The sequence below is a fragment of the Variovorax sp. RCC_210 genome (genome assembly GCF_041355175.1).
Taxonomy (GTDB): Bacteria; Pseudomonadota; Gammaproteobacteria; order Burkholderiales; family Burkholderiaceae_C; genus Variovorax.
In genome coordinates, this window is the sequence record NZ_JBFUPJ010000003.1 from 53,893 (window position 1) to 168,899 (window position 115,007).

91 protein-coding genes (2 of these 91 only partly in view) are annotated in these 115,007 nt (G+C 68.0%); 40 read left to right on the forward strand and 51 right to left on the reverse strand.

What is annotated here, in order from left to right; translation table 11 throughout:
- A protein-coding gene (gene gcl, locus AB6807_RS12385; protein WP_116914276.1) for a glyoxylate carboligase crosses the window boundary here: on the reverse strand, window positions 1–478 show its beginning. It extends 1,316 nt beyond the left edge of the window; only the first 478 of its 1,794 coding nucleotides appear in the window; the start codon lies at window positions 476–478; its stop codon lies off the left edge, out of view.
- A gap of 111 nt (window positions 479–589) precedes the next feature.
- Here gcl and AB6807_RS12390 point away from each other — a divergent pair, with 111 nt between their 5' ends.
- Window positions 590–1,492, forward strand: coding sequence for a LysR substrate-binding domain-containing protein (locus AB6807_RS12390; RefSeq protein WP_371084781.1), 903 nt, complete (start codon window positions 590–592; stop codon window positions 1,490–1,492).
- A 67-nt stretch (window positions 1,493–1,559) separates the two neighbouring features.
- Here the strand turns inward: AB6807_RS12390 and AB6807_RS12395 are convergent, their stop codons facing one another.
- Window positions 1,560–2,450 (reverse strand): LysR family transcriptional regulator, encoded by an 891-nt coding sequence (locus AB6807_RS12395; RefSeq protein ID WP_371084782.1) that lies wholly within the window; start codon window positions 2,448–2,450, stop codon window positions 1,560–1,562.
- A 165-nt stretch (window positions 2,451–2,615) separates the two neighbouring features.
- Here AB6807_RS12395 and AB6807_RS12400 point away from each other — a divergent pair, with 165 nt between their 5' ends.
- Window positions 2,616–3,473 carry a DMT family transporter gene (locus AB6807_RS12400; RefSeq protein ID WP_371085179.1) on the forward strand — a complete coding sequence of 286 codons (858 nt, stop codon included), beginning with the start codon at window positions 2,616–2,618 and terminating at the stop codon, window positions 3,471–3,473.
- A gap of 13 nt (window positions 3,474–3,486) precedes the next feature.
- Here AB6807_RS12400 and AB6807_RS12405 read toward each other — a convergent pair whose 3' ends face one another.
- The 3 genes from AB6807_RS12405 to AB6807_RS12415 form a co-directional block, all read right to left on the reverse strand.
- A complete protein-coding gene (locus AB6807_RS12405; protein WP_116914257.1) occupies window positions 3,487–4,629 on the reverse strand; it encodes an AI-2E family transporter in 1,143 nt (380 codons plus the stop codon).
- A gap of 117 nt (window positions 4,630–4,746) precedes the next feature.
- Window positions 4,747–5,454: a GntR family transcriptional regulator gene (locus AB6807_RS12410; protein WP_371084783.1), complete on the reverse strand. Its 708-nt coding sequence runs from the start codon at window positions 5,452–5,454 to the stop codon at window positions 4,747–4,749.
- Between the two features lie 40 nt (window positions 5,455–5,494).
- Window positions 5,495–6,865 carry a C4-dicarboxylate transporter DctA gene (locus tag AB6807_RS12415; protein WP_371084784.1) on the reverse strand — a complete coding sequence of 457 codons (1,371 nt, stop codon included), beginning with the start codon at window positions 6,863–6,865 and terminating at the stop codon, window positions 5,495–5,497.
- A gap of 244 nt (window positions 6,866–7,109) precedes the next feature.
- Here AB6807_RS12415 and AB6807_RS12420 point away from each other — a divergent pair, with 244 nt between their 5' ends.
- The gene (locus AB6807_RS12420; RefSeq protein WP_371084785.1) at window positions 7,110–7,766 is read left to right on the forward strand and encodes a response regulator; all 657 of its coding nucleotides are present in this window, start codon (window positions 7,110–7,112) and stop codon (window positions 7,764–7,766) included.
- On the opposite strand, the gene AB6807_RS12425 is transcribed toward AB6807_RS12420, so the two are convergent.
- Window positions 7,759–9,135 carry an FAD-binding oxidoreductase gene (locus tag AB6807_RS12425; RefSeq protein ID WP_371084786.1) on the reverse strand — a complete coding sequence of 459 codons (1,377 nt, stop codon included), beginning with the start codon at window positions 9,133–9,135 and terminating at the stop codon, window positions 7,759–7,761. The genes AB6807_RS12420 and AB6807_RS12425 overlap by 8 nt on opposite strands.
- Entirely contained in the window at window positions 9,126–11,246 is a 2,121-nt protein-coding gene (locus AB6807_RS12430) for a hybrid sensor histidine kinase/response regulator (protein ID WP_371084787.1), read from the reverse strand. Before AB6807_RS12430 ends, AB6807_RS12425 begins: the two co-directional genes overlap by 10 nt.
- Before the next feature lie 123 nt (window positions 11,247–11,369).
- Here AB6807_RS12430 and AB6807_RS12435 point away from each other — a divergent pair, with 123 nt between their 5' ends.
- From AB6807_RS12435 to msrA, 7 genes are all read left to right on the forward strand, one after another.
- Window positions 11,370–12,098, forward strand: coding sequence for an adenylate/guanylate cyclase domain-containing protein (locus AB6807_RS12435; protein ID WP_371084788.1), 729 nt, complete (start codon window positions 11,370–11,372; stop codon window positions 12,096–12,098).
- Window positions 12,099–12,110: 12 nt separating this feature from the next.
- Window positions 12,111–12,857: a Crp/Fnr family transcriptional regulator gene (locus tag AB6807_RS12440; RefSeq protein WP_371084789.1), complete on the forward strand. Its 747-nt coding sequence runs from the start codon at window positions 12,111–12,113 to the stop codon at window positions 12,855–12,857.
- An 88-nt stretch (window positions 12,858–12,945) separates the two neighbouring features.
- A complete protein-coding gene (locus AB6807_RS12445; protein WP_371084790.1) occupies window positions 12,946–13,416 on the forward strand; it encodes a hypothetical protein in 471 nt (156 codons plus the stop codon).
- 127 nt (window positions 13,417–13,543) lie between these two features.
- Window positions 13,544–13,813 (forward strand): hypothetical protein, encoded by a 270-nt coding sequence (locus AB6807_RS12450; RefSeq protein ID WP_371084791.1) that lies wholly within the window; start codon window positions 13,544–13,546, stop codon window positions 13,811–13,813.
- Entirely contained in the window at window positions 13,810–14,343 is a 534-nt protein-coding gene (locus AB6807_RS12455) for a hypothetical protein (protein ID WP_371084792.1), read from the forward strand. The genes AB6807_RS12450 and AB6807_RS12455 overlap by 4 nt, the downstream gene beginning before the upstream one ends.
- Before the next feature lie 106 nt (window positions 14,344–14,449).
- Window positions 14,450–14,899 (forward strand): peptide-methionine (R)-S-oxide reductase MsrB, encoded by a 450-nt coding sequence (msrB, locus tag AB6807_RS12460; RefSeq protein ID WP_371084793.1) that lies wholly within the window; start codon window positions 14,450–14,452, stop codon window positions 14,897–14,899.
- Window positions 14,896–15,408, forward strand: coding sequence for a peptide-methionine (S)-S-oxide reductase MsrA (msrA, locus tag AB6807_RS12465; RefSeq protein WP_371084794.1), 513 nt, complete (start codon window positions 14,896–14,898; stop codon window positions 15,406–15,408). Before msrB ends, msrA begins: the two co-directional genes overlap by 4 nt.
- Before the next feature lie 62 nt (window positions 15,409–15,470).
- Here the strand turns inward: msrA and AB6807_RS12470 are convergent, their stop codons facing one another.
- From AB6807_RS12470 to AB6807_RS12480, 3 genes are all read right to left on the reverse strand, one after another.
- Complete coding sequence (locus tag AB6807_RS12470) at window positions 15,471–16,112, reverse strand: FMN-dependent NADH-azoreductase (RefSeq protein WP_371084795.1); 642 nt, start codon at window positions 16,110–16,112, stop codon at window positions 15,471–15,473.
- A complete protein-coding gene (locus tag AB6807_RS12475; RefSeq protein WP_371084796.1) occupies window positions 16,109–16,576 on the reverse strand; it encodes an N-acetyltransferase family protein in 468 nt (155 codons plus the stop codon). The genes AB6807_RS12470 and AB6807_RS12475 overlap by 4 nt, the downstream gene beginning before the upstream one ends.
- Before the next feature lie 154 nt (window positions 16,577–16,730).
- The gene (locus AB6807_RS12480) at window positions 16,731–18,131 is read right to left on the reverse strand and encodes a PLP-dependent aminotransferase family protein (protein WP_371084797.1); all 1,401 of its coding nucleotides are present in this window, start codon (window positions 18,129–18,131) and stop codon (window positions 16,731–16,733) included.
- Between the two features lie 171 nt (window positions 18,132–18,302).
- On the opposite strand from AB6807_RS12480, the gene AB6807_RS12485 reads away from it, so the two are divergent.
- Window positions 18,303–19,307 carry a PA2169 family four-helix-bundle protein gene (locus AB6807_RS12485; protein WP_371084798.1) on the forward strand — a complete coding sequence of 335 codons (1,005 nt, stop codon included), beginning with the start codon at window positions 18,303–18,305 and terminating at the stop codon, window positions 19,305–19,307.
- 59 nt (window positions 19,308–19,366) lie between these two features.
- Here the strand turns inward: AB6807_RS12485 and AB6807_RS12490 are convergent, their stop codons facing one another.
- On the reverse strand, window positions 19,367–31,615 hold the full coding sequence (locus AB6807_RS12490) for an immunoglobulin-like domain-containing protein (protein ID WP_371084799.1): 12,249 nt from the start codon (window positions 31,613–31,615) through the stop codon (window positions 19,367–19,369).
- A gap of 435 nt (window positions 31,616–32,050) precedes the next feature.
- Between AB6807_RS12490 and AB6807_RS12495 the strand changes: the two genes are divergently transcribed.
- The 4 genes from AB6807_RS12495 to AB6807_RS12510 all read left to right on the forward strand — a co-directional run bounded on the left by AB6807_RS12495 (window position 32,051) and on the right by AB6807_RS12510 (window position 37,635).
- Window positions 32,051–33,448, forward strand: coding sequence for a TolC family outer membrane protein (locus AB6807_RS12495; protein WP_371084800.1), 1,398 nt, complete (start codon window positions 32,051–32,053; stop codon window positions 33,446–33,448).
- Between the two features lie 13 nt (window positions 33,449–33,461).
- On the forward strand, window positions 33,462–35,681 hold the full coding sequence (locus AB6807_RS12500) for a type I secretion system permease/ATPase (RefSeq protein ID WP_371084801.1): 2,220 nt from the start codon (window positions 33,462–33,464) through the stop codon (window positions 35,679–35,681).
- Complete coding sequence (locus AB6807_RS12505; RefSeq protein ID WP_371084802.1) at window positions 35,671–37,011, forward strand: HlyD family type I secretion periplasmic adaptor subunit; 1,341 nt, start codon at window positions 35,671–35,673, stop codon at window positions 37,009–37,011. The genes AB6807_RS12500 and AB6807_RS12505 overlap by 11 nt, the downstream gene beginning before the upstream one ends.
- 213 nt (window positions 37,012–37,224) lie before the next feature.
- A complete protein-coding gene (locus AB6807_RS12510; protein WP_116913911.1) occupies window positions 37,225–37,635 on the forward strand; it encodes a hypothetical protein in 411 nt (136 codons plus the stop codon).
- Window positions 37,636–37,736: 101 nt separating this feature from the next.
- Here the strand turns inward: AB6807_RS12510 and AB6807_RS12515 are convergent, their stop codons facing one another.
- The 3 genes from AB6807_RS12515 to glgX form a co-directional block, all read right to left on the reverse strand.
- Window positions 37,737–38,861, reverse strand: coding sequence for a PHB depolymerase family esterase (locus tag AB6807_RS12515; protein WP_371084803.1), 1,125 nt, complete (start codon window positions 38,859–38,861; stop codon window positions 37,737–37,739).
- 40 nt (window positions 38,862–38,901) lie between these two features.
- Window positions 38,902–39,327, reverse strand: coding sequence for a CopG family transcriptional regulator (locus tag AB6807_RS12520; RefSeq protein WP_371084804.1), 426 nt, complete (start codon window positions 39,325–39,327; stop codon window positions 38,902–38,904).
- 94 nt (window positions 39,328–39,421) lie between these two features.
- Window positions 39,422–41,566: a glycogen debranching protein GlgX gene (gene glgX / locus AB6807_RS12525; RefSeq protein ID WP_371084805.1), complete on the reverse strand. Its 2,145-nt coding sequence runs from the start codon at window positions 41,564–41,566 to the stop codon at window positions 39,422–39,424.
- A gap of 226 nt (window positions 41,567–41,792) precedes the next feature.
- Here glgX and AB6807_RS12530 point away from each other — a divergent pair, with 226 nt between their 5' ends.
- Window positions 41,793–42,044: a hypothetical protein gene (locus tag AB6807_RS12530; RefSeq protein ID WP_371084806.1), complete on the forward strand. Its 252-nt coding sequence runs from the start codon at window positions 41,793–41,795 to the stop codon at window positions 42,042–42,044.
- Window positions 42,045–42,064: 20 nt separating this feature from the next.
- On the opposite strand, the gene AB6807_RS12535 is transcribed toward AB6807_RS12530, so the two are convergent.
- From AB6807_RS12535 to AB6807_RS12545, 3 genes are all read right to left on the reverse strand, one after another.
- Complete coding sequence (locus tag AB6807_RS12535) at window positions 42,065–43,399, reverse strand: MFS family transporter (RefSeq protein ID WP_116913906.1); 1,335 nt, start codon at window positions 43,397–43,399, stop codon at window positions 42,065–42,067.
- Between the two features lie 186 nt (window positions 43,400–43,585).
- Window positions 43,586–44,287: an NAD(P)-dependent oxidoreductase gene (locus AB6807_RS12540; RefSeq protein ID WP_371084807.1), complete on the reverse strand. Its 702-nt coding sequence runs from the start codon at window positions 44,285–44,287 to the stop codon at window positions 43,586–43,588.
- 47 nt (window positions 44,288–44,334) lie between these two features.
- Window positions 44,335–45,201, reverse strand: coding sequence for an SDR family oxidoreductase (locus AB6807_RS12545; protein ID WP_371084808.1), 867 nt, complete (start codon window positions 45,199–45,201; stop codon window positions 44,335–44,337).
- A 99-nt stretch (window positions 45,202–45,300) separates the two neighbouring features.
- On the opposite strand from AB6807_RS12545, the gene AB6807_RS12550 reads away from it, so the two are divergent.
- Window positions 45,301–46,197 carry a LysR family transcriptional regulator gene (locus tag AB6807_RS12550; RefSeq protein ID WP_371084809.1) on the forward strand — a complete coding sequence of 299 codons (897 nt, stop codon included), beginning with the start codon at window positions 45,301–45,303 and terminating at the stop codon, window positions 46,195–46,197.
- 74 nt (window positions 46,198–46,271) lie between these two features.
- On the opposite strand, the gene AB6807_RS12555 is transcribed toward AB6807_RS12550, so the two are convergent.
- The 6 genes from AB6807_RS12555 to AB6807_RS12580 all read right to left on the reverse strand — a co-directional run bounded on the left by AB6807_RS12555 (window position 46,272) and on the right by AB6807_RS12580 (window position 52,799).
- Window positions 46,272–46,580, reverse strand: a complete 309-nt coding sequence (locus AB6807_RS12555; RefSeq protein WP_371084810.1) for a hypothetical protein — start codon at window positions 46,578–46,580, stop codon at window positions 46,272–46,274.
- A gap of 75 nt (window positions 46,581–46,655) precedes the next feature.
- A complete protein-coding gene (locus tag AB6807_RS12560) occupies window positions 46,656–47,357 on the reverse strand; it encodes a hypothetical protein (protein ID WP_371084811.1) in 702 nt (233 codons plus the stop codon).
- Window positions 47,358–47,418: 61 nt separating this feature from the next.
- Window positions 47,419–48,033 carry a response regulator gene (locus tag AB6807_RS12565; RefSeq protein ID WP_116913932.1) on the reverse strand — a complete coding sequence of 205 codons (615 nt, stop codon included), beginning with the start codon at window positions 48,031–48,033 and terminating at the stop codon, window positions 47,419–47,421.
- Window positions 48,034–48,047: 14 nt separating this feature from the next.
- Window positions 48,048–50,312, reverse strand: coding sequence for an ATP-binding protein (locus tag AB6807_RS12570; protein WP_371084812.1), 2,265 nt, complete (start codon window positions 50,310–50,312; stop codon window positions 48,048–48,050).
- A gap of 52 nt (window positions 50,313–50,364) precedes the next feature.
- Window positions 50,365–51,525 (reverse strand): CaiB/BaiF CoA transferase family protein, encoded by a 1,161-nt coding sequence (locus AB6807_RS12575; RefSeq protein WP_371084813.1) that lies wholly within the window; start codon window positions 51,523–51,525, stop codon window positions 50,365–50,367.
- Window positions 51,522–52,799, reverse strand: a complete 1,278-nt coding sequence (locus AB6807_RS12580) for an alanine--glyoxylate aminotransferase family protein (protein WP_371084814.1) — start codon at window positions 52,797–52,799, stop codon at window positions 51,522–51,524. Before AB6807_RS12580 ends, AB6807_RS12575 begins: the two co-directional genes overlap by 4 nt.
- 249 nt (window positions 52,800–53,048) lie before the next feature.
- Between AB6807_RS12580 and AB6807_RS12585 the strand changes: the two genes are divergently transcribed.
- The 9 genes from AB6807_RS12585 (at window position 53,049) to AB6807_RS12625 (ending at window position 63,176) form a co-directional block, all read left to right on the forward strand.
- Window positions 53,049–54,488, forward strand: a complete 1,440-nt coding sequence (locus AB6807_RS12585) for an amidase (protein WP_371084815.1) — start codon at window positions 53,049–53,051, stop codon at window positions 54,486–54,488.
- A 64-nt stretch (window positions 54,489–54,552) separates the two neighbouring features.
- Window positions 54,553–56,136, forward strand: a complete 1,584-nt coding sequence (locus AB6807_RS12590) for an ABC transporter substrate-binding protein (RefSeq protein ID WP_371084816.1) — start codon at window positions 54,553–54,555, stop codon at window positions 56,134–56,136.
- A gap of 1 nt (window position 56,137) precedes the next feature.
- Window positions 56,138–57,079 (forward strand): ABC transporter permease, encoded by a 942-nt coding sequence (locus tag AB6807_RS12595; protein ID WP_371084817.1) that lies wholly within the window; start codon window positions 56,138–56,140, stop codon window positions 57,077–57,079.
- Window positions 57,080–57,163: 84 nt separating this feature from the next.
- Window positions 57,164–58,024, forward strand: coding sequence for an ABC transporter permease (locus AB6807_RS12600; RefSeq protein WP_371084818.1), 861 nt, complete (start codon window positions 57,164–57,166; stop codon window positions 58,022–58,024).
- Window positions 58,024–59,760 carry a dipeptide ABC transporter ATP-binding protein gene (locus AB6807_RS12605; protein ID WP_371084819.1) on the forward strand — a complete coding sequence of 579 codons (1,737 nt, stop codon included), beginning with the start codon at window positions 58,024–58,026 and terminating at the stop codon, window positions 59,758–59,760. Before AB6807_RS12600 ends, AB6807_RS12605 begins: the two co-directional genes overlap by 1 nt.
- A complete protein-coding gene (locus tag AB6807_RS12610; RefSeq protein ID WP_371084820.1) occupies window positions 59,757–60,683 on the forward strand; it encodes a 2-hydroxyacid dehydrogenase in 927 nt (308 codons plus the stop codon). The genes AB6807_RS12605 and AB6807_RS12610 overlap by 4 nt, the downstream gene beginning before the upstream one ends.
- 39 nt (window positions 60,684–60,722) lie before the next feature.
- The gene (locus AB6807_RS12615) at window positions 60,723–61,724 is read left to right on the forward strand and encodes an alpha/beta hydrolase fold domain-containing protein (RefSeq protein WP_371084821.1); all 1,002 of its coding nucleotides are present in this window, start codon (window positions 60,723–60,725) and stop codon (window positions 61,722–61,724) included.
- Between the two features lie 10 nt (window positions 61,725–61,734).
- Entirely contained in the window at window positions 61,735–62,409 is a 675-nt protein-coding gene (locus tag AB6807_RS12620; protein ID WP_371084822.1) for an FMN-binding negative transcriptional regulator, read from the forward strand.
- The gene (locus AB6807_RS12625) at window positions 62,406–63,176 is read left to right on the forward strand and encodes a class II aldolase/adducin family protein (RefSeq protein WP_371084823.1); all 771 of its coding nucleotides are present in this window, start codon (window positions 62,406–62,408) and stop codon (window positions 63,174–63,176) included. The genes AB6807_RS12620 and AB6807_RS12625 overlap by 4 nt, the downstream gene beginning before the upstream one ends.
- A 28-nt stretch (window positions 63,177–63,204) precedes the next feature.
- On the opposite strand, the gene AB6807_RS12630 is transcribed toward AB6807_RS12625, so the two are convergent.
- The 3 genes from AB6807_RS12630 to AB6807_RS12640 all read right to left on the reverse strand — a co-directional run bounded on the left by AB6807_RS12630 (window position 63,205) and on the right by AB6807_RS12640 (window position 65,039).
- Complete coding sequence (locus tag AB6807_RS12630) at window positions 63,205–63,981, reverse strand: IclR family transcriptional regulator (RefSeq protein ID WP_371084824.1); 777 nt, start codon at window positions 63,979–63,981, stop codon at window positions 63,205–63,207.
- A gap of 172 nt (window positions 63,982–64,153) precedes the next feature.
- The gene (locus AB6807_RS12635) at window positions 64,154–64,795 is read right to left on the reverse strand and encodes a glutathione S-transferase family protein (protein WP_371084825.1); all 642 of its coding nucleotides are present in this window, start codon (window positions 64,793–64,795) and stop codon (window positions 64,154–64,156) included.
- Between the two features lie 58 nt (window positions 64,796–64,853).
- Window positions 64,854–65,039: a hypothetical protein gene (locus AB6807_RS12640; protein WP_371084826.1), complete on the reverse strand. Its 186-nt coding sequence runs from the start codon at window positions 65,037–65,039 to the stop codon at window positions 64,854–64,856.
- Window positions 65,040–65,348: 309 nt separating this feature from the next.
- Here AB6807_RS12640 and AB6807_RS12645 point away from each other — a divergent pair, with 309 nt between their 5' ends.
- Window positions 65,349–67,790: a PAS domain-containing protein gene (locus AB6807_RS12645; protein ID WP_371084827.1), complete on the forward strand. Its 2,442-nt coding sequence runs from the start codon at window positions 65,349–65,351 to the stop codon at window positions 67,788–67,790.
- 21 nt (window positions 67,791–67,811) lie between these two features.
- On the opposite strand, the gene AB6807_RS12650 is transcribed toward AB6807_RS12645, so the two are convergent.
- From AB6807_RS12650 to AB6807_RS12690, 9 genes are read right to left on the reverse strand one after another with little or no spacing between them, the layout of a single operon-like run.
- Window positions 67,812–68,549: a class II aldolase/adducin family protein gene (locus AB6807_RS12650; RefSeq protein ID WP_371084828.1), complete on the reverse strand. Its 738-nt coding sequence runs from the start codon at window positions 68,547–68,549 to the stop codon at window positions 67,812–67,814.
- Between the two features lie 57 nt (window positions 68,550–68,606).
- Window positions 68,607–69,266, reverse strand: coding sequence for an FMN-binding negative transcriptional regulator (locus AB6807_RS12655; RefSeq protein WP_371084829.1), 660 nt, complete (start codon window positions 69,264–69,266; stop codon window positions 68,607–68,609).
- Window positions 69,267–69,277: 11 nt separating this feature from the next.
- Entirely contained in the window at window positions 69,278–70,264 is a 987-nt protein-coding gene (locus AB6807_RS12660) for an alpha/beta hydrolase (protein ID WP_371084830.1), read from the reverse strand.
- Between the two features lie 58 nt (window positions 70,265–70,322).
- Window positions 70,323–71,249, reverse strand: a complete 927-nt coding sequence (locus AB6807_RS12665; protein WP_371084831.1) for a 2-hydroxyacid dehydrogenase — start codon at window positions 71,247–71,249, stop codon at window positions 70,323–70,325.
- Entirely contained in the window at window positions 71,246–72,466 is a 1,221-nt protein-coding gene (locus tag AB6807_RS12670) for a serine hydrolase domain-containing protein (protein ID WP_371084832.1), read from the reverse strand. Before AB6807_RS12670 ends, AB6807_RS12665 begins: the two co-directional genes overlap by 4 nt.
- Window positions 72,463–74,103, reverse strand: coding sequence for an ABC transporter ATP-binding protein (locus tag AB6807_RS12675; protein ID WP_371084833.1), 1,641 nt, complete (start codon window positions 74,101–74,103; stop codon window positions 72,463–72,465). Before AB6807_RS12675 ends, AB6807_RS12670 begins: the two co-directional genes overlap by 4 nt.
- Before the next feature lie 8 nt (window positions 74,104–74,111).
- A complete protein-coding gene (locus AB6807_RS12680) occupies window positions 74,112–74,942 on the reverse strand; it encodes an ABC transporter permease (protein WP_116913880.1) in 831 nt (276 codons plus the stop codon).
- A 39-nt stretch (window positions 74,943–74,981) separates the two neighbouring features.
- Window positions 74,982–75,980, reverse strand: a complete 999-nt coding sequence (locus AB6807_RS12685) for an ABC transporter permease (RefSeq protein ID WP_116913879.1) — start codon at window positions 75,978–75,980, stop codon at window positions 74,982–74,984.
- A gap of 7 nt (window positions 75,981–75,987) precedes the next feature.
- A complete protein-coding gene (locus tag AB6807_RS12690; RefSeq protein ID WP_371084834.1) occupies window positions 75,988–77,577 on the reverse strand; it encodes an ABC transporter substrate-binding protein in 1,590 nt (529 codons plus the stop codon).
- 270 nt (window positions 77,578–77,847) lie between these two features.
- Between AB6807_RS12690 and AB6807_RS12695 the strand changes: the two genes are divergently transcribed.
- Complete coding sequence (locus AB6807_RS12695) at window positions 77,848–78,645, forward strand: helix-turn-helix domain-containing protein (RefSeq protein WP_286517556.1); 798 nt, start codon at window positions 77,848–77,850, stop codon at window positions 78,643–78,645.
- 101 nt (window positions 78,646–78,746) lie between these two features.
- On the opposite strand, the gene AB6807_RS12700 is transcribed toward AB6807_RS12695, so the two are convergent.
- Window positions 78,747–78,998: a hypothetical protein gene (locus tag AB6807_RS12700; protein WP_371084835.1), complete on the reverse strand. Its 252-nt coding sequence runs from the start codon at window positions 78,996–78,998 to the stop codon at window positions 78,747–78,749.
- Between the two features lie 743 nt (window positions 78,999–79,741).
- On the opposite strand from AB6807_RS12700, the gene AB6807_RS12705 reads away from it, so the two are divergent.
- Both AB6807_RS12705 and AB6807_RS12710 read left to right on the forward strand, forming a co-directional pair.
- On the forward strand, window positions 79,742–80,191 hold the full coding sequence (locus AB6807_RS12705) for a GNAT family N-acetyltransferase (protein ID WP_371084836.1): 450 nt from the start codon (window positions 79,742–79,744) through the stop codon (window positions 80,189–80,191).
- A 9-nt stretch (window positions 80,192–80,200) separates the two neighbouring features.
- Window positions 80,201–80,905 (forward strand): HAD family hydrolase, encoded by a 705-nt coding sequence (locus AB6807_RS12710; RefSeq protein ID WP_371084837.1) that lies wholly within the window; start codon window positions 80,201–80,203, stop codon window positions 80,903–80,905.
- 88 nt (window positions 80,906–80,993) lie between these two features.
- Here AB6807_RS12710 and map read toward each other — a convergent pair whose 3' ends face one another.
- Window positions 80,994–81,785: a type I methionyl aminopeptidase gene (gene map, locus AB6807_RS12715; protein ID WP_371084838.1), complete on the reverse strand. Its 792-nt coding sequence runs from the start codon at window positions 81,783–81,785 to the stop codon at window positions 80,994–80,996.
- Window positions 81,786–82,024: 239 nt separating this feature from the next.
- Entirely contained in the window at window positions 82,025–82,315 is a 291-nt protein-coding gene (locus tag AB6807_RS12720; RefSeq protein ID WP_116913870.1) for a DUF1330 domain-containing protein, read from the reverse strand.
- Window positions 82,316–82,402: 87 nt separating this feature from the next.
- Here AB6807_RS12720 and AB6807_RS12725 point away from each other — a divergent pair, with 87 nt between their 5' ends.
- From AB6807_RS12725 to AB6807_RS12740, 4 genes are all read left to right on the forward strand, one after another.
- Window positions 82,403–82,870, forward strand: a complete 468-nt coding sequence (locus AB6807_RS12725; protein WP_371084839.1) for a gamma-glutamylcyclotransferase family protein — start codon at window positions 82,403–82,405, stop codon at window positions 82,868–82,870.
- Between the two features lie 223 nt (window positions 82,871–83,093).
- Complete coding sequence (locus AB6807_RS12730) at window positions 83,094–84,110, forward strand: TRAP transporter substrate-binding protein (RefSeq protein WP_371085180.1); 1,017 nt, start codon at window positions 83,094–83,096, stop codon at window positions 84,108–84,110.
- A 47-nt stretch (window positions 84,111–84,157) separates the two neighbouring features.
- Entirely contained in the window at window positions 84,158–87,133 is a 2,976-nt protein-coding gene (locus AB6807_RS12735) for an EAL domain-containing protein (protein ID WP_371084840.1), read from the forward strand.
- Between the two features lie 103 nt (window positions 87,134–87,236).
- The gene (locus tag AB6807_RS12740; RefSeq protein WP_371084841.1) at window positions 87,237–88,292 is read left to right on the forward strand and encodes a phosphotransferase enzyme family protein; all 1,056 of its coding nucleotides are present in this window, start codon (window positions 87,237–87,239) and stop codon (window positions 88,290–88,292) included.
- A gap of 19 nt (window positions 88,293–88,311) precedes the next feature.
- On the opposite strand, the gene AB6807_RS12745 is transcribed toward AB6807_RS12740, so the two are convergent.
- Together AB6807_RS12745 and AB6807_RS12750 are read right to left on the reverse strand one after the other, a co-directional pair.
- The gene (locus tag AB6807_RS12745) at window positions 88,312–89,628 is read right to left on the reverse strand and encodes an ArgE/DapE family deacylase (RefSeq protein ID WP_116913866.1); all 1,317 of its coding nucleotides are present in this window, start codon (window positions 89,626–89,628) and stop codon (window positions 88,312–88,314) included.
- 106 nt (window positions 89,629–89,734) lie between these two features.
- The gene (locus AB6807_RS12750) at window positions 89,735–93,289 is read right to left on the reverse strand and encodes an indolepyruvate ferredoxin oxidoreductase family protein (RefSeq protein WP_371084842.1); all 3,555 of its coding nucleotides are present in this window, start codon (window positions 93,287–93,289) and stop codon (window positions 89,735–89,737) included.
- A gap of 267 nt (window positions 93,290–93,556) precedes the next feature.
- Here AB6807_RS12750 and AB6807_RS12755 point away from each other — a divergent pair, with 267 nt between their 5' ends.
- From AB6807_RS12755 to AB6807_RS12770, 4 genes are all read left to right on the forward strand, one after another.
- Complete coding sequence (locus AB6807_RS12755) at window positions 93,557–94,444, forward strand: LysR family transcriptional regulator (protein WP_116913864.1); 888 nt, start codon at window positions 93,557–93,559, stop codon at window positions 94,442–94,444.
- A gap of 558 nt (window positions 94,445–95,002) precedes the next feature.
- A complete protein-coding gene (locus AB6807_RS12760) occupies window positions 95,003–95,281 on the forward strand; it encodes a hypothetical protein (RefSeq protein WP_371084843.1) in 279 nt (92 codons plus the stop codon).
- Window positions 95,282–95,642: 361 nt separating this feature from the next.
- Window positions 95,643–96,152: a DUF1993 family protein gene (locus AB6807_RS12765; RefSeq protein WP_371084844.1), complete on the forward strand. Its 510-nt coding sequence runs from the start codon at window positions 95,643–95,645 to the stop codon at window positions 96,150–96,152.
- Between the two features lie 552 nt (window positions 96,153–96,704).
- Window positions 96,705–98,747 carry an ATP-binding protein gene (locus tag AB6807_RS12770; protein WP_371084845.1) on the forward strand — a complete coding sequence of 681 codons (2,043 nt, stop codon included), beginning with the start codon at window positions 96,705–96,707 and terminating at the stop codon, window positions 98,745–98,747.
- A 600-nt stretch (window positions 98,748–99,347) separates the two neighbouring features.
- Here the strand turns inward: AB6807_RS12770 and AB6807_RS12775 are convergent.
- The 9 genes from AB6807_RS12775 to AB6807_RS12815 form a co-directional block, all read right to left on the reverse strand.
- Window positions 99,348–100,238 (reverse strand): NAD(P)-dependent oxidoreductase, encoded by an 891-nt coding sequence (locus AB6807_RS12775; protein ID WP_371084846.1) that lies wholly within the window; start codon window positions 100,236–100,238, stop codon window positions 99,348–99,350.
- An 8-nt stretch (window positions 100,239–100,246) separates the two neighbouring features.
- Entirely contained in the window at window positions 100,247–101,695 is a 1,449-nt protein-coding gene (locus AB6807_RS12780) for an aldehyde dehydrogenase family protein (protein WP_371084847.1), read from the reverse strand.
- A 43-nt stretch (window positions 101,696–101,738) separates the two neighbouring features.
- The gene (locus tag AB6807_RS12785) at window positions 101,739–103,154 is read right to left on the reverse strand and encodes an amidase (RefSeq protein ID WP_371084848.1); all 1,416 of its coding nucleotides are present in this window, start codon (window positions 103,152–103,154) and stop codon (window positions 101,739–101,741) included.
- A 4-nt stretch (window positions 103,155–103,158) separates the two neighbouring features.
- Entirely contained in the window at window positions 103,159–104,652 is a 1,494-nt protein-coding gene (locus AB6807_RS12790) for an ABC transporter substrate-binding protein (RefSeq protein ID WP_371084849.1), read from the reverse strand.
- Window positions 104,653–104,703: 51 nt separating this feature from the next.
- On the reverse strand, window positions 104,704–105,531 hold the full coding sequence (locus tag AB6807_RS12795) for an ATP-binding cassette domain-containing protein (protein ID WP_371084850.1): 828 nt from the start codon (window positions 105,529–105,531) through the stop codon (window positions 104,704–104,706).
- Entirely contained in the window at window positions 105,528–106,544 is a 1,017-nt protein-coding gene (locus AB6807_RS12800) for an ABC transporter ATP-binding protein (RefSeq protein ID WP_371084851.1), read from the reverse strand. The genes AB6807_RS12795 and AB6807_RS12800 overlap by 4 nt, the downstream gene beginning before the upstream one ends.
- Before the next feature lie 15 nt (window positions 106,545–106,559).
- The gene (locus tag AB6807_RS12805) at window positions 106,560–107,435 is read right to left on the reverse strand and encodes an ABC transporter permease (protein ID WP_371084852.1); all 876 of its coding nucleotides are present in this window, start codon (window positions 107,433–107,435) and stop codon (window positions 106,560–106,562) included.
- On the reverse strand, window positions 107,432–108,382 hold the full coding sequence (locus AB6807_RS12810; protein ID WP_116912122.1) for an ABC transporter permease: 951 nt from the start codon (window positions 108,380–108,382) through the stop codon (window positions 107,432–107,434). Before AB6807_RS12810 ends, AB6807_RS12805 begins: the two co-directional genes overlap by 4 nt.
- A 259-nt stretch (window positions 108,383–108,641) precedes the next feature.
- Window positions 108,642–109,724 (reverse strand): tartrate dehydrogenase, encoded by a 1,083-nt coding sequence (locus AB6807_RS12815; protein ID WP_116912121.1) that lies wholly within the window; start codon window positions 109,722–109,724, stop codon window positions 108,642–108,644.
- A 362-nt stretch (window positions 109,725–110,086) separates the two neighbouring features.
- Here AB6807_RS12815 and AB6807_RS12820 point away from each other — a divergent pair, with 362 nt between their 5' ends.
- Both AB6807_RS12820 and AB6807_RS12825 read left to right on the forward strand, forming a co-directional pair.
- Window positions 110,087–111,550 carry a sensor histidine kinase gene (locus AB6807_RS12820; RefSeq protein ID WP_371084853.1) on the forward strand — a complete coding sequence of 488 codons (1,464 nt, stop codon included), beginning with the start codon at window positions 110,087–110,089 and terminating at the stop codon, window positions 111,548–111,550.
- Window positions 111,551–111,605: 55 nt separating this feature from the next.
- Complete coding sequence (locus AB6807_RS12825) at window positions 111,606–112,463, forward strand: aldo/keto reductase (RefSeq protein WP_371084854.1); 858 nt, start codon at window positions 111,606–111,608, stop codon at window positions 112,461–112,463.
- A gap of 48 nt (window positions 112,464–112,511) precedes the next feature.
- On the opposite strand, the gene AB6807_RS12830 is transcribed toward AB6807_RS12825, so the two are convergent.
- Both AB6807_RS12830 and AB6807_RS12835 read right to left on the reverse strand, forming a co-directional pair.
- A complete protein-coding gene (locus tag AB6807_RS12830) occupies window positions 112,512–114,008 on the reverse strand; it encodes a nucleobase:cation symporter-2 family protein (protein ID WP_116912117.1) in 1,497 nt (498 codons plus the stop codon).
- Window positions 114,009–114,162: 154 nt separating this feature from the next.
- Window positions 114,163–115,007, reverse strand: the end of a protein-coding gene (locus tag AB6807_RS12835) for an EAL domain-containing protein (RefSeq protein ID WP_371084855.1). It continues 940 nt past the right edge of the window; 845 of the gene's 1,785 nt are visible here — the last part of the coding sequence; its start codon lies beyond the right edge, outside the window; the stop codon is at window positions 114,163–114,165.

Sequence of the window (115,007 nt, forward strand, 5' to 3'; positions counted from 1 at the left end):
TCAGCACCGGGCCGGGGCGGCCCGAGCGCATCAGGTGAAAGGCCTGCTGGAACACCTGCGGCACCTGGCCGGGCTCGCGCACCGTGACCGACCACTTGGTGACGGGCTTGGAGATCGACTCGATGTCCACCGCCTGGAAGTCTTCCTTGTACAGCCGTGCGCGCGGCGCCTGGCCGGTGATGCACAGGATGGGAATGGAGTCGGCCCAGGCCGAGTACAGGCCCGTGATCATGTCGGTGCCCGCCGGGCCCGAGGTGCCGATGCACACGCCGATGTTGCCGGCGATGGCCCGCGTGTAGCCCTCGGCCATGTGCGAGGCGCCCTCGACGTGGCGCGCGAGGATGTGCGCGATGCTGCCGCGCTGGCGCAGCGCGGAATACAGCGGGTTGATCGCCGCGCCCGGCACGCCGAAGGCCTGCGTCACGCCTTCCTTTTCCATCACCAGCACCGCGGCCTGGACCGCTGTCATCTTTGCCATTTGCATGTCTCCTTGAGGTGGCCCCACTGTAGGAAGCGGGGCGTGTTCGAAGAAGACGGCTGCGGGCCATAAAACCTATTCCGCCATGGAATAAGTGACTACCATGCGCCCATGGACCGATTGTTGGCAATGGAAATGTTCGTGCGCGTGGTCGAGACCGGCAGCTTCTCGAAGGCCGCGCGCGAGTTCAACACCACGCAGCCCACCGTGACCAAGCAGGTCGCGGCCACGGAGGCGCGGCTGAAGGTGCGGCTGCTCAACCGCAACACGCGCGGCGTGAGCCTCACCGAGCCGGGCGCGCTGTACTACGAGAAGTGCAAGACCATCGTGCGCGAGGCGGAGGAGGCCGAGAGCATCGTGCAGCTGCGCCAGAACCAGGCGCAGGGCCTGCTGCGGGTGGGCACCTCGGTGGCCTTCGGGCGGCGCGTGGTGGTGCCGCTGGCGCTGGAGTACATGCGCAGGCACCCGCAGGTGCAGCTCGACCTGAGCTTCGAGGACCGCTACGTCGACCTCATCGCGCAGGGCATCGACATCGCCATCCGCATGGGCAAGCTGGCTGATTCGTCGCTGGGCGCGCGCTACCTGGGCGTGAACCCGTGGGTCATGGTGGCCTCGCCCGCCTACCTGAAGAAGCACGGCACGCCCAGGCGCGCGCAGGACCTGAGCGCGCATGTGGCGCTGATCTACAGCAGCGTGGTGGGCGACGAGTTCTGGCGCATGCACACGCCCAAGGGCGATGCGGTGACGGTGCCGGTGTCGGGGCGCTTCCGCTCCAACAACCTGTCGGCCGTGCTGGCGGCCACGCGTGACGGCCTGGGCATCGCGCTGATGCCGCGCTACGTGGCGAGCGAGTCGCTGGCCACCGGCAAGCTGCGCGAGGTGCTGGGCGACCATGCGCTGCCCGAGCAGGAAATACACGCCGTGTTCCCGTCGCCCAAGCTGGTGCCGGGCAAGGTGTCGGGCTTCGTGGCGTTCCTGCAGGGGCACTTTGCCGAGGGGTGGTGGAGCGCCTGAACGCGCGTGAGCGCGCGGGCCGTCGAGCGGGCCATCGAGCGGACCATCAAGCGGGTGAGGGCGGCGGTCAGGGGCGTCGATCGGTGTGGCGATCTGTGTGGCGGTCGGCCTGGCGCAAGGTCTGCACGAGCATCTGGTGGAGGCTGTCCACCGCCTTCGAGCCGCGCGAGGCGGCGCTGCGGTACAGCGCCACCTGCATAGGCTCGAGCGGGCCGAGCCCGTGCTCGCTGCCCAGCACCTGCAGGTGCGCCGGCGCGCTGCACTGCGTGAGCGCCGCCACGGCCAGCCCGCTTTCCACCGCCGCGATCTGCCCGGCCAGGCTGGAGCTGTTGTAGACCACCCGGTAGGGCCGGCCCTGCAGCGCGAGCGAGTTGATGGCGGTGCGCCGGGCCAGGCTGGTTTCCTCGTACACGGCAATGGGCAGCGGGTTGCGGCTCCATACGTCGAACTGCGCGGCGCCCACCCACACCATCGGCTCGTGGAACAGCAGCGTGCCGCGGCGCACATGGTCGCGCGACACCAGCGCCAGGTCGAGTTCGCCGCGCGCCACGCGCGGAATCAGCGAGGTCGACTGCTCGCAATCGAGCTGTATCTCGACACCGCCATGGCGCGGCGCGAAGCGCTTGAGCACGGGCGTGAGGTATTTGCTCGCGTAGTCGTCGGGCACGCCGAGCCGCACCAGGCCCGACACGCTCTCGCCTTGCAGCGAGGCCTGCGCCTCGGCATGCAGGTCGAGCATGCGGCGCGCGTAGCCCAGCAGCGTCTGCCCTTCGTGCGTCAGCTGCAGCTGCCGCGCGTCGCGCTCCAGCAGACGGCATCCCGCGGCCGCCTCCAGCTTCTTCAGCTGCATGCTCATGGCCGACTGCGAGCGGTGCACTTCGGTGGCGGCGCCCGAGAGGGTGCCGGCATCGACCGCCGCCACGAAGCTCTTGAGCCAGTCGATCTGCAGGTCTCTCATGTATTCGATAAGCGGATGGTTGACTGCAAAATTATGCGCTTTTCGTTTCGCATGGCGCGCCGCACAGTGCGCTGCATGAACTCTTTGACTTCCTTGCGCGGCGCCGCCCTTGCGGCTCCGCAGCCGGCGGCGCCGGGGCCCATCGACGGCCGCGCCGTGGGCACGATGACCTTGCTGTGCCTGGTGTGGAGCCTGCAGCAGATCTCGCTGAAGGCCGTGGCGGCGCAGGCCAGCCCGATGCTCATGGTGGCGCTGCGCTCGGGCGTGGCGCTGGTGCTGCTGGGGGTGTTGATGTGGCACCGCGGCGAGCGCCCGGCCGCCTTCCGCTGGAAGGCCGGCGCGCTCGCCGGGGCGCTTTTCGCGGTCGAGTACCTGCTGGTGGCGCAGGCGCTGCGCCTCACCGGCGCGTCGCACGTCGTCGTCTTTCTCTATACCGCGCCGATCTTCGCGGCGCTGGGCCTGCACCAGCGGCTGCCGGCCGAGCGCCTGTCCGCGCGGCAGGTGGGCGGCATCGCGCTCGCGTTCGGCGGTATCGCGCTGGCTTTCCTGGGGGGCGACGGCATGGCCGGCGACGCGAACGGCAACACGAGCGGCAGCGCGTTGCTGGGCGACGCGCTGGCGCTGCTGGCCGGCGTGGCATGGGGCGCGACGACGGTGACCATCCGCTGCTCCAGCCTGGCCTCGGCGCCGGCCACCGAGACGCTGCTCTACCAGCTGCTGGGCGCCTTCGTCGTGCTGCTGCCGGCGGCGTGGCTCACGGGGCAATGGCGCTTCGAGCCCACCGCGCTGGTGTGGGCGCACCTGGGTTTCCAGAGCGTCGTGGTGTCGTTCGCGAGCTTCCTGGCCTGGTGTTGGTTGCTGCGCCGCTACCTGGCGTCGCGGCTGGGCGTGTTCGCGTTTTTCACGCCGCTGTTCGGGGTGGTGCTGGGCGTGTGGCTGCTGGGGGAGCCGCTGGAGCTGCCGTTCGTGGCCGGCAGCGCGCTGGTGCTCGCGGGCATCGGGCTGGTGGCGCTGCGCCGGTGAGGGCGCGCCTGGCTCAGCCCAGCTTCTTCTTTTCTTCGCGCGCGGCCTGCACCGCGGGGTCCGCCGCCTCGGGCGTCTTCGGCGCGTCGATGGTCTCGTGCCCGTTGCCCACGTGGCCCGAGTCCGCGAACAGCCCCCACGCCGCCATGAACAGCGCCGCGATCACCGGGCCGATCACGAAGCCGTTGATGCCGAAGATCGCCATGCCGCCGATGGTCGACATCAGCACGATGTAGTCGGGCATCTGCGTGTCCTTGCCCACCAGCAGCGGGCGCAGGATGTTGTCGACCAGGCCGATCACGAACACGCCCACGAAGATCAGCACGCCGCCCTGCCAGAAGTGCCCCGTGGCCAGGAAGTAGATGGCCACCGGCCCCCAGATCAGCGCCGCGCCCACGGCCGGCAGCAGCGACAGGAAGGCCATCAGCACCGCCCACAGCAGCGCGCCCTGCACGCCCAGGAACCAGAAGGCCAGCCCGCCGATGGTGCCCTGCGCGATGGCCACGGCCACGTTGCCCTTCACGGTCGCGCGGATCACGGTGGTGAACTTGTTCAGCAGGTAGTGCGTGTGCGGCTTGGCCAGGGGCAGCGCGTCGCGCACCTTCTTCGACAGGTCGGCGCCGTCGCGCACCAGGAAGTACAGCAGGTACAGCATCACGAAGAAGCTGACCACGAAGTCGAAGGTGTTCTGCCCGATGGTGAGCGCCTGGCTCGCGATGATCTGGCTGGCCTGGCCCGCGGCGGCCGAGATGCGCGCCTGCCATGCGGCCATGTCGCCGAGGTTGAAGCGCTCCACCAGGTTCAGCAGCCACTGCGGCGCGGCGTCGAGAATCTGCTGGAAGTAGGCCGCGAAATTGATCTCGCCCGAGCGGATGTTCTGCGTGACCAGCGCCACCTCCTGCACCAGCGACACGCCCACCATGGCCAGCGGCAGGATCACGATGAACAAGCAGATCGCCAGCGTCGACAGCGCGGCCGCGTTGGGCTTGCGGCCCATCTTGCGCAGCAGCCATTTGTAGAGCGGCGTGAACAGGATGGCCAGCGCCACGCCCCACAGCACGGCCCCGAAGAACGGCAGCAGCACCCAGATGAAGGCACCAGTGACCGCGGCGAGAAGGGCGAGGAAGACGCCGCGCTGGAGTTGGGGAGAGTTCATACGTGACTCGGACTGTAGCCGAGGCCGTGCGGGCCGCCGTGTCAGCGAGCGCGCCCTTATGGCGTCTGGCGCGGGGCGGCCAGAGCGGCCTGGCATGTACGGCCAGCGCGGCCTGTTTCAGCGTTTCGCGCGCGGCAGCGCCACCGGCGCCAGCGTGGCGCGCAGGCGGCTCGGCGCGTCGGGCTCGGCGGCGGCGTCGACCTCCAGCGCGCGCTCCACGTTGCCGATGTGCGCCAGCATCAGCTGTCGAGCCTGCTCGGTGTTGCCGGCTTCCAGCGCGGCCACGATGGCGCCGTGCTCCGCGCACGACTGCCCGGCCTCGTGCTTCGACTGGTAGAGCGTGGCCGCCAGCGTGGTGCGCGCCGTGAGGTCGCGCAGCACGTCGACCAGCAGCTGGTGGCCCATCTGCTCGGCCAGGCACACATGGAAGTCGGCCAGCAGGAAGGCGCGCGTGGCCGCGTCGGCGCCGTCGATGGCGCGCTGCTCGTCGGCGATGTGGTCGCGCAGCTTGCGGATCACCTTGGCCAGCGGGCGCCCCTCGCTGGCCGCGAGGATGCCGGCCTCCACGATGCGCCGCGCCGAGAACGCGTCGCGCGCCTCCTCGGCCGAAGGCTCCACCACGTACCAGCCGCGGCGCGACTGCACCTCCACGAAGCCGCGCGCCTGCAGCTGCATCAGCGCCTCGCGCACCATGGTGCGGCTCACCGAGAAGTTCTCGGCCAGCGCCTGCTCGCCGAGCCGCTCGCCCGGCGCGAGCTTCTGCGCCAGGATGGCCTCGACGACGCGTTCGGCAATGGCGGTGGGGCTGACGTCGGCGGCGGGCATGGGCGGCGTGGAGAAAAAAAGGAAGTTGAAAAAGGGAAACTCAGTGGGCGCGGGAAGCGGCTGCAGTGCCTGGGTGTACTGAATCTACCGGGTGTACCACGTGCACCGAGGGCTCGGCGCCTTCTTCGGACAGCGGCTCGTCGTCGGGCGAGTGGCGCCCGTCGAGCACCGCGTGCGCGCGCTCGCGGTCGATATCGCCTTCCCACGCCGCGATGGCCACCGTGGCCACGCAGTTGCCGATCAGGTTGCCCAGCGCGCGGGCGATGCCCATGAACCAGTCCACCGACAGCACCAGCACCAACCCGATGGCGGGAATGGCCGGAATCGCGTGCAGCGTGGCCGCCAGCACCACGATGGCAGAGCCCGGCACGCCGTGCGCGCCCTTGGAGGTGACCAGCGCGATCGCCAGGATGGTCAGCAGGTCGGCCATCGAGATCGGCGTGTTGGTGGCCTGCGCGATGAACACCGCCGCCAGCGTGATGTAGATAGAGAACGCGTCCAGGTTGAACGAGTAGCCCGTGGGAATCACCAGCCCCACTGTCGAGTCGCGGATGCCCATGCGGCGCAGCTTGGCCATCACCTGCGGCAGCACGCTGTCCGACGAAGTGGTGGCGAACACGATGGTGAGCTCTTCGCGCAGGTAGCGCAGCAGCTTGAACAGGCTGAAGCCCGACAGGCGCATCACCAGCCCCAGCACCACGAACACGAAGATCGCCACCGCCCCGTAGAACAGCGCCACCAGCATCCCGAGCTGCTTGAGCGAGCCGATGCCGTACTGGCCCACCGTGAAGGCAATGGCACCCAGCACGCCCAGCGGCGCCAGCTTGATGATGATGCCCATGATCTTGAACAGCACCAGCGAGGTCGCGTCGATCACCGCGGCCACCGGCTTGCCGCGTTCGCCCAGCAGCGTGAGCGCGCAGCCGAACAGCACCGCGAACAGCAGCACCTGCAGCACGTCGCCGGTGGCGAAGGCGTTCACCACCGTGGTGGGAATGAGCTTCATCAGGAACTCGACCGTGCCGCCGCTGGTGAGCTTGTCGGCGTTGGACGCGTAGGCGCTCATGGCGGCCGGGTCGAGCTTGGCCGGGTCCACGTTCATGCCCGCGCCGGGCTGGAACACGAAGGCCAGCACCAGGCCCATGGCCAGCGCGATGGTGGTGAGCACCTCGAAGTAGATGAGCGCCTTCACGCCCACCCGGCCCACGCGCTTCAGGTCGCCCGCGCCGGCAATGCCGTGCACCACCACGCAGAACACGAGCAGCGGAATGATCATCTTGATCAGCTTGATGAACCCGTCACCCAGCGGCTTGAGCTTGGCGGCGTACTCGGGGGCGAACAGCCCCGCGAGCACGCCCAGCACCAGCGCGATGACCACCTGACCGAAAAGCGATTTGGCGAAGCGAGGCATGGGAGCTCCTGTTGTCTGTCTTTGTCGATGTTGTCTGCATGTATGCAAGCAACGCCGTGTCTTGCATGCAAGAAATGTAGGCAAGAAGACTTCGGGGGGCGCAGAGGGTATTCCCGGGCTTTGGTGGCGCCCGGCCAACCGCCGCAGGCACCGCGCAAACACCCGCTCACACAATGAAGCCGAAGTTGCCGGCCCGTCACTTCAGAGTGTGGAGAATCCGCCCCTAACCTGGAGCGGTCAGAGCATGCGCATCCTCCTCATCGACGATCACCGGTTGTTTCGCGAGGCCATCGCTCATGTGCTCACGGCCTTCGACGACAAGGCCGTGCTGCTGGAGGCCGGCACCGCCGAAGAGGCCATCGACATGGCCACGCACTACCACGACCTCGACCTGATCCTGCTCGACCTGAACATGCCGGGCATGGGCGGGCTGCCGGGGCTCCCCAAGCTGCTCGCCAGCGCGCCGACCGTGCCCATCGTCGTGGTCTCGGGCTCCGCCAACCCCAACGACGTGTGCGACGTGATCCAGGCGGGCGCGGCGGGGTTCATTCCCAAGACCTCGAGCGGGCGCGAGATGTCGGAGGCGCTGCGGCTGGTGCTGAGCGGCGACATCTACGTGCCGCCGGCCCTGCTGGCGGTCATCGCCGCCGGCAGGGAAGCGCAGGCGCCGGACGCGCAGGGCACCGACATGCCGCTGACCCCGCGCCAGCTCGAAGTGCTGTTGCTGCTCGGCGAAGGGCTGTCGAACAAGAGCATTGCGCGGCGGCTTTCGCTCAGCGAAGGCACGGTCAAGCTGCATGTGAACGCAGTGCTGCGCGGGCTCAATGCGCGCAACCGGACGGGCGCGGTCATCGAGGCCAATCGGCGTGGGCTGCTGCCGCGCAACCAGCCAGCTACTTGAGCAAGTTGGCGAAGTACGCGTTCAGCATCCGGTCTTGCGGGTCGTACTGTCGGCGCAGCGCCTTGAATGCATCCAGGCGCTGTCCGTAGGCCCGCCGGAGATGCTGGCTTGTGAGAAACGGCGTCTGGTTGAGCAGCGGCGAGCCGTTGTGCTGGCTGCACAAGGTGTTGAACGCACTCAGAAAGTCGGGCCAGCGTGCATCGTCGCCGGGCGATGCCGGGTCCAGCGTCCACACGTTCGAGTCGTACGAATAGGAGAGCAACGAGCTGGTGTCCTGCGCGATGTGATAGCTGACGTCGGGCAATCGGTTCGCCACGCCCTTTCTCGCCCATTTTTCGCAGAGGTCGAAGTAGTCCGGCAGCACGTCGAAGAAGTGCTCGCTGGGAAACGCCCACATGCTGAAGGTGAACCGGCGCGTGGCCTGCTCGAAATCCACGATCTGGTCGACGGCGCTGACATGCTGGTAGCGAAGGCGCTTCAGGAAGTGGAAGGTCAGCCAGTCTTCCAGTCCCCCCGTGAACGAAGGCAGGCCCAGGCCGCGGCGCCACACCAGGTTCCTGAGCCTGAGGCCGGCGGCGCACCCGGAGCTGCCCCAGCCCTTGCGCTTGACCGCCGCCACGATGCGTCCCCGCGAGGGAAACAGGTACAGGAACACCGCGGCCCCGCTGGCGAGCCATGCCGGGCTCTTCCGGGCCAGCTCGCTGATGCTGACGTCGAAGTGCTCGACGGACACCTGCTCCGCGGGAACCACCTCGAAGGTCACGCTGGTGACCACGCCGAACAGGCCGAAGCTGCACCGCAGCGCATGAAAGTCGGGGTGGCTCGCGCTCACGTTGCAGACCGTGCCGTTCGGCAGCACCAGCTCCATCGCCACGGCATGCGAGCTCATCTGCCCGAACTCGGCGCCGAACGACGACTGCTTGGTGGCGGCGCACGCGGCCGCGCCCATGGTCAGGCTGCCGAACTCGGAAATCATCGGCAACTGCAGGCCGTGCCGGTCGCGCAGTTCGTGCGACACCTCGAAGAGCTTGCGGCTCGCGGGCACGGTCACCGTCTGCCTGTTGGCGCTGACCTGTATCGCCTGCCCGCGGCCGAGCTGCGTCGTGTCGATGGCGGTGCCATATGCCGCTGACGCCGCTGACGCCGCCGGAGGCATTGCACCGGCAGCGACCGTCGCGGCGGCCATGCACGCGGTGACCGAGTGGCGCGAGCCCATCGGCCGCACCGGCGACGGATGGCGCACCGGGTTGCGCAGGATGCTGGCCAGCTCCTGCGTCGTGCGAGGCACGAGCACCCGCTGGTCATGGCAGCGGATGTTCCGGTGCCAGGTCATGAACCGCGCATCGTCCGGGTCGGTGATCACTTCCATGATGGCTCTCCAGGTGGTTGAAGCAGCTGTCTCATCGCAGTGCGCAACTTCGCAGGCTTGACCGGCTTGTGCAACAGGGGGTAGCCACTGCGTTGCGCCTCGCGCAGGCGTTCGGGCGCGGTGTCGCCGGTGATCACCAATGCCGGCACCGCACGCCCGCACAGCGCGTGCAGCCGCGCGACCGATTCGATGCCCGAGGCGTGCTGCCGCAGCCGGTAGTCGACGATGAGCAGCTCCGGCAGCCGCCCCGGCTGGCTGAAGAGCGCCTCCGCGTCTTCGTGCGAAGCCGCCGTGCTCACTTCGCAGCCCCAGCGCTCCAGCATGCTGCGCATGGCGACCCGCACCGTGGCGTCGTCGTCGAGCACCAGCACCCGGCGGCCCTGCAGCTCCAGCCCCAGTTCGAAAGGCGTCGCTTGCGCTTCGGTGCTCGCCGGGCTTTCACCGGCGAGCGGCAGCGTCACTGAAAACCGCGAGCCCCGGCCCGGCACCGACTTCACCGCCAGCGCGTGGCCCAGCAGCGTGCACAGCCGCTTGACGATGGCCAGCCCCAGCCCCAGGCCCTGCTTCTGGTCGCGCTCGGGGTTGCCGAGCTGGTGGAACTCCACGAACACTTCTTCCAGCGATGCAGCCGGAATGCCGATGCCGCTGTCGCACACGTCGATGCGCACCGCGCCGCCGAGCCGGCGCACGCCCACCAGCACGCGGCCGCTGCGGGTGTAGCGCAGCGCGTTGGCAATCAGGTTGTCCAGGATGCGCTGCAGCATCGCAGGGTCGGTCTTTACCGCGACCTCGCTGGCGCGAACGCGCAGGCGGTTGCCCGACGATTGCGCCAGCGGCTGGAAGGTGCCGTCCAGCCGCGCCAGCAGCGCGGCGAGGTCCACGGCCTGCAGGTGCGGCTGCATCACGCCCGCGTCGAGCTTGGAAATGTCGAGCAGGCTGTTGAGCATCGAGTCGACCGCCTCGATCGCGTTGTCGATCGGCACCAGCAAAGGCCGCGCCTCCTCGTCGCGCACGCGCTCGGCCAGCGAGCCGAACAGCAGCCCCAGCGCATGGATCGGTTGCCGCAAGTCATGGCTGGCGGAGGCAAGGAAGCGGGTCTTGGCCGCGTTGGCCTGCTCGGCGGTGCGCTTGGCCGTTTCCAGCGCGGTCTCGCGGGTCTTCAGGTCGGTGATGTCCGCATAGGTCACCACGCGGCCGCCGTCGGGCATGGCGTTCTGCGCAATCTCGACCACCGCGCCGTCTTCGCGCCGGTACTCGGAGCGCGACGCGTCGCCCGCGTCGATGGGCGGGCGCGCGGTCTTCAGCACGGCCTCGAGCCGGTCTCCTTCGGCGAGCTGCAGCTGCGACAGGCCCAGCAGGTCGAGAAACTGCGGGTTCCACATGCGCAGCCGACCGTCGGGGTCGGACAGGCTGATGCCCTGGCCCATGTTGTGCAGGGTCGCTTCGAGCAGCGTCGTCTTCTCTTCCGCGTCGCGGCGCAGCGCGAGGTTCTCGAAGCCGAGCTCCAGCGACGCCTTCAGCAGCTTGTGCACGTTGCGCGCCCCGACGATGTACGCCAGCGAAGCGATGGCCGCGAGCACCGCCACCGTGGTGCTGGCCGTGTCGCCGTACCAGAACAGCAGGCCGACCAGCGCCCCCATCGAAGGCCCGACCACGCCCGCGAACGAGGGGAGGTACGACGCGAGGTTGACGACCGAGCCGGCGCTCATGCCCATCAAAATCACCGTGAGCGTGATCAGGCTCATGGGGTGCGCCGGGTCCAGGAAGAGAAAGCACGCCAGCGCCCACGTGCCCCCGACCAGCGACGAGCCCGCCGCCGACAGCACCGCCCACCGGTGGCTGTTCTCCTTGGTGGGCGCGCGCCACCTGAAGGCCGCGATCTGCGCGAAGCGCACGGCGCTCACCACCGCCAGCAGGCCCAGCCACGCGAGCATCGCGTCGTGCGCCACCAGGTCCCACAGCACGTAGGCCATGATCGCGCCCACCGTGAGCAGCACCAGGATCGACGACGGCGCCTGCCGGTACAGGTACCGCACGAGCTCCAGGTCGACGTCCTTGCGGAAGATCACGGCACGCGGATGCGGCGCGCCGGCGGGGTTCGGAACTGGCATGGGCTGTCTCCGACGATCCAGGTGGGCAAAGGATAGACCTGGCCACCGCCGCGGCCCATAGAACCCTTGGCTAGATCGACGTCCGTATGGACGGTGGCCTGGCCGGCTCCTACGCTGCGGTGCATGAAAAACCCTTCCTGCGCCTTGTTCGACCCGGGCTCGCCGCCCGGCGGGGTGCGCGAGGGCCCAGCCGGCGCGCAACGGCTGCGCGTCGCGGGCCGCCCCGGCCCTGAAAGCCGCGCGGCAGGCCGTGGGCGGCGCTGGCGCTACATCACCATCCTGTTCTCCGACCTCTGCGGCTCGGTCGCCCTCAGCGAGGCGCTGGATGCGCCCGACTACGTCAGGGCCGTGCAGCACCTGCGCGCGGTCACGCGGCGCGTGGTCGCGGCCGGCGGCGGCACCATCGCCCGCCTGCAGGGCGACGGCGTGCTGGTGTTTTTCCACGGCGACGCAGGCCCGCAAGAAGACGCGCGCCGCGCCATGGCGTGCGCGCTGGCGCTGCATGCCGCCGTGCGGGCGCGCGCGGGCGGGTGGCCGCTCGCGCTGCATTCCGGCATCCATGCGGGCGTTACCTACCTGGACGACGGCGACATCGAACGCGGCCGCTACGACCTGATCGGCTGCACGCCCAACATCGCGGCGCGCCTGTCGGCGCTGGCCGGGCGCGACCAGATCCTTGCGAGCGACGTGGTGCTGAGCGGCCACGCGGCGTCGTTTCTCACGCAGGGCATGAAGCCCGTGCGGCTGCGTGGCTGCGCGCAGCCCTTGCCCACTTGCGAGGTCGTCGGCTTCGGCCATGGCGACTGCGCAGGCGTCGGGTGGGGCGACGCGCCCGCGCGCCTGCATGCCTGACGGGAGGCCACGATGGAGCTGCACCCCGCATCGGTCGCCGCGCTGGGCGACTTCCCGCTGTTCGAAGGCTTGTCCAGGCAGCGGCTCGACGCGGTGGCCGCGCAGATGCACTGGCACGCCGTCGACGCGCGACAGGCGTTCATCGGCCGCCTCGCCGTGCCGGGCGACGTGTACTTCCTGATTTCCGGCCGGGTGCGCGTGACCGCGTGTTCGGCGGGCGGGCGGCAGGTCAACTTTCGCGATGTGGCCGCGGGCCACTATTTCGGCGAGCTGGCCGCCATCGACGGCAAGCCCCGCGCGGCCGACGTGGTGGCGCTGGTGCCGAGCCGCATCGCCGCCTTGGGCCATGCCGACTTCGCGCGCCTGCTGCGGGAGGAGCCCTGCGTGGCCATGCGGCTGCTGCACGACCTGGCCCGCTCGGTGCGCGCGTTGTCGGAGCGCGTGTTCGAACTCAGCACTATGGAGGTCGGCCAGCGCCTGGAGGCTGAGCTGCTGCGCCGCTTCCGCGCGTCGCAGTCACCGGGCACCCGCGGTGCGCGGCTGGAGCCCGCGCCCACGCACGAGGCGCTGGCCGGGCATGTCAGCACCGGGCGCGAGCAGGTGACGCGCGCGCTGAACGCGTTGATCCGCCAGGGCGTGCTGGCGAAGGAGCGGGGTGCGCTGGTCGCGCCCGACGTGGAGCGGCTGGAGCGCAGCGCGAGTGCCGGTGCGGGTGCGAGCGCGGGTGTGGGTGCAAGTGCACATCGCACTGTGAGCTGACGCACATCCACGCAGGCGCTGCGTTCGCACACTGCCCATGCGGCCTCGAATTTCCGCGGTCGCGAACCAGAAACCACTGGAGAGCATCATGAAATTCATCGCACTCGCGCCCGGCCTGGCGCTCACCCTGATCTTCAACAACCCCGCATCGGCCCAGACCGTTCCGGCGGAACTGTGGGTGGGGCTGCCCATTGCCACCACCGCCAGCCAGCACACCCGGGCGGACGTCGTCGCCGCCATGGAGCGCGCCGCCGCGGTGGCGCAGGCGCCGCAGCAGCAATGGGCCGGCAGCGCGGAGTCGGCAGGCGTGGCGGTCGGGGCGCTCACGCGCTCGCAGGTGCAGGCGGACTTCAACTTGTTCGCGCGTGCCGGCCTCGGTAACTACGACACCGACTACGGCGCGCGCGATCACTTCGAGCCGTTCAGCGCCGAGCGCGCCCAGCGCACGGCCCTGTATTCGCGCCTGCGCAGCGGGCCGGAATACGGCGCGGAAGTGTCCCGGCTGGACGGGGTACCGCGCGTGGCGGATGCATCGGCGGCCGATGCGAGCGCGGAATAGGCGGCGGGAAGCGGGCCAAAACGTCCCAAAGCGCGGAAAAAGCGCAGAAAGCGCGTGAAAGCGCCACCAAGAACCGCCAAAACCCGTAGGCACCGCCCCAGCGCCAGGCGCCGGCGGTGCCCAGGGCGTGAACTTTCGCACGCTTTTAAGCCTTAGTACTACCCCAAGAAGGTTAAAAAGTAGTACCTTGGTGTGCATGAATGTTAAAAAACCTGACAATCTGAGCGCGATTCGAAACAAGTTCGGCGTACCTGCAAGGCGGGGCGGTGCGGTCGAAATCAACGGCCACCCGGGCGTCATCACCGGCATGAGCGGTGACTTCGTCAGGGTCAAGTTGACTGGGATGGCGGCGGGCCTGCCGTTTCATCCCCACGAAATCGTGTACTCGCAAGTTTGAAGGCCTGGATTTCCACCCGACACAACCCGCCGCGGCGGCTTCGAGGAAACAGCATGATCAGCAAGAGCGAAGTTCAACAGTGCAGCACCACCGACACCGGCACGAGCGCCAGCGCCAGCATCGGCGCGAACGTTGGCGCCGGATACGGCCCCTGGGTGCGTTCGGTTGCCCGCACCGTCGTTGCGCTGCGGCACCGCCGCCGCGCGCTGGCCGCTCGCTCTGCCCCCTCGTCAGCTGCCTTGCCTTCGGCACTTGAGGCTGAAACGCCTGCGTCGCCACAGGAATCCGCGTTGCGCGGCCTGATGGCGAAGCCGATGAATTTCCTGCGGCGCATCGAAAAGGCGTCGTTCCCCGTCACCATCCACGACGACACCGACATCCGCAACGCCAAGGCGCTGGCCGCGGCCTCGCTGGTCGAAGCGAACCTGCCGGAGCGCGGCGCCGGCGAAGGCCGCAGCGGCGTCATCATGTGGATCACGCCGAGCGGGTGGGCGGAGCTGGAGCGGCCCGAGAAAGACCGCAAGGGCTAGACACTGGCGAAGCGGTTCTCCGCTTCGCGGGCAGGGGCATAGGGCGGTTGAATAACGCCGGGTCGGGCGCAATTGGCAAGAATCCCCCCAACCCTGGAAGGACCCCATGCCCGACTACCGCAAAGACCCCGACGCCATCGCCAGGCTCAACCCCGAGCAATTCCGCGTCACCCAGCAAAGCGGCACCGAACGCCCCGGCACCGGCGAATACCTGGACAACAAGGAAGTCGGCATCTACGTCGACGTCGTTTCCGGCGAGCCCCTGTTCGCCTCGTCTGACAAGTACGAGTCCGGCTGCGGCTGGCCCAGCTTCACCCGTCCCATCGAGCACGCCAACGTCGAGGAACTGCGCGACGCCAGCCTGGGCATGGTGCGCACCGAAGTGCGCTCCAAGCACGGCGACAGCCACCTGGGCCATGTGTTCCCCGACGGCCCCAAGGCGCAGGGCGGGCTGCGCTATTGCATCAACTCGGCCTCGCTGCGCTTCGTTCCGCGGGAACGCATGGCGCAAGAGGGCTACGAAGCGTATCTGGACCAAGTCAAGGAGATCTCATGAGTCAAGAACGGGCAGTGCTCGCCGGCGGTTGCTTCTGGGGCATGCAGCAGCTTTTCAGGCGGTACGACGGCGTGCTTTCCACCCGCGTGGGCTACTCGGGCGGCGATGTGCCCAACGCCACGTACCGCAACCACGGCACGCACGCCGAGGCCATTGAAATCATCTTCGACCCCGAGCGCATCAGCTTTCGCCAGCTGCTCGAGTTCTTCTTCCAGCTGCACGACCCGAGCACGAAGAACCGCCAGGGCAACGACGTGGGCCTGAGCTACCGCTCGGCCATCTTCTACACCAGCGACGAGCAGCGCCGCGTGGCGCTCGACACCATCGCCGACGTCGACGCCTCCGGCCTGTGGCCCGGCAAGGTGGTGACCGAGGTGGCCGCCGCCGGCGACTTCTGGCAGGCCGAGCCCGAGCACCAGGACTACCTGGAGCACCGGCCCGACGGCTACACCTGCCACTTCATCCGCCCGGGCTGGGTGCTGCCGGTGCGGGCCAAGGTCGCGGGCTGAAGGCAGCGGGGCGGCGGGGCAGGGGCCTCATGCCCTCATGCCCTCGCGGCCTCTGCTTCGCTTCAAGCCGTCGCCAGGTTCATCGGCGACGGCAGCTTCTGTTCCAGCAAGTCTTCCACCCCGCGAAGCGCCTGCGCCACCGCCGCGTCGCCCATCACCGTGCGCTGCAGCGAGAAGAAGTGCAGGTCGCGAATGCCGATGGTCGCGAACACCGCTTCCAGGTACGGCGTGAGGAAGTCGGGCTGCCGGGCGCCTTCGCCCGTGTAGCCGCCACCCGAGGCCACCGCCACGTACACCGGCCGGTCGGCCAGCAGCCCCACCTTGCGTTCGGCCGAGAAGCCGAAGCTGCGGTGCGCGCGCAGCACGTGGTCGATCCAGGCCTTCAACACCGAGGGCACGGTGTAGTTGTGCATCGGCGTGCCGATGACCACTGCGTCGGCCGCCTCCAGCTCGCAAATCAGCCGCTCCGACTGCGCCAGCGAGCCCGGTCGTTCATACGCATCGGGCTGCTGCGGCCACGAGCCGGCCAGCGTGTGGCCGTAGGTTTCGTCGATGTGCGGCAGGCCAATGGTGCCGAAGTCGCGCCGCACGACGATGGCGCCGGGTGCGCGCTCGCGCAGTCGCTCGACGATGCGCTCCGAGAAATTGACGCTGAACGAGGCCTTGCCGCGCGGGCTCGCCGTGATGTGCAGGATGTTGTTCATCGCGCTGCGCTCCCCAGCAGCTTGCTGAAGCGCATCGAGCCGGTCAGCAGCCCCTGGCGGAAATAGAAGCGCTGGGCCAGCGCGTTGGTCAGTCCGGTGTCGAGCACCAGCTTCGCGCAGCCGGCTTCCTCGGCGATGCGCGTGGTTTCGTCGAGCAGGCGCGCGCCCCATTGGCCGCCGCGCTTGCCCTCGAGGGTGACGAGGTCGTCGACGTACAGGAAGCGCCCGTACACCAGGTTTTCTTGCAACCGGTAGCCGGCGAGCGCAATCGCTTCCTCGCCTTGCCACACGGCCAGCACGCGGTAGCTGTGCTCGCGCATGCGCTGCATGCGCTCGGCCATGTCCTGCGCGTCGCGAAGGTGCGGGCGCAGCTGGTGCATCACGGGCCAGCAGGCATCCAGGTCGGCGGCGCTGTCTGCGTGGCGAATGGCGAAGCCCTCGGGCATCGCGCGGGTCGGGGTCATGTCGGTGTCCTTCATCGGTTCTGGGTGCATGAAGGAATTCTGTGGATTGCGGCCCTCGGGCGGTAGACCCAAGAATTGCGTTGCGCACTGGACCATGCGGGCCATTCGGGCAATACCGACCATGCGGGCCATGCGACCACCACGGCCGCGCGCTTCAGGCGTGCAGCCCAATCAACCGCATCAGCCGCTCGCAGGTGGCGCGGGCGTTGCCTTCGTGCAGGTTGGTCACGCCCAGCACCAGGCCCGCATGCGCGAACTCCGGCTTCGCGTACCAGGGCGAGAGCGGCGAGGGCGACATGTCGTGCGCGCGCGCCGCCCGCACCAGCGCCACGTCGTCGTGCAGCCCCGGCGGCAGCTTGAGCAGCACCGACAGGCCCGACGCCACGTACGTGGCCGACACCGCGTCCAGCGCGGCCACCAGCGCGTTGCGCCGCGCCAGGTACAGCCGCTTCATGCGCCGCAGATGTCGAAGGTAGTGGCCCTCGCGCATGAAGGCCGACAGCGCCGCCTGCGTGAGCGGCGAGGCCGCGGGCGACAGCACCGCCGCCGCCCGCGTGAAGCGCGCCACCTCGCCCGGCGGCACCACCAGGAAGCCCAGCCGCAGCGTGGGGCTGAGCGTCTTGCTGAAGGTGCCGATGTGCAGCACGCGCGCCTCGGGGTGGCGCGCGCCCAGCGCCGGCACGGCGCGGCCTTGCAGCTGCAGCTCGCTGAGGTAGTCGTCTTCGACGACCCAGCCCTGCGAGCGCGCGGCCCAGTCGAGCAGCGCCGCTCGCCGCCGCGGTGACAGCGCCACGCCCAGCGGCGCCTGCTGCCCCGGCGTGACCAGCGCCAGCGCGGCATGCGGCGCGCGGGCGATGCCGCATGCCACGTCGAGCCCTTCGCGGTCGACCGGCACCGGCACCGCATCGACCCCCAGCAGGCCCAGCGCGCTGCGCGAGCGCGGGTAGCCCGGGTCTTCTACCCAGGCCGCGCTGCCGGCCGCGCCGAGCGCGTGCACCACCAGCGCCAGCGCGCTGGCGTAGCCCGAGGTCACGAACACCTGCGACGGCTGGCAGGAGAGCCCGCGCGCAATGGCCAGGTGCGCGGCAATTTCCGCGCGCAGCTCGGGCAGGCCGCGAGGGTCGGGGTACACCAGCGGCGCGTCGGCCGCGGCGCGCACCGCGCGCGCCACGGTGCGCGACCACACCTGCGCCGGAAACGCGTCCTGCGCGGGCACGCCCATCTGGAACACCGAAACGGCCGAGGCAAAGCTGGCGAAGTCGTCGGCAACGGTGGCCTCCGATGACGGCTCCTGTGGCGCTGCGGGCGGGCGCTGCACCACGCGCGTGCCGGCAGCGCCCAAGGCCACCACCAGCCCCTCGTCGATCAGCCTTTCATAGGCCTGGCGCACCGTGCCGCGCGCCACGCCCAGCTGCGCCGCGAAGTCGCGCCACGACGGCAGGCGCGCGCCCGGCGCGAGGCGCCCGTCGCGCATGGCGGCGCGCAGGCCCGCGCTGATCTGCGCGGCAATCGGCTCGCGCGCATCGCGCTGTAGCGGGATTTGCAGGTTCGGCATGCGGGCGATGGTAGCGATGGCCGGGCGACGGTATGGACTACAGCACGCCGCGCCGGTCGCCGACCTCGCGCTACCGGCAAGTGGCGAACCATGGGTTGCACCGTCGCACACAACAAAGCCGACAAGCGACCAGCCCGCCGTTCATCCATTCATCCCTCCCAAGGAGCCACCATGACTTCCATCAAGACCCCCGCCGACCGCGACGACCTTCACCTCGACCCGATCACCGGCGAGCCGGGCATGCACCCCGTGGGCACCGGCGCGGGTGCCGCGGGCGGCGCTGTCGCGGGTGCGGCCGTCGGCGCCATCGGCGGTCCGGCCGGCGCCGTGGCCGGCATGCTCGTGGGCGCCGTCGTCGGCGGCATGGGCGGCAAGGCCGTGGCCGAGCGCATCAACCCCACCGCCGAGCACAGCCACTGGCAGAACGAGTTCACCCGCGAGCCCTACTACGAGCCGGGCCTGAGCTACGAGCACTACGCGCCCGCCTACGAGCTCGGCTGGAGCCGCCGCGCTACGGTGGACGACGAGTTCGCCGCCGTCGAGCCCTCGCTGGCGCGGGAATGGGAAGCGCGCCGCGGCGCCTCGTCGCTCACCTGGGAGCAGGCCCGGCCCGCGTCGCACGCGGCATGGGAACGTGCTGACCGGCTGTACATGCGCGAAGAAGACATGTCGTTCCCCGCGACCGTGGAAGGTGAGGCTGCAGGCGAGGGCGACGCCCTGTCGAACGACGACGTGGTCGACGTGCTGAACGACGTGCTCGAAAACACCCGCGACGGCGAAGCCGGCTTTCGCACCTGCGCCGAAGAAGTGGAAACCGCCAGCCTGAAAGAACTGTTCGCCACGCGGGCCGCGCAATGCCGCGAAGCCGCCGCGCAGCTCTCGCAGATCGTCGTCACCTACGGCGGCAAGCCCGCCGAAGGCGGCACGGCTTCCGGTGCGCTGCACCGCGGCTGGGTGCAGCTCAAGGCCGCCGTGGGCGCCAACAGCGACCTGTCGATCCTGGAGGAATGCGAGCGCGGTGAAGACACCGCCGTCGCGCGCTACCGCAAGGCGCTGAAGCAGCGCCTGCCGCTGGGTGTGCGCCAGGTGCTGCAGTCGCAGGCGCAAGCCGCGCAGCGCAACCACGACCAGATTCGCGACCTGCGCAACGCGGCGCGGGTGGCGGCGCGCACCTGAGTGCGAAGCTGAATACGCCTGTGCCCGGGCACTACCAAGTTACCAGGCGCAGGCGTTTTTCAGATCAGCGCGTGATCGATCCGCAGCAGCGGGTCCGCGCCGCTGATCAGCGAGCTGATGCTCGCGCTCGACAGGTTGTTGCCGTCGAGCTGAATGCTGGCATCCGCGTTCGCCAGTCCACCCGTTTCGTTCAGCTTGCCCGTGGTGCTGATCTGCAACGTCGACACGCCGCCCGCCGTGGTGATCTTCAGGAAGTTGTCGATCGTGTCGTCGGTCTCGCCTTGCAGCAGGTCGCGCAGGTCGAGGCGGTCGCCTTCCTTGGCGTTGAAGTCTTTCACCACGTCCTTGCCGATGTCGCCCTTCTTCCAGATGAAGGTATCGGCGCCCGAGCTGCCTGTCAGGGTGTCGTCGCCCTGGCCGCCGACCAATATGTCTTTGCCGGTGCCGCCGTCGAGCAAGTCGTTGCCGCCCTGGCCGAACAGGACGTCGTCGCCTGCATCGCCGAACAGGCTGTCATTGCCATCGTGGGGCCTGGACACGTCGAACTCGGCGAGGTGGTCGGTGATGTATTCGTGCTCCTTGCCCAGCGTGACCTTGGCAGGGTCAACCCCGGTCCTTAGCGCCACATCGGCCTTCAGGGCCGGCTGACCTTCACCGGCAATGCCGTTGAACCCCACCAGGTCGCCGAAGAGAACATCGTCGCCATTGCCTCCGTGGACGTTGTCCGCCCCCGGGAGCGTCGCGGTGGTGTGGCTCATGATCGCGTTGATCAAGTCCACCGGCTTTGTCGGGTCGACGCTGGCAATGGGTGTCCCGGCGGAATCGTACGGGGCCAGGTCAGAAAACTTCACCACGTCATTCAGGCCGATGGCCGCCACCTTGGACAACTTGCCGAGCACCGCGAACGCGTCGCGCGAGTTCTTGTCGCTCTCCGCGGTGGCGATGTTGCCAGTGCCGGCGCGGTTCGACAGCTCGAACGTGCCGTCGCCCTGAGCGCGCAAGTTACCCAAAGCTTTCAGGTTCCATTTGCCGTCCTGCAATTCCTGCATCGCGACGCTGCCGTCGTTGTTTACCGACAAGTAGTGAGTCGTGTCCAGATACTTCGAGAACGGCGTTCCGAGTGTGAAGTTGCTCGGCGTCAGCAAGCTGTCGAGCGCAATGTTGAACAGCATCGGATTGGCTTGTTCTTCGGCCTGGTAGTAGGTCGGCTGGCCGTCGGTAATGAAAAAGGTCAGGGCAGCGGCGTTGCGGTTGCCTGTGGCCTGGCTGCTCTTGAAGAAGTTGGCCGTCGTCTTGAACGCATCTTCGTAGTTCGTTCCGCCGCCCGACGCCATCGAATCCACGACAGCCTGAAGCCGGCTCAGGGCATCTTCGTCCTTGAGTTGCACCACGACGTTGTTGTTGACCTGGGTGTCGAAGTCTGTGAGGAAGACATTCACCGCACCTGGCTTGCCGGTGTTCACACTGCTTTTCAGCGCACGGAACACCAGGGCCAGTTGGCTCTTGGCGGAGCTGATCGACGCCGCGTTCATGCTGCCCGAGCTGTCGACAATGAACGCGATGTTGTAGTTCTGGCCTGGAACCAGGTTCAGGCCGCCGATGTCGGCAACCACGATGTCGTTGCCATCGGCACCGGCAAGGGTGTCGTCCTGGGCCGTGCCGGTGATCTCGCTGTAGGTTGCCGGCAGCACCTTGACCGGGATCTTGGCGCTGCTGGCGGCGGTGCCGCCCAGCGATTCGGTCGAAGTCGAGGTCACATCCAGATTGAACGACCCGTTGAAATACGGTGCCGGCTCGATCGCCAAATCGCCCAACGCCCAGCCGGTGACGTCCACGGTGTCGCTGGCCGCGGTGGCGGTAAAGATGTGCCCCGCGCTGTCGATCAGGACGGCACCGACCGGCACGCCCGCGATCTTCACCGACAGGCTCTCCGAGCCATCGGTATCGACAAGCCCCGTGGTCACCCTGGCCAGCTTGACGGTGCCGTTTTCCGGGCCTTCGTTGATCTTGAAGCCGCCAGCAGCATCGCCGGTCGTCGCGACGACGAGCGTTGGCGCGTCCGCCAACGGTGTGATGTCGATGGTCAACACGGCGGCCGTGCCCACGTTCGTGCCGTCGGTCGGCGTGTAGCGGATCTGCGCATAGTCCGCCTGCAAGTTGCCGGTGCCATCTCCGCCATAGCCGTCGGCGCCCGACTCATGCTTGAGCGACTTGAACCTCAGGTTGGCGCCCATGATGTCCGCCTGGCTGACGGTTTGCCCCGGCGTGACGCTCACCCAGGCAGTGCCGTTGTGCCATTGCAGGGTGCCCGAGACCGGCAACTGGGTGATGGTGATTCCCAGGCCCGTATTGCCGTCGGCATCGGTGACTTTGAAGTCGCTCCACGTAAAGTCGATCGCGTGATCTTCCTTGCCCTTGATCGCGCTGCTCACCGCGACCGGCGCGTGGTCGTTGTCCAGCAGGCTGGTCGTGGCGCTCGCATGCGCAGGATCGACCGCGAGCGCCTCGAAGTCGCCGCCGCTGGCGTCGCCGATGGCGACCACGAAGTTCTTCGCCCCTTCCGCCAACTTGTTGTCGATGGTCTTGATGTCGAAGTTCGCGCTCGTGCCGTTGGCCGGTATCGTCACCGAGGCCACGCCGGTGAAGTCCGTGCCGTTTGCCGCCGTGCCGCTGTAGCTCAACGGCACGGTGAGCTCGGTCTTGGCCGGGTTGCTCAAAGTCAAGGTGTAGTGGGCGGTGGCGCCTTCGGTCACCGACGCGTTGCCGGAGATACCGATGGAGGTCATGTCGCGCTGGCCGATCGGCTCGTCGGTGACCGAGGTGGTCACCGTGTCCTTGCCAAGGCTCAGCTGCTCGAACTTCTCGGCGCCGGCGACGCTTTCGAGCTTGTTGACCACGGAGGGCTGCCCGCCAAGGTAGACGTCGTCCCTGGCGGTGATGGTGGCGCTGCCGCTGGCGCCGTTGGCAGGCACGGTCACGACGGTGCCATCGCTCAGCCTGAAGGCCAGCGCGCCATGGTTGTCGATCGGCAGCCCGCCGGCACTGGCCAGGGTCACGGTGTAGGTGACCGGGCCGCCCTCGGCCACCGTGGATTTGTCGGCCGTGAGCGTCGCCATCACTTCGTCGACGGTGTCGCTGACCTGGACAGTGGCGGCAGCACCGATCACCAGGTTCTCGAAGGCCTTGCCATCGATCGTGGCGCCGGTGATGCTCAGGCTGACCGGCGCGCCGTCCTTGTAGACATCGTCGCCTTGCGCTGGCAGGGCATGAACGGCCGTGGTGGTGCCTGCGGCGATGACCACTGTCTGGCCGTCGCTCAGGGTGACCGCCAGGTCCTGCGGCAGCGTCCGGTCGACCTTGACGGTGAAGGATGGCTGTTGGTTCTCCAGCGTCGGGCCGCCGGCCTCGAGGGTGACGTTGACCTTGTCGCCCTGGTTGGTCGGCCCCGCCGGCGTGCCGCTGCCTGGCTCGTCGGCGACGGTCGTGGTGACGGTGCGGCCGTCGAGAAACGGCGCTTCGGGGTTCTCGGCGTCGCCGATGCGCTCGAGCTTGTTGACCATGGGGGCCTGGCCGCCGATGAACACGTCGTCCTTGGCGGCCATCGTGGTGCTGCCGCTGCTGCTGTTGGCCGGCACCGTCACGGTCGTGCCATCGGTGAGCGCGAAGGTGCGGGCGCTGTGCGTGTTGCTCGGCAGGCCGGCGGCATCGGTCAGCTTCACGGTGTACGTGACCGGCTCACCTTCAACCACTGTCGACTTGTCGACGCCGAGCGTTGCTGTTTGGGCGGGTGCGATGTCGACCGTCACCGTGGCCACGTTGCCCAGCGCGTTGCCGTCGGTGGGCTGGAAGCGGATCTGCGCGTAGTCGGCCTGTCGATTGCCGACGCCGCTGCCGCCGTAGCCATCGTCGCCCGACTCGTTGGCCGCCGGCATGAAACGCAGCTTGCCGGCGTCGATGTCGGCCTTGCTGAAGGTTTGGTCCACCGCCACGTCTTTTTCGACCGTGCCGTCGAGGTAGCGCAGCGTGCCGCTCGCCGGCAGCGTGGTGATCTTCAGGCCCAGATCGGCGGCGGCGCTGTCGGTGTCGGTGATGCCGAAGCTGGCCCACTTCAGCGGCAGCGAGGTGTCTTCGACACCCTTGACGATGCCGCCCGCGGCCTCTGGTGGCGCGTTGAGCAGCTTCAGCGCGGTGGTCACCACGCCGGGCGCCGGCGACAGCGACTCGAAGTTGCCGCCTTCGGCCTTGGCGATGGCATTGGTGATGACGATGGGTGGGCCGTTCTTGGGTGAACCGGTCGGCGCCATGGCCTGCGCCGTGCCGCTGGTCTCGCCGGGACGGATGGTGATGACTTCGCCGTTTCGCAACGTGACCGCCAGGGGCGCGGCGCCTTCGGGCACGGCCACGGGCACGGTCGCCGTGTAGGTGATCGGCGCGCCTTCCTCCACGGTCGGCGTGGCGGTGAGCGTGACGGGTGTCGGGTCGTTCGCGTCGGTGACAGCGGTGAACGCCGGCGCGGGGGTTGCCACGAGATTCTCGAAGTTGCCGCCGCTCACGCCGGTGATGGCCGCGGTGACGGGCGCGTTGTTCTGGAAGATGTCGTTCGGCGCGGTCGCCTGCACCGTGCCCGTGGTCTGGCCGGGCGCGATGGTGATGACGAGCGGCCCGGTGAGCGGGTTGCTGTCTTCGAGCGTGACGACGACCGGGCTGCCGGTGACCGCCGTCGGCACGGTGGCCGTGTAGGTGATCGGCTGGCCTTCGGCCACGCTGGGCGTGGCGGTGAGCGATACGCGCGTGGTGTCGTCCGTGTCGGTGACCGCGGTGCGCACGGGCTCCTTGTTGGGCGCGAGCTTGTCGAAGCTGCCGCCGCTCACGTCGGTGATGGCGGCGCTGACGGGCGGGCTGCCCTTGAACACGTCGTTGGGCGCCGTGACCTCCAGCGTGCCGGTGGTGCCGTCGACCGGAATGGTGATGGTCTTGCCTTCGCCCAGTTGCACGACCAGGGGCGTGCCCTGAACGGGCGCCGACACCGTGGCCGTGTAGACGATGGGCTGGCCTTCGGCGACGGTGGCGGGTGCGGCGAGCGTGACCGTGGTGGGCTCGTTGACCTGGGTGGACACGGGCGAGGGGTTGGGCGCCAGTTGCTCGAAGTTGCCGCCTGTGACGCTGGTGATGCTGTTGGTGAGCACCGGGTTGGTGGCGGGCAGGTCGCTGGGCGCTGTGGTCTGCGTGGTGCCCGTGGTCTGGCCGACCGGGATGGTGATGATTTCCCTGTTGGCCAACGTCACCACCAGCGGCGTGCCCCTGACCTCGCTCGGCACCGTCGCGGAATAGGTGATCGGGTTGCCTTCGGACACTGATGGCGTGGCCGTGAGCGTGACTGCGGTGGGGTCGTTCACATCGGTGATCGCTGTGGACACCGTTGCCGGGTTCGGCACGAGGCTCTCGAAGTTGCCGCCGCTGACGCCGGTGATGGAAGCAGTGACAGGCGCGTTGTTCGCGTAGACGTCAGCGGGTGCTATGACCTGCACGGTGCCGGTGGTCTCGCCGGGCTGGATGGTGATCGTGAGCGGGCCGGTAAGCGGATTGCTGTCCGCGACCGTGACGACGACTGGGCTGCCGGTGACCTGTGCGGACACGGTGGCCGTGTAGGTGATGGGCTGGCCTTCGGCCACGCTGGGTGTGGCCGTCAGGGCGACAGTCGTGGTGTCGTCCGTGTCGGTGACCGCGGTGGATACGGGATCCTTGTTCGTGGCCAGCTTGTCGAAGTTGCCGCCGCTCACGTCGGTGATCGCGGCGCTGACAGGCGCACTGCCCTTGAAGATGTCATTGGGCGCAGTGACGCTTGCCGTGCTTGAACGTTCTCCAAGCGGAATGGTGACGGTCTGGCCGTTGTTCAGCGTGACGACGAACGGCGTGCCTGTCACAGCCGACGGCACGGTCACGGTGTAGACGATAGGCTGGCCTTCGGCGACCGTGGTGGGCGCGGTGAGCGTCACGGAGGTGGGCTCGTTGACCTGCGTGGACACCGTTGCGCGGCTCGGCACCACCTGTTCGAAGTTGCCGCCCGTCACGCGGGCGATGCCGTTGGTGAGCACCGGGTTGGTCGCGGGCAAGTCATCGGGCGCGGTCCGCTCGGCGGTGCCACTGGTGGCGCCCACGGGAATGCGGATGATCTCGCCGTTGGTCAGCCGCACCACCAGCGGCGCCCCCCTGACCTCGCTCGGCACCGTGGCCGTGTAGATGATCGGATTGCCTTCGGACACCGATGGCGTGGCCGTCAGCGTGACCGGCGTGGGCGTGTCCACGTCGAAGATTTCGGTGGATGCCGCTTCCTTGCTCGGCACCAGCTGCTCAAAGTCGCCACCGCTGACACCGGTGATCACGGCGTTCAGGGGCGCGTCGGTCGTGTAGACGTCGTCGGGCGCATCGGCTTGCGCCGTCCCCTCGGTCTCTCCGGGCTGGATGGTGATGGTGAGCGGCTTGCCGAGCGGATCGCCGGTGTTGACCGTGACGACGACCGGGCTGCCTGTGACGACCTGCGGCACGCGGGCCGTGTAGGTGATCGGCTCGCCTTCGCGCACGGCCGGGGAGGCGGTGAGCGTCACCGGCGTGATGTCGTCGGCATCGACGACGGCGGTGGTCACGGGCGTCTTGTCGGTGTCGAGCTTGTCGAAGTTGCCGCCGCTCACGTTGGTGATGGCTGCGGTGAGGGACGGATGGCCCTTGTACACGTCGCCAGGCGCGTCGAAGGTCGCGGTGCCTGTGGTCTGGTCGACCGGAATGACGATGGTGTGGCCGTTGTCCAGCGTGACGACGAACGGGGTGCCGGTGACTTTCGTCGGCACCGTCACTGTGTAGGTGAGCGGCTGGTTTTCCACCACCGATTGCGGCGCGGTCAGCGTCACCGAGGTGGGTTCGTCGACCCGGGTGGACACGGGCGAGGGGTTGGGCGCCAGTTGCTCGAAATTGCCGCCTGTGACGCTGGTGATGCTGTTGGTGAGCACCGGGTTGGTCGAGGGCAAGTCGCTGGGCGCGGTGGTCTGCACGGTGCCAGTGGTCTGGCCGACCGGGATGGTGATGACTTCTCTGTTCGCCAATGTCACCACCAGCGGCGTGCCCCTGACCTCGCTCGGCACCGTGGCGGTGTAGGTGATCGGGTTGCCTTCGGAGGCGGATGGCGTGGCGGTGAGCGTGACCGCGGTGGGGTTGTTCACATCGGTGATCGCTGTGGACACCGTTGCCGGGTTCGGCACGAGGTTCTCGAAATCGCTGCCGCTCACACCGGTGATGGATGCGGTGACCGGCACGTTGTTCGCGTAGACGTCGCTCGGTGCGATGGCCTGCACGGTGCCCGAGGTCTGGCCGGGCTGGATGGTGATCGTGAGCGGGCCGGTGAGCGGATTGCTGTCCGCGACCGTGACGACGACCGGGCTGCCTCTGACCGGTGCAGGCACGGTGGCCGTGTACGTGATCGGCTGGCCTTCGGCGACGCTCGGCGTGGCGGTGAGCGTGACCGGCGTCGAATCGTTCACATCGGTGACAGTGGTGGACACCGGCGTCGTGTCCGGCACGAGTCGCTCGAAGTTGCCGCCCGTGACACCGGTGATGGCAGCGGTGACGGGCGTGTTGTTCGTGTAGACGTCGCCAGGCGCGGCGACCTGCACCGTGCCTGTGGTCTGGCCGGGCTGGATGGTGATGGTGGGCGGGTTCGGCGTGCCGTTGTCGAGCGTGACGACGACAGGGCTGCCGGTCACCGCGTTCGGCACGCTGGCCGTGTAGGTGATCGGCTGGCCTTCGGCCACGCTCGGCGTGGCGGTCAGCGTGACGCGCGTGGTGTCGTTCGTGTCGGTGACGGCGGTGGACACCGGGGTGGTGTTCGGTACGAGGCTTTCAAAATTGCCGCCGCTCACGCCGGTGATGGAGGCGGTGACCGGCGCGTTGTTCGTGTAGACGTCGCCAGGTGCAGTGGCCTGCACCGTACCCGATGTCTGGCCGGGCTGGATGGTGATGGTGAGCGGAGTTGGCGAGCCGTTGTTGAGCGTGACGACCACGGGGCTGCCGGTCACTGCTGTCGGCAGAGTGGCCGTGTAAGTGATCGGCTGGCCTTCGGCCACGCTTGGCGTGGCGTTCAGGGTGACGGGCGTTGCGTCGTCCGTGTCGGTGACCGCAGTGGTTGCGGGGCTCTTGTCGGTCGCGAGCTTGTCGAAGCCGCCGCCGCTCACGTCGGCGATCGCGGCGCTGACAGGTGCACTGCCCTTGAAGATGTCGTTGGGCGCGGTGACGCTCGCAGTGCCCGAACGTTCTCCGACCGGAATGGTGACGGTCTGGCCGTTGTTCAGGGCGACAACGAATGGCGTGCCAGTTACCGGCGTCGGCACGGTCACTGTATAGACGATGGGCCGGCCTTCTGCCACCGATGCCGGTGCCGTAAGCGTCACGGAGGTGGGTTCGTTGACCTGCGTGGAAACACGTGCGTCGCTCGGCACCACCTGTTCAAAATTGCCACCGGTCACGCTGGCGATGCCATTGGTGAGCACCGGGTTGGTGGCGGGCAGGTTGTCGGGTGCGGTCTTGTCGACGCTGGCACTGGTCGCACCGACCGGGATCGTGATCACCTCACCGTTGTTCAGCGTGACCACCAGCGGAGTTCCCTGCACTGCGTGCGGCACCGTGGCCGTGTAGGTGATCGGGTTGCCTTCGGACACCGACGGCGTGGCTGTGAGCGTCACGGGCGTCGGGCTGTTCACATCGGTGACGGCCGTGGACACCGGGGTGGTGTTCGGCACGAGATTCTCGAAATTGCCGCCGCTCACACCGGTGATGGCGGCGGTGACGGGTGCGTTGCCTGTGTAGACGTCGCTCGGTGCAGTGGCCTGCACCGTGCCCGAGGTCTGACCAGGCTGGATGGTGATGGTGAGCGGATTCTGCGAGCCGTTGTCGAGCGTGACGACAACGGGGCTGCCGGTCACGGCTGTCGGCAAAGTGGCGGTGTAGGTGATCGGCTGGCCTTCGGCCACGCTCGGCGTGGCGGTCAGGGTGACGGGTGTTGCGTCGTCGGTGTCGGTGACCGCGGTGGACACCGGGTTCTTGTCGGTCGCGAGCTTGTCGAAGCTGCCGCCGCTCACGTCGGTGATGGCGGCGCTGACCGGCGCGCTGCCCTTGAAGACGTCGTTGGGCGCGGTGACGCTCGCAGTACCGGTGGTCTGGCCGACAGGAATGGTGATGGTGCTGTTGTTGTTCAGCGTGACGACGAACGGCGTGCCCGTCACGGCCGTCGGCACGGTCACGGTGTAGACGATGGGCTGGCCTTCGGCGACCGTGGCGGGTGCCGTCAGCGTCACCGTGGTGGGTTCGTTGACCTGCGTGGAAACCGGCGTGCGGGTGGCGGGCACCGCCTGCTCGAAATTGCCGCCCGTGACGCTCGCGATGCTGTTGGTGAGCACCGGGTTGGTCGCGGGCAGGTCGCTGGGCGCGGTGATCTGCACGGTGCCGGTGGTCCGGCCGACCGGGATCGTGATGACTTCCTGGTTGCCCAGCGTCACCACGAGCGGCGTGCCTTCCACCGGGTTCGGCACCGTGGCCGTGTAGATGATGGGGTTGCCTTCGGATGCGGATGGCGTTGCCGTGAGCGTGATGGGCGTCGGGTCGTTCACATCGGTGATGGCGGTGGACACCGGCGTCGTGTCCGGCACGAGATTCTCGAAATTGCCGCCCGTGACGCCGGTGATGACGGCGGTGACGGGTGCGTTGTTCGTGAAGATGTCGTTGGGTGCGGTGGACTGCACCGTGCCCGAGGTCTGGCCGGGCTGGATGGTGATGACGAGCGGGTTCGGCGTGCCGTTGTTGAACGTGACGACGACGGGGCTGCCGGTCACTGCTGTCGGCACCGTGGCCGTGTAGGTGATCGGCTGGCCTTCGGCGACGCTCGGTGTGGCGGTGAGCGTGACTGGCGTCGAATCGTTCACGTCGGTGACAGTGGTGGACACCGGGGTCGTGTTCGGCACGAGATTCTCGAAGTTGCCGCCCGTCACACCTGTGATGGCCGCGACGACAGGTGGGTTGCCCGCATAGACGTCGCTCGGCGCGGCGACCTGCACGGTGCCGGTGGTCTGTCCGGGCTGGATGGTGATGGTGATCGGTGTCGGCGTGCCATCGCTGACCGTGACGACGACGGGGCTGCCTGTCACTGCCGTCGGCACGCTGGCCGTGTAGGTGATCGGCTGGCCTTCTGCGACGCTGGGCGTGGCGGTGAGCGTTACCGGTGTCGGGTTGTCGACGTCCGTGACGCTGGTCGAGACCGGCGTCGTCTTCGGATCGAGCTCTTCGAAGTTGCCCCCGGTGACGGTCGCGATGGCGTTGGTGACGGGTGCGTTGCCCCGGAGGGTATCGTTCGGTGCGTTGGTGGTGGCGGTGCTTTGGGTTTCGCCGACCGGGATGGTGATGGTTTCGCCACCGCTGAGCTTGATGACGAGCGGACTGCCGGTCACCGGCTTCGGAACGGAAGCGGTGTAGGTGATCGGTTCGCCTTCAGCAACGGTGGGCGTAGCCGTCAGCGTGACCGGCGTCTTCTCTACAACGTCGGTGACGCTGGTCGAAACAGGCGTCGTGTTCGGAGCAAGCGCCTCGAAGTGCCCACCCGAAACGCTCGCGATGTTGTTGGTGACAGGGGCATTGCCCTTGATCGTGTCGTTCGGCGCGTGGGTGACAACGCTGCCTTCGGTCTGGCCGACGGGAATGGTGATGGTCTCGCCATTGCCGAGCTTGACGACAACCGCGCTGCCGGTCACTTTGGTGGGCACCGAGGCCGTGTAGGTGATCGGGCCGCCTTCGAGAACATCGGGCGTGGCCCTCAGCGTGACAGGCGTGCGCTCGATCACGTCGTCGACCGCGGTCGTCACCAGCTCGGGGCTCGGCACCGCGCTCTCGAAGTCGCCGCCTCCCACGTGCGCGATGTGGTTGACGACGGGCTCGTTGTCTTCCATTTCGTCGTTCATCGCGGCGGTGACGACGCGGCCTTCGGTCTGGCCGACGGGAATGGTGATGGTCTCGCCGTTGCTCAGCTCGACGACGAGCGGCACGCCGGTCACTGCGGTGGGCACCGACGCCGTGTAGGTGATGCCGCCGCCCTCGAGCACGGTGGACGTGGCGCTCAGCGTGACGGGTGTCGGCTCGGCCACGTCGCCGATGTCTGTCGACACCGGTGTACGGATCGGCACCGCGTTTTCGAAGTCACCCCCTTCGATGCGCGCGATGCTGTTGACCACGGGCTCGTTGCCCAGGAAGTTGTCGTTCGGCGCCGTGGTGACGACGCTGCCTTCGGTGGCGCCGACGGCGATGGTGATGGTTTCGCCGTTGGCCAGCGTCACCTTGATCGGGCTGCCGGTGACCGGCGTGCCCACGGTGGCGGTGTAGGTGATGGGACCGCCTTCGAGCACGGTGCGCGTCGCGGTCAGCGTGATCGGCATGGCGTCGTCGACGTCGGTGACCTCGGTGGACACCGGCACGGTGTTCGTCATCACGACGGGGGCGTTGCCGCCCTCGATGGACTCGATGCCGTTGACGACGGGGTCGTGTCCGCGGAACACGTCGTTCGGTGCGGTCGTCTGCACGGTGGCCGTCGTCATGCCCACGGGAATGGTGATGCGCTCGCCGTTCCACAGCTTGATGACGAGCGGGCTGCCGCTGACGGGGGTAGAGACGACGACGGTGTAGGTGATGCTGCCGCCCTCGGCCACGGAGGGCGTCGCGGTGTAGGTGAGCCGCATGTTCTCGGGCGCGGGGCTCGGCGTGGGTTCGATGCTGTTGCCGGACGCCGGAACGCCCATGCCTTCGCCTTCAGGCAGGTACTTCTTCGGCGCGGCATGAGAGAGGCTGGCAGTGCCGGTCTCGATGCCCGTCACCGGGCTCACCTGGCCCGCGGTTTCCTGCAGCAGCACGAAGGTGTGGCCGTTGTCGTCGGGGTCGGTCTCGCCGGGCTTGGCCTGCGCGTCATCGGGCACCAGGGTGAGCTTGACCTTGGCCGTTGCCACCTGCTTCAGCTTGCCGGCCAGCGCCCTGTCTTGCCCGGGCGCATTGATCGGCTCGAACACGGTCGGTTTCATCGCGCTCCACAGGCTGTCGCCACCCAGGGACAGCGAGCGGCCGTCCTGCAGGGCCAGGGTGACCGCACCGGCCGCGCCGGTCATGAGCTGGTCGTTGGCGTGCAGCTTGTCGCCCTCGATGAGCAGGCGACGGATTCCGCCGGCCGGCAGGAAGACCGCAAGGCCCACAACACTTTTGACGATGGCGATGGCAACGGCACTGATCATGGAATGCGACTCCGAAGGGAATGGAAGGGAAAGGGGGGAGGAAAAGAGAAAGCTGCCGCACATGCCGTGGGAGCCGAATCGGCGCGAGTCTGTCCGTGACCCTTCGCACCGCACATGGGAGTACTCCTAAAAGGCGATGCGACCCCGGTTGGCCCTCCGAAACGTGAACTAATCGGCCTTTTGCAGGGGAAGCAGGGCAAATATGCCCACCTGCTTGCGTCTCTGGAAATGTTGATAGGAAAAGTACTAAGCCAACATTTCCTCGCGCTTGTCGAGGCGCTGGTGCATGCGGTGCCATGACATTTAGGAATGCTCCTAACGCGCCTTCGGAGCGGCGTCCCTAGAATTTTTCGCACCGCCTCATGGCCTGTCTCGCCGGTTTTTACCCACTCAAAAGAGAAGGGGGACGGCGAAGAATTTATGGACCTCCCCCGCATGCGTTTCCTCGTCGTCGCTTCCTTTCTTTCTCTTCCCCTGATCCTGCCGATTGCTCCTTCTGCGCACGCGCAAACGCTTTCCGAAGCCATGCAGCACGGGCTGAACGCGCACCCTGAAATCAAGGCCGGCGCCAACGCGCGGCTGTCGGTCGACGAGCAGCTGAAGGCCGCGCGCGCCGGCTACCTGCCGCAAGTCGACCTGCTGGCCGGCCGCGGCCGCCAGGGCGTCGACACCCCCGGCACGCGAACTCCCGAGCGGCACGACCATGTGGCGCTGACGCGCGCCGAAGGCGGGCTGCAGATCAAGCAGATGCTGTTCGACGGTTTCGCGACACGCAGCGAGGTCGAGAGGCAACGCGCCACCGTCAATGCGCGCGCCTACGAGCTGATGGGCAGCGCCGAGCGCATCGGGCTCGGCGTGGTGCAGGTCTACCTCGACGTGCTCAAGCGCCGCGAGCTGGTGCGGTTGGCCGAGGTCAACCTGGACAACCACCAGCGCATCCTCGAGCAGATTGCCTTGCGCACCGAACGCGGCGTGGGGCGCCTGGTCGACCTGAGCCAGGCCAAGGCCCGGCTCGCGCTGGCGCAGAACAACCTGAGCACCGAGAAGACCAACCTCGCCGACGCGCAGGTCAACTACTTCAGCGTCGTGGGGCAACAGCCGGTCGATCTGAAGATGCCTACCGGCCTGGGGAGCCTGGGCGGCCCGAGCGGTGCATCGGGCATTCCCGATGCGCTGCCCACGAGCCTGGACGTCGCACGCCAGGAGCTGCTGGGCAACAGCCCGCACCTGAGCGCGGCCGAAGCCGACATCGGCGCGACCGAAGCCCAGTACCGGGCCGCCACATCGACCTTCTACCCGCGCGTGGACGCCGAGCTGTCGCTGGGCGCGGACAACAACATCGACGGCGCGCGCGGCCACCGCAACGACTGGCAGGTGATGGTGCGCATGCGCTACAACCTGTTCGCCGGCGGGCGCAACAGCGCGGAGCTGCGTTCCAAGTCGCACCAGGTCAACCAGGCCAAGGACATTCGCGACAACGCGCTGCGCGTGCTGAACGAAGACCTCGGGCTGGCCTGGAACGCGCTGCTGAATGCGCGCGAGCAGTTCCCCATCGCGCAGCAGTACGCCGAGCAAAGCCAGCGCGTGCGCGATTCGTACCGAAAGCAGTTCACGCTCGGCGACCGAACCTTGCTCGACCTGCTGGACAGCGAGAACGAGTTGTTCACCGCCTCCCGCCGGCTCGAAGACGTGCGCTTCGTGGAGCTGTTCACGCAGTACCGCATCAAGTCGAACATGGGGTCGCTGCTGCGCAGCCAGGGCGTGGTGGCGCCCACGGCCTCCGTGCCGCTCGATGTGCTGAAGACGAGCGCGCGGCTGCCGCTGGCGCAGTGAAGCCCAACCTTTCATGAACGAAGGAACCCTGGTCGCCATCGCGCCGCAAGCACCGGTCCGCCACGACCCACGCCAAGAGCCGCGCGATGACCCACGTGACGGCCCACGCAGCGACCCCCGCGAACGTCACGACGACCCGCTGCTCGACAGCCTGCTCTCCCTGTGCGCGCTGCACCAGAAGCCCGTGAGCCGCGGCATGCTGACGGCAGGCCTGCCGCTGCCGATGCAGCGGCTCAGCACCGACCTGCTGCCGCGCGCGGCCGCGCGTGCCGGCCTGCAGGGCCGCTGGCTGCGCCGCAGTCTGCGCGACATTCCGGCGCTGGCGCTGCCCGCGCTGCTGCTTTTGAAAGGCGGGCGCAGCGCCTTGCTGCTCGGCTGGGAAGGCGAGGGCAGGGCGCGCATCATGCCCAGCGAGAGCGAAGGCGGCGAGGCCAACGTGAGCGTCGAGTTGCTGGACGCCCAGTTCAGCGGCCAGGTGTTCTTCGCGCAGCCGCGGCACCGCTTCGACTTCAGCCACGGCGAGCTGGTGCCGCGCACGGCCTCGTGGTTTCGCGACACGCTGAAGCGCTCGCGCTGGCTGTATGTCGATGCGGTGGCCGCGACACTGCTGATCAACCTCATCGGCCTGGGCACGCCGCTGTTCGTGATGAACGTGTACGACCGTGTGGTGCCCAACCAGGCCGAGGCCACGCTGTGGGTGCTGGCCATCGGCATCTGCGGCGTGTTTATGTTCGACCTGCTGCTGAAGACCTTGCGCGGCCTGTGCCTGGACCTGGCCGGCAAGAAGACCGACATGGTCATTTCCGCGACGCTGTTCGAGCGCATCGCCGGCATGGCGATGAAGTTTCGGCCGGCGCGCGTGGGCAGCTTCGCGCAGAACATCCACGAGTTCCAGGGGCTGCGCGATTTCCTGGCCTCGCTCACGCTGGCCAGCGTGATCGACCTGCCCTTCACGCTGCTGATATTGGGCGTGATCGCGCTCATCGGCGGGCACCTGGCGTGGATACCGGTGCTCGCGTTTCCGTTGGTGGCGCTCATCGGCTGGGCATTGCAGCGGCCGCTGAAAGACACCATGCAGCGCAGCATGGCGCTGGCGTCCGAACGCCAGTCGAACCTCATCGAAAGCCTGGCCGGGCTGGATGCGCTGAAGGTGCACAACGCCGAGAGCGAGCGCCAGCACCAGTGGGAGCAGACCATCGGCACGCTCGGCCGTTTGGAACTGCGCGCGCGCATGCTGTCGAGCCTGGCCATGAACGCGACCATGCTGCTGCAGCAGCTGGCCGGCATGGTGATCATCGTGCTGGGCGTCTACCAGATCATGGCGGGCCACTTGAGCATGGGCGGGCTCATTGCCTGCTACATGCTCAGCTCGCGCGCGCTGGGGCCGCTGGCCCAGGTGTCGGGTTTGCTGGTGCGCTACCAGCAGGCACGCGTCACGCTGCAGTCGGTCAACCAGATGATGGCGCTGCCGCAGGAGCGCGAAGAAGGGGTGCGGCCGCTGAAGCGGCAACTGCTGCAGGGCGCTATCGAGTTCCGCCAGCTGGAGTTTCGCTACCCGGGCCAGCAGCAGCCGGCGCTGAAGGGCATCGACCTGGTGGTTCGCCCCGGCGAAAAGGTCGGCATCATCGGGCGCAGCGGCTCGGGCAAGAGTTCGCTGGCCCGGCTGGTGGTCGGCCTGTACCGGCCGGACGCCGGCAGCCTGCTGGTGGATGGCATCGACGCGCGGCAGCTCGACGTGGGCGACGTGCGCCACAACATCGGCTATGTGCCGCAAGACATCCAGCTGTTTGCAGGCAGCCTGCGCGACAACCTGATGCTCGGTGCGCGCTACGTCGAAGACGAGCTGGTGCTGCATGCCGCCGAGCTGGCCGGCGTGCATGAGTTCGCGAGCCTGCATCCCGACGGCTACGAGCTGCAGGTGGGCGAGCGTGGGCAGAACCTGTCGGGTGGTCAGCGCCAGTGTGTGGCACTGGCGCGCGCGCTGTTGCTCGACCCGCCCATCCTGCTGCTCGACGAGCCGACCAGCGCCATGGACAACACCAGCGAAGAGCGCATCAAGCAGCGCCTGGCCGATGCATGCGCGGGCAAGACGCTGCTGGTGGTCACGCACCGCCCGTCGATGCTCACGCTGGTCGACCGGCTGGTGGTGGTCGACGGCGGACGCATCGTGGCCGATGGACCCAAGGAGAGCGTGATGCAGGCGCTGAAGAAGGGGCAGGTCAGTGTCAGCTAAGCAGCAGCCACGGCGTGGCCACGCCAGCGACAAGATGCCGCTGCCCGACGTGCGCAAGGCACTCACCGAAGACGCGCCACGCGTCGTGCGCCTCACCCTCTGGGGCGTGTTCGCCTTCGTGGTGTTCTGCCTGCTGTGGGCCCATTTCGCGAAGGTCGACGAGGTGACGCGCGGCGACGGCAAGGCCATTCCGTCGTCGCGCGTGCAAAAGATCCAGAACCTCGAGGGCGGCATCGTGACCGAACTCTTCGTGCACGAAGGCCAGGTGGTGGCGGCCGGCGCGCCGCTGCTGCGCCTGGACGACACCCGCTTCGCTTCCAACGCCGGCGAAACCGAGGCCGACCGCCTCGCGCTGCTGATGCGCGTGGAGCGCCTGACCGCCGAAGTCGAAAGCCGCGCGCTCGCGCTGCCTGCCGATGCCGCGGCCAAGGCCCCGGGCCTGGCGCACAGCGAAACGCAGCTGTTCAACAGCCGCCAGCAGCAGCTGGGTGACGAGCTGGCCGGCCTGCAGGAGCAGCTGGCCCAGCGCCGCCAGGAGGTGCGCGAGCTGTCGTCCAAGCAGGGCAAGGCCGGCCACAACCTGTCGCTGCTGCGGCAGGAAATCGGCATGTCGGAGCCGCTGGTGGCCGAGGGCGCGATTTCGCCGGTCGAGGTGCTGCGCCTGCGCCGCGCCGAGGTCGACAGCCGCGGCCAGCTGGACGCGACCTCGCTGGCCATTCCGCGCGCCGCGGCGGCCATCAAGGAGGTCGAGCGCAAGATCGACGAGACCCGCGGGCGCGCCCGCAGCGATGCGCTCACCAAGCTGAACGAGGCGCGCACCGAGCTCAGCAAGATCCAGTCGACCGGCAAGGCGCTGGAAGACCGCGTCAACCGCACGCTGGTGACCTCGCCGGTGCGCGGCATCGTCAAGCAGTTGCTCGTGAACACCATCGGCGGGGTGATGCAGCCAGGCAGCGACCTGGTGGAAATCGTGCCGCTGGACGACACGCTGCTGGTCGAGGCGCGCATTCGCCCGCAGGACATCGCTTTCCTGCACCCGGGCCAGCAGGCCATGGTGAAGTTCACCGCCTACGACTACACCATCTATGGCGGGCTGAAGGCGCGGCTGGAGCAGATCGGCGCCGATACCGTCACCGACGACAAGGGCAACAGCTTCTACGTGATCAAGCTGCGCACGGACCGGAGCCAGCTGGGCACGGACGCGCACCCGCTGCAGATCATTCCGGGCATGGTCGCTTCGGTGGACATCATGACCGGCAAGAAGAGCGTGCTGAGCTACCTGCTCAAGCCCATCATGCGCGCGCGGGTCGAGGCGCTGCGCGAGCGCTGAACGGAACTCGTGGCCGGCAGCGCCGGGGCCGTCGCGGACCATGGCGGGTGGGGGTGGGCCGCGTACGTAGCGGCCTCCTTTTGCTCGTGCCCGCCGCCTAGGCGGCGCATGGGCGCCGTCCTACCCACGGGGTACCCCGGCGTTCATACATTGACTGCACTGGAGCCGCAAAGGGCGGTTCCGCAGATCAATCAACTCCATGAGGGACATCCCATGAAAAAGCATCTTCTCGTTCTCGCCATCGCTTCCAGCTGCTTCGCCATGACCGCCGCCAACGCGGCCGACGGCATGACCAAGGACCAGTACAAGGTTGCCAAGGAAAAGATCTCGGCCGACTACAAGGTCGCCAAGGCCAAGTGCGACACGCTGAAGGACAACGCCAAGGACGTGTGCGACAAGGAAGCCAAGGGCACCGAAAACGTCGCCAAGGCCCAGCTGGAGCAAGACTACAAGCCCACCGCCGGCCACGCCAAGAAGGTCGCCGAAGAAACCGCCACCATGAACTACAACGTGGCCAAGGAAAAGTGCGACGACCAGTCGGGCGACGCCAAAAGCGCTTGCGTGAACCAGGCCAAGGCCGACCACGACAAGGCCAAGGCCGACATCAAGGCCATGAAGGGCTGAGCCGCTTCATGAGCAACGAGGGCGCCCGCGGGCGCCCTTTTTTTGCGCGTTGCTTTTGCCTCGCCTTTGCTGCTCAGGCAGAGGCGTTCATGAAGAGGCGTTCAGGCAGAGGCGTTCAGCCGATGGGCCAGGAAGAAGCGCAGCATTTCCTTGCTCGCGTCGACGCCATCGGGCAGCGTGTAGCTGCCTTCTGCACTGCCGCCCGACCAGGCATGGCCGGCGGCGTGAACCCGCCAGTGCTCCGCTTCGCCGCGACCCGCTGACGCCGCATAGCGCGTGCGGGTGAAGCGTCGGCCCGAAGGCGACTGCCCCTCGCTTGTCCCGCAGGGCGCAGAGCCCGCGACGATCGCCAGGCCGTTGTTCGCATGCACGGTCGTGTCGGCATCGCCGTGGAACACGATGGTCGGCGGCACGACGGAGGAGGTGGCGGTGGCCGCACGCGAAACGGGCGCGCCCGTTCGCATCGCATTCAGCGCCGACATCATGTCGTGCGCCGCGCCGTGCGGCAGCCCCGAGTGCACGCCGACCGCCGCGTACACGTCCGGATAGCAATGGCCCAGCACGTCGGCCATCGCGCCGCCTGCCGACAGGCCCGCCACGTAGACGCGCGATGCGTCCGCATGCTGCTGCGCGACGATGTGTTGCGTGAGCGCGGCCAGCAACGCCGGCTCGCCGCGCCCGCGCTGCTGGTGCGGTGTCTTGAACCAGTTCCAGCATTTCTGGCCGTGCGCGCGCAGCGGCTGCTCGGGGTAGAGCACGATGGCGCCGCACGCGCGCGCGTGTTCATTCATGCGCGTGCCGGCCGCGAAGTCGGCCGCGTCCTGCGTGCAGCCGTGCAGCATCACGACCAGCGGCCTGGGTGACGCGGGCTGCGACGTATTGCTCGCCGGAACGAAGAGCATGTAGTCGATGGCGCGGCCCTGGTGCGTGAAGCTCGCGCGCGTCCAGCTGTCGGTGGCCGTGTCGGATGTATGCGGGGAAGGCGACTGGTGTGCGTCGTCTGCCTTGCGGTCGGTTTCGATCACGCGTGCCTCGATGTCGATCACATCGGCGTCGGCATCAGTGTTAGCGCTGGGCGATGCAGGTGCCGAAGCATTCGGCGACGCGGCATGCGCCCCGGCATCGCCACGCAGCGCGCGCTGTATCACGTCGGTGGCATCGGCCAGGCGACCGGTGCGTGTGAGGTGGGCCGCCTCTTTCATCAGCCCCGCGAAAAGTGGATTCATGGGAAGGGCCCTGGTGGTGGATTCGATTGATTGGCTCGGTTCAGCGGATGCGCCCGGCCAGCGCGTTCTTCACGTCCGGCGAGGCGTGCAGTGCGCCGAGCACGGTGAGCGAGTCGATGGTGGCGGTGGCCAGCGCGGCGCTCACGTCCGGCGCAATCACGGCCAGGCCGAGCACGCGGATCTGCAGCGTTTCGCCCGCGGCGCGCACGACCTCGAGGTCCGCGGCCGAGAAGGTCTGCAGCCCCAGCACCAGCATCTTGCGAGACACCGCCTGGCGCAGCACGTCGGCATGGGAGGCCAGGTGCGTGCGAATGGCCGTGCGAATGAAATCGGTGCGGTTCGAGTAGAAGCCTTCGGCCACCAGCAGGTCGACGTGGCCCAGGTCGACGAAGCCCATGTTGATGGTGATCTTCTCGGACTCGGGCGTCTTGACGAGGGCGGGCGCTGGATGGTTCTTGGCAGGCATGCGCCATCCTATCACCATCTGTATGGATGGTAATGGGATGGTATAGAGATGGTTTTGTAAGACTTTGCGGCGCGGGTTTCGTCGCCTGCGCTGCCTACTGGCTGGTGAAGACCAGCACCGAGCGCCCCGTGACCAGGTACTCGTCCCTGGTCACCGCCTCGTCTTCCATGCCCAGCGCCGCATCGGCCGTGTCCACCTTCAGCGTCCATGCGCCGGCGGGCGGCGGGGGGAGCGTGATGGGCACCGCGTCGTGCCAGGCGTTGAACACCAGCAGCACGCTCGCGTCGTGCGCCGCCACCGGAATGGCCGAGGCGGGCGCGCGGCCGTCGAGCAGCAGCGCGAAGGAGCGCGTTTGCGGGTCTTCCCACTGCGGGGCCTGCATTTCTTCGCCCGCAGGCGTGTACCAGGTCGAGTCCTTGGCGCCGATGTCTTCGAAGAAGGCTCCGGCCAGGAAGCGGTTGCGCCGCAGCACCGGCAGGTCGCGGCGCAAGGCCAGCAGCCGCGCAGAGAACGCGGCCAGCGCGCGGCCGGCGTCGTTGCCCGCGGTGCCCCAATCGACCCAGGAGATCTCGTTGTCCTGGCAGTAGGCGTTGTTGTTGCCCTGCTGCGTGCGGCCGAACTCGTCGCCGGCCAGCAGCATGGGGGTGCCCTGCGAGAGCAGCAGCGTGGCCAGCAGGTTGCGTTGCTGGCGCGCGCGCAGTGCGAGCACCGCTTCGTCGTCGCTGGGGCCTTCGACGCCGCAGTTCCACGAGCGGTTGTCGGAGTGGCCGTCGCGGTTGTCCTCGCCGTTGGCCTCGTTGTGCTTGTCGTTGTAGCTCACCGTGTCGGCCAGCGTGAAGCCGTCGTGCGCGCTGATGAAGTTGACGCTGGCCCATGGCCTGCGCCCGCGCTGATTGAAGCGCTCGCCGCTCGCGGTGAGGCACTGGGCCAGCTTGCCGGCCATGCCTTCCTCGCCCTTCCAGTAGGCGCGCACGGTGTCGCGGAACTGGTCGTTCCACTCGGCCCAGCCCGGCGGAAAACCGCCGACCTGGTAGCCGCCCGGGCCGATGTCCCAGGGCTCGGCGACCAGCTTCACGCTGGAGAGCACCGGGTCTTGCCGGCAGCTCTTGAGAAAGCCGCCGCCTTCGTCGAAGCCGTGCGGCTCGCGCGCCAGGATGGTCGCCAGGTCGAAGCGGAAACCATCTACGCGCATCTCCGTCACCCAGTAGCGCAGGCTGTCCATCACCATCTGCAGCACGCGCGGGTGGCTCAGGTTGACCGTGTTGCCGGTGCCCGTGTCGTTGATGTAGTAGCGCGGCCCCGGCCCGTCGCCATCGGGCATCAGGCGGTAGTAGCTGGCGTTGTCGATGCCCTTGAAGGAGATGGTTGGGCCGAGTTCGTTGCCTTCGGGCGTGTGGTTGTAGACCACGTCCAGGATCACCTCGAGCCCGTGCGCATGGAAGCGGTCGACCATGTGCTTGAACTCGTCGATGTGCGGGCCGTCCATGTAGCGCGGGTCGAGCGCGAAGAAGCCGATGGTGTCGTAGCCCCAGAAGTTGGTGAGCTCCTTTTCGAGCAGCGACGACTGGTTGAGGAACATCTGCACCGGCAGCAGCTCCACGCTGGTCACGCCCAGCGCGCGGATGGGCGCGAGCACCTCGTCGCGCGCCATGCCGGCGAAGGTGCCGCGAAATTGCTCGGGCACCTGCGGGTGCTTCATGGTGAAGCCGCGCACATGGGTTTCGTAGAACACGGTTTCCTTCCATGGCACGCGCAGCGCGTCGGTCTGCGTCCACTCGAAGCGGGAGTCGACCACCACGCACTTGGGCATGAAGGGGGCGCTGTCGCGCTCGTCGAAGCTCAGGTCGCCGTCGGCGTGGCCCACGGTGTAGCCGAACACCTCGGGCCCCCACTTGAGTTCGCCCATGTAGGCCTTGGCGTAAGGGTCGAGCAGCAGCTTGTGGTGGTTGAAGCGGTGGCCCTTCTCGGGTTCGTACGGGCCGTGCACGCGCAGGCCGTAGCGCGCGCCGGGCTGCAGGCCGGGCACGAAGCCGTGCCAGATCTCGTCGGTGTACTCGGGCAGCGTGACGCAGCCGATCTGCGTGGTGCCGGCCTCGTCGAAGATGCAGACCTGGACCTGCGTGGCATGGGCCGAGAACACGGCGAAGTTGACGCCGTCGCCGGTGAAGGTGGACCCGAGCGGGTGCGAAGTGCCTTCCAGCACGGTCAGGGGCTGTGCAGCGGAGGGGGTGTCGGCCATGGTGTGGGGGGAGGGCGTGGTGGGGGTTGCAGAAGGAAGCTGCAAAGTTTCCACGCCGGTGCCCGCGGCACCGGTAGTCAATGGCGCAGCCGCGCGTAGGCGGCGGACCCATCCGGCGCGCATGTCGGGCAAAGGCGCTCGAATGAACGCGTTTTGAAAGGCCGCCGGGTTACCCTTTGAACGAAGCGGCACGGTGCCGGATTTCCATTCACCAGGGAGTACGCGTTTGTTCACGACAGTGATCTTGTGGCTGATCGCCATCGGTTGGCTGGTGGCCAACGGCATGTGGGCCCAGAAGCCTTCGCCGGCGTATGCGCGGCGGCGTTCGGTGTGGGCTTGGGCGCTGGCGGGCGGCTGCGTCGGCGCGCTCGCGGGCTGGGCCCTGGCGGCCTCTCCCTTTGCCGGCTCCCTCGTGGGGAGCGTGGTGGCCGGGCTGGTGGCAGGCCGGCTCACCAGGGCGCGATCGAACGCGCCCTGAAGCTTTTTGCTTGTCTGTTCTTACTTGTCGTGGTGCAGGTACGAGGCCTGCTTCGGCAGCAGCAGGCTCACCAGGAAGGCCACGGCCATCATGCCGGTCACGTACCAGTAGAAGTACGACTCGTGGCCGATCGACTTCAGCCCCAGCGCCACGTACTCCGCGCTGCCCCCGAAGATCGCGTTGCCCACCGCGTACGACAGGCCCACGCCCAGCGCGCGCACTTCGGGCGGGAACATCTCGGCCTTCACGATGCCGCTGATCGAGGTGTAGAAGCTCACCACCGCCAGCGCCACGGTGATCAGCACGCCGGCCATCAGCGGGCTGGCCACGTTCTGCAGGCTGCTGAGCACGGGCACCGTCATCAGCGCGCCCAGCGCGCCGAACAGCAGCATGTTGGTGCGGCGGCCGATGCGGTCAGAAAGGGCGCCGAACACCGGCTGCATGCACATGTAGATGAACAGGCAGGCCGTCATCACGTTGCTGGCCGTCTTGATCGACATGCCGGCCGAGTTCACCAGGTACTTCTGCATGTACGTGGTGAAGGTGTAGAAGATCAGCGAGCCGCCGGCCGTGTAGCCCAGCACCACCAGGAAGGCGCGCTTGTGGTGCGTGAACAGTTCGCGCATGGTGCCCGCGCCCTTGGCGGCGCGCGTCTTGTTGCTGGCGGTTTCGGTGAGCGTGCGGCGCAGCATCAGCGCGACCACGGCCGCCACGGCGCCCAGCACGAAGGGAATGCGCCAGCCCCAGCTCTTGAGCTCGGTGTCGTCCAGCAGCTGCTGCAGCACCACCACGACCACCACCGCCAGCAGCTGGCCGCCGATGAGCGTGACGTACTGGAACGACGAGAAGAAGCCGCGCTGGCCGCGCATGGCCACTTCGCTCATGTAGGTGGCGGTGGTGCCGTATTCGCCGCCGACCGACAGGCCCTGCAGCAGGCGCGCGGCCAGCAGCAGCGCGGGCGCGGCGGCGCCGATCTGCGCGTAGGTGGGCAGGCAGGCAATGATCAGCGAGCCCACGCACATCATCGTGACCGAGACCACCATCGAGGTCTTGCGGCCCTTGCGGTCGGCCAGCCGGCCGAACAGCCAGCCGCCCACCGGGCGCATCAGGAAGCCGGCCGCGAACACGCCGGCCGTGTTCAGCAGCTGCACGGTCGGGTCCGACTTGGGGAAGAAGGCCGGCGCGAAATAGATCGCGCAGAAGGCGTACACGTAGAAGTCGAACCATTCGACCAGGTTGCCCGACGATGCGGCAAAGATGGCGAAGATGCGCTTGCGTTTTTCTTCGAAGGTGTAGGGCGCGTTGGCGTCGGAGGTGTCCGCGCCGGCGCTGCCGGTGTTGGCGATGGTGGTCATGGGAGCAGTCCTTGTCGTCTCTGGCGGCGTCTGCCGCGCGGCCTCGGTGGCCGCGGGGAGCCGTGCCGGCGAGTCTCTTCGGCGGCGGGGCGCTTGTCGTCCGTAGCCGGCCGGCGGGGGGCTACGTATCGGTACGCAAGGGTAAATACCTAGAAGACCCGGCAGCCGCCCCGCCCGCAGGGGTGTTCACCAGGAGACCAGCGGCGACCGGTGCAGCCAGGCATCGCTGCTCAGCTGGTCCAGCACGAAGCTCGCGGCGTCCGCCCTCGCGATGGTTCCCCCGTGGAAGCCCGAGAGGTCCGTGAAGGCGCGGACCACCGGCCCGGAGGCCTTGTCGTTCAGCACCGAAGGCCGCACCAGCACCCAGTCCAGCCCGCTTTGCCTGACCAGCGCTTCCTGCCGGTTCTTGTCGGCGTAGACCTTCTTCAACAGCGCCGGAAAAATCACGCGATCGAAGAAGAACCCGCCGTGCCCGACGCTGTCGCCCGCCCCCATGCCGGTGATGCACACCAGCCGCTTGACGCCTTCAGCCCGCATGGCACCGACGAGCGCGCGCGTCGACTCGGAGAGCGCCGTCACCTCCCGCAACGGGCTGGCCGGCGTGCCCAGCGCGCTGACCACTGCGTCCCTGCCCCGCAGGGCGTTGCGCAACGCACGCTCGTCGCGAGCGTCACCGACGGTGACCGTCGCGCCTTCCAGGCCAGTCGCTTTCTCCAGCTTCTCCAGCTTCTCCAGCTTCTCGGGTGAGCGCACCAGTACGTGAACGTCGTGTCCGCGCGCCAGCGCCTGCGCGACGATGAGCCGGCCCGTGCCGCCGGTGGCGCCGAGCACCAGCACGCGCCGGCGAGCCGGCCCGGTGCCGGCGGGGGTTGCAGTCGAATAGATCATGAGGCGGTCCTTTCCTTGAGGTGGCTCGGGGCGAGGGCGCTCGCCCTTCAGGCCGAGGCGAAAGCCTCGGAAGCGAACTCGCGGTACGAGCGCAGGGGCCGCCCCAGCAGCGTCGCCAGCCGCTCCACGTCGCCGGCCTGCGGGACCATTCCGTCCGACAGGAAGCGTTCGCTCATGAGGCGCATGTCGTACGCCATCCAGCCCGGCATGAAGTTCAGCAGGTTCTTCTCGAAGCCCGCGGTGTCGTCGCCGCCATAGGCCACGGCGCGACCCGACACGGCGGACCAGATGCCGGAGACGTCGGCGCCCGTCAGCGTGTCGGGGCCCACCAGGTTGATGCGCTTGAGCGGCAACTGCTGCGAGGTGTCGCGCTCCAGCAGTTCGACGGCGGCGATCTCCGCGATGTCGCGCGTGTCGATCATCGCGAGGCCCTTGGCGCCGATGGGCATCGGGTACACGCCGTGCCCGAGCACCGCGTCCTTGATGGTCAGGTCGTTCTGCATGAAGTAGGCCGGCCGCAGGATGGTGGCGCCGAAGCCCATCTGCTCGAGCATTCGCTCGACACCGAACTTGCCCGCGAAGTGGGGCACGTTCAGGTACTTGTCGCTGTGGATCACCGACAGGTACACGACACGCTCCATTCCTGCTTCTCGCGCCAGGTTCAGCGTGACCAGGGCCTGGGTGAATTCGTCGGGCACCACGCCGTTGAGCAGGAACAGGGTGGACACGCCGGCCAGGGCACGGCGCAGCGCCTGCACGTCCAGCAGGTCGCCCTGCACGACCTCGACCCCCGCGGGGAAGCTGGCCTTGGACGGATCGCGCACCAGCGCGCGCACTGCCGCGCCGCGTTCGACGAGTTGCTGGACGACCTGGCGGCCGATGTTGCCGCTGGCGCCGGTGATGAGGATAGTCATGGAATTGCTCCGGTTCGTTGAAGAAGCCTCGATCTTCAAAGTTCCAGGGGTGGACCGATAGCCTCTATATTTAGACACCTCGTCTCACTGCTGGAACACATGGACTTCCTCGCCCTCACCGACTTCAACCTCGTGGCGCGTCATGGCGGCTTCGGGCGCGCCGCCCGGGACTCCGGGCGGCCGAAGGCCACGCTGTCGCGGCGGGTCGCCGACCTGGAGCGGGGGCTCGACCTGCGCCTGTTCGAGCGTGGTGCGCGCACGCTGAAGCTCACCGAGGAAGGGCGCGCGCTCTACGAGAGAACTTCCGTGCTGCTGACCGAGATCGACGAAACCGCGGCGGCCATCGCGTCCGGCGGCGGTGCGCCGCGCGGCAGGCTGAGGGTGAGCGCGCCGCTGCTTTTCTCGCAAACCGCGATGGGCAAGCTTGCCGCCGGCTTCGCCGCGAAGTACGGCGACGTGCGGCTCGAGGTCACCACGGAGGACCGGGCGGTCGACATGGTCGAGGAGGGCTACGACCTGGTGATTCGCGTGAACCCCGACCCCGATGCGCGGCTGGTCGGGCGGGTCTTCTTGAGGGACCGGCTCGTCGTGGTCGCGGCGCCGGAGCTGACGCGGCCCAAGGGCACCGTGCCTGTTCCGGCGGTGGTGCGCGGCGGCGGCACGGGCGACCAGAAGTCGATGTGGGAGATGACCGGCGCATCCGGCACGAGGCGCATTGCCGTGGAGCCTGTGCTGCACCTGTCGTCATTGTTCATGGTGCGCGACGCGGTGAGGGCGGGCGTCGGGGTCGCGCGATTGCCTTTATCGCTGGTCACACACGACCTGGCCGCGGGAAAGCTGGTGCACTGGGGCGATGTGGAGGGGCCCGAGATCGCGCTGTGGGCGCTGTACCCGTCGCGCCGGTTGCTGAGCACCCGGGTCTCCGTGTTCCTGGACTTCCTGAAAGAGGCCTTTCCCACCGGGTCACCTGACGAGCTGGCGGCGTTCATCGATTGAAGTTCGAGGACGCCGTTCGCACACGCAATACTCCGAGCGTTCACTTGCCGGATGTCGTCCCGGCCCGACCCCGCCTACATGCCGGCACACGCATGGCTCACCACCGGAGCAGCTCCAGCAGCGCCAGCCAGCGATTCAGGCTGCAGCTCGACACGGAACACGCAGGAATACGGCGGCCACAGGTTGGACCGCTGGCTGGTGCATTCCAGCGCCGCCTTCTCGCCGGACGCCGCTTGCGTGCCTGCGCTGCAGGCATAGCCATTCGCCGCCAAGGTCCGGGCGAGCTTGTCGGGCGCTTCTCCCTTGGCCGAGGCCAGGATGGCGTCGAGCCGTTGGCCTTCTCGCACCTCGACGGAGGCGCATCCGCTTGTCACGAGCAGCACCGTGGAAAAGACCAGCGCGGACCAAGCCGCCGGGAAACGCCGTGAAGAATTTGCTGCTGGCATAGGTTCCGACCGCTAGCCGGCTTGACGAACCCGCTGCAGCGCACGCTCCCCGGCCCGAGCGACCTGCGGATGCCGATGCGCCGCGCACAGCTGCGCAACTGGCAACAGCGCAGGCGACGGACGCTTCGCGATCTCGTTCGCCACGGCCTCGCCGAGAAAGAAGTCTTCGTCCTGCACGAGCCGTTGCAGCAAATCGATGTCCGAGAGGTCCAGCGATGGAACCAGGCAGACCACCACATCGCTCAGTTCGTCGGAGGCGAGCAGGCCGCGAACGAATGCACTCAGCGCGCCCTGGTCTTTCGCGACCGGCGATTGCGCGGGATGCAGGTCGGTCACGTCGACATCGCTTTCACGCGCCTCGCGAACGGCTGCCAGAAAGGCCGCGCAGGAATCGAACACGATGCGCGTGTCCGCGTCGTGCGCGAGGAACAGCACGCTTCCGGCGAGGGGCGAGCGGGTCACCAGAACGTGGTGGTCGCTCGTGTCGGCATCGTCCAGCACGTAGCCGCCCAACTGCGCGACGACGGGGTGGTAGGCGAAGCGCTCGCTTTGCTCGCGCACCGCAGGCTCGGGAAGAAGGGCCGAACCCTCACCGTCGAAAAGTGCGAGCGCATCGAAGTAGGCCTGCAGCACCGTCGCCGCCGACCCGTCAGGCCCGTCCGTGTGCTGCCCGTCGTCACCCTCGGGCAACTTGTCGAAGAAAGAACTCGCCATGGTCCAACGCCTCCCTATGTCACGACAACCGACCGACAAACCGACAAACAGAACAAGGGCTCTACAGCCCATGCTCCCGCAGGAACCTGTCGAGCTGGTGGCTGTTCGACAGCCCCAGCTTCGCGAACACATGCGCGCGGTGGGTTTCCACCGTGCGCTGTTCCAGCGGCGCGAGCTCCAGCGCGATCTGCTTGTTCGGCTTGCCCTCGGCCACCAGCCGCGCGACCTGCATCTCGCGCGGGGTGAGCTTGTTCCACAGGGCCTGCGCCGCCTGGCGGGCCTGCTGCCGCACGGCGATGTCGCCGGCCTGCTGCAGCGCCTTGGCGATGCTCTCGAGCAGGCGCTCGTCGTTGCACGGCTTCTCCAGCCAGCCGAAGGCGCCGTTCTGTACGGCCTCCACGGCCATGGGAATGTCGCCGTGGCCGGACAGGAAGATGACCACCAGCGGGCTGTGCTGCGCGCGCAGCGCGTCGAACACCTGCAGGCCGCTCACGCCCTCCATGCGCAGGTCGAGAATGACGCAGCCCGCACGCTGCAGGTCGGCGCCCGCCAGAAAGGCCTCGCCCGACGCAAAGGTCTGCACCGCGTAGCCGCGCGACAGCAGCAGCAGGCCGAGCGAGCGGCGCACGGCCTCGTCGTCGTCCACCACGCAGAGGTTGTTGGCCAGGGGGTTGATGGCGTTGGCTGCGTTCATGGCGGTGAGATCTCCAGCGCAAGAGTGAAAACGGTGCCGCCGCCGGGCCGGTCGGCAAAAGACAGCCGGCCACGGTGGGCCTCCACGATGGTGCGGCAGATGTTCAGCCCCAGCCCCAGCCCGCCGGCCTTGGTGGTGAAGAAGGGCGCGAACACCTGCTCGGCCAGCGCGGCGTCGATGCCGGGGCCATGGTCGGCCACGCGGATGTGCACGCGGGCGTCGAGCAGCTCGGCCTCTATCTCCACCACGCGCTGTTCGACCGGCGTGGCTTGCATGGCCTGCAGGCTGTTGGACACCAGGTTGAGCAGCACCTGCTCCAGCAGCACGCGGTCGCCGCGCACCGGCGGCAGGGCGGCGGGCATGCGCACCTCGGCGCGTGCCTGGCGCTGGCGCATCTCGCCCTGCAGCAGCGCCAGTGCGTTGGCCACCAGCGCGTTCACGGCGCAGTCTTCGGTGCCCACGGTGCGCTGGCGCACGAAGCCGCGAATGCGCCGCACGATCTCGGCGCTGCGCTGGGCCTGCGCCATGGTCTCGTCGAGGCTGCTCACCAGCAGCGGCTGGTTGCCCTGTTCCGCGAAGGCCTTGGCCGCGCTGGCGAAGTTGCTCAGCGCCATCAGCGGCTGGTTGAGTTCGTGGGCCAGGGTGGAGGCCATTTCTCCCAGGCTGGCCAGGCGCTGCGCGTGCTGCAGCTGCTCGTCGTTCTGGCGCTGGCGCAGCTCGGCGCGCTTCTGCTCGGTGATGTCGACCACCGAGCTCATCCAGCCGCTGTGCGCGCCGTCGGCGTCGATCAGCGGCGCGGTGTAGACCATGGTGATCACCTCGCGCCCGTCGCGGTGCCGCAGGCGCGACTCGAAGCCCGAGCGCGCGGGCTGGCCGCTCATCATGGCGTCGTAGTGGTGCCAGTGCTGCGTCACGTCGTCGGGGTGCCAGTAGGGGTAGGGCGGCAGCTTGCCGAGCAGCTCGTCGGCGCCGTAGCCGGTCATGTCGCAGAAGGCCGGGTTGACGTAGGTGATGCGGCCCTCGCGGTCGCGCGCGCGCATGCCGACCAGCAGCGAGTCTTCCATCGCCTTGCGAAAGGCGTGTGCCTCGTCCAGCGCATGGGTGCGCTCGCGCACGCGCAGCTCCAGGTCGCGCCGCGCATCGCGCTGCTCGGCGAAGCGGCGCTCGCGCAGCCGCCAATACAGGCCGCCCAGCAGCAGCACACCGGCGCACAGCAGCCCGAGCATCCAGGCGCGCTCGCGGGCACGGCTCACCTCGGCATGGTCGGCCATGACGGTCAGCGTCCAGCCCAGGTCGGGAAGGGGCTCGTCGACGGCCAGGAAGCGGCGCGGCTTGCCCGCGATGTCGGTGCGCACCAGGTAGCCGGGCTGGTCGTCGCTGCGCTCCACCTTCCAGGGCAGCGCCGCGAAGCGGGTGCGCGCGCCGTACTGCTGGTCGCGCCGCACGCGGTCGAGCTCGGCCGGGGCGATGTCGCGCGTGGTCTGGTAGAGCCACGAAGGCACCGAGCTCAGGAACACCACGCCGCGCGCATCGGTCAGCAGGATGGGGTCGCGCACGAAGGTCCAGGCCTCCTGCAGCTGGCGCAGGCTGACCTTGACGGTGACCACGCCCAGCACCGCGCCTGCCGTTCCAGCCGCGCCGTCACCCGTGCCACCCCCCGCGCCACCCTCCGCGCGCACCGGTGCCGAGATGAACAGCCCCGGCTCCCCCGTGGTCTGCCCCACGCCGTAGAACATGCCGCCGCGGCCCGCGCGCGCGTCGATGAAGTAGGGCCGGTTGGCATACGACTCGCCCACGAAGCTCTGCGGCGTGGCCCAGTTGCTGGCCGCCAGCGTCGTGCCGTTCAGGTCGATGAGGTAGAGCGCGTCGGAGCCCGCCTGTCGGTTGACCTCCTCGATGTAGAGGTTGGCGCGCTGCCGCACCGCGGCGTCCTGCGGGTGGGCCAGCGCGGCCAGCACCTCGGGGTGCAGGCCGGTGGTGAACGGCAGGTAGTTGTACTTGCCGGCCGAGTCGCGCAGGCCGAGCACGTGCACTTCCATGGCGCGGCGGATGGAGTCGGCCTGAAAGTTCGCTTCGCGCGTCGCGGCCCATTGCGCGGCCAGGCCGATGAGCAGCAGGGCCAGGGCGAGGGCGGCGGCCCAGGGGGCGAGCTTGCGCAGGCGCGCGCGGCGAAAGCGCGCGGGGGCTGGCGCGCGATCTGGCGTCGGCGCGGGCGCTAGCTCGGGCGTCGGCTCTGACGAAGGGGGCAGGGTGGGCGGCATGGTGGAGGAGGCCGACCGGCGCGGCGAGCCGGAATTTTGCCCTGCCGCCGGGTCAAGCCTGTGCGGCTGCCGCCCACTCCCTTGCGATGTCCGCCACGTCGTGCTCGCCCAGCCCCGGTGCGCTCGCCCTGATGCTGCCCGGCGTGCGCGAGAAACCGGTCGGAATCCCCAGCATCTGCAGCGCGCCCTCCGTCGGGTGCGCGTGCGACTGCACCAGCCCGCTTTCGCGCAGGTGCGGGTCGGCCATCACGCCTTCCATCGACAGCACCTGCGAATGCGGAATGTCCGCGTCCGCCAGCACGTCCAGCCACTGCGCGGTGGTGCGTTGCACCACCAGGTCGGCCAGCATGCCGTACAGCGCGTGGATGTTGCGGCTGCGCTGCGCCGGCTCCATGTACCGCGGGTCTTCGGCCACCTCGGGCCGGCCCGCCAGCAGAAAGAAGCGCTGCCATTGCGCGGTGGTGTAGGGCAGCAGGGCGATGAAGCCGTCCTGCGTCTGGTAGGGCCGGCGCGCGCTGGAGAGCAGGCGCTCGTAGCCCATCGGCCCCTCGGGCGGCGCGAAGGTGTGGCCCGCCAGGTGTTCCACCATGGTGAAGGCCGCCAGCGTCTCGAACATCGGTACCTCGACGGCCTGCCCCAGCCCCGAGCGCTCGCGCTCGTACAGCGCCATCGCCACGGCATAGGCCACGGTGAGGCCGGCCGTCTTGTCGGCCACGATGGTGTTCACGTAGGCCGGGTGCCCCGTCTGCGCATTCGCCTGCACGGCCGCGAGCCCGCTCATGGCCTGGATGATGTCGTCGAACGCGGGCCGGCCCGCATAGCGGCCCTTCTCCGAGAAGCCGACCGCCGCGCAGTAGACGAGCCGCGGGTTCAGCGCGCGCAGCGTCGCGTCGTCCAGCCCGAGGCGCGCCATCGACTTTGGCCGCACGTTCGACACGAACACGTCGGCATGGCGCACCAGCGCGCGCAGCCGCTCGGCGTCGGCGGGCGACTTCAGGTCGAGCACCACGCTGCGCTTGTTGCGGTTGAGGTTCAGAAAGGGCGCGCCCATGCCCGCATGCCGCGCGGGCGCCACGTGGCGGAACACGTCGCCGTCCTTCGATTCGACCTTGACCACGTCGGCGCCCATGTCGCCCAGGATCTGCGTGGCATAGGGGCCCATGGCGACCGAGGTCAGGTCGATCACGCGCACGCCGCTCAGCGGGCCGCTCATCGTGCGTCCTGCGCTGGCTGCGCAGCCTGTGCTGTTCGCACCGCTTGCGCCGCTTGCCCCACCGGCATCGCCAGCACGCACACCGCGCGCTCCACGCCCGGGCCGTAGGCGATGCCGCTCGCGCTCATGGCCGCCTCGACGCCGGCCAGGCAGCCCAGCACCATCGGCGCGTTCAGGTCGCCCAGGTGGCCGATGCGAAAGATCTTCCCCGCGAGCGCGCCCAGCCCGCCCGCGATGCCGACCTGGAAGCGCTCGCGCGCCAGCGTGCGCAGCGCCTCGGGGTCGATGCCCGCTCGCACCGCGACGGTGGTGACCGACACCGAGCGGTGCGCGGGCGTGCGCACATGAAAGCCCACGTCGCCGCGCTCGCTCCAGCCCTCCACCGCCGCCTGCACCGCCTGCGCCAGGTGGCGGTGGCGCGCCACGACCTGCGCCAGCCCCTCGGCGAACACCAGGCCCAGCGCCGCCTCCAGCCCCATCAGCAGGTTCTGCGGCGGCGTGCCGCAGAACTTGCGGTAGCTCAGCTCGCTCTTGCGGCGCATCCAGTCCCAGTAGACGCGCGGCGTGGGGTTGGCCTGCGCGACGCGCAGTGCCTTCTCGTTCACGGCCACGAAGCTCAGGCCCGGCGGCACCATCAGCGCCTTCTGCGAAGCGCCGATGGCCACGTCGACGCGCAGCGCGTCCATGTCGAAGGGCGCGGCCGCCAGCGAGGCCACCACGTCGACCACCAGCAGCGCGGGGTGCGCGGCGGCATCGATGGCGGCCCTGAAGGCCTGCATGTCGCTGGTCACGCCGCTGCCGGTGTCGGTGTGCACCACGAACACCGCGACGATCTCGCGCGCGGCGTCGGCGCGCAGCAACTGCTCGACCGCGCGCGGATCGGCCGCGTGGCCTTCCTGGCAGGCGGTGCGGCGCACGCGCACGCCCATGCCTTCGGCATGCAGCGCCCAGGCCTCCGAGAAGGTGCCGCTGCCCACCACCACCACGCACTCGCCCGGCGCCGCCAGGTTGCTGATGGCCGCCTCCCAAGCGCCGTGGCCGTTCGCCGCATACATGAACACGTCGGAGCGCGCCGTGCCGAACACGCGCCGCAGCCCCTGCTCGCAGTTGGCGATGAGGGTGTCCAGCGCGGGGTCGCCGAGTTCCAGCGGCTGGGTGCCCATGGCATCGATCACCTGAGGGGGCAGCCGCGTGGGGCCGGGCGCGTGCAGGAACACGCTGCCGGGGATGCGGGGAAGGGAAACAGAAGAGCGAGCGGAAGTGGAGGGGTTCAAGGCGGTCGTCCTGAAAAGAGAAAGCGCTTCGTGCCGATCTGTGCACGAAGCTTGCTTAAATAAATCGTATAGCAAGTTATGTGTATTGCTAAAAGATACTTACTGCACATGGTGCACCACGATGAGGCTTTTCCAAAGGTGGGTTTGTACCAATGGGCTGCGGATTGCTCTTCGCCGGCAAACATGGGAATATATCAATATGCACTATTCAAAAATCGCAATGCAATACTTTAACCGCGAGGCCCGCGCATGAGCGTGCTCTCGCCCACCGATTACGACGCCCTCGACGGCCTGGCAATGGCCCAGCTGCTGGCCGAGCGCGAACTCAGCTCGCAGGCGCTGATGCAGGCCGCCACCGACGCGGCACGCCGCCACGCCGACCTCAACGCGCTGACCTACGAGCGCTTCGACGAATCGCTGGCGCTGGCCCGCGACTGGCAACCGCGCGGCGTGTTCGGCGGCATTCCCTTCCTGCTGAAGGACTCGGGGCTCGCGGCCACGCGCTTTCCGTCGAGCATCGGCTCGCGCCTGCTCGACGACACCAGCTACACCGTGAACGCCACGCTGACCGAGCGCTTCGAGCAGGCCGGCCTGATCTCGTTCGCGCGCTCCACCGTGTCCGAGCTGTGCATGGGCCCGTCGACCGAGGCCGTGCGCAACGGCGGCGCCACGCTCAACCCCTGGGACCGCACCCGCTCCGTGGGCGGCTCCAGCGGCGGCGCGGCAGCCGCCATTGCGGCGGGCATCGTGCCGGTGGCGCACGGCAGCGACGGCGGCGGCTCCATCCGGCTGCCAGCCGCCTGTTGCGGCGTGTACGGGCTGAAACCTTCGCGCGGCCGCGTGCCGATGGGCCCGTTCCGCGGCGAAGGCTGGGGCGGCATGGCGGTGGACGGCGTGCTCACGCGCACCGTGCGCGACACGGCCGCGGCCATGGACGCCATCAGCGGTTACGAAACCGGCGCGCCCTACGCGTCGCCGCCCAAGGCGGGCAGCTACCTCGACCTGATTGCGCGCGCGCCCGAGCGGCCCTTGCGCATCGGCGTGTGGCGCCAGGCGTGGAACGACATCGCCATCGCGCCCGAATGCCTGGCCGCCGTGGACCGCACCGCGGCGCTGTGCCGCGACATGGGCCACGAGATCGTCGAGGTGCCGCTGCCCGACATCGACTACGAAGCCTTCGTGCGCGCCCACGGCACGGTGCTGGCGTCGAACATCGCCATGGCGGTCGACACGCGCGTGAAGCTGCGGGGCCGGCCGCTGGCGCAGGGCGACATCGAGGAAGTGATTCACGACGGCTACGCCGTCGGCAAGGCGCTGGCCGCCACGCAGTACGTGGAAGCCATCCAGCGCTTCCACGCCATCGGCCGCGCCTTCGAGGCGGCGATGAACGGATGCGACATCGTCATCAGCACCACGCTCACACAATTGCCGGCCAAGCTCGGCGAGCTCGCTCTCACGGGCGGCTTCTGGAACTTTCGCACCAAGGTGTCGCGCTACGCCACCTTCCTGGCCGTCATCAACGCCTCGGGCCAGCCCGCGGCGACGCTGCCGATGAGCCGCACCGCGCAGGGCGTGCCCGTCGGCACGCAGCTCATCGGCCATTTCGGGCGCGAAGACCAGGTGCTGGCGCTGTCGGCGCAGCTCGAACGCGCGGCGCCCTGGGCCCACGTGCGGCCGGCGCAGCGCTGACCTGCCGAGCGCCTTCGCATTCGCTGCATCACTGCATTCACCTTTCCATTCATCAAGGATCCGCATGAAGAAGAACCTGCTCCTCGCCGCCGTCGCCCTGTGCGCGGCGATGGTCTTGCCGGCCGCCCCCGTGTTCGCCAAGGACGCCAAGGACGACGTTGCCGTGAAGGTCGTCATGCACGCCTCCCTGCGCGTGCTCGACCCCATCTTCACCAACGCCTACATCACCCGCAACCACGGCTACCTGGTGTTCGACACGCTGTTCTCGCTCGACAGCGAAGGCAAGCCGCAGCCGCAGATGGTCGGCAGCTACAAGCTGTCGCCCGACAAGCTCACCTACACCTTCACGTTGCGCCCCGGCCTGAAGTTTCATGACGGCTCGCCCGTCACCTCGGAAGACGTGATTGCCTCGCTGCAACGCTGGGCCGCGCGCGACGTGCTGGGAACGCGCCTGCTGGCCGTGACCGAGAAGATGGCCGCGGTCGACGCCGGCACGTTCACGCTGCAGTTGAAGAAGCCCTACGGCCTGGTGCTCGACTCGCTCGCCAAGCCCGGCTCGCCGGTGCCTTTCATCATGCCCAAGCGCCTGGCCGCCACCTCGCCGAACGAGGCCATCACCGAGATGGTCGGCTCCGGCCCCTACAAGTTCGTGCAGGGCGACTTCCAGCCCGGCGTGAAGGCCACCTACGTCAAGTTTGCCGACTACGTGCCGCGCAGCGAGCCGGCCAGCAACTTCGCCGGCGGCAAGGTGGTGAACATCGACCGCCTCGAGGTCGTCAACATCGCCGACGGCCAGACCGCCGTGAACGCGCTGCGCAACGGCGAGATCGACTTCATCGAGAACGTCGCGCCCGACCTGCTGCAGCAGTTCGACGGCGTGAAGGGCGTGAAGACCGAGCCCAAGAGCCGCGAGACCAACATGTACACGCTGCGCATGAACTGGATGCAGCCCCCGTTCGACAACGTGAAGGTGCGCCGCGCCGCCATGGCCGCGCTCTACCAGCTCGACTACCTCGACGCCTCCATCGGCGACCCCAAGCGCTACCGCGTGTGCGGCGCGGTGCTGACCTGCTCGTCGCCCTACAAGAGCGACGAGGGCGCCACGCAGGTGCACAAGCCCGACCTGGCCAAGGCCAGGCAGATGCTGAAAGACAGCGGCTACAAGGGCGAGAAGGTGGTGGTGCTGCACTCCACCGACGTGCGCAGCCTGGTCAACATCGCGCCCATCACGGCGCAGGCGTTGCGCAGCATCGGCATGAACGTCGACATGCAGGCCATGGACTTCACCACGCTGCTGGCGCGCCGCACCAAGAAAGACCCGGTGGACAAGGGCGGCTGGAGCATCTTCCAGTCGAGCATCGTGGTGCTCGACCTGATCAACCCGGTGGTCAACCCCAACCTGGACGGCCGCGGCGAAGTCGGCTACCCCGGCTGGACCAAGGACGACACCATGGAAGGCCTGCGCGACCAGTTCGCCAGCGAGACCGACGCGGCCAAGCGCGCGCAGATCGCCCAGGCCATCCAGAAGCGCGCCTACGACCAGGTCATGTACGTGCCGCTGGGCGAGGTCATCGAGTACAAGGCCTACGACGCGAAGATGGGCAAGCTCGTGGACGCGCAGCTGCCCCTGTTCTGGTCGAGCAAGTGACGTGCTGAGCCTCGTCTTCAAGCGCCTGCTCGCCGCCGTGCCGGTGGTGCTGATCGTGGCCACGGTGGTGTTCCTGCTGTTGCGCATGGCGCCCGGCGACCCGGCCCGGGTCATCGCCGGCGACATGGCCAGCGAGGACACCATCGCGCAGATCCGCACCAACCTCGGGCTCGACCGGCCGCTGCCCACGCAGTACGCGATGGCCATGGGCGCCCTGGCGAAGGGCGACCTGGGCACCTCCATCGTGTCGAAGCAGCCGGTGTCCGCGCTCATCGGCTCGCGCATCGGGCCCACGGCCGCGCTCGCCGTGAGCTCGCTGCTGCTCACGGTGCTGCTGGCCATTCCGCTGGGCGTGCTGTCGGCCTGGTGGCACCGCCGCGCGTTCGACCGCGCCACCATGGCGCTGACCGTGCTCGCCTTCTCGGTGCCGGCCTTCGTGGTGGGCTACGTGCTCATCCTGGTGTTCTCGGTCACGCTGAACTGGTTTCCGGTGCAGGGCTACGCGCCGCTGGCTGACGGCGTGGGCGGCTTCGTGTACCGGCTGGTGCTGCCCAGCCTCACGCTGGCCACGGTGTTCGTCGCGCTCATCACGCGCATCACGCGCGCCAGCATGCTCGACGTGCTGGGCGAAGACTTCGTGCGCACCGCGCGCGCCAAGGGCGCGCCCGAGCGCTACGTGCTGTTTCGCCATGCGCTGCGCAACGCGGCCGCGCCCATCGTCACCGTGGTCGGCGTGGCCGTCACCACGCTCATCAGCGGGGTGGTGGTCACCGAGACCATCTTCAACATCCCCGGTGTGGGCAGCCTCATCGTCGATGCGGTGCTGGCGCGCGACTACCCGGTGGTGCAGGGAACGATCCTGTTCTTCTCCTTCATCTACGTGTTCGTGAACCTTGCGATCGACCTGATCTATGTGCTGCTCGACCCGCGCATCCGCTACTGAACCGGAACGACCATGCCAGCCGCTGTGACGAACCCTCCTTCCTCCCCTTCCTCCCCTTCCTCCCCTTCTTCACCGTCTTCTTCAATGCCCGTGCCGGTGTCACGCCTGCGCGCCGCGGCCGGCGCCGTGCTGCACGACCGCGTGATGCTGCTGTCCCTGGTGCTCTTGCTGCTGCTGGTCGCGGTGTCGGTGTTCGCGCCGCTGCTCGCCTCGCAAGACCCGGCGGCCATCGCGCCGCGCGAGCGCCTGCAGGGTGCCTCGGCCGCGCACTGGCTTGGCACCGACTCGCTCGGGCGCGACCTGTTCTCGCGCATCCTGCACGGGGGGCGGCTTTCCATCTCGCTCGCCTTGCTCGTGAGCGTGAGCTCGGTGGTGGTGGGCCTGCTGTTCGGCATCGTGGCGGGGTACTTTCGCCGCATCGACTCGCTCGTCATGCGGCTCATGGACGGCATCATGGCCATTCCCGGCCTGCTGCTGGCCATTGCCATGGTGGCGCTGGGCGGCGCGCAGATATCGACCATGGTGCTGGCCATCGCCATTCCCGAGGTGCCGCGCATCGCGCGCCTCGTGCGCAGCGTGGTGCTGTCGGTGCGCGAGGAGCCGTACGTGGAAGCCTCCTTCGGCATGGGCTCTTCGACGCTGCGCGTACTCACCTGGCACATCCTGCCGAGCACCATCAACCCGCTGGTGGTGCAGGCCACCTTCGTGTGCGCCGCGGCCATCCTTACCGAGGCCGTGCTGGGCTTCCTGGGCCTGGGCTTTCCGCCCGAGGTTCCGAGCCTGGGCAGCATCATTGCCGAGGGCCGGCCGTACTTCCAGCGCGCGCCCTGGATCATCCTGTTTCCCGGCGCGTTTCTCGCGCTGCTGATATTGGCCATCAACATGTTCGGCGACGCCCTGCGCGACCGGCTCGACCCGCGCCTTGCGCGCAAAGGCAGGAACTGATGCCCCATCCCCCCTCTCAATCCACGCAAGCAACCCGCGCGTCCGCCTCTGGGTCGGCACCCATCCTCGAGGTGCGCAACCTGCACGTGCGCCTGCCCGGCACCAGCGAACGCGCCTATGCGGCGCAGGACATCAGCCTCACCGTGGGCCGCAAGGAAATCGTCTGCATCGTCGGCGAGTCCGGCTCGGGCAAGTCCGTGACCGCCGGCGCCGTGATGGGCCTGCTGCCCAAGGACGTGCTCACGCTCGAAAGCGGCCAGATTTTGCTGGAGGGCCGAGACATCACGCACACCTCGCGCGCCGGCCTGCGTGCCCTGCGCGGCGACCGCATGGCCATGATCTTCCAGGAGCCCATGACCGCGCTGAACCCGCTGATGCGCGTGGGCGACCAGATTGCCGAGGTCTTCGAGTTCCACGACGCCTCGCTGGGCGCGGCCGAAGTGGCGCGGCGCGTGCTCGCGCTGCTGGTCGACGTGAAGCTTCCCTCGCCCGAGACGCTGCGCAGCGCCTTTCCGCACCAGCTCTCGGGCGGCCAGCGCCAGCGCGTGATGATCGCCATGGCCCTGGCCATGAAGCCCGCGCTCATCATTGCCGACGAGCCCACCACCGCGCTGGACGTCACCTCGCAGGCGCAGGTGCTGCGCCTGCTGAACGAGCTGCGCGACAAGCACGACAACGGCGTGCTGTTCATCACGCACGACTTCGACGTGGTCGCCGAAATTGCCGACCGTGTCGTCGTCATGCAGCACGGCCGCATCATCGAGAGCGGCACCGCGCAAGAGGTGCTGCGCAACCCCCGGCAGCCCTACACGCGCAAGCTGCTGGCGGCCGTGCCGCGCGGCGAGTTCGGCGCCGACGCGCACGAGACGGGTGGCGCCGCGGACACCGTGCTGGCCGTGAAGAACCTGGCGCTGCGCTACGAAACCGCCAGCTTCTTCGCCTCGCGCCGGCGCGTGGTGAACGCGCTGGACGGCGTCACGCTCTCGCTCGCGCGCGGTGAAACGCTGGGCGTGGTGGGCGAGTCGGGCTCGGGCAAGACCACGCTGGGCCGCTGCCTGGCGCACATGGCCGCGCCCACCGGCGGCCAGGTGCTGCTCGACGGCATCGACGTGACGCACCTGTCGCGCGCGCAGTGGCGGGTGCATTGCAAGCGCGTGCAGATGATCTTCCAGGACCCGTTCCGCTCGTTCAACCCGCGCATGAAGATCGGCAGCTCGCTGGCCGAAGGGCCGATGAACTACGGCGAGACCCGCGCCGAGGTCGACGCCCGAATGCTGCGCATGCTCGCGCTGGTGCAGCTGGACGCCAGCGCGCTGCAGCGCTTTCCGCACGAGTTCTCGGGCGGCCAGCGCCAGCGCCTGTCGATCGCGCGGGCGCTGATGATGGAGCCCGAGGTGCTGATTGCCGACGAGGCCGTGTCCGCGCTCGACGTGTCGGTGCAGGCGCAGATCCTCGACCTGCTGGAGGAGATCCGCGCGCGGCTGGGCCTGAGCATCGTGTTCATCACGCACGACCTGCGCGTGGCCGCGCGCCTGTGCCACCGCATCGCGGTGATGCAGCGCGGCAAGGTGGTCGAGCTGGGCACGGCCCGCCAGGTGTTCGGGCAGCCCGCGGCCGCGTATACGCGCGAGCTGCTGTCGGCCATTCCGGGCCAGCAGCACAGGCACGAGCACGACGCCGACGCGGACGCCGATGCCGATGCCGATGCCGCCGCGCGCGAGGGGGCGCTGGCATGACGTGCATCGCACTCATCAGCCAGTCGGCCAACCTCGGCTACTTCGCGCCCCTGGTGCAGGCCGTGGCGCCCGAGTTCGAGGTGGTCGTGTGGCCCGACCCCGGCTTTCGCGAGGCCGACGTGGCCATGTGCTGGAACGCGCCGGCCGGCGTGTACACGCAGATGCCCAGGCTGCGGCTGGTGCACAGCATCGCCGCCGGTGTCGACAACGTGGTGGCGGGGCAGGACCTGCGCGGCTTGCCGGTGTGCCGCGTGGTCGACCCCAAGCTCGCGGATGGCATGGTGCAGTACGTGCTGTGGTCGGTGCTGCACTTTCACCGCAGGTTCGACGTGGCGCTGGCCAACCAGCGCCAGCGCGTGTGGCAGCGCCCGCTGCAGACGCCGGCCGGCGAATGCCGCGTCGGCCTCATGGGCCTGGGCAAGCTGGGCGGCGCCATCGCGCGCAGCCTGCTCGGGCTGGGCTATGCCGTCAACGGCTGGTCGCGCAGCGCGCATGCCATCGAGGGCATGGCGATGTACAGCGGCGCCGAGGCCTTCGACGACTTCCTGGGCGCGACCGACGTGCTGGTGTGCGTGCTGCCGCTGACCGAGGCCACGCGCGGCATCCTGGGCCGGCGCACCTTCGACGCGCTGCCGCGCGGCGCGGCGGTCGTCAACTGCGGCCGCGGCGAGCACCTGGTCGCCGCCGACCTGCTCGCCGCGCTCGACAGCGGCCAGCTGCGCGGCGCCGTGCTCGACGTGTTCTCGAGCGAGCCCTTGCCGGCGGAAGACCCGCTGTGGCAGGCCCCGGGCGTGATCGTCACGCCGCACATGGCCACCATGGCCTCGTCCGCCGTGGTGGCGCAGCAGGTGGTGGACAACGTGCGCCGGCTGGACGCCGGCGAACCCCTTCTCAACGTGGTCGACATGCACCGCGGTTATTGACCCCTTCCTCATCTTTTTGCTGAATTCGCTGGAGAACCCATGAGTTTCGAAGACCCCGCCATTTCCGTTCCCATTCCCACCCGCTCGCCGCTGGACCCGCAGGTGGCGCAGTTCGTGCGCGCCATGGACGCCGACGCCGGCCAGTTCGGCCGCCGCGAGACGGTGTCGATCGCCGAGGCGCGCGAAATCGCCGAGACCGTGCGCAAGCGCTGGGTCGTGGGCGGGCCGGTCATGGCCCGGTCGGTCGAGCACACCGTGCCCACGCGCCATGGCGAGGTGCGCGTGCGCGCGCACTACCCGGTGCAGCGCGCGCTGCCCGGCGTGTTCGTCTACCTGCACGGCGGCGGCTTCGTGCTGGGCAGCCTGGACACGCACGACCGCGTGATGCGCGAATACGCGCAGCGCGCGGGCATCGTCGTCGTCGGCGTGCACTACACCCGCGCGCCCGACGCCAAGTTTCCGCGCCCCATGCAGGAGTGCGCCGACGTGCTGCGCTGGGTGGCGGCGAACGGCGCGCTGCTGGATGTGGATGCGGCGCAGCTCTTCGTGGGCGGCGACTCGGCCGGCGCCAACTTCTCGATGGGCGCCAGCCTGGAGCTGCGCGACCGCGGCGAGCAGCTGCTGAAGGGCATCGTGCTGAACTACGGCAGCGTCAGCAGCAACCTGTACCGCAACTCGGTCATCCAGTACGGCGGCGGCGACTACGGCCTGTCGCTGCTCAGCATGATGTGGTTCCGCGCCATGCACGTGGCCAGCGGCGCCGACCTGACCGACCCGCGCATGGACATCCTGCGCGCCGAGCTGCACGGCCTGCCGCCGGCCTGGCTGGTGGTGGCGGAGTGCGATCCGGTGCACGACGACATGATCGAGCTGGAGCAGATGCTGCGCGACGCCGGCAACGACGTGCGCATGAAGGTGTACGCCGGCGCGGCGCACAGCTTTCTGGAGGCGGTCTCGATCTCGGACCTGGCCGTGGAGGCCTTCGAGGACACGGCGCGCTGGCTGCGCGAGCGCTCGGCTGCCGCCGCGCTTTCGAGCTGAGGGCCGCGCCATGTTCGTCCAACCGGCCTACGCCGAGACAGACACGGCCGCGCTGCACGCGGGCATGCGCGCGTGGAGCTTCGCCACGCTGGTGACGCAGGGCGCGGGCGGCATCCAGTCGTCGATGCTGCCCTTCCTGCTCGACAGCGCGACCAGCGAGGCCGCGACCTTCGGCACGCTCGTCACCCACCTGCCGCGCCACGACCCGCTCTATGCAGACCTGCTGGCGGCCGAGGAGGTGCTGGTCATCTTCCAGGGCCCGCACGCCTTCGTGTCGCCCAGCTGGTACCGCCACCAGATGACCTTCCCGACCTGGAACTACACGCTCATCCACGCGCGCGGCAAGCCGCGCGTGAGCGAGGACGAAGACAAGGTGATGGAGGTGCTGCGCCGCACCGTCGCCCACTACGACACGCCGCTGGGCGGCAGCTGGGACTTCGAGAAGATCCCGATGTCGCATACCGGCTCGCGCCTGCGGGTCATTGCCACGCTCGAGATCCCGATTGCCACGCTCACCGGGAAAATGAAGCTCAACCAGGACAAGACGGTCGAAGACCGGCTGGGCGTCATCGCCGCGCTGCAGGCGCAGGGCGATGCGCAGAGCCTGCAGATGGCGGGCCTCATTCGCGCGCAGCCCGACATGCGCGAGGCCCTGCAAGTCCCTTCGATGGAAAGCACCGCATGAACCTCGCAGACATTCCCCTCCAGAGCCCGGCTGATGCCGCCACGCCTGCTGCCGCGCAGACCGAAGCGCAGGTGCGCGAGGACCTGGCCGCGCTCTACCGCCTGGTCGCGCATTTCAAGATGACCGACCTGATCGACACGCACATCAGCGCGCGCGTGCCGGGGCCGGAGAACCACTTTCTCATCAACCGCTACGGCGTGCTCTTCCACGAGATGCGTCCGCAGGACCTGGTGAAGATCGATACCGACGGCAGGCCCGTCGACCCCGGCGACCCGGAAACCACCAACCGCGTGAACGCCGCCGGCTTCACCATCCACTCGGCCGTGCACATGGCGCGCCACGACCTGGCCTGCGTCATCCACACGCACACCGCCGACGGCATCGCAGTGGCCTGCCGCGCCAAGGGGCTGCTGCCCATCACGCAGCACGCGCTGCGCTTCTACGACCGGCTGGGCTACCACGACTACGAAGGCATCGCGGTCGACCTGCAGGAGCGCGAGCGCCTGGTGGCCGACCTGGGGCCGCACAAGGCGATGGTGTTGCGCAACCACGGGCTGCTGGCAGCGGGCACGACCATTCCCGAAGCCTTCGTGAACATCTACTTCCTGGAGCGCGCGTGCCAGGCGCAGATCAAGGCCACCTCGGGGGGGGACGAGCTGGTGTACCCGTCGGCCGAAGTCTGCGAGCGCACCGCGCGGCAGTTCGAGCGGCCCACCGCCATGGCTTACTGCAACCGCGTATGGGCCGCGGCGCTGCGGCTGTTATGAGGCCGGGTGGCCGGTAGCTGCCGGTAGCTCAGGAGAGCCCGGCCTTGCCGCTGAGCGCCTTGGTGGCGCTCATGAGCATCGGCGCGAAGCGCTTGGCGAAGGCGTCGGGGCTCCAGTCGGCCAGCGAGCCCGAGATGTCGATGGCGGCAATCGGGCGGTTCTCGTTGTCCAGCACCGCGCTGGCCAGGCTGATCTCGCCGAGCATGCTTTCTTCCGACGCTATGGCGTAGCCGTCGGCCGCGCTCCTGGCGATGAGCTCGCGGATCTGCGCCGCATCGGTCACGGTGCGCGAAGTGAGCGGCGTGGCGACGGAGCGCGCGAGGATGCTGTCGACTTCTTCAGCGGGCAGGTGCGACATGATCGATCGGCCGCTGGCGGTGTGGATGGTCGCGAGCCGCCGCCCGATCAGCGTGGTGGTGTAGGTCTGGCGCTTGGTCTGGCGGCGCAGCGCGAAGATGATGGTGAGGTCGTCGAACAGGCTCAGCTCCACGCGCTCGCCCGATTCGCGCTGCACGTCGACGATGAGCGGGGTGGCGCGCTCCAGCAGGGGCACGCTGCGCAGGTAGTCGAAGGTGCGCTCCAGTATCTTCTTGCCCAGCACGTATCCCCGGCCGTTGATGCCACGCTCGAGGTAGCCCAGCGTCACCAGCGTGTAGGCCATGCGCTGGGCGGCGCTGCGGTCCATCTCGCAGAACTCGGCAATGTCGTTCAGGCTGAGCGGCGCCGGATGGTCGGCGAAGCACTCCAGCACCTTCATGCCCTTGGCGAGCGACTGGATGTAGAGCGTGTCGGGGCGAGCGGTCATTCGGTGGGTGGGCCTTCTTGGGGCTTTTTGGCGCGGAAAGCGGGGGCGGGGCGCGAAACCCAGAGGATAGCGCAAGAGTATTGCATCGCAATGCCTGAAGCGCGATTAACGATATGCACGTGCGGCAAGGCGCTTCGCCGTCCCCCGCCGACGTTCCCCGGTGCCCTGCGCCTCAACCGAGCATCGGCACCAGGTCCGGATCACCCTTCGCCATCGCCCGGCGGTACGCCGGCCGCTCCCCGATGCGCTGCAGGTACGCGCGAATGTTCGGGTACGCCGCCAGGTCCAGCGGCTGGAACAGCCGCATCGTCGTGAGCGAGAACACGCTCATGATGTCCGCCGCCGTGAACTCGCTGCCCGCCAGGAAGGGCGCCTCGCCCAGCCGTGTTTCCACCAGCGCCAGCACGCGGTCGAGCCGGCTCTGCGCCGACGCCAGCACCGGGTGGTCCGGCGCCAGCTTGGCCCGGCTCGCCATCATCAGCCGCCCGACCACCGGCTGCAGGTTGCCGTTCGAGAAGTGAAACCAGTACAGGAAGGAGGCGTAGTCCGCATGCTCGGGCCCGGGCTTCAGCCGGCCGCCGCCGTGCTTCACGATGATGTATTCGACGACCGCGGCCGACTCGGCCAGCATGAGTTCGCCGTCTTCGATGACCGGGGCCGCGCCCAGCGGGTGCAGCGCGACCAGCTCGGGTGGCGAAAGGCGGGTGACGGCGTCGCGCGTGTAGTGCTGGAGGTCGTAGGGAATGCCGAGCTCTTCGCAGAGCCAGACGATGCGTTCGGATTGGGAGTGGCCGAGGTGGTGGATCTTGAGCATGGGGTGCAGGTGAACGTGCAAGTGAAGATGCAGATGGAGGCGTCAGGTCGTCAGGTCGTCAGGCGACGGGATTGTCCGGAGGGTCGTCTGCCTTCATCGGGTCATCCGCCGCGGTGTCCGACGCGCCGTTCCTGGCTTTTTTCTCGTCCTGCTCGCGCAGCCACTGCTCGGCCGTGGGCTGGCGGGCGCTTTCCTGCCTGGACAGGCTCTGGATGAGTTCGATGAGGCGACGCCGATCTTGCATGGGATTCGTTGTAGGTGCACGCCGCCGCATTGCCTGTAGGCCGAGCGCCTGACCCGTCGGCCATCGGGACTCCACCCGTTGTGGGCGGGCAGACGCAAATTAAGATGCCACCCGCGCCCGAAAGGCACCTTCCGCATGTCGCCGCGGCGGCCTTCCTGAACCAGCCACGTACCCCCTTCGTCTTCTCATGCGCACCGATCTCCGCACCGATCCCTGCACTGGTCCCACGCAACTCAGCGCTGCCCCAGCCGGCGCCCGGCGCCCGTGAGCGGCCGGCGCAGTTCCGCCTTCCATTCCGGCGGCGGCGCCATGGGCGCGCGCATTCGCGCGTTCGACTGGGCCGCCACGGCCGTCGGCGCGATCGACACCTGGCCCGCCGCGCTGAAGATCTCGGTCGACAACATGCTGTCGTCTGACTTTCCGGCCTGCATCTTCTGGGGCGCGGACTTTGTCGCCATCTACAACGACGGCTACCGCGTGCTGCTCGGCGACAAGCCGGAGGCGCTCGGCCAGCCGATGCGCGTCACCTGGAGCAAAGCCTGGGCCGACCTGCGCCCCATCGCCGAGAAGGCCATGCAGGGCGAGTCGACCTTCATCGAGGACTACCTGGTGCGCGCCGACCGCCGCGGCTTCCTGGAAGACGCCTTCTTCACCTTCTGCTACAGCCCGCTGTACGACGAGCACGGCGAGGTGCTGGGCATTTTGGACACGGTGGTGGAAACCACCGGCAAGGTGCTGGCCGACCGCCGGCTGCAGGGCGAACGCAAGCGGCAGAACCAGCTGCTGCAGCAGATGCCCGGCTTCGTCGCCGTGCTGGCCGGGCCCACGCATGTGTACACCTACGTGAACGACGCCTACGTGGCCATCTCCGGCCCGCGCGAATTTTTGGGGCGCACGGTGCGCGAGGTGTTTCCCGAGCTGGAGGGCCAGGGCATCTACGAACTGCTCGACGGCGTGTACGCCACCGGCCAGCCGGTGCACGCCAAGGCGCTGCCGCTGAAGCTGCAGGGCAAGGACGGCGGGCAGGGCACCCGCTACATCGACCTGCTCTACGAGCCCATCCACGGCGACGATGGCCAGGTGCTGGGCATCTTCGTGGGCGGCTACGACACCACCGAGCATGTGCGCGCCAAGGCCGAGCTGGCCGAAAGCGAGGCGCGCCTGCTGGCGCTGGCGGCGTCGCTGGAACGGCAGGTCGACCAGCGCACGCGCGCGCTGCAGGACTCCGAAGATTTCACCCGCCTCGCGCTCGGCGCCACGGGTGGCGTGGGCGTGTGGTCGTACCTGGTGGCGGTCGACAAGTTCTACTGCGACGCGGCCATCTCCGAGCTGTACGGGCTCGACGCGACGGTGGCCGCCAACGGCATCTCGCGCCGCGGCTTCCTGGCCAACGTGCACCCCGAAGACATGCCGCGCCTGCAGCAGACCATGTCGGGCGGCCTGCAGACCGAAGGCGAGCTGGAGCTCGAGTACCGCATCTGCCACCCCGACGGCTCGGTGCGCGCCGTGCTCTCGCGCGGCCACACCTACTTCGACGAGGCCGGCCACGCGGTGCGCCGCACCGGCGTGGGCATCGACATGACGCGCCAGCGCCAGCTCGAGGAGCAACTGCGCCAGTCGCAGAAGATGGACGCGCTGGGCCAGCTCACCGGAGGCATCGCGCACGACTTCAACAACATGCTGCAGGGCATCGTGATGCCGCTGCAGCTCATTCGCAAGCGCGTGGCCGCGCAGAAGTACGAGGGGCTGGAGCGCTACATCGAGGCCGGGCTCGAATCGGCGCGGCGCGCCGCCTCCATCACGCAGCGGCTGCTGGCGTTTTCGCGCAGGCAGCCGCTGGTCAACCGCAGCATTTCCCTCAGCTCGGCGCTGCGCGGGCTGGAAGCCATCCTGCGCAACGCCGTGGGCGAGAACGTGACGCTGGTCATCGACGAGGCGCCCGACGCCTGGGACGTGCTGACCGACCCGCACCAGTTCGACAGCGCGGTGCTCAACCTGACCATCAACGCGCGCGACGCCATGCCCGACGGCGGCACGCTGACCATCGCGCTGTCCAACGTGGCGCTCACGGCGGCGCAGGCCGCGCGCATCGAGGGCCTGGCCGCCGGCGACTACGTGCGCGTGGCCGTGCGCGACACCGGCGTGGGCATGTCGAACGCGGTGATGGCGCAGGCCTTCGAGCCCTTCTTCACCACCAAGCCGCTGGGGCAGGGCACCGGGCTCGGGCTGTCGATGATCTACGGCTACGCCCGCCAGTCGCAGGGCACCGTGGTGCTCGAAAGCGTCGAAGGCATCGGCACCGCGGTCAACCTGTACCTGCCGCGCGCCACCGCGCTCGCGGTGCCCGCCAGCGTGGCGCTGCCCGACATGCCGTCGCCCAGCGCGTCGCAGCGCCAGATTCTGGTGGTGGAAGACGACGAGGTGGTGCGGCGCATGGCCGTCGAGCTGCTGCGCGACCAGGGCTACCAGGTGCTGGAGGCGAGCGACGGCGCGCAGGGCATGGCCTTGCTGGAGCGCTCGGCGCCCATCGACCTGCTGCTGTCCGACGTCGGGCTGCCCGGCCCCAACGGCCGGCAACTGGCCGACTTCGCGTTGTCGCGCATGCCGGACATGCGCGTGATCTTGATGACGGGCTACGCGGCGCACGTGGCCAGCGACGCCGCGCTGCTGCGCGGTGACGTGGAGCTGATGGTGAAGCCCTTCGATGCCGATGCGCTGCTGCGCAAGGTGGGCGAGCTGCTGGGGCGTTAGAACGCCGTTCTTTTCAGTCGATCAGTCGATCAGCCGCAGCGCCGACTCCCACGCGAACTGCGCGTGTGCCAGCCCCTCGCCGCGGTTGAACTGCGCCGCCGTGCGCTCGCACACCGCCTGCGAAGGCATGCTCAGCTTGCGCCCACCGCTCAGCGCCTTCACCTGCGCCTGGCACGCCCGCTCCAGGAAGTAGATGTTCAGGAAGGCCTCGGCAATGCTGCGCCCCGCGGCCAGCAGGCCGTGGTTGCGCAGGATCATCACGCGGTGCTCGCCCAGGCTCCTCACCAGCCGCTCGCGCTCGTCCAGGTCCAGCGCGATGCCCTCGTAGTCGTGGTAGCCCAGGTGGCCGTAGAACTTCAGCGCGTGCTGGGTGATGGGCAGCAGCCCCTCTTCCATGCACGAAACCGCGATGCCGTCGGCCGTGTGCGTGTGAATGACGCAGGCCAGGTCGTGGCGCGCCATGTGCACGGCCGAATGAATGGTGAAGCCCGCCGCGTTCACGCGCTGCGGTGCCTCGTCGGCGTTCACGGCCTTGCCGCTCGGGTCGATCTTCACCAGGTCGTGCGGCTGCATCTCGTGGAACAGCACGCCGTAGCGGTTGATGAGGAAGTGATCGGGCGTGCCCGGAATGCGCGCACTGATGTGCGTGTCGACCAGATCGGTCATCTTGAAGTGCGCGATCAGCCGGTACAGCGCGGCCAGGTCGTGGCGCGTGCGGGCTTCGGCGTCCTCGACGGGGAGTGTCTCTGTGCTTGTCATGGGTCGGGTCGGTAGGTGCTTGAAGGCGTGATGTGCGTGAGGAGCCTGATGTGCGCGTCAGGTGGCGGCGACGCCGGGTTGCTGCCGGATGAGTGCGGCCACCGCCAGGCTCTGCGCGTCGCCCTGGCGCTCCAGCGCGGCGATCACGCCGAGGCGGTCGGCCACCGGCTTGTCCTGGTTGAGCTTCATCTTTCCCTCGATGCGCGCGATGGGAATGCGCACCGCGGCAATCGCCTTCAGGCGCAGCGCGGTGTAGTCGGCCGGCACTCCGGGAAACGACCAGTCGCCGCCCAGCGGCGTGTCGTAGGTGGCCACGGTGCGCTCCAGCACCGCGCGGATGGCGTCGGCGTCTTCCACCACCTCGGGCGTGCCCTGCACGTGGATGGCGGTGTAGTTCCAGGTGGGAAAGGTCATGCGGTTCTCGTACCAGCTCGGCGAGATGAAGGCGTGCGGCCCCTGGAAGATCACCAGCGCGGGCGCGCCGGCCTTCAGGTCGTGGAACTGCGGGTTGCCGCGCGCCAGGTGGGTGGTGAGCAGGCCGTGGCTGGCGTGTATGTGGGCGGTGCCGTCCGGGCCTTCCTCGTCCACCAGGAAAGGCAGGTGCGTGGCGTTCAGGCCGTTGTCACCGTGGGTCACCAGCGTGGCAAAGCTCCATTCGCGCATGCGCGCGCGCAGCAGCACCTCGTCTTGCTCGGCATAGGCCGGGGGCGTGTACATCGGCGCGGTCCTCAGGCGTGGCGGTGCAGCCAGGCCGCGGTGTCGTCGAAGGCCACGCCGGCCACGTCGGCGATGGACACCGCCTCCAGAAAGCTGTGCACCGTGCCCTTGTAGACCTTGGCCTCCACCTGCACGCCGGCGGCCTTCATCTTCTCCACCATGTCGATGTTGTCGTCGTACAGCGGGTCGCACTCGGTGATGACCATGAACGCCGGCGGAATGCCTTCGAGCTGCGCGGCCAGCAGGTTCATGCGCGGGTCGGTGAAGTCTTCCGTGCGGCGCAGGTAGTTGCGGTAGAACCAGACCATCATGTGCAGCGAGAGGCCGTAGTCGCCCGCGCCGTAGCGCACCACCGAGTCGCGGTACAGGTTGGTGCTGAAGCCGGTGTAGTTCAGCACCATGCCCTTGATGGGGCTCGCGCCGTGGTCGCGAAAGTGCAGGCAGGTGTTCAGCGACAGGTTGCCGCCGGCCGAGTCGCCGCCGATGAAGAACTGCGCCGGGTCGAAGCCGATGTCCGCGGCGTTGGCCAGCAGCCAGGTCACCGTGTCCACGCACTCCTCGATGGGCTGCGGAAAGCGCGCCTCGGGCGCACGCGTGTAGTTGATGCCCACCACCACGATGCCCGCGCGCTGCGCGTACTCGCGCATCAGGCGGTCATGGGTGTCGATGCTGAAAAGCACGAAACCGCCGCCGTGGATGTACAGGAACACGCCGGGCATCTTCACCTCGGCGGGGTAGTGAACGCGCATCTCGATCTCGCCGTGGCGCGTGGGAATCATGCGGTTCACGGTGCGCGCCATCTTCGGGCCGCCTTCGGTCCAGGGCGCGCGCACCTTCTCGGCAATGTCACGGCCTTCGGCCATCGAGACGGTGTCGCGGCGCGGGTACTTCGAGGCGTCGGCGGCCATGCGTTGCGCGAAGTCGCGGACCTGCGGGTCGAGCGGCGCGGGCGCGGCGCCCTCCATCGAAGCGGCGAATGCGGGGTCGAGTTGGGTCATGGTGCGTTGCTTGTTGGGCTACAGGAAAGGGAACGGAAAAGAAAGGACGAACAGGCGCTCAGTACCCGCGCGCCATGTCCACCTGGTTGAAAAGTGGCGCGCCCGCGCGCAGCTGCGCCACGTTGCGCGCAATCTGCGAGGCGACCACGTCGAAGGCGGCCATGGTCGCCATGTGCGGCGTGACGACCACGCCCGGCGCGGTCCACAGCGGGTTGTCGGCCGGCAGCGGCTCCTGCTCGAACACGTCGATCACGGCACCGCGCAGCTGGCCGCTGTCCAGCGCGGCCAGCAGGTCGGCCTCGACCAGGTGCTCGCCCCGCCCGCAGTGAATGAGCGTGCTGCCCCGGGGCAGCGCCGCGAAGGTGCGCGCGTTCAGGATGCCGCGCGTCTGCGGCGTGAGCGGCAGCAGGCACACCAGCACGTCGGTCTGCGCCAGGAAGGGCTGCAGCCCCGCCTCGCCGCTGAACACCGTCACGCCCGGCATCTCGCGCGCGCTGCGCGCCCAGCCGCTCACCGTGTAGCCCAGCGAGGGCAGGTACGAGGCAATGTGCCCGCCCAGCTCGCCCAGGCCCATCAGCCCCACGCGGCAGGACGACGCGGGCGTCTGCAGCGGGCGCTTCCATTGCTGCTGGCGCTGGCTGGCCATCGCCTGGTCGAGCTTGCGGTGAAAGTGCAGCACGCCCCACAGCACGAACTGCAGCATGCCGTCGGCCAGCAGCGGATCGACCACGCGGCACACCGGCAGGCCACGCAGGTCCTGCCCGGCCACCACGTTGTCCACACCCGCGGCAATGCTGTGCACCAGTTTCAGGTTCGGCATGCGCGCGTAGATGTCCGGCGGCGACTGCCAGCAGGCGGCCACCTCGGCGTCGAGGCAGCGCGGGTCGGGCCAGGTGGCGATGTCCAGCGTGGGGTCGGCGGCCAGCAGCAGCGGGCGCAGGAAGTCGAGGTCGGCGGAACGGCTCAGCAGTGCAACGGTGGTCATGGGGTGGCGAGAAGGTGCTGCGCCAGCGCGTGGTACGCCGGCAGGGTGGTGGGGTCGAGCCCGGCGTTGCCGGCCCGGGGGTGCGAGGCGAAGCGCGCGATGGTCATCTTGGCCACGGGGTCGATGTAGATGCCCTGGCCGTGGATGCCGCGCGCGCAGTACGCGCCGTGGGCGTTGTGCGTCACCCACCACATGTGGCGGTAGCTCCAGCCCTTCAGCAGCGCGTAGCCGGCACGCGCGAAGTGCGCGGGGGCCGCGCCCTGGCGAATGTCGGCCACGGCCGCCTCGGGCACGATCTGGCGGCCGTTGAAGAAGCCGTTGCCGCGCATCACCTCGCCGAAGCGCGCCATGTCGCGCAGCGTGCCGTTGAAGGCGCCGCCCGCGCCGGCCAGGCGCTTGCCGTCGACGCCGAAGTACGCGTCGTGCTCCGCGCCCATGGGCCGCCACAGGCGCTCCTGCACCAGTTGCTGCAGCGTTTGCCCGGTCACGTTGCACAGCACCCAGGCCAGCACCTCGGTGTTGGCGGTCTTGTACGCGAAGGCCTCGCCGTGCCAGTCGTTGCGCTGCACCGTGCACAGGAAGGCGCGAATGCCCGCGGGGTCGATCACGCCGGGCTCGCGCGGCAGCTGGCCGGCCGCGCGCAGGTACGACCACACCTCGGCGCCGGGGCGCGTGTAGTCCTCGTCGTATTCGAGCGCGGTGGTCATGTCCATCACCTGGCGCACGGTGGCGTTGCCCCAGGCGCTGGCCTCCAGCTCGGGCACGTAGGCGGTCACCAGCGCGTCGGGGTCGAGGCGGCCCGCCACCATCTCGGCGGCGGCCAGCGTGCCCACCAGCGACTTGGTGACCGACATGCACACGTGCGGCGTGTGCGGCTGCAGCGGGCCGTCGTAGTGCTCGTAGACGATGCGGCCCTTGTGCAGCACCACGATGCCGTCGGTGTGGTTGGCGGCCAGCGACTGGCGCCAGGTCATCGGTGCCATCTGTGCCATGGAGGCGGTGCCGCCCAGCGGCGTGAAGGCCACCGCGTCGATGTCGTCGCGCAGCGCATATGGCAGCTCGCTCACGGGCCCGTCGCCGCGCCACACCTGCGCGGTGGGCACGCTCTCGCGCAGGGCGCTGAAGCGTTCGCGCACCCGCGGTGCCGACCAGGCATCGGGGTCTTCCGACAGGCGGGGCGCACCCATGCGCCAGCCCAGTTCCACAGGCGCCGTCATGCCGCGAGCTTGTGTTCGAAGTAGTCGAGGCCCGGCATCGCGCCGAGCAGCTGCCGCGTGTAGTCGTGCTGCGGCGCGCTGAACAGCTGCCCCGGCGCGCCGCGCTCCACGATCTGGCCCTTGCGCATCACCACCACCGAGTTCGAAATTTCCGCGGCCACGCGCAGGTCGTGCGTGATGAACATCATCGTCAGCCCCAGCTCGGCCTTCAGCTCCGCCAGCAGCGCCAGCACCTGCGACTGGATCGACACGTCCAGCGCCGACACGGCCTCGTCGGCGATGAGCAGGCGCGGCTTCAGCGCCAGCGCGCGTGCAATCGAAATGCGCTGGCGTTGCCCGCCCGAGAACTCGTGCGGAAAGCGGCCCACGGCCGAGGCGCCCAGCCCCACGCGCTCGAGCAGCGCGGCGGCCATCTTCAGGGCTTCGGCGCGCGGCGTGCCGAAGATCATCGGGCCGCGCGCAATGGCGTCGCCCACCTTCTGGCGCGGGTTCAGCGAGGCGAAGGGGTCCTGGAAAATGATCTGCACCTGGCGCCGGTATTCGCGCAGCGCCGCGGCGTCCTGCGACAGGATGGAGCGGCCCGCGAAGGCGATGTCGCCGCTGTCGGGCGTCATCAGCCGCATCACCATGCGCCCGAGCGTGGACTTGCCCGAGCCCGATTCACCGACCACCGACACGGTTTCGCCGTCTTCGATGGCCAGGTCGATGCCGTCGGCCGCCACCACGGTGCGTGGCGGCGCGAACATGCCCGACTTCGACACGAAGGTCTTGCGCAGCTGCGAAATCTTCAGCAGCGGCTCGGTGCGCGTGCGCAGCGGCGTGCTGCGCGCCTGGCGGCCCGGCACCGCGTCGATGAGCTTGCGCGTGTATTCGTGCTGCGGGTTGCGCAGCACCTCGTCGCGCGTGCCGTGCTCCACCACGCGGCCGTGGCGCATCACCACCACGCGGTCGGCAATGTCGGCCACCACGCCGAAGTCGTGCGTGATGAAGAGCACCCCCATGCGGCGCTCGGCCTGCAGCTTCTGTATCAGGTCGAGAATCTGGCGCTGCGTGGTCACGTCCAGCGCGGTGGTGGGCTCGTCGGCCAGCAGCAGGCGCGGGTTGTTCAGCAGGGCCATGGCGATCATCACGCGCTGGCGCTGGCCGCCCGAGAGCTGGAACGGGTAGCTGCGCGCGATCTGCCGGGGCGCGGGCAGGCCCACCGCCTCGATCAGCGCGATGCAGCGCTCCTCGATGGCCGATGCCGCCAGGCCCGCCGTGTTGTGCAGCTGCAGCGCCTCGGCCACCTGCGCGCCGATGCGCTGCAGTGGGTTGAGCGCGCTCATCGGCTCCTGGAACACCATGGCGATGCGCTCGCCGCGCAGCTTGCGCATGCCGGCCGCGTCGAGCCTGGTGAGGTCGGCGCCTTCGAGCAGCACGCGGCTCTTGGCGTCGAGCTTCACGCGCGGCGGCAGCAGCCCGAGGATGGCGTGCGCCGTCATCGACTTGCCCGAGCCGGACTCACCGACCAGGCACACGATTTCGTTCTCGGCAATGTCCAGCGAGAGCCGGTCGACCGCGTAGCTGCGGTCGCCGGAACTGGGCAGCACGATGGAGAGGTCCTGGATCGACAGCAGGGGAGCGGAAGGTGTCGTCATGGGCGTGGTCACTTGCGCGAGATTCGTGGGTTGAGCACGTCGTTCAGGCCTTCGCCCACGAGGTTGATGGCCAGCACCGTCAGCAGGATGGCCAGGCCGGGAAAAAAGCTCATCCACCACGCCTGGCGCAGCATGGTGCGCGCCGCGCCGATCATGAAACCCCAGCTCATGAGGTTGGGGTCGCCCAGGCCCATGAAGCTCAGCGCGCTCTCGATGAGGATGGCGCTGGCGATGCTCAGCGAGCCCGCCACGATGATGGGCGACAGCGCGTTCGGCAGGATGTAGCGCACGATGAGCGACAGTGGCGACTCGCCCTGGCAGCGCGCGGCCTGCACGAACTCGCGCTCCTTCAGGCTCAGGAACTCGCCGCGCGTGAGGCGCGCCACCTGCGGCCAGCTCACCAGCGCGATGGCGATCACGATGGTGCGGATGGAAGGCTCCAGGATGGCCACCAGCAGGATGCACAGCATGAACGCCGGAATGGTCTGGAACAGCTCGGTGAAGCGCATCAGCGCCTCGCCGATGCGCCCGCCCAGGTAGCCCGACAGGGCCCCCACCACCACGCCGATGACCAGCGCCACCAGCGTGGAGGCCAGCCCGATCATGAGCGACACGCGCGTGCCGTGCGCGATGCCCGAGGCAATGTCGCGCCCCAGGCTGTCGCTGCCCAGCAGCAGGCCGTCGGTGCCCGGCGGCGTGAAGGGCGCGGCGGAGGTGTCCCAGGGGTCGCCGGGGAAGAACACCGGCGCGGTCAGCGCCAGCACGACGACGGCCAGCAATATCACCAGGCCGAGCATGCCGCTCGGGTGGCGAAGAAAAGAACGCAGAGTGGCTTTCATTGGGGGCTTGTAGAGGCGTGTGCAGCGCTTGTCCGGCGCTCACGCGGCCTTGATTCGAGGGTCGATCACGCGGTACAGCAGATCGGTCAGCCAGTTGAAGGCGATGACGAGAACGGAGAGCACCAGGAAGATGCCCAGCATCACCTGGTAGTCGCGCTGCAGCACGGCGTCGTACGTGAGGCGGCCCAGGCCGGGCCAGGCGAACACCGTCTCGATGACCACCGAGCCGCCGATGAGCGTGCCGGCCTGCACGCCCGCCATGGTCACCACCGGCAGCAGCGCGTTGCGCAGCATGTGGCGCCACAGGATGCGGCTGTCGGAGGCGCCCTTGGCGCGCGCCGTCTTCACGTAGTCCTGGTGGCTCACCTCGATGATCGACGAGCGCATCAGCCGCGCGTAGATCGCCAGGTACAGCATGCCCAGCGTGAAGGCCGGCAGCACCAGGTGCACCAGCTTGTCGGTCACCGCGGCCCAGCCGCTCATGGTGACGCCGATGGTTTCGTAGCCGAAGGCCGGCAGCCAGCCCAGCTGCACCGAGAACAGCAGCACCAGCATCAACCCCAGCCAGAACACCGGCGTGGCGTAGATCACCAGCGCCAGCAGGCTGATGAGCGTGTCCGAAGGGCGCCCGGCGCGCACGCCGGCCAGCGCCCCCAGCACCACGCCGCCCACGAGAGAGATGGCGAAGGCCGACAGCGTGAGCAGCAGCGTGGCGGGCAGCCGCTCCAGAATGGCGCTGGCCACCGTGCGCTGCTGGCGGTACGAGTAGCCCAGGTCGAGCGTGACCACCTTGCCCAGGTAGGTCGCGAGCTGCGTGGCCACGGGCTTGTCGAGCCCGTAGTCCTTGCGAACGCGCGCCAGGAAGGCCTCGTCGGTGGCGCCCGACTGCCCGGCGATCACCAGTGCCGGGTCGCCCGGCGCGGCGCGCACCAGCAGGAAATTGAAGACGGCGATGAGCAGCACCACCGCCACCATTTTTGCGAGCCGCGCGCCGAGCGAACCCAGCACGCCCAGCCCGCCCAGCCATTGGACTTTCATGTGCGCGTCAGGCCTTGAACGACACGGTGTCGAAGCTCTCGTGGATGCCGATGGCCGTGGTCACCAGGTTCTGGATGCGCTTGTCGTAGATGGTCGGGAATTCCATTTCCACCAGCCAGGCGATGGGCACGTCTTCGACGATGAGCTTCTGCATCTGGCTGTACAGCGCGCCGCGCTTGGCCTCGTCGATTTCCACCGCCGCCGCCTCGGCGATGCGGTCGACCTCGGGGTTCGAATAGCCCACCGTGTTGGTGAACAGGATCTTGCGGATGTTCGAGCTGACGTAGTTGCGCGTGACGCCCAGCGCCGGGTCCCCGAACTGGTAGAGCCACGACAGGTTCATGTCGTAGTCCCAGTTGCTGATGCGTTGCGTGTAGCTGCCCGGGTCGGTCGACTCCAGCGTCACCGCGATGCCCACCTTGGCCAGGCACTGGCGGATGTACTCGCAAGAGCGCTGCACCATCTCGCCGTAGGGCGACACCGGCAGCTTCACGCGGGCGCGAATGCCCTTGTCGTCGGGCTTCAGGCCCATCTCGTCGAGCAGGGCCTTGGCCTTCTCGATGGAGAAGTCGTACTTGCGCACGTTGGGCTCGTAGTACTTGGTCTTGGAGTTGACCGGGCCGGTGGCGACCTTGCCGAAGCCGTACAGGATCTTGTCCTTGATGAAGTTGCGGTCGATGGCGTGCATCACCGCCTGGCGAAAGCGCTTGTCGTTCAGCGGCGCGGTGCGGTTGTTGATCTCCAGCCACATGATGGGCGCGAAGTATTCATAGCCCTTGGTGGTCACCGCCAGGTTCGACTTCTTGCCCAGGCGCTGCGCGTCGAACAGCTCCAGGTCGGTCCACTGCGTGAGCTGCACCGTGCCGTTTTCCAGCGCCAGCGCGCGCGAGGCGCCGTCGGGCACCACGCGGTAGATGATCGCGTCCAGGTACGGCAGGCCGGGCTTGAAGTACTCGTCGTTGCGCACCAGGTGAATGTGCGAGCCGCGCACCCACTCCTTGAGCTTGAACGGGCCCGAGCCGATGGGCGCCAGGTTGGCCGGGTTCTTCGTGACGTCGGTGCCGGCATACACGTGCTTGGGCATCACCGGCAGGTTGGAGATGTCGAAGGCGCCGATGAAGGGCGCGAACGGCTGCTGCAGCTTGAAGACCACCGTGTACGGGTCGGGCGCGGTGATCGACTCGCAGCGACCGAACAGCGCCTTGGCGCGCGGGTGCGTGACGGGCAGGAATTCTTTCACCGTGTAGAGCACGTCGTCGGCCGTGAGCGGCTTGCCGTCATGCCACTTCACGTTGCGCTCGAGGTTGAAGGTGTAGGTCTTGCCGTCGGGAGAAATCGTCCAGCTCTTGGCCAGGCTGGGCAGCGGCTTCAGGTTGACGTCGTAGGTCAGCAGGCTCAGGAAGATCTTGCCCGCCACCATCTGCGTGGGCGTGAGCTGGCTGATGGCCAGGTTCAGGATGGGCGGCTCCGGCTGCACGATGGAGTTGAGCGTGCCGCCGCGCGTCTGGCCGTGCGCGAGCGTGATGCCCAGGTTGAGGTCGAGCAGGCCCATGGCGCCGGCGGCCATCAGGAACTTGTTGAAGTCGCGTTTCTGCATGAAGGTCCTCAGAGGAGAGTTGGAGTCACTGGCGAGCCGCACGGGGCGCCCCGAATTGCAAATTTCAGTTTAGGGAAGGGGCTCCCGCGTGTTTGCAGGGATCGAGCCGAGTTCTGTTCCGCGCGGGCCATCCGCACGGGCACCTCGGCGGTGCCGATCAGTGGCACATGTCTTGCATGACTACCTTCCCCTGCATACGGGGGAAGCCCGATGGCCAAGCCGATGGGTCGCAGCCACCATCCGTGGCTCCTCCAGCAGGCCAGGAACCGCATGATTCGAAGCAACACTTTCCACGCCTACCAGTCCATTCCGAGGCCGGTATCGATGATCGTGGTCGAGCATGACCCCGAACCGTCTCTCATCGTGCCCTCGCATTCGCACCCGCGCGCGCAGCTTGCGTATGCGGTGAAGGGCACCTTCACGCTGCACACGCCCACGGGTGCCTGGCTGGTTCCGCCCAACCGCGCGGTGTGGGTGCCCGGCGGCGTGGTGCATGAAATGCATGCGCGCGGGCAGGCGGTGTCGAACCGCTCGCTCTACATACAGCCCGATGCTTCGCCCAACCTGCCCACGGAGTGCTGTGTGATCGAGGTGTCGCCGCTGATGCGCCAGCTGGTCATCGACGCCATCGGCATTCCCTTGCTGTACGACGAGGCGGGGCGAGACGGCCGGGTGATGCGGCTCATACTCGACGAGATTTGCGCGGCGCCCAAGGTGCCGCTGCACGTGCCCATGCCGCAAGACGCGCGGCTGCTGCGCATTTGCCGCGCGCTGCTCGACGACCCGGGCAGCGAGGGCGACCTGGAGTACTGGGCACGCTTCGGCGCGCTGGGGCGGCGCACGCTCACGCGGCTGTTCCGCGACGAGACGGGCATCACCTTCACCATGTGGCGCCAGCAGGTGCGGTTGATGGAGGCCTTGCGCAGGCTGGCCATGGACACGCCGGTGACCACGGTGGCGATGGACCTGGGGTACGAGAGCCCGAGCGCATTCACGGCGATGTTCCGTCGCGTGATGGGCAAGACACCCAAGCACTACCTGGGGCGGTGCGACCTGGACATGGGCTGAGCTGGAAGGCGGGCTGCGGCCAGAAAAAGGGCCGGCAAAAAAGGACAGCAAAAGAACAGCAAGAGGGCGCCCGTCGAAAGGGCGCCCTGCGCGTTGGCTACTTAAGTGCCTGCGCGCGGCGCGCACTGCTGGAACAGCTCCGCCGCTTTGCGCGCCAGCTCGGACGCCAGCCAGAAAACGTTGTTGCGATGCTCGGAGCCCGCGTCTTCCTGCGCCGGATGACCGTGGTCATGGCAATAGCACAGCAACGAGTGCAATTGCGTGAGCGTTTCTTCGAGCAGGGTCGCCGCGTCTCGAGGGTCTTCCGAGGAAGGTACGGACGTGCTGAGGCGGGCTATAGTTGGATCAGCCATTGGGGTGCGGTCTTTCGTAAGGTGTGCACTTCACTTGGTCAGACGGTCGGGGTGTTTGTGCGCCCCGGCCGTCGCCTTTTGATACCTCGCATTTGCATCGATGCAGATGTGCATCGGTGACGCGCTGCGCGGCGGGCGTTCTTTTTTACGGGTGCTTCGAGGGTTGTGTTCTCCTTGCTCACTCAGTGAGTTGTTGGGTGCTGAGGGCACTCACTGTAGGGAAGAACAGCGCATCGCGGGGACTTTGAAATGCCCAGTAGTTCTCGAATTGCTCGGGGAATTTCAGGTGATTTCGCTGGGGTCACTAAGTGGTGACTTTTGCCAACTGGGTTTGCTTTTTGTTTTGGCTTTTCGGGCGTTGTTCCGGGGGGATGCCAGGGTGCAGTTCAGGGCGGGATCGAGCCGACGCGGTACCTCTTTTCTCGAATGTCCCCCGGCCTTCGGCCTCCTCCTTTATTTCTCGAAAAGAGGCACCGCATCGGCGCGAGCCTTCAGGGCCGTCGTTGATCGGCCGTTCACCTGCCGCGTGCCCAAGTGAACAGGGCGTCGGGTGCTTCCCGCAGCGAAATAAAGGAGAGCGAAGCGGGGGACATTCGCGGAGGGAAGTACCCGGCGGCCTGTGCACACGTCCCTGATGCCCCCGCATTGATGACGCGATATCGCGCACCGACGGGGCATCAAAATACTCAGCGGTCCGCGTTCGCGTCGATGCTGTTGGCGGACCCCATTCAAAAGGAACGCAGATGGAAGTCCGAGACGTTGCGCCTTCAGAACTCGACCAGCTTCTGGCGCTGTACCAGCATCTTCATGATGCCGACGACCCGCTGCCCGACGCCGCAACCGTCGAAGCGGTCTGGCAGGAGTTGCAGGGCAATCCGCGGTACAGGTACTTCGGCGCTTACGAAGGCGACACGCTGGTCTCCAGTTGCACGCTCACCGTGGTGCCGAACCTCACGCGTGCGTGCCAGCCCTACGGCGTGATCGAGAACGTGGTGACGCGGGCCGACCGGCGCGGTCGTGGTCTCGGCAAGGCGGTGCTGGCCGAAGCGCTTTCCGTCGCGTGGGTGCAGGGTTGCTACAAGGTCATGTTGATGACCGGCAGGAAGGACGCGGCGACGTTCCGGTTCTACGAGGCGGCGGGGTTCAACCGCAATGACAAGCAGGCGTTCATTGCGAAGGCGCCTCGGGCGTGACATGTGGCCATGAATCCTCGTGCCGTCCTCTTCGATCTGGACAACACGCTCACGCATCGAGCGCGCAGCATCGCTTCCTACGCGCGCCAGTTCGCGGCGGATTGCGCCGGAGCGCTCGACGTGGAAACGTCGGGCGAGCTTGTCGCGTCGATCATTGCGAGAGAGGACTGCGGAGGCTATCTGCCGCCAGGCAGTCGGTTTGCTTCCATTCAGGAAGCGATAGGTTTTGCGCTCGCGAACGGAAGTGGGCTGCGGTGGAAAAGCGCGCCGTCGGCGGAACAGCTTCGTGCCCACTGGGCCGGGCACTTTCCGCAGCACGCGGTCGAGATGCCGGGAGCGTCGAAGCTCTTGCGGCAATTGAGTGAACAGGGGTTCCACGTCGGCATCGTGTCGAACGGCGCGGAGCGTTCGCGCAGGGCCACCGTCGATGCGCTGGGGTTCGGCGATGCCGTTGGCTCGCTGCTGAGTTCGGAGCGCTCGGGCTTCAGGAAGCCGGACCCACGAATCTTTCTCCAGGCTGCCGCGGAGGCCGGTGTTGACGCACGCGACTGCTGGTACGTCGGCGATCACCCGGTGAACGACATCGTGGGTGCAGTGAGCGCGGGCATGCAGGCGGTGTGGCTCGAGGGCTTTCACGATTGGCCGAGCGACCAGCCGGAACCGCGCTTGCGCGTGGCGTGCTTGTCGGAGGTCTGGGAGCTGCTGGCGTATTGACCGGGCGCACTGCGCGAGGTTCGATGGGTCGCGTGCAGCGCGGGTTGGGTCATGTGGACGCGTTGGTCCGATCATCCAGGCCGAGCGATCAGATCGCCGCGTACTGCCCCGTGCCCCCAGGCCACGCCGTCAGCACCTCGTACCCCTCGGGCGTCACCGCCACCATGTGCTCCCACTGCGCGGACAGCGAACGGTCCTTCGTCACGACGGTCCAGCCGTCGGGCATTTGCCGGGTGTCGCGCTTGCCCGCGTTGAGCATGGGCTCGATGGTGAAGACCATGCCCGGCTCCAGCGTGAGCCCTTCGCCGCGCTGGCCGTAGTGCAGCACCTGCAGGTCTTCGTGATAGACCTCGCCGATGCCGTGGCCGCAGTACTCGCGTACCACGCTGAAGTGTTCGCGGTGCGCCACCGACTGGATGGCATGGCCGATGTCGCCCAGGGTCGCGCCGGGCTTCACCTGACGAATGCCGGCGCACATGGCCTCGTAGGTGGTCTCGACCAGGCGCCGCGCCAGCACGCTCGGCGCGCCGACGAAGTACATGCGGCTGGTGTCGCCGAACCAGCCGTCCTTGATGACGGCGACGTCGATGTTGACGATGTCGCCCTTCTTCAAAATTTTTTCGGGCGATGGAATGCCGTGGCAGACCACCTGGTTGACCGAGGTGAGAACGGTCTTCGGATAGCCCTGGTACCCCACGTTGGCCGGAATGGCGCCCTGCACGTTCACGATGTGGTCGTGGCAGATGCGGTCGAGCGCCTCAGTGCTCACGCCCGGCACGACATGGGGCTCGATCATGGCGAGCACCTCGGCGGCGAGCCTGGCGGCGCGCCGGGACTTTTCGAGCTGCTCGGGGGACTTGATGCGGATGTCGTGGGCCATCAGCGGGCTCCGCGCGAGGCCTGCGGGCTCTCGTGCATCGGGGCAAAACCTTCTTCGATCCTCATCGCCGACCTTCTATATGAAACATATACAAAGTATATATGTTCCATGTGGTCTGGCGGTGTTCGGTCGAATGCGAGGCATGCGGCCTTGAAAAAGAGTGCGCCTGCCTCTGGAGGGGTGTGGAAAGGGGCAGCGCGCCCGAAGGCGCGGCAGGACGCGCGGCCGCGCGCGGGTCCTCAGACCCCTTCGATGATCCGCAGGTCCCGCTCGGCGCCGTCGCCCAGCGCGGCGAGCGCGGCCTTGTAGTCGGGGCTGTCGTGCGTGGCGGTCGCTTGCTCGACGCTGTCGAACTCGATCAGCACGGTGCGTTCGGTCAGGCCGAACTCGTAGGTCTTGGCGGGCAGGCCGCGCGCCAGGAAGCGGCCGCCGCCGGCGGTGATCGCCGGGCCGGCGAGCTTTGCGTAGGCCGCGAGCTTGTCGGCGTCCTTGACGGCACGGTACGCACTGACCCAATAGGCTTTTGCCATGGTGATTTCTCTGGTGTTGTTGAACGAACAATATAGCGCGCGACTAAATTAGGCGAACCCGTTCGCCTCCATGCCCACAGGCTCTCGATGCCACAGCTCGTCTTCGTCTTCGGAACCCTGAAACAAGGGTTTCCCAACTTCGCCACCAACAAGGGAACGCGCGTGGACGGCGACTTCGTCACCGTCGAGCGTTACCCGCTGTTCCTGGTCGGCGATCGGTTTTCTCCGTGGCTGGTCGACGCTGCGGGGGAGGGCGAGCAGGTGGTCGGCCAGGTGTTCGAGGTCGACCAGCCGGCGCTGGACGCGATGGACGTGCTCGAGCGAATCACGGAGCCCGATGGTTACCGCCGGGTGACGATGAAGGTGCGCGCCGTGGGCGGCGAGCCCGCCTCCACGCTCGACGTGCATGCCTACGTCAAACAGCGTGCGCACTTCCGTCCCGCGGACGCGCGCCTCGGGCCGCTGCGCGAATACACCCTCGAGCACGCCGCGCTGTATCGCGGCAGAGGGGCACCAAGCCACCTCGCGCAAGCCGCCGTTCTGCATCCGGAGTAACCCGAAGGTTTGACGCGGCGCCACGCCCCATCAGGGGCCGCATGTGCCCATGGCGACACGGCCCGGCAAAGCTCGTCCCCGCCGCGCAACGCGCCACCCCGTTCGCAGACCGAACCCGCGTGATCCTGTGTCATGATGAATTTCTGAATATTTCCCTGCGCTCAAGCGCTGTACCTGCACCCCCTCGCACGGCGTAATCGTGGTTTATCTGGTCGGCCTCCTGATGTTCTTCGCGTCGCTGTGCAATGCACAGACGGCGCCTGCCCAGCGTTTGCGCATCGTCGGTGGCCTGGGGGGTGTCTCGCAGTACACGGGCCACGAGGAACAGTTCTGGACGCGCGACCTCGCCACGCTGTCGGGCGGGCGCTACACCGCCAGCATCGTGCCCTTCGACCGCGCCGGCGTTCCGGGCCAGGAAATGCTCAACCTGATGCAGCTGGGCGTGGTGCCCTTCGGCACGGCGCTCATGAGCCAGATGTCAACGCAGTTTCCAGAATTGGGCGCGCCCGACATGGCCGGGCTGAACCCCGACATTCCCACGCTGCGCCGGGTGGTGAGCGCGTTCCGCCCGTACCTGGCGCAGCAGCTGCGCGAGCGCTACGGGGTGGAGCTGCTGGCGGTGTACATCTACCCCGCGCAAGAGGTGTTCTGCAACACGCCGGTGCAGCAGCTGGGCGACCTGGCGGGCCGGCGCACGCGGGTGTCGAGCTCGACGCAGGCCGACTTCGTCTCGGCGCTGGGCGGCACGCCGGTGTACACCGAGTTCGCGCAGATCATGGCGAACATGAAGTCGGGCAACACCGACTGCGTCATCACCGGCACCATGTCCGGTCACTCGCTGGGCCTGCACGAAGTGACCAGCGCCATCTACGCCATGCCGCTGAGCTGGGGCGTGGCGGTTTTCGCGGCCAACCGCGAGAGCCTGAATGCGCTGCCGCCCGACCTGCAGGCGCTGCTGCGCAAGGAGCTGCCGCGGCTGGAGGCCGCGGTGTGGGCCCAGTCGGAGCGCGAGACCGAAGAAGGCATTGCCTGCAACACCGGCGTGGCCAGCTGCGGCAAGCCCACCAAGGGGCGCATGGTGGCGGTGCGGCCGTCGGCGCAGGACGAGGCCCGCCGCCGCGAAATCTTCGCGACCCGCGTGCTGCCGGGCTGGGTGCAGCGCTGCGGCCCGGTGTGCGCCAGGGTGTGGAACCAGACGGTGGGGCCGGTCGTCGGCCTGCAGGCGCAGACCACGCAGTGAAGCCGCGCTTTCCCCGTCGCGTAAGCGCCATCGTCTATGGCGTGGCGATGCTCTTTCTTTTCACGGTGGGCGCGGTGGCCACGGTCATCGTGTGGGAGGCGCACCAGAAGGCGATCAGCGACCACGAGAGCCAGGCCGTGCGCTTCGTGGCCGGCTCCGAGGCGGCGCTGAACCGCTCGCTGCTCAGCGTCGACATGCTGCTGGCCGGCGCCAACGAGCTGCTGCGCGGCTCCACCGCCGCCAGCGCGGGCGCCGACGCAGGCAGCTTCGACGCGCACCGCCTGCTCGACAACGTGGTGCGGCAGAACCTGCTGGTGCGCCACGTTGCGTTCGTCGATGCGCGCGGTACGGTGGTGGCCTCGTCGGACCGGCGCGGCGAACGCCTGCCGCTGGTGCTGCCGGCCGGCTTTGTCGACGGCGTGCTGGCGAACCCGGTGTCCACGCTGGCGATCAGCGACCCGGCCGCCAGCCTGGTCACGTCGCAGAAGGTGCTGTTCTTCGCGCGCGCCGTCACGCTGGCAGACGGCTCGCGCATGCTGGCGGTGGCCGAGGTGCAGCTGTCGCTGCTGGCGACGATCATGACGCAGGGCGCCGGCATTCGCGGGCTCGAGGTCACGCTGGAGCGCGACGCCGGCGCTCTGCTGGCCAGCCTGCCGCCGCGCGACGACCTCACGGGCCGGCAAATAGAGCCGCCCCTGCACGAGCAGACCAGCGACGGCAAGCCGCAGCGCATGGCCGCGCGGCTGAGCGGGCAGCCGGGCATTGTTGTGGCGCGGCCCACGCTGCACCGCAACCTGCTGATCGTGGCGAGCATTCCGCTGACCGCGGCGCTGCAGGACTGGCGCCGCGAGCGCGACCTGATCGCCTGGACCGCCGCGGCCATCGGGCTGATGATCCTGGCGGTGGCGTTGTTCACGCACTTCCAGCTGCGCCGCCAGTGGCGCGCGCGCATGGAGCTGGTGCGCTCCAAGTCCACGCTCGACCAGGCGCTGGAGTCGATGATCGACGGCTTCATCCTGCTGGACGCCGACAGCCGCGTGCTCACCTGGAACCGCCGCTTCGTCGCGATGTTCCCCTGGACCGAAGCGATGGTCGCGCCGCAGGTGCCGTTTCGCCGCATCATGGACGAGACCGCGCGCCACGTGGTGCACGGCCGCGGCCCGGCCGACTGGTCGGCCATGAACATGCCGCAGATGGCGCAGCCGCACTCCGAGCAGGAGGCGCTGCTGCAGGGCGGCCAGGTGATCCGCGCCACGCGCAGCCGCACGCCCGACGGCGGCACTGTGTGCGTCTACCAGGACATCACCGAAAAGCGCCGCCACACGGCCGCCATCATCGAGAGCAAGGCGCAGCTGCAGGCCACGCTCGACGCGCTGCCCGACCTGCTGCTCGAAGTGGGGCTGGACGGCCGCTGCCACGGCTACCACGCGCCGCGCGTGCCCTTCCCGGCCACCGACGTCGAGAACCCGGTGGGCCACATGCTGACCGAGCTGCTGCCGGCGGAGGCCGCGGCCGAGGTGATGAGCGCGCTGCGCGAGGCCGATGTGTCGGGCTATTCGGCGGGCCGGCAGTTCGAGCGGCGCGACGCGCGCGAGAAGGCGTGGTTCGAAATCTCGGTGTCGCGCAAGCTGGTGGGCGACGAGGGCGATTCGCGCTTCATCGTCATCCTGCGCAACATCACCGAAAGCAAGCTCGCCGCGCGCGAAATCGAGCACCTGGCCTTCTACGACACGCTCACCGGCCTGCCCAACCGGCGGCTGCTGCTCGACCGGCTCAACCACGCCATTGCCGCCGCCGCGCGGCGCCAGCGGCTGTGCGCGCTGCTGTTCCTCGACCTGGACAACTTCAAGACGCTGAACGACGCGCTGGGCCACGACATCGGCGACGTGATGCTCAAGCAGGTGGCGCAGCGCCTGAAAGACTGCCTGCGCGAAGGCGACATCGTGGCCCGCCTGGGCGGCGACGAGTTCGTGGTGATGCTGGAAGACCTGAGCGAGCAGGCGGTCATTGCCACCTCGCAGACCGAGACCATGGGCGCGACCATCCTCGCGCGGCTCAACCAGCCCTACCAGCTCGGCCTGCAGCAGCACCACAGCACCTGCAGCATCGGCGCCTCGCTGTTCGAGGCCAAGGGCGCATCGACCGAAGAGGTGCTCAAGCAGGCCGACATCGCCATGTACTACGCCAAGACCGACGGCGGCAACGCGCTGCGCTTCTTCGAGGCGGGCATGCAGACCACCATCACCGCGCGCGCCACGCTCGAAAACGAGCTGCACGCCGCCATTGCGGCCAAGCAGTTCGTGCTGCACTACCAGAGCCAGGTCACGGGCGAGAACCGGGTGGTCGGCGCCGAGGTGCTGGTGCGCTGGCGCCATCCGGTGCGCGGGCTGCTGCTGCCGCGCGAGTTCATCGACGTGGCGGAAGACACGGGCCTCATCATCCCGCTGGGCCTGTGGGTGCTGGAAACGGCGTGCAGGCAGCTCACGGCCTGGCGCGACGACCCGCGCCGCAGCCACCTGCAGCTCTCGGTGAACGTGAGCGCGCGGCAGTTCCGCGAGGAAGACTTTGTCGACCAGGTGCGCCTGGTGCTGGAGCGCACCGGCGCCGACCCGCGCCGGCTCAAGCTGGAGCTCACCGAGAGCCTGCTGCACGAGAAGGTGATCGACGCCATCGGCAAGATGGAGGCGCTGGTGGCGCTGGGCATCCAGTTCTCGATGGACGACTTCGGCACGGGCTTCTCGTCGCTGTCGTACATGACGCAGCTGCCGCTCAGCCAGGTGAAGGTCGACAAGTTCTTCGTGCACAGCATCGGGCTGAACCCGAAGGTGGAGCTGATCATCCAGACCATCATCGGCATGGCGCGCAACCTGGAGCTGGAGATCGTGGCCGAGGGCGTGGAAACGCATGCGCAGCGCGACTTTCTGGCGCGCCACGGCTGCCTGATGTGCCAGGGCTACCTGTTCGGCCGACCGCAGCCGCTGGAAGCCTACGAGCGCGAGCTCGACGTCGGCGCGATCGCCTGAACCCTGGGCGCACCCGCGCGCTTTGGCTGCCTGACCCCGGGGCCCCTCGGGGCCCGCGGACACCCGCACTGCATAATCGCGCCCTTTTCCCTTTGGAAGCCGGATGCCCCTAGAGATTGCGCAATCGACGCCGACAGCCGCCAGCATCGCCGCGCTCGTGCAGGCGAACTATGACCTGGGCGAGGTGGTCGAGAGCGAGTTTCTGCGGCGCAGCTTCAACCAGGTGTACCGGTTGAGCTTTGCCAGCGGCCAACGCGTGGTGGCGCGCCTGTGCGCCGCCCGGCCGCGCGGCGGCCCCAACACCCTGTTCGAGGCGGCCGCGCTGCAACACTGGTCGAACGCCGGCTGCCGCGTGTCGCGCTGCCTGCCAGCGGCTGACGGCGGCGTCGCCATCGAGGTGCCGCTGCCCGAAGGCCCGCGCGCGCTGATGCTGTTCGAACACCTCGACGGCGAGTTCACCGGCGACGCGGGCGAAGACATAGAGGCCTTCGCGCGCGGCCTGGCCGGCCTGCACATCGCGGGCGAAAGCTACCAGGGGCCGAGCAGCGCCTACTGCCTCGACCTCGACTACCTGCTGCTGCACCCGCTCGAAGGCCTGCTGCACGCCCCAACCATGACCGCCGAGCTGCGCCCGCAGTTCGAGGCGCTGGCGCGGCGGCTGCAGGACGACATCCTCTCGCTGGGCGAGCTGGCCCGCGTGCTGTGCCACGGGGACGCGCACGGGAGCAACAACTTCGTGGTGGATGCGAAGGCCGGGACGTGCAATGAAGCCGACGCCAATGCCAACGCCGACGCCAAGGCAAAGCGCGAGGCCGTCTTCTTCGACTTCGACGAAGCCGGCCCCGGCTACCTCGCCTACGAGCTCGCCGTGTACCCCTGGAGCCTGCACCCGCACACACCCGACGGGGTGGCCACCGACAAGGCCAAGGCCAAGTGGCTGCACTTCATTTCCGCATACCGCGAGGTGCGGCCCGTGTCCGACGCCGATCTCGCGGCCATTCCGCGCTTCATGGCCATCCGCCAGTTCTGGCTGCTGGGCGAGTATTCGGGGCGCATCGACGTGTGGGGCTCGCAGGCCATTCCCACGGACTACCTGCGCCGCCAGGTCACCATGCTGGGCAACTGGCAGACGCTGGAGCTGCCGCTGCACGCGTCCTGAGCTGCTTTGAACCGCTTTGTCAGCCGGCATCCTTGCCGATGCGGTTCACCCCGCACCAGCGCGCCATGAACACCGCGAGCACCGCCGTCACCTGCACCACGCTGTCGATCGACACCCACTCGTCGATGCCGTGGATGTTCTCTCCGCCCGACGGGCCGTAGCAGATGGCCGGCGTCTCGCCGTACAGGTTGAAGAACTTCGCGTCGGTGGTGCCGGTGAAGGCCGTGGGCGTCAGCACCTTGCCGACGATGTCCAGGTGGCACTGCGACAGCGCCGCGACGATGGGCGCGTCGGGCGCCACCTCGCAGCCGTCGGCCTGGAAGCCCTCGTACACGATCTTGTAGCTCAGCGCCGCGTGCGCGGGGTGTGCCTCGTAGGCGGCGGCCAGTAGTGCCTCGACCTCGGCCTTCACCTTCTCCACCTTCATGTCGGGGTAGAAGCCCAGGCGCACGTCGGCGCGGCAGGCCGAGGGCACCGACGAGGCCCACTCGCCGCCCTGGATCTTGCCCAGGTTGAAGTTCACCGGGTGGTTGTGGTGCGCGAACGAGCGGTAGCGCGCGCTCGGCGCGTTCCACTTGTCTTCCAGCTTCTTGAGCTCGCCGAACAGGTACAGCGCGAAGTCGATGGCGCCCACGCCGGTCTGCGCCACCGAGGCATGCACCGGCTTGCCCAGCACCTCGATGGCCAGCCACAGCACGCCCATCTGGCAGGTCATGACGCCGTCGGCCGCCACGGGCTCGGTGATGACGGCCGCGTCGGCGCGGTAGCCCTCCACCAGGCAGGCCAGCGCGCCGTTGCCCGTGCACTCTTCTTCGATGACCGACTGGAAGTACACCGGCGAGGCCGGCTCCAGCCCGAGCGACTTCAGCGCCTTGAAGGCCATGGTGTACGCGATGATGCCGGCCTTCATGTCCGACGAGCCACGCCCGTAGAGCCGGTCGCCCTCGACCTTGCCCGAGAAGGGCGGGTGCGTCCACAGCACCTCGGCGCCCGTGGGCACCACGTCGATGTGGCCGTTGAAGATCAGCGAGTTGCCTTTGAACGGACCCGAGGGCCGGTGGATGCCCACCACGTTCGTGCGGCCCTCGTAGGAGACGATGGAGGGCGAGTAGCCCGGGTGGGCGCGCAGCTTTTCCTCGTCGATCTGGAACTCGTCCACCTGCAGGCCGAGCGCGCCGAAGGCATCGGCCATGAAGCGCTGCGCGCTCTGCTCGTGGCCCAGCAGGGAAGGGTGGGTGACCAGCTCGCTCAGCATGGCGACGGTTTCTTCGCGCAGGGCGCGCGCGGCAGCGACGATGGCGGCTTCGTCGGCCTGGAAGGTGGTGGCTTCTTTCATGAAGCCATTCTTTCAGCGGGGCGAGCGCCGCACCGTTGGGAACGGGCCGGTGACTGTCGCGGATGCGCCGTTCTCTCCAGCGCGGCGCATCCGTGGTGCTTGCCGCTCAGGCGGCCAGCGCCGCGGGTCGCGAGGCCGCCCGGGGCGTGGCCGCCGTGCCCACATCAAGCTGCTTCGCCAGCGCGCTCCACCGCACGCGCGCCGACACCACGCTTTCTTCCTTCACATGGCCGAACCCGCGAATCTGCTCCGGCAGGCGCGCCAGGGCGAGCGCGGTGTCGAAGTCGATGCGGTCGAAGCGCGCCAGCACGTCCTCGACCATGGCGCGGTAGTCGGCGATCAGCTGGCGCTCCATGCGCCGCTCGGCCGTGCGCCCGAACACGTCGAGCGCCGTGCCGCGCAGGCCGCGCAGCTTCGCGAGCACGCGAAACGCGTTCAGCATCCACGGCCCGAAGCTCGTCTTGACCGCGCGGCCTTCGGCGTCGCGACGGCCCAGCACCGGCGGCGCCAGGTGAAAGCGCAGCACCGGCTTGCCTTCGAACTGCTCGGCCAGCTGTTCGATGAAGCGCTTGTCGGTGTACAGCCGCGCGACCTCGTACTCGTCCTTGTAGGCCATGAGCTTGAACAGGCCCGACGCCACCGCCTTCGCCAGCAGCGTGGTGCCGCGCTCGCGCTGCTCGGCCACGCGCACGCGCTCCACCAGCTCCGCATAGCGCTGCGCATACGCCGCGTTCTGGTACGCGGTGAGGAACGCGGTGCGGTCCTTCACCAGCGCCTCGAAGGCCTGCGGCCGCTGCAGCGCCACCACCTTCGCCGGCGCGGCCTCGCGCGTGACCGCGGCCAGGTCCAGCGCCGCCTTGCGGCCCCAGCGAAAGGCCGACTGGTTGGCCTTGACGGCCACGCCGTTGATTTCGATGGCCTTGTCCAGCGCCTCGGCCGACAGCGGCACGCAGCCCTTCTGGAACGCGAAGCCCAGCAGGAACAGGTTGGCCGCGATGGCATCGCCCATGAGCCGCGTGGCCAGTTGCGTGGCGTCGATGAAATCGGCGCGGCCTTCGACCGATTCCTCGATCAGCGCGCGCACCTGCGCCGCCGGAAACTCCCAGTCGGGCTGCTGCGCGAAATGGCCCGTCGGCTGCTCGAAGGTGTTGACCAGCGCATAGGTGCGCCCCGGCCGCATGCGCGCGATGGCGTCGGGCGCGCCCGCCGTGAGCATGTCGCACCCCAGGATCAGGTCGGCCTCGCCCGTGGGAATGCGCTGCGCCTTCAGCTGCGCCGCGTCGCGCGCAATGCGCACGTGCGAGGTCACCGAGCCGTTCTTTTGCGACATGCCCGTCATGTCGAGCACGCTCACGCCCTTGCCTTCGAGGTGCGCCGCCATGCCGATCAGCGCGCCGATGGTGATGACGCCCGTGCCGCCGATGCCGGTGATGAGAATGTTGTGCATGCCGTCGAGCGCCAGCGCGGGCGGTGCCGGCAGCGGCGCCTCTTCGGCCGCCGCCTTGGCCGCGACGGGCGCGTGCTTGCGCGGCTTCACGCCTTCGACCGTGACGAAGCTCGGGCAGAAGCCCTTGATGCACGACTCGTCCGCGTTGCACGCGCTCTGGTCCACGCTGCGCTTCAGGCCCAGTTCTGTCTGCTTGGGCAGCAGCGCCGTGCAGTTCGATTGCTCGCCGCAATCGCCGCAGCCTTCGCACACCGCGTCGTTGATGAACACGCGCCGCGCCGCCTGCGGAAACTCGCCCTTCTTGCGGCGGCGGCGCTTTTCGGCCGCGCACACCTGGTCGTAGATGAGCACCGACACGCCCTCGAACTCGCGCAGCTCGCGCTGCACCGCGTCCATGTCGTCGCGGTGGTGCACGGTGAGTACGAAGCCTTCGCGGTCGGCGGGCAGGGGGCTGCGGTCGGCCCAGCGCGTCGGGTCTTCGGCCACCAGCGCCAGGCGCTTCACGCCCTCGGCCGCCATCTGGTGCGCGATGCGCGGCACGTTGATGGGCCCGTCGACCGGCTGGCCCCCCGTCATGGCCACCGCGTCGTTGTAGAGAATCTTGTAGGTGATATTCACGCCCGCCGCCACGGCCGCGCGGATCGCCATCGAGCCCGAGTGGTAGTACGTGCCGTCGCCCAGGTTCGCGAACACGTGCCGGCGCTTGGAGAACCACGCCTGCCCCAGCCACGGCGCGCCTTCGCCGCCCATGTGCGTGGTCGTCTTGTTGTGCTCGGGGTAGATGGCCGTGGCCATCACGTGGCAGCCGATGCCGGCCAGCGCCAGGCTGCCTTCGGGCACCTTGGTCGAGGTGTTGTGCGGGCAGCCCGAGCAGTACCAGGCCGGGCGCGAGGGCGTGGCCACCGCCTTGCCCAGCACCACGTCCTTCGCGTCGAGAATCGCCAGCCGCATGCGAATGCGGTCGCTGGTGTGAAAGCGCGCCACCCGGCCCGCGATGACGCGCGCCACCTGCGCCACCGAGAAGTCCGCCGTGGCCGGCAGCAGCCACTGGCCGCGCGGGTGCGCGCCCCATTCGCCCTGCTCGTCGAACTTGCCGATCACGCGCGGGCGCACGTTTTCGCGCCAGTTGTACAGGTGCTCCTTCAGCTGGTACTCGACGATCTGGCGCTTCTCCTCGACCACCAGGATTTCTTCGAGCCCGTCGGCAAACTCGCGAATCGAGTCCGGCTCCAGCGGCCAGGGCATCGACACCTTGAACAGGCGGATGCCGATGCGCGCGGCCTCGTCCGCGTCGATGCCCAGTTCTTCCAGCGCCTCCAGCACGTCGCGGTACGACTTGCCCGAGGCCACGATGCCCAGCCGCGCCTTCGGCGAATCGATGGTCACGCGGTTGAGCTTGTTGGCGCGCGCATAGGCGATGGCGGCGTAGATCTTGTAGTCCTGCATCAGCGCTTCCTGCTTGCGCGCCTGCACGCCCAGCGTGTCGGTCGACAGGCGCGCGTGCACGCCGCCGGGCGGAAACACGAAGTCCGCGGGCAGGCGCGTGTGCACGTCGAGCGCGCCGGCCGCGATGGAGCCCGACGACTCCACCGTGTCCGCCAGCGCCTTGAAGCCCACCGGCAGCCCGGCAAAGCGCGACATCGCGAAGCCGTGCAGGCCGAGCTCGATGTACTCCTCCACGCTCTGCGGGTAGAGCATGGGGATCATCGAGGCCGCGAACAGGTGGTCGCTCTGGTTGGGCAGCGTGGAAGAAGATGCGCCGTGGTCGTCGCCCGCCACCAGCAGCACGCCGCCGTGGGGCGAGGTGCCCGCATGGCTCATGTGCTTGAACACGTCGCCGCAGCGGTCCACGCCCGGCGCCTTGCCGTACCACATGGCAAACACCCCATCGACCGCGCTTTCGCCGGTCAGGTGCACCTGCTGCGTGCCCCACACGGCGGTGGCGGCCAGCTCTTCGTTCACGCCGGGCAGGAACTTGACCGCGTTGGCCTCGAGCTGCGGCTGCGCCTTCCACAGCGCTTCGTCCAGGCCGCCGAGCGGCGAGCCGCGGTAGCCCGAGACAAAGCCCGCCGTGTTGAGCCCGGCCTGCTGGTCGCGCCATTTCTGCACGAGCATGAGGCGCACCAGCGCCTGGATGCCGCTGAGGTAGATCCGGCCTTCGGTGGCCGTGTATTTGTCGTCCAGCGCAACGCTGGCCAGTTCGTGGGATGCCATGACTGAAAAAGACTCCGGGTAGGACTCGTGGGATGCGGGCGTGGCCCCGGTAAGGGGCCGGCTCGCGCAGTGCCGCGCCGGGGTAGACGGCAGGGCAGCAACGATTCTTCAGGGTTGTGGGCGGAAAGTGCTTCTTCTTTTTGGCAGCGCGCAGCGCCGCACGGAAGATTTGTCTTTTTAAGACGCCCTCCGCCGAAAGGATTTCGGCGCGCGCCGGCCGGGTCGCTGGCCCGACAATGGCGGCCCCGCAGAAAGACCCCGACCTCCATGAGACCCGACCTCGACTCGCTCGCGCTTTTCCTGCGCGCCATTGAGCACGGCAGCCTGTCGAAGGCGGCCGCCGAGAGCCACATGGTGTTGTCGGCCGCCAGCCGGCGCCTGGCCATCCTGGAGGGGCAACTGGGCGTGGCGCTGCTCAACCGAAGCTCGAAGGGCGTCACGCCCACGGGCGCGGGCGAGTCGCTGGCGATGCATGCGCGCCAGATCTTGCGCGACGTCGACCGCATGCGCGCCGACCTGTCGGACTACGCGCAGGGCGCCACGGGCCGCGTGCGCCTGCATGCCAATGCGTCGGCCATGGGCCAGTTCTTGCCCGACGACGTGGCGAGCTTTCGCCAGCGCTACCCCGAGATTCGCGTGAGCGTGGAGGAGCACCGCAGCGTGTACATCGTGCAGGCCATTCGCGACCGGCAGGCCGACGTGGGCGTCATCACCAGCGAGGCGGCAGACCCGGCGCTGCACTTCATTCCGTACCGCACCGACCGGCTGGTGGCCATCGTTCGCCAGAAGCATCCGTGGCGCGGGCGCGAGGTGTCTTTCGAAGAACTTCTCGACTTCGACTTCGTGGGGCTCGAAGACGACTCGGCCATTTCGCGCACCATGGAAGACGCGGCCATGAGCGCGCGCAAGGTGTTGCGGCTGCGTGTGCGGGTGAAGAGTTTCGAAGCCGTGTGCCGGATGATCGAGGCCGGCATGGGCGTGGGCATCTTGCCCGAGGGGGCGGCGGTGACTTACCGCAAGGAGATGAAGCTGCGCTTCATCAACCTCACCGATGCGTGGGCGTCACGTCGCATGTACCTGTGCACGCGGCAGGAGGCGCTGAGTTTTCCGCAGCGCAGGTTGGTCGATCATTTGTTGGCGCGGGGGATGCCTTAGGGCGCTGGACCGGGGCCTGGATCGGGATCGGGTCATTCAGGGCGGCGCTCAGGCCGACGGGGTACCTTGCTCCGCGAATGTCCCCCGGCCTGCGGCCTCCTCCTTTATTTCGCTGCGCAAGGCACCCCATCGACGTGAGCGTTCGGCGCAGTCGTGCGAATACGGCGCGCGTGTCGGGGCTGGATTTTTGTGTCTTGCGGGGAAGCAAATGTGGCCTTGTGTGACCCGCTGACACTGCGCCAATGCGCTTGCACGCGGCGCATTGCGGAAGCTGCATTTGTTGGCGGTTGCCGAGACTTTCGTGCCTTGCAGAACGGCTAATTCGGCGAGCTCTTCTCTACAGTGGACGCCTCTGTCACTCAACAACCCGACAAGGGAACAAGAAAGGCGCTACACACACAACCACTGAAATTCTGGAAGGCTGCTTGCCTCGCGGCAGGTTGTCGGTGCGAAAGCATCGATGCGTATGCGAGGTATCAAAGGCGACGGCCGAGGTGCAGGAACACCCCGACCGTCTAACCAAATCCGTGCAACCACCTCTAAAGGAACCGCACAAAAATGGCTACCAAGACTATAGCCCGGCCACCCACGCCCGGCGCTTCCGAAGACAACGCCCAAGATACCCAGCATCCGGCGGATCGTCTCGAAAACACCCTCTCTCAACTCGAAGCACTCCTGTGGGTCTGCCACGGGGAAGACATCGACTGGTGCAGCGGCAGCGGGCCGCAACAACTGGACAACCTGCTTTGGCTTGCAGCCGATCTGGCACGCAAGGCCGGGGAACTGTTTCAGATGAGCGAGAAGGCGCGAAGAGGAGCGCCTGAGACCGGCGGTTAGCAGCTGGTCTGCGGGCTGCGAAATTCGCGGCCCGCTTTGGGAAGCGGGGATTCGTTTGGGTGAGACGGCTGGAGCTAGCTCGACAGACCTGATTCGGATCGGTTGAGATTGCTTGTCGGAAGGTGTCGATGTCGGCTACGCGTTCTGCAGCGATCGCGGTCTGTTGTGCGTCTGCAATTGACGTCCGCTTCTTGCTGGTGAACTGCCCTTCAACGCGGCTGCTCGGACTACCAGCGGGAAGAAAAGCTGACCACAAAAGCCGGGCGATTCAGTTCATCCTGTGCTGTTAGCCTTACATGGTCGGCAGCTCCTCTGCCACGCCAACTCCGGCCATCGTGCCCAATTTAGAAGTGAACTCACTATGACCAGCCCGCTGTACAACGCCTCCGTTCCCGTCATGCAGCAGATGCTGCGCGCCGTGTCCGACGTGCTCAAGAAAGCCGAAGACCACGCGACGCAGAAAAACATCGATCCCAATGCGCTGCTGCAGGCGCGGCTGTTCCCTGACATGTTTCCGCTGCTACGCCAGGTACAGATCGCCGCAGACTTCTCCAAGGGCATTGCCTCCCGCCTGGCTGGTGCCGAGGTGCCGTCCTGGCCCGACACCGAGGTCAGCTTCGCCGACCTGCAAGCGTTGATCGCCAAAGCATTGGCCCATATCGGCTCCTTCAAGTCCGAGCAATTTGATTCAAGCGAAAGCCGCGAGATCGTATTGCGCCCTGGCACCCCCAAGGAAAAGAAGCTGACCGCAGAAGCCTATCTTCTGCACTACGGACTGCCGCAGTTTTTCTTCCACGTGACTACCACCTATGCCATCTTGCGTCACAACGGTGTTGAGATCGGTAAGCGCGACTACATGGGTGCCTACTAGACCAAGGGAGACAGGAGTTCGGCCACTTTGGCCACTGCCGCTCGATAGCAACTAGAGCCTCCGTCGCTGCGCGATTTCAGCTAGCTGTGGATGGAGGCTTTGTCTATCCTAATTTGCTTGGCGCCTGTTCAAAGCCAACCAATGTCTGCTGCGTTAGTCTGTGAATTACACAGTCGACCCGTTGCGGGCGCTCTACGTTGGTCTGATGATGGCGGTTATGCGGCATGAGCCGTCTTTCGATCCCGCAACGCCAACGACAGATTTCTGCTACTGACCAGCCTACTCAACCGAATGGCCGGGACTTTGCTGCTCAGGGCGTGCATACGCTCCTAAACATGTTGGGGGCAATAACACGCTCAACTTCAGCGAGAATCCTTTTCGCAATAAGTAGATCAGCTACTTTCTTTTGTAGAAGCATAGAGCGAGCACGAGCTACAGCCCGCTTGCCGAGAGCAGCAGCAACTTTTCGACAAGAAAATTGGATGCTGGGTTTCCGAAGTGCGAATTGCACGTGGGCGGCGGTGAATATGCTCACTACGAAAAAGCGAACCAATGGTTCGCGATTGCACCCAGCCTTTGGCCCTAACCACCATCGGCTTTGCGGAGGCGTGGGCGTCAGATGGATTCATTGCAACAAAACTGGAGGGGCGGTCCGTGCAGCAGGAAAACATTTTTTATGAAGACCGCTTTCTTGAAAGCTGGGCTGGCTCCATCATCACCAACCCCAGCACGGCCATCGTTGAGCTCGTTGCCAACTGCTGGGACGCCTATGCGACGAAGGTCGAAATAAGCTGGCCCGATCCGAAGAAGAGCAAACAGTTCTCCATTTCGGACAACGGCAAGGGCATGACCAAGGCCGAGTTCGATTACATCTGGCGTGCCATGTCCTATGACCGTATCGCCAAGACCGGCCCCACAGCGGCACCTCCACCAGACGTAGAAGGTCTTCCGCGCTTCGTCTTCGGCAAGAACGGCAAGGGACGTTTTGCCAGCTTCTGTCTCACCAAGAACTACATCGTCACCTCGGTCAAAGACGGCCAGAAGATCGTCTACAAGGTCAGCCGCACAGCTAACAAGCCACTCATCACCGAACTGGTGGAGTTCGTTGAGAAGGGTGTTGAAGGCCATGGCACGACGATCACAGGCGAAGGCGAAATCCGTCAGACCAATCTGACGGTTGAACAGGCTAGAGAGCTCCTTGGTGGTCGGTTCCTTGCCAACCCGTCCTTCAAGGTCAGCCTAAACGGCACTCCCATTTCGTTTGCCGATATCAGCAAGTCATCCCTCTCAATCGTGGACGTTGAGGTGCCCGGCTACGGCACTGCCAAGATCTATCACATTGACACCGGCAAGGCCGACAAGACGACCAAGCAGCACGGCATAGCTTGGTGGGTCACGAACCGTGCGGTAGGTGAGTGCAAGTGGCGAGGCGCCGACGTTGAGCGAATTCTTGATGGCAGAACCGAGAAGGCCAAGCGCTTCACTTTCATCGTGCAGGCCGACTTTCTGAACAAGGAAAACGCCGTTAAGGAAGACTGGTCGGGCTTCATCGAGAAGAACGTCGCATGGGACACCACCAAGCCAATCGTTCAGGACAAGATTCGGGAGATCATTGACAACACCAGTGCCGCAGAGCGTGAGGACAAGCGAAGTGCGGTCCTTCAGAAGGTGGGGCAGTCGGTCAACTCGTTGCCGCTTCTGAGCAAGGATCGTGTCAGGAGCTTCGCTAATGAGGTCGTGGATACCTGCCCGAACTTTGGTGAGCAGGAGATCGTGCAACTGACCTCCATCTTGGCAAAGCTTGAGAAGAGCAAGTCCCAGTACGGCTTGCTCGAAATCCTGCACAACCAAGAATCGCATGACTTGGACGCCCTGCATGAAGTGCTGAGCCAGTGGACCATTGGCATGGCGAAGGTCGTGCTGGACGAGATTCAGGGCCGCTTGAAGGTCATCAACGAGCTGCGAATCAAGATTCAGATCGCAGGCATTGACGAGGTGAAGGAACTCCAGCCGCTTTTTGCCAAGGGCCTCTGGATGTTCGGTGACAAGTTTGAGTCCATCCACTTCACGTCCAACAAGGGCATGACGACGGTCATCCGCGAGCTCTTTGACGGTAAATCCGAGAAGGCTTCGCTCAATCGCCCTGACTTCGTCATTCGCGGCGACGGCAGCACCGGCTTCTACTCCTTGCCTTCGTACAACGAGGATCACCAGGAAGCTGGCGTGCAGCACCTCGTGATCGTTGATCTGAAGACCACCAAGCTCTCCCTCGGATCCAAGGAGAAGGAACAGATTTGGAAGTACGTTAAGGAGTTGAAGAAGCGGGGCCACATTCAGCCTGACACCCGCATTGACGGCTTCGTCCTTGGCGACCAGATTGAAAGCGGCGAAGGTGGCACTCGGACCGAGGACAACGACAAGGTCAAGATTCAGCCGCTGCTCTACGGCACGATCTTGAACAGGGCGGAACAGCGGCTTCTGAAGCTCTACGACAAGGTCAAGGACGCCCCGTTCCTGCTCACCCAGCAAGAAGAGTTGGCGAAGTTCATTGAGCCGATTCCTGTTGCTCAAGCCTTGCTTGAGGGCGTTGCGTAATGTTGCCGGTCAATTAGATCGCCGCCTACAACTATCTCTTCGCGGCCCTGAACAGTGAGAACAAGGCGGTCTAAGTAGGTGGGTCAACGTTCTGCCGCATGGTGCAGCAGGTAGATCCCGGCTCGCCCAGCTACCAGCAGTTGATTCCGCTCCGTCAAGGCCAAGACAAGTCCAATTCTCGCAAGGACTTTTACTGGGATCTCATGCGATCGACGTTCGCAATGCTAGCGGTGAAGACGACCGGTCTCAGGGCTACCGGTCGCTCGAACCTTGGACGTTAGCGACCGCGCTCAGTCTGAAGCAGACATCGAGCGCAGTCGTTTCAATCGGCTGCGGTTAATTCCGCCTTCTTGGGACCCTGCTTATCCCGCGGCCGTCCCTCGCGAGTTCCGTCGCGTGCTTATGCATACCAATCCGCAATCCGTCACAGCCTTTGAACCCTCAAACACCCCAGCCGCACTCCCAGTGCGCAGGGCGTCGGGTACTTCCCGCAGCGAAATAGAGGAGGAGGCCGCAGGCCGGGGGACATTCGCGGAGGGAAGTACCCGGCGGCCTGTGCACGCGCCCTGAACAGAGCGGCGATGCACAGGGGGGAAAAAATCAGCGCAGCGCTTCGACCAAGTCGAGAACCATCCGGTCCCCACCAAACTTCTCGACCCCTTGCGTCAGCAGTGCATCCACAGCCTGCGCAATGCCATGACTCGAAGCAGACTGCTCCGCCATGTCGTTGTAGTACCCCAGGTCCTTCTTCGCATTCGCCATCGAGAACTTCAGCGAATCGGTGCCACCCGTCAGCAGCTTGGGCTTCACGCGTTCCAGCGCCACGCCGTTGCCGCCGCCCTTGGCCAGCACCTCGACGAACACGTCGGGCTTCACCCCCGCGCGCTCGGCACACGCAGCCGCTTCGCACAGCAGCGCGACCGTGCCCAGCGACACGAAGTTGTGCAGCAGCTTCATCGCGTGGCCTGCGCCCGTGCCGCCCACGTGCGTGATGTTCTCGGCAAAGCAGCGCAGCAGCGGCAGGCACGAGTCGAGCACGTCCGCATCGCCGCCCACCAGCAGGTTCAACCGGCCCTCGGCGGCTTCCTTCGCGGTGCGCGTCATCGGCGCATCGAGAAATTTTCCGCCCTTGGCGCTCACCGCTTCGGCCACCTTGGCGGTGGAGGCGGGCACCGCCGTCGAGCAATCGATCACCACCGTGCCCGCGCGCAGCGTGCTCAGCGCACCCTTGTCGCCCAGCATCACCGCTTCCACTTGCGGCGTGCCCGTCACGCACAGGATCAGCACGTCGACCTGCGCCGCCAGCGCGGCCACGTCGGCCACCGACGTGGCACCGGCCTTCAGCAGCCCGTCGATGGGCTGGTTGCCCGCGTGCTCCAGCACCGTGAGGTGGTGGCCGTGCTTGACGATGTTGCTGGCAATGCCGTGGCCCATCAGGCCGACGCCGACAAGGCCGACCTTGCGCGGGGTTTGTTGTTCAGTGGTGGTCATGGTGTCTGTCATCCGTGCTTGATTGCAATGGTCTTGAGGGTCGTGAAACCGAGCAGGGCCTCAAAGCCCTTCTCGCGTCCGAAGCCGCTCGATTTGACGCCGCCGAAGGGCAGCTCCACGCCGCCCGCCGCACCGTAATTGTTCACGAAGACCTGGCCGCAATGCAGCTTGTGCGCCATGCGCAGTTGGCGGCCGCCATCGCGCGTCCACACACCGGCCACCAGGCCGAAGTCCGTGCCGTTGGCCAGGCGCACCGCCTCGGCCTCGTCCTTGAACGGCATCACCGCCAGCACCGGGCCGAAGACCTCGCGCTGCGCCAGCTCGCTGTCGTGCGGCACGTCGCGGAACAGCACGGCCTCCTGGTAGAAGCCGGTGGCCGACGCGTTGGGCGACACCGTGCCGCGCGCCGCCACCTTCAGGCCGCTGGCCTCTGCGGTGGCGACCATGTCGCGCACCTGGCGGAACTGCTTTTCGTTGATGAGCGGGCCCATGTCCAGGTCTTCCGCCGGCGTGCCCGCCTTCACGTTCGCAAAACGCTTGGCCAGGCGCTGCACCACTTCTTCGTAAATTGACTGCTCCACCAGCACGCGGCTGCCCGCCGAGCAGGTCTGCCCGGCGTTCTGGATGATGGCGTTCACCAGCACCGGCTCGGCCGCGTCCAGGTCGGCGTCGGCGAACACGATCTGCGGCGACTTGCCGCCCAGCTCCAGCGTCACCGGGCAGTGGCGCTCGGCCGCGGCCAGGCCCACGCTGCGGCCCGTCATGGTCGAGCCCGTGAACGAGATGTGGTCGATGCCCTTGTGCGCGCACAGCGCCGCGCCGGCTTCCTTGCCGTAGCCCGTCACCACGTTCAGCGCACCGGCCGGAAAGCCCACCTCGGTCGCAATCTCGGCCAGCCGCAGCAGCGACAGGCTGGCGTCTTCGGCCGGCTTCACCACGCAGGCGTTGCCCGCGGCCAGGGCGGCGCCAACGCTGCGGCCCGCGATCTGCATCGGGTAGTTCCAGGGCACGATGTGGCCCGTCACGCCGTGCGGGTTGCGCACGGTCAGCACGGTGTAGCCGCGCTCGTAGGGCAGCGTGTCGCCGTGCAGCTTGTCGCAGGCGCCGGCGTAGTACTCCATGTAGCGGGCCAGCGCGGTCGCGTCGTTGCGCGCCACGCGCAGCGCCTTGCCGGTGTCGCGTGCTTCGAGCTGCGCCAGTTCTTCGTGGTGCGCCATCACGGCGGCGCCCAGCTTGGCCAGCAGCCGGCCGCGCTCCAGCGCGGTGGTGGCGCCCCAGGGGCCGTCGAAGTTGTCGCCGATGGCCTGGCGCGCGGCGCGCACGGCGGTGTCGATGTCGGCGGCCGTGCCGCGCGCGATCTCGCCGAACTTCTGGCCGTCGCTCGGGTCGATCACGTCGATGGTGGCGTTGCCTTCGGACGCCACGCGGCGGCCGTCGATGTAGTGGGTTGCGGTCATGTGAGGTGTCTCCTTGGGGTCGGCGTCATTGGACGCCGTCCTGTCATTTCGGTTCCGGCCAGGGTCTTTGCGCGTCGCGGATCTGCTCGAACGCGCGGCTGAACTGCAGCACGCCCAGGTCGTCGAAGCGGCGCCCGGCAATCTGCAGGCCAATGGGCAGGCCCTCGGCCGAGTAGCCGCAGTTGATGGACGCGGCCGGCTGCTCCGACATGTTGTACGGCACCGTGAAGCCGATGTGCTCCAGCGGGCGCATCGGGTCGTTGGTGGGCGAGGCGTGGTCCGCGGGCGCGGGCAGGTTCGGCGACACCGGCGACAGCACGAAGTCGTAGGCCTTGGTGGCGGCCACGGTAGTGGCGCGCGTGGCGATGAACTGGCTGTAGGCGTCGAAGATGTGCGCGCCCGAGAAGCCGGCCGCGCTCTCGGCCCACTCGCGGATGTACGGCAGGATCTTTGCGCGCTGCTCCGGCGTCATGGCCTGCATGTCGAGGCACGAGCGCATGCGCCAGAAGTGGTCCATGCCCTGCAGCATCTTGGGCGTCATGAACGCCGGAATTTCTTCGATGTGCGCGCCCGCCGCCTCGATGCGCTTCGCGGCCAGGCGAATGGCAGCGGCAATCTGCGGGTCCAGCGGCAGGCCGCAGCCCGCGTCCATGTGCAGCGCCACGCGCTTGCCCTTGATGAACGACGGGTCGACCTCGAAGGCGCTCCAGTCGATGGCGGGCGCGGGCAGCTCCGAATAGTCGCGGTCGTCGGGCTGCGCGACCGAGGCCATCATCAGCGCCGAGTCGGCCACGGTGCGCGTCATCGGGCCGGCGCAGCGGCCCATGTAGGGCGTGCTCAGCGGAATGCGCCCGAAGCTGGGCTTGAGCGTGTAGATGCCGCACCAGCTCGCCGGCAGCCGCAGCGAGCCGCCGATGTCGGTGCCCACGTGCAGCGGGCCATAGCCCGCGGCGGCCGCGGCGCCGGCGCCGGCGCTGGAGCCGCCGGGCGTGCGCGACAGGTCCCACGGGTTGCGCGAGAGTTCATGAAAGCTCGACAGGCCCGACGACAGCATGCCCAGGTCGGGCATGGTGGTCTTGGCGACCAGCACCGTGCCGTCTTCCTTCAGGCGCGCGGCGGGGGGCGAGTCTTGCGCCATCGGCACCAGGTCGTAGGCGGCGGTGCCCAGCGGCATCGGGTCGCCCTCGGTCGCGAGGTTGTCCTTGATGGTGACGGGCACGCCGTCGAGCGTGCCGCGCGGCGTGCCGGCCAGCCAGCGCGCTTCGGAGGCGCGCGCCTGCTCCAGCGCGAGCTCGGGGCGAAACAGCCAGGTGGCGCGCAGCTCGGGCTCGTAGGCGGCAATGCGCTCGTTGACCGAGCGCGTCACTTCCACGGGCGACAGTTCCCTGGCGGCGTAGGCGGCGTGCAGTTCCTGCACGCTCAGGGAATACAACGGCTTCGAAGACGTGGCTTGTGTCATTGCTTCAGCTCCAGGAGATGGCGGCCAGGTCGTTCACCACGATCGGCATGCTTGGCCACAGGCCCTTCACTTCCTTGCGGGCGATGGTCGGGAACACGGCCTGATACAGGAAGCCGTTGACCGCGTCGGTGGCCAGCAGGCGCTGCGCGTCGGCCAGCAGGTCGGCACGGCGCTTCTTGTTCTCTTCGTTCTGGATGGAGACGAACAGGTCGCGGAACTTCTTCGAGTCGTAGCCCCAGTAGTAGTCGGCCTCGGTGTACTTCACCAGGTCGAAGGGCTCCACATGCGCGACCATGGTCAGGTCGAAGTCGTGCGCGCCGCCGAAGGTGCTGTTGAGCCACTGGGCCCATTCCACGTTCTGGATCTTCACGACGATGCCGATCTGCGCGAGCTGCGCCGCGATCATCTCGCCCCCCTGGCGTGCGTACGAGGGCGGGGGCAGCTGCAGGCGCAGCTCCAGCGGCGTCTTCACGCCGGCCTCGGCCAGCAGCTTCTTGGCCTTCTCGATGTCGAAGGGGTTCATGGCCGTGGTGTCGACGAAGCCCGGCGCGCCCATGGCGTAGTGGCTGCCAATGGGCTTGCCGAATCCGTCTGCCGCGCCCTGGATGATCGCGTTGCGGTCGATGGCCGCCAGGATGGCGCGGCGCACGCGCACGTCGTCCAGCGGCTTCTTGCGGTTGTTGATCGTCAGGATCACCTTGCCGCGCGTGCCCACCTCGATGACCTGGAAGCGCGCGTTGCCCTTGAACTGCGCCACCGAGCGCGTGCCCGCGCGCGGAAAGATGTCGATGTCGCCGGCCATCAGCGCGGCGGTCTGCGCCGCGGTGTCCGACATGAAGCGGAACACGAAGCGCTCGGTCTTCGCCAGGCCCGGGTCGCGAAAGGTCGGCGACTTCACCAGGGTGCACGAGGCGCCGCGCTGCCAGGCCGAAAGCTTGTACGGGCCGGTGCCCACTGGCGCGGTGGCGTTGGTGTCGGCGCTCTTGGGCTCGACCAGGCAGGCGGTCGACTGGCCCAGCATGAAGGGCAGGTCGGGGTTGGGCAGCGTGCTGTTCACGCCCACCGTGAACTCGTCGAGCACCACGGTGCCGACTTCGCTGAAGAAGCGCTTGTCCTTGTTGGTGCTCTTGGCGCCGCCCGCGCGGTCGAAAGAGAATTTCACCACCGACGCGTTGAAGGGCTGGCCGTTTTCAAAGCGCACGTTCCTGCGCAGCTTGAAGACGAAGGTCTTCATGTCGGGCGACGACGACCAGCTCTCGGCCAGCATCGGCGTGACCGAGCCGTCGGCGTTGACCTTGGTGAGCGTCTCGAAGATGTTGTATTGCGTGATCTCGGCAATGGCCGACGCCGCGCCCGTGGTCGGATCCAGGCCCGGCGGCTCCAGCGGCATGCCGATGGTCAGCGTGTTCTTGCCCGCTTGCGCGCGCGCCTCGGGCAGGAAGACACCCGGAATTGCCGCGGCCATGGCCGAGGTCATGAGTGTGCGTCGCTTCAACATTCGATAGGTCCTGGAAGTGAGGTGAAAAAGAAGAACGAAGAAAACGCCCGCCTAGCGCGACGGCGTGTGCAGCACGGCCGACAGCAGCGTGCGCGTGTACTCGTGCTGCGCATGCGCGAACAGGTCGGCAGGCCGGCCGCGCTCCACGATGCGGCCCTTGAACACCACGCACACCTCGTCGCACAGGTGGTTGACCACCGCGAGGTCGTGGCTGATGAGCAGGTAGCTGATGCCGAACTGCTGCTGCAGGTCCTGCATCAGGTTGAGCACCTGCGCCTGCACCGACACGTCGAGCGCGCTGACCGGCTCGTCGGCGACGATGAGCTTGGGCCGCGTGATGAGCGCGCGCGCAATCGCGATGCGCTGGCGTTGGCCACCCGAGAACTCGTGCGGGTACTTGTCCATGTCGGTGGTGCGCAGGCCGACTGCGGCCAGCGCTTCCGAAGCACGCTCGCGTTGTTCGGCGCGGCTGGTCTCGGCCAGCGCCTCCAGCGGCTCGGCCACGATGCGCGCGACGGTCTGGCGCGGGTCGAGCGAGCCGTACGGGTCCTGGAAAACCATCTGGAAATCGCGCCGCGCGGTGCGCAGCTCGCTCTTCGACAGCGTGTGCAGGTCGCGGCCTTCGAGCGACACGCTGCCCGAGGTGGGCGTGTCGAGCGCCATCACGAGGCGCGCGATGGTCGACTTGCCCGAGCCCGATTCGCCGACGATGCCCACGCTCTGGCCGGCCTGCACGTCGAAGCTGACGCCGTTCAGCGCCTTGACAGTGGGCGGCGGGCCGAAGAGCTTTTCGCGCGGCAGCGCGTAGTGGCGGTAGAGGTTGTTCACGGACAGCAGGGGCTGGCCGGGAGCGAGAGAGTTGATGGAAGGCTGGCTCATGCGGAGAGAACCGAGGTGGTGGCCTTGGCGGCATGGGCCTCCAGCGCGGCGATTTCGCCCAGCCGCAGGCAGCGCACCGTGTGGTCGTTCGGCAGCAGCGTGGCTTGCGGCCGCGTGCTGTGGCACAGCTCGATGGTGTGGGCGCAGCGCCCGGCGAAGGCGCAGCCGCGCGGCATGTCGACCAGCTCGGGCACGCTGCCGCGAATGGTGGGCAGCCGCCCGGCGCGCACGGCGCCCAGCGCGGGGCGCGCCGCGAACAGGCCGCGCGTGTAGGGATGGGCGCGGCCCGCGAAGACCGTGCCGGTCGGCCCGCTCTCCACGGCGCTGCCGCCGTACATCACGAGCATGCGCTGCACGCTGTTGGCGATCACGCCCAGGTCGTGCGAAATCAGGATCAGCGCCATGCCCATCTCCTTGACCAGCCCCTGGATCAGGTCGAGCACCTGCTTCTGGATGGTCACGTCGAGGGCCGTGGTCGGCTCGTCGGCAATCAGCAGGTCGGGGCCGCAGGCCAGCGCCATGGCGATGCCGATGCGCTGGCGTTGCCCGCCGGAGAACTGGTGCGGGTAGGCGTCGAGCCGCGAGGCCGCGTCGGGAATGCCCACGCGGTCGAGCAGGCCCAGCGCCTCCTTGCGCGCCTGCGCCTTGCTGAGCCCGCGGTGCAGTTGCAGCGGCTCGCCGACCTGGCGCGCGATGGTGTGCACCGGGTTCAGCGCCGTCATCGGCTCCTGGAAGATCATGCCGATGCGGTTGCCGCGCACCTGGCACATCTGCTTTTCGGGCAGGCCGACCAGCTCCTGCCCGTCGAGCTTGATGCTGCCGGTGACCTTCGCGCTGGAGGGCAAGAGGCCCATGAGCGACATCACGGTGATCGACTTGCCGCAGCCCGATTCGCCGACGATGCCCAGCGTTTCGCCGCGCTCCAGCGAGAACGAGATGCCGCGCACGGCCTGCGCCGGACCGCGCTGCGTCTGCAGGCCGATCTGGAGGTTGTTGACTTCGAGGAGGGGCATCTTGTTTTCGGGGTCTTAGCGCGCGCGGGCAAGGCGGGGGTCGAGCAGGTCGCGCAGGCCGTCGCCGAGCATGTTCAGGCCGAGCACGGCCAGCGCGATCGCCATGCCGGGGAACACGGCCAGCAGCGGCTGCTGGAACATGAGCGTCTGCGCCTCGCTGAGCATGCGGCCCCATGAAGGCTGCGGCGGCTGCGTGCCCAGGCCCAGGTAAGACAGCGCGGCCTCGGCCAGGATCGCGATGGCGAAGCGGATGGTGATCTGCACGATCAGCACGGCCGAGATGTTCGGCAGCACGTGCTGCATGGTGATGGCGAAGCCGCCCTTGCCGCAGGCGCGCGCGGCGGCCACGTACTCGCGCGACCAGATGGCGTTGGCCGAGGCGCGCGTGATGCGCGCGAAGGTGGGAATGTTGTAGATGCCGATCGCGATGATCGCGTTGACGATGCCCGCGCCGAACACGGCCGTCATCATGATGGCCGAGAGAATGGCCGGGAAGGCGAGCGTGAAGTCCGACAGGCGCATCACCGCTTCCTCGACCCAGCCGCGCTTGGCGGCCGCGAGGAGGCCCAGCGCGGTTCCGACGACCAGGCCGATGCCCACCGCGATCACGCCGACCAAAATGGACGCGCGCGCACCTACCAGCAGCAGCGAAGCGACGTCGCGCCCGAAGGCATCGGTGCCCAGCCAGTGCGAGGCCGACGGCGCCTGCATCTTGTTGTCCATGTCCATCGCGTAGGGCGACCACGGCGTCCACACGAAGGAGACGAGCGCCGCGAGCAGCAGCAGGGCGGCGAGCACGGCGCCGATGACGAAGCTGCGGTGGTGCAGCGCCCGGCGCCAGAAGCCCGGGACCTTGAGCGCGGCGGCGCTCGGTGCGGTGATGGCGTTCATATGTCGCTGGCCTTGATGCGCGGGTCGATCACGGCATACAGCACGTCGACCACGAAGTTCACGATGACCACCATGGCCGCCAGCAGCATCACGCAGTTGCGCACCACGATCAGGTCGCGGTTGCTGATGGCCTGGAAGATGAGGCGGCCCAGCCCTGGCAGGTAGAACACGTTCTCCACCACGATGGTGCCGGCGAGCAGTTCGGAGAATTGCATGCCCATGACGGTGATGACCGGAATCATCGCGTTGCGCAGCACGTGGGTCCACAGCACCATGCGTTGCGACACGCCTTTGGCGCGCGCGGTGCGCACGAAGTCTTCGCGCATCACCTCGAGCACGGCCGAGCGCGTGATGCGGGCAAGGATGGCCGCTTGCACCACGGCCAGCGACAAGGCCGGCAGCAGCAGCGACTTGACGCCCGCGAAGAAGCCTTCGCCCCAGCCCTCGAAGCCGCCAGCGGAGAACCACTGCAGCTTCACCGAGAACACGAGGATCAGCAGGATCGCGAACCAGAAATTGGGAATGGCGATGCCGATCTGCGCCGCGCCCATGAGGCCGACGTCGCCCAGCTTGTTGTGGCGCGCAGCGGCTGTCACGCCGACGAGCAGCGCGATGACGACCGTGAAGGCCATGGCGAGCATGGCGAGCGGCACCGTCAGCGCCAGGCGTTCCAGGATCAGGTCGAGCACGGGCGAGCTGTAGGCATAGCTGTCGCCGAGGTTGCCGGTGAGCAGGCCGCCGATCCAGTGCCAGTAGCGCGTCCATGCCGGCAGGTCGAGGCCCAGCTTGGTGGCCAGTGCGGCCACGGCTTCGGGGGAGGCGTCGGGTCCCATGAGCATCTGCGCGGCATTGCCGGGCAGGATCTCGAGGACGAGGAAGACGATGATCGATGCGCCGACCAGCGTGCCGAGCAATGTCAGCGTGCGCTTCAGCAGGAACAGGCCCATGGTCAGTGACTCCGCTGTGCGTTGGGGTTCGAGGGGCAGGCGTTTTTGATGTTGAGGTTCAGGGCGTGTGAACAGGCCGCCGGGTACTCCCCTCCGCGAATGTCCCCCGGTTTCGCCTCCTTGATTTCGCTGCGGGAAGCACCCGACGCCCTGTTCACCTGGGCACGCTGCGAGTGACCCGCGATCGACGACCGCCACGACCAACGGCCGCGCCCCGAACGACGCGGCTCACGACAAACAGCACAAGCCAAAAAAGGCCTCATGCCGAAATGCATTCGGCAATGGCACGCCCCACGTCCACGGTGTTGGCCGTACCGCCCATGTCCCGCGTGCGCGGACCTTCGCTCAGCACGGTTTCGATGGCCGAGATGACGGCGGCCGAGGCCTGCGCGTACACCGGGTCGTTGTTGCCCAGGTGGTCGAGCATCAGCGCGGCCGACCAGATCTGGCCGATGGGGTTGGCGATGCCCTTGCCCGCGATGTCGGGCGCCGAGCCGTGCACCGGCTCGAACAGCGAGGGGAACTTGCGCTCGGGGTTCAGGTTGGCCGACGGCGCAATGCCGATGGTGCCGGTGCAGGCCGGGCCCAGGTCCGACAGGATGTCGCCGAACAGGTTGGAGGCCACCACCACGTCGAACCAGTCGGGGTGCTGTACGAAGTGCGCGCACAGGATGTCGATGTGGTACTTGCTCGTGGCGATGTCCGGGTGGCGCTTGGCGATTTCCGCGAGGCGCTCGTCCCAGTAGGGCATGGTGATCGAGATGCCGTTCGACTTGGTGGCGGCCACCAGGTTCTTGCGCGGGCGGCGGCTGGCGAGCTCGAACGCGTATTCGATGATGCGGTCCACGCCCACGCGGGTGAACACGGCCTCCTGAATGGCCATTTCGCGCGGCGTGCCTTCGAACAGGCGTCCGCCCACCGAGGTGTATTCGCCTTCGGTGTTTTCGCGCACCACCAGGAAGTCGATGTCGCCGGGCTTGCGGTGCGCCAGCGGGCCGGGCACGCCGGGCATCAGGCGCACGGGGCGCAGGTTGACGTACTGGTCGAAGTCGCGGCGGATCTTGATGAGCAGGCCCCACACCGCGATGTGGTCGGGCACCTTGGCCGGGTCGCCCACGGCGCCGAAGTAGATGGCGTCGTGGCCCTGGATCTTGTCGGCCCAGTCCGCCGGCATCATCAGGCCGGTGCGCACGTAGTGGTCGCTGCCCCAGTCGAAGTGGTCGTACGAAAAGTCGATGCCGAAGCGCCGGCCGACCGCGTCGAGCACGCGCAAACCTTCGGGCATGACCTCGACGCCGATGCCGTCTCCGGGAATGACGGCAATCCTGTGCTTTTTCTGCATTGACTCAACCTGTTCCAAATTCGTTGCGGTGGGGGCGCCTGCGCTCGTGAGACAGGACCAGGCAAAAATTCTAGGATGCGGTCGACAGCAGGCCGATGGGGTTGGCACCCAAGGTGCATTGACAAAATCAGAAGGCTCGCAAGGCCGCTTTCGCTTGATGGCATTGAATTTGTCTGTCACGAAACTGACTTTGACTTCTACAAATTAGAAGGCTGGGAACCCCGGCGTACCGTGGGCTCGGCGGCCTGAGCGGGGGGTTCAGCGCGGGGTTCATGAAGGCTTGCTGAACTCCCCCGCCGCGGCCCGGCGGATACTCCGCCGCGCTTGCAAAGTCCGGCGCACCGTTCGCCGCCCGGAGATCCATGACCCCCCTGACCGTCGCCACCCAGGCCATCGCCCGGCGCGCCAAAGGCTGGCTGCAGCCTTCGCTGCTGCGGCGGCTGCTGCTCGCGCAGATTGGCGTGGTCGCGCTGCTGTGGGGCGCGACGGTGGCGCTGTTCCTGTACGACTCCAACAAGCTGACGGAGCTGGTGCGCTACGACAAGGTCTTTGCGTGCGTCATCGAGGCCGCGCAGCACCTGGCGCACGACCCCGCGCGCCAGCAGGCGACGCTCAAGGCCTTCGACCTGGCGCTGCTCGAGACCTCGGGCGACTTCAGCTCCGAGACCGACAAGGCGCCCGTGATGCAGGTGTGGCAGCGGGGGCGGCTGATCTACAACTCCACCGAGGCCATGCCGGCGATGCAGACCTCGGCGCCGGGGCGCATCGAGAACATCCGCATCGGCCACCGGCTATGGCGCGCGCGCACCATGAGCTCGCCGCTGCTGGACACGCGCGTGCTGCTCGCGGAGCCCGATTTTCTTCGGCTGAACTTCACCATCGAGACGCGCAGCTACTACCTGCTGCCGCTGGGCATCAGCCTGCCGTTCCTGGTGTTTCCGGCGTGGCTGTCGGTGCTGCTGGCGCTGCGCCCATGGCGGCAGGTGACGCAGGAGACCGCCGCGCGCGGCCCGGCCGACCTGTCGCCGCTGTCGTTCGAGCCGCCGCACAAGGAGCTGCAGCCGCTGGTGCGCGGCATCAACGGCCTGCTGCGCAGCCTGCGCGAGCGCAACGCACGCGAGCGCGGGCTGATTGCCGACGCCGCCAACGAACTGCGCACCCCGCTGGACGCCATGCGCGTGAACGTCGAGGCGCTGAAGGCGCAGACCGCCGACCGCGGCCAGCGCGAGCTGATGGCCAACCTGCTGCGCAGCAACGACCGGGCGTCGCGCCTGGTGGGGCAGCTGCAGCAGCTGATGCGCAGCGACGAGATGCCGCAGGACGCCACGCCCGTGGTGCTGGCGTTCGACGTGCTGGTGCGCGAACGCATCGCGCTGATCGACAGCCTGGCGCATGCGCGCGGCATCGCGATCGATTTCGTGCGGCCGGCGGGCGACGCCGATGTGCCTGTGTTCGGCGAGCGCGAGAGCCTGATCTCGATGGTGAGCAACGTGGTGGAAAACGCCGTCAAGTACAGCCCCGACGGGGGCCGGGTGACGGTGCATGTCTTTAGTGAGGCGGGCCAGGCGGTGCTGCGCGTGACGGACCAGGGCCCCGGCATTCCGGCGGCCTTGCGCGAGCGCGTGTTCGACCGCTTCTTTCGCAACCCGGACCAGACGCAGTCGGGCAGCGGGCTGGGGCTGGCGATCGTGCGGGCGGTGCTGCGGGAGCACGGGGGCGAGGTGGCGTTGGAGGATGGGGAGGGGAGCGGTGAGGGGAATGACGAGGGGAACGGTAAGGGAAGAGGTTTGTGCGTGACCGTGCGGCTGCCGTTGTCTGTCGGCTGATGCGGCCTTGCTCGTGCCGCCTTGCGCTCCCTGTGCGCGTGCGTACCATGGCCCGATGCGAACACTCTCACTCCCCACCGGCGGCGAGATGCCGGTCCTGGGCCTCGGCACCTGGCGCATGGGCGAAGACGCGGGCCGCCGCGCGGCCGAGGTCAAGGCCGTGCGCGAGGCCATCGTGCTGGGCTACCGGCTCATCGACACCGCCGAGATGTACGGCGAAGGCGGCGCGGAAAGCGTGCTGGGCCAGGCCATCGGCGAGGCCCTGCGCGCGGGCGACGTGCGGCGCGAAGCGCTCTTCGTCGTCAGCAAGGTCTACCCGCACAACGCCAGCCGCAGCGGCACGCGCGCGGCCTGCGAGCGCAGCCTGCAGCGCCTGGGGCTGGACGCCATCGACCTCTACCTGCTGCACTGGCGCGGCAACCACCCGCTGCGCGACACCGTCGCGGCCATGCAGTCGCTGGTGGCTGAAGGACGCATCGCGCACTGGGGCGTGAGCAACTTCGACACCGACGACATGCAGGAGCTGGCACGCACCGTGGGCGACGGCCCGGGCTGCGCGGCCAACCAGGTCTACCTGTCTTTGGGGGAGCGAGGGCCGGAGTTCGATCTGCTGCCCTGGCAGCGCGAGCGCGAGATGCCGTTGATGGCCTACAGCCCGATCGACCAGGGCGCTCTGGCCGAAGACGACGGGCTGGCGGAACTGGCCGCGCGCCTGGGCGTGACGGCGGCGCAGCTGGCGCTGGCCGCGGTGATCGCGCGGCCCGGGGTGGCGGCGATTCCGAAGGCGGTGCGCAGCGTGCACCTGAAGGAGAACCTGGCCGCGGCCGAATTGAAGCTCGACGCGGCAACGCTGGAAGCGCTGGACCGGCTGCACCCACCGCCACGGCGCAAGAGGCCGCTGGCGATGATCTAGCGAGCGCTCAAGCGAACGACGAGTCCGCGGCGGATGCCCAGCCGCCCATCAATGCGCCTCGGCCTGCTTCGCCGCCGCGATGACCGCCTGCTCGTCGTGCTTCGCCCCGTTCAAAAACAGGTTCAGCAGCACCGCCGCAATCGACGCCAGCAGAATGCCCGACTCGATCAGCGAGTGGATCGCGTGCGGCATCCATTGCTTGAAGTTGGGCGCAATCAGCGGGATCATGCCCACGCCGATCGACACCGCGACGATCATCGCGTTGTGGCGGTTGGTCTTGAAGTCCACGCCCGACAAGATGCGGATGCCCGTGGCGGCCACCATGCCGAACATGACGAGGCCCGCGCCCCCGAGCACCACGGTGGGCAGCGACTCGACCAGCGCCGCCATCTTCGGCAGCAGCCCCAGCACGATGAGGATCACGCCGCCGGCCACGCACACGTAGCGGCTCTTGATGCCGGTAACCGCCACCAGGCCCACGTTCTGCGAGAAGCTGGTGTACGGAAAGGTGTTGAAGATGCCGCCGATGAGCGTGCCCAGGCCGTCGGTGCGCAGGCCGCGGGCCAGGTCCTGCTGGCTGATCTTGCGCTCGGTCATCTCGCCCAGCGCGAGGAACATGCCGGTCGACTCGATCATCACCACGATCATGATGAGCGTCATCGTCAGGATGAGGATGGGGTCGAACTGCGGCATGCCGAAGTGAAAGGGCAGCACAATGTCGACCCACGCGGCCTTGCCCACCTTCTCGTAGGTCATGAGGCCCGTGACCGAAGCCACCACCGCGCCGATGACGATGCCCAGCAGCACCGAGATGTTGGCGACGAAGCCCTTGGCGTACTTGACGATCAGCAGGATCGACACCAGCACCAGCGCGGCCACGCCGAAGCCCGACAGGTCGGCGTACTTGGGGTTGGGCACGGTCGGCATGATGGCGAAGCCCTTGGGCACCGCGGGAATGGAGCTGCCGGGCGACGTCACTTCGGCCAGCCACTTGGCGTACACGGGGTCGACCAGCGCGGGCGCCGTCGGGCCCACCGGGTTGCCGAAGATCCAGTTGATGCCCACGCGCATCAGGCTGATGCCGATGACCGCGATGATGGTGCCGGTGACCACAGGCGGAAAAAAGCGCAGCATGCGGCTCACCAGCGGCGCGATGAGCATCGACACCACGCCCGCGCCGATGATGGCGCCGAACAGCAGCTGCGCGCCGTTCTGCCCGGGGTTGGCGTTGGCCATGGCGACCATGGGCGCGACGGAGGCAAAGGTCACGCCCATCATCACGGGCAGCTTGATGCCGAAGAACTGCGTGGCGCCCAGCGCCTGGATCAGCGTGGCGATGCCGCAGCAGAACAGGTCGGCCGAGATCAGCAGCGCGACCTCGTCGGGCGAGAGCTTGAGCGCGCGCCCCACGATGAGCGGCACCGCGACCGCGCCCGCGTACATGACCAGCACGTGCTGCAGGCCCAGGGCCGCGAGCTTGCCGGTGGGGAGCCGCTGGTCCACCGGATGCACCGTGGGGACAGGGGAAGAAGTGTCGGCCGTCATCGTGTATCTCCAGTCAGAGAGAAGGCGTGGACGGCGCGCTCGGTGCCGCGTCCACACGTCGTGTACGCGAAACTGTATACAGTTTATGGCCACAATCGCTTCAGGAAAACCCGAGGAAGCGTTGCGACCGGTGTCGGCCGCGGAGATGCAAGGATCAGGCCGGCCCCGGGCGCCCCGCTTGCGGCTCGCGCACCGTCAGGCCCGAAGGCGCCTGCTTGGCCTCGTGCTTGGCAATGGCGGCCTGGCCGGCCACGTCTTCCGCATGGCGGAACATGCCCGGCGGGATGCGCACCGCGCCGATGGCCAGCGTGGTGAACGGGGTGAAACGCACCACGCCGTGGCGGTCTTCGCCCTCGATGCCGCCGGCCTGGCGGGCGGCATCGTCGTACAGGTCGCGCGCCTGGCGGTTGAAGTCGTCGATGACGGCGGCGCAGCGCCGCTGCCAGTCGGGGCTCTGGAACAGCATCAGGAAGTCGTCCCCGCCGATGTGGCCCACGAAGTCGCGGTGGGCGTCGGCGTGCCGGGTGGCCGTGCGCGCCAGCAGCAGGATCATTTCGTCGCCGCGCCAGTAGCCGTAGTGGTCGTTGAACACCTTGAAGTTGTTCAGGTCGGCGTAGCAGGCGACAAAGTCGGCCCCGCCGTCGAGCAGCCGCCCGATGTGGATGTTGACGGGAATGTTCCCCGGCAGGAAGGTCAGCGGGTTGGCATGTCGCGCGGCCTCGATGCGCGCCTCGGTCACGGCGCGCACCAGCTGGTCGCCGGTGCCCAGGCCGACGTAGTGCTTCTTCTCGGTGACCACGAAGCCTTCGCTCAGGTAGCGCTGGTCTTCCGACATCAGGATGCCCAGCAGGCTTTCCACGTTGTCTTCCCGCTCCACCACGCGCGGCGACTGGTTGCCGTACGACAGGCAGGGCCGCCTGCCGTGCACCTCGCGGAAGTACATGCGCGCGTAGTCGTTCATGAACGCCTGGCGGTTGATGAGCGCCACCGGCCGGCCCT

What these genes read in the sequence shown, in the direction of transcription:
- AB6807_RS12760 (WP_371084843.1), top strand. Translation starts at nt 95,003, where the DNA reads ATGGCTACCAAGACTATAGCCCGGCCACCCACGCCCGGCGCTTCCGAA.
- AB6807_RS12650 (WP_371084828.1), bottom strand. Translation starts at nt 68,549, where the DNA reads ATGACAAGCACAGAGACACTCCCCGTCGAGGACGCCGAAGCCCGCACG.
- AB6807_RS12750 (WP_371084842.1), bottom strand. Translation starts at nt 93,289, where the DNA reads ATGGCATCCCACGAACTGGCCAGCGTTGCGCTGGACGACAAATACACG.
- AB6807_RS12775 (WP_371084846.1), bottom strand. Translation starts at nt 100,238, where the DNA reads ATGACCACCACTGAACAACAAACCCCGCGCAAGGTCGGCCTTGTCGGC.
- AB6807_RS12655 (WP_371084829.1), bottom strand. Translation starts at nt 69,266, where the DNA reads ATGTACACGCCCCCGGCCTATGCCGAGCAAGACGAGGTGCTGCTGCGC.
- AB6807_RS12485 (WP_371084798.1), top strand. Translation starts at nt 18,303, where the DNA reads ATGACTTCCATCAAGACCCCCGCCGACCGCGACGACCTTCACCTCGAC.
- AB6807_RS12470 (WP_371084795.1), bottom strand. Translation starts at nt 16,112, where the DNA reads ATGAACAACATCCTGCACATCACGGCGAGCCCGCGCGGCAAGGCCTCG.
- AB6807_RS12660 (WP_371084830.1), bottom strand. Translation starts at nt 70,264, where the DNA reads ATGACCCAACTCGACCCCGCATTCGCCGCTTCGATGGAGGGCGCCGCG.
- AB6807_RS12710 (WP_371084837.1), top strand. Translation starts at nt 80,201, where the DNA reads ATGAATCCTCGTGCCGTCCTCTTCGATCTGGACAACACGCTCACGCAT.
- AB6807_RS12725 (WP_371084839.1), top strand. Translation starts at nt 82,403, where the DNA reads ATGCCACAGCTCGTCTTCGTCTTCGGAACCCTGAAACAAGGGTTTCCC.
- msrB (WP_371084793.1), top strand. Translation starts at nt 14,450, where the DNA reads ATGCCCGACTACCGCAAAGACCCCGACGCCATCGCCAGGCTCAACCCC.
- AB6807_RS12610 (WP_371084820.1), top strand. Translation starts at nt 59,757, where the DNA reads ATGACGTGCATCGCACTCATCAGCCAGTCGGCCAACCTCGGCTACTTC.
- AB6807_RS12620 (WP_371084822.1), top strand. Translation starts at nt 61,735, where the DNA reads ATGTTCGTCCAACCGGCCTACGCCGAGACAGACACGGCCGCGCTGCAC.
- AB6807_RS12795 (WP_371084850.1), bottom strand. Translation starts at nt 105,531, where the DNA reads ATGAGCCAGCCTTCCATCAACTCTCTCGCTCCCGGCCAGCCCCTGCTG.
- AB6807_RS12515 (WP_371084803.1), bottom strand. Translation starts at nt 38,861, where the DNA reads ATGAATCCACTTTTCGCGGGGCTGATGAAAGAGGCGGCCCACCTCACA.
- AB6807_RS12480 (WP_371084797.1), bottom strand. Translation starts at nt 18,131, where the DNA reads ATGCCGAACCTGCAAATCCCGCTACAGCGCGATGCGCGCGAGCCGATT.
- AB6807_RS12540 (WP_371084807.1), bottom strand. Translation starts at nt 44,287, where the DNA reads ATGATCTATTCGACTGCAACCCCCGCCGGCACCGGGCCGGCTCGCCGG.
- AB6807_RS12635 (WP_371084825.1), bottom strand. Translation starts at nt 64,795, where the DNA reads ATGCTCAAGATCCACCACCTCGGCCACTCCCAATCCGAACGCATCGTC.
- AB6807_RS12400 (WP_371085179.1), top strand. Translation starts at nt 2,616, where the DNA reads ATGACCTTGCTGTGCCTGGTGTGGAGCCTGCAGCAGATCTCGCTGAAG.
- AB6807_RS12670 (WP_371084832.1), bottom strand. Translation starts at nt 72,466, where the DNA reads ATGACGGCGCCTGTGGAACTGGGCTGGCGCATGGGTGCGCCCCGCCTG.
- AB6807_RS12585 (WP_371084815.1), top strand. Translation starts at nt 53,049, where the DNA reads ATGAGCGTGCTCTCGCCCACCGATTACGACGCCCTCGACGGCCTGGCA.
- AB6807_RS12430 (WP_371084787.1), bottom strand. Translation starts at nt 11,246, where the DNA reads ATGCCAGTTCCGAACCCCGCCGGCGCGCCGCATCCGCGTGCCGTGATC.
- AB6807_RS12390 (WP_371084781.1), top strand. Translation starts at nt 590, where the DNA reads ATGGACCGATTGTTGGCAATGGAAATGTTCGTGCGCGTGGTCGAGACC.
- AB6807_RS12700 (WP_371084835.1), bottom strand. Translation starts at nt 78,998, where the DNA reads ATGGCTGATCCAACTATAGCCCGCCTCAGCACGTCCGTACCTTCCTCG.
- AB6807_RS12705 (WP_371084836.1), top strand. Translation starts at nt 79,742, where the DNA reads ATGGAAGTCCGAGACGTTGCGCCTTCAGAACTCGACCAGCTTCTGGCG.
- AB6807_RS12640 (WP_371084826.1), bottom strand. Translation starts at nt 65,039, where the DNA reads ATGCAAGATCGGCGTCGCCTCATCGAACTCATCCAGAGCCTGTCCAGG.
- AB6807_RS12435 (WP_371084788.1), top strand. Translation starts at nt 11,370, where the DNA reads ATGAAAAACCCTTCCTGCGCCTTGTTCGACCCGGGCTCGCCGCCCGGC.
- AB6807_RS12570 (WP_371084812.1), bottom strand. Translation starts at nt 50,312, where the DNA reads ATGCCGCCCACCCTGCCCCCTTCGTCAGAGCCGACGCCCGAGCTAGCG.
- AB6807_RS12490 (WP_371084799.1), bottom strand. Translation starts at nt 31,615, where the DNA reads ATGATCAGTGCCGTTGCCATCGCCATCGTCAAAAGTGTTGTGGGCCTT.
- AB6807_RS12645 (WP_371084827.1), top strand. Translation starts at nt 65,349, where the DNA reads ATGGGCGCGCGCATTCGCGCGTTCGACTGGGCCGCCACGGCCGTCGGC.
- AB6807_RS12685 (WP_116913879.1), bottom strand. Translation starts at nt 75,980, where the DNA reads ATGAAAGTCCAATGGCTGGGCGGGCTGGGCGTGCTGGGTTCGCTCGGC.
- AB6807_RS12820 (WP_371084853.1), top strand. Translation starts at nt 110,087, where the DNA reads ATGACCCCCCTGACCGTCGCCACCCAGGCCATCGCCCGGCGCGCCAAA.
- msrA (WP_371084794.1), top strand. Translation starts at nt 14,896, where the DNA reads ATGAGTCAAGAACGGGCAGTGCTCGCCGGCGGTTGCTTCTGGGGCATG.
- AB6807_RS12790 (WP_371084849.1), bottom strand. Translation starts at nt 104,652, where the DNA reads ATGTTGAAGCGACGCACACTCATGACCTCGGCCATGGCCGCGGCAATT.
- AB6807_RS12615 (WP_371084821.1), top strand. Translation starts at nt 60,723, where the DNA reads ATGAGTTTCGAAGACCCCGCCATTTCCGTTCCCATTCCCACCCGCTCG.
- AB6807_RS12675 (WP_371084833.1), bottom strand. Translation starts at nt 74,103, where the DNA reads ATGACGACACCTTCCGCTCCCCTGCTGTCGATCCAGGACCTCTCCATC.
- AB6807_RS12745 (WP_116913866.1), bottom strand. Translation starts at nt 89,628, where the DNA reads ATGAAAGAAGCCACCACCTTCCAGGCCGACGAAGCCGCCATCGTCGCT.
- AB6807_RS12735 (WP_371084840.1), top strand. Translation starts at nt 84,158, where the DNA reads ATGCTCTTTCTTTTCACGGTGGGCGCGGTGGCCACGGTCATCGTGTGG.
- AB6807_RS12665 (WP_371084831.1), bottom strand. Translation starts at nt 71,249, where the DNA reads ATGACCACCGTTGCACTGCTGAGCCGTTCCGCCGACCTCGACTTCCTG.
- AB6807_RS12445 (WP_371084790.1), top strand. Translation starts at nt 12,946, where the DNA reads ATGAAATTCATCGCACTCGCGCCCGGCCTGGCGCTCACCCTGATCTTC.
- AB6807_RS12785 (WP_371084848.1), bottom strand. Translation starts at nt 103,154, where the DNA reads ATGACACAAGCCACGTCTTCGAAGCCGTTGTATTCCCTGAGCGTGCAG.
- AB6807_RS12410 (WP_371084783.1), bottom strand. Translation starts at nt 5,454, where the DNA reads ATGCCCGCCGCCGACGTCAGCCCCACCGCCATTGCCGAACGCGTCGTC.
- AB6807_RS12535 (WP_116913906.1), bottom strand. Translation starts at nt 43,399, where the DNA reads ATGACCACCATCGCCAACACCGGCAGCGCCGGCGCGGACACCTCCGAC.
- AB6807_RS12630 (WP_371084824.1), bottom strand. Translation starts at nt 63,981, where the DNA reads ATGACCGCTCGCCCCGACACGCTCTACATCCAGTCGCTCGCCAAGGGC.
- map (WP_371084838.1), bottom strand. Translation starts at nt 81,785, where the DNA reads ATGGCCCACGACATCCGCATCAAGTCCCCCGAGCAGCTCGAAAAGTCC.
- AB6807_RS12405 (WP_116914257.1), bottom strand. Translation starts at nt 4,629, where the DNA reads ATGAACTCTCCCCAACTCCAGCGCGGCGTCTTCCTCGCCCTTCTCGCC.
- AB6807_RS12695 (WP_286517556.1), top strand. Translation starts at nt 77,848, where the DNA reads ATGATTCGAAGCAACACTTTCCACGCCTACCAGTCCATTCCGAGGCCG.
- AB6807_RS12600 (WP_371084818.1), top strand. Translation starts at nt 57,164, where the DNA reads ATGCCCGTGCCGGTGTCACGCCTGCGCGCCGCGGCCGGCGCCGTGCTG.
- AB6807_RS12810 (WP_116912122.1), bottom strand. Translation starts at nt 108,382, where the DNA reads ATGGGCCTGTTCCTGCTGAAGCGCACGCTGACATTGCTCGGCACGCTG.
- AB6807_RS12545 (WP_371084808.1), bottom strand. Translation starts at nt 45,201, where the DNA reads ATGACTATCCTCATCACCGGCGCCAGCGGCAACATCGGCCGCCAGGTC.
- AB6807_RS12495 (WP_371084800.1), top strand. Translation starts at nt 32,051, where the DNA reads ATGCGTTTCCTCGTCGTCGCTTCCTTTCTTTCTCTTCCCCTGATCCTG.
- AB6807_RS12720 (WP_116913870.1), bottom strand. Translation starts at nt 82,315, where the DNA reads ATGGCAAAAGCCTATTGGGTCAGTGCGTACCGTGCCGTCAAGGACGCC.
- AB6807_RS12680 (WP_116913880.1), bottom strand. Translation starts at nt 74,942, where the DNA reads ATGAAAGCCACTCTGCGTTCTTTTCTTCGCCACCCGAGCGGCATGCTC.
- AB6807_RS12520 (WP_371084804.1), bottom strand. Translation starts at nt 39,327, where the DNA reads ATGCCTGCCAAGAACCATCCAGCGCCCGCCCTCGTCAAGACGCCCGAG.
- AB6807_RS12780 (WP_371084847.1), bottom strand. Translation starts at nt 101,695, where the DNA reads ATGACCGCAACCCACTACATCGACGGCCGCCGCGTGGCGTCCGAAGGC.
- AB6807_RS12800 (WP_371084851.1), bottom strand. Translation starts at nt 106,544, where the DNA reads ATGCCCCTCCTCGAAGTCAACAACCTCCAGATCGGCCTGCAGACGCAG.
- AB6807_RS12440 (WP_371084789.1), top strand. Translation starts at nt 12,111, where the DNA reads ATGGAGCTGCACCCCGCATCGGTCGCCGCGCTGGGCGACTTCCCGCTG.
- AB6807_RS12500 (WP_371084801.1), top strand. Translation starts at nt 33,462, where the DNA reads ATGAACGAAGGAACCCTGGTCGCCATCGCGCCGCAAGCACCGGTCCGC.
- AB6807_RS12575 (WP_371084813.1), bottom strand. Translation starts at nt 51,525, where the DNA reads ATGAGCGGCCCGCTGAGCGGCGTGCGCGTGATCGACCTGACCTCGGTC.
- AB6807_RS12825 (WP_371084854.1), top strand. Translation starts at nt 111,606, where the DNA reads ATGCGAACACTCTCACTCCCCACCGGCGGCGAGATGCCGGTCCTGGGC.
- AB6807_RS12395 (WP_371084782.1), bottom strand. Translation starts at nt 2,450, where the DNA reads ATGAGAGACCTGCAGATCGACTGGCTCAAGAGCTTCGTGGCGGCGGTC.
- AB6807_RS12690 (WP_371084834.1), bottom strand. Translation starts at nt 77,577, where the DNA reads ATGCAGAAACGCGACTTCAACAAGTTCCTGATGGCCGCCGGCGCCATG.
- AB6807_RS12830 (WP_116912117.1), bottom strand. Translation starts at nt 114,008, where the DNA reads ATGACGGCCGACACTTCTTCCCCTGTCCCCACGGTGCATCCGGTGGAC.
- AB6807_RS12415 (WP_371084784.1), bottom strand. Translation starts at nt 6,865, where the DNA reads ATGCCTCGCTTCGCCAAATCGCTTTTCGGTCAGGTGGTCATCGCGCTG.
- AB6807_RS12770 (WP_371084845.1), top strand. Translation starts at nt 96,705, where the DNA reads ATGGTTCGCGATTGCACCCAGCCTTTGGCCCTAACCACCATCGGCTTT.
- AB6807_RS12420 (WP_371084785.1), top strand. Translation starts at nt 7,110, where the DNA reads ATGCGCATCCTCCTCATCGACGATCACCGGTTGTTTCGCGAGGCCATC.
- AB6807_RS12740 (WP_371084841.1), top strand. Translation starts at nt 87,237, where the DNA reads ATGCCCCTAGAGATTGCGCAATCGACGCCGACAGCCGCCAGCATCGCC.
- AB6807_RS12425 (WP_371084786.1), bottom strand. Translation starts at nt 9,135, where the DNA reads ATGGAAGTGATCACCGACCCGGACGATGCGCGGTTCATGACCTGGCAC.
- AB6807_RS12510 (WP_116913911.1), top strand. Translation starts at nt 37,225, where the DNA reads ATGAAAAAGCATCTTCTCGTTCTCGCCATCGCTTCCAGCTGCTTCGCC.
- AB6807_RS12805 (WP_371084852.1), bottom strand. Translation starts at nt 107,435, where the DNA reads ATGAACGCCATCACCGCACCGAGCGCCGCCGCGCTCAAGGTCCCGGGC.
- AB6807_RS12590 (WP_371084816.1), top strand. Translation starts at nt 54,553, where the DNA reads ATGAAGAAGAACCTGCTCCTCGCCGCCGTCGCCCTGTGCGCGGCGATG.
- AB6807_RS12625 (WP_371084823.1), top strand. Translation starts at nt 62,406, where the DNA reads ATGAACCTCGCAGACATTCCCCTCCAGAGCCCGGCTGATGCCGCCACG.
- AB6807_RS12815 (WP_116912121.1), bottom strand. Translation starts at nt 109,724, where the DNA reads ATGCAGAAAAAGCACAGGATTGCCGTCATTCCCGGAGACGGCATCGGC.
- AB6807_RS12730 (WP_371085180.1), top strand. Translation starts at nt 83,094, where the DNA reads ATGTTCTTCGCGTCGCTGTGCAATGCACAGACGGCGCCTGCCCAGCGT.
- AB6807_RS12550 (WP_371084809.1), top strand. Translation starts at nt 45,301, where the DNA reads ATGGACTTCCTCGCCCTCACCGACTTCAACCTCGTGGCGCGTCATGGC.
- AB6807_RS12475 (WP_371084796.1), bottom strand. Translation starts at nt 16,576, where the DNA reads ATGACCCCGACCCGCGCGATGCCCGAGGGCTTCGCCATTCGCCACGCA.
- AB6807_RS12755 (WP_116913864.1), top strand. Translation starts at nt 93,557, where the DNA reads ATGAGACCCGACCTCGACTCGCTCGCGCTTTTCCTGCGCGCCATTGAG.
- AB6807_RS12560 (WP_371084811.1), bottom strand. Translation starts at nt 47,357, where the DNA reads ATGGCGAGTTCTTTCTTCGACAAGTTGCCCGAGGGTGACGACGGGCAG.
- glgX (WP_371084805.1), bottom strand. Translation starts at nt 41,566, where the DNA reads ATGGCCGACACCCCCTCCGCTGCACAGCCCCTGACCGTGCTGGAAGGC.
- AB6807_RS12765 (WP_371084844.1), top strand. Translation starts at nt 95,643, where the DNA reads ATGACCAGCCCGCTGTACAACGCCTCCGTTCCCGTCATGCAGCAGATG.
- AB6807_RS12605 (WP_371084819.1), top strand. Translation starts at nt 58,024, where the DNA reads ATGCCCCATCCCCCCTCTCAATCCACGCAAGCAACCCGCGCGTCCGCC.